We start from the raw sequence: 113,198 nt of genomic DNA, 5'->3' as shown, positions 1-113,198 counted from the left end.
CGGTGACCATCGGGGATATCACCTTCGAGTACGAACCTATGGCTGGTGGCCGCGCTACCGATGCTGGCCGCGGCCAGGATGGTCGCCTCATGAGCACCGAGCGAGTCTCCGCGGCCGAGCGCAAGCGCGCCTCCCAGGCACGCCGCGGCCTCGTGGACGAGTTCGACTTTGGCACAGATGGAGAGGTCACGCGCGAGTCCGCAAACCGCGATCGCTGGCAGGGCTAGCCCGGTATACTGAGCCGGTATGTCATCCGAACACGACAACCAGATCGACTATCCTCTTCCCCTCGAACCCTTCGAGGGGCCAACCCCGGATATGGACTATCCGGAGACGACCACGCTATCGGAAAAATCCAGCGGCTTCTCCTCACCCCTGCGTGAGGAGATCTCCAAAGCCAAGCGCATCGTCATCAAGATCGGCTCCTCCTCGCTGACGCGCGATGACTTCGTGACCTCGACTGAGAAGATCGACAAGATCGTCGATGCCGTGTGCGCCCGCATGAATGTCTCGGACATCATCATTGTCTCCTCCGGTGCGGTGGCCGCGGGCATGGGCCCGCTGGGCCTGACCACGCGCCCCACCGATTTGGCCACCAAGCAGGCAGCTGCCGCGGTGGGTCAGGTCCACCTCGCCTACGAGTGGGGCGTGTCCTTTGCCCGCTACAACCGCACCATTGGGCAGGTGCTGCTGACTGCGTCGGACGTCGGCAAGCGCGATCGCGCCCGCAACGCCCAGCGCACCATTGACCGCCTGCGCCAGATGCGCACGGTGCCCATCGTCAACGAGAACGACACTGTGGCCACCTCCGAGATGCACTTCGGCGATAACGACCGCCTTTCCGCGCTCGTGGCCAACCTGGTCGGCGCGGATGCCCTCTTCCTCTTCTCCGACGTGGACGGCCTCTACGACAAGAACCCGGCCGAGCCGGACGCCAAGTTCGTGGAGGAGGTGCGCACCGGCAAGGACCTCAAGGCGGTCGTGGCCGGCGATGGCGGCAAGGTCGGCACCGGCGGCATGGCCACGAAGGTCTCCGCTGCCCGCCTGGCCACGCGCGGCGGCATCCCGGTGCTGTTGACCTCGGCGGATAACATCGGGCAGGCGCTTGACGACGCCTCCGTCGGCACCGTCTTCCACACCCGCGAGGAGCGCCGCCTGTCCGCATGGAAGTTCTGGGCGCTCTACTGCGCGGATACCGGCGGCTCCTTGCGCCTCGACGAGGGCGCCATGGAGGCCGTGGTCCGCGGCGGAAACTCCCTGCTGGCCGTGGGCATTACCGACATTAAGGGCGAGTTCAACGCCGGCGAGATCGTGGACATCATGGGCCCCAAGGGCCAGGTCATCGGACGCGGCGAGGTGGGCTATGACTCCACCACGCTGCACAACCTGCTGGGCAAGCAAACCGAGGAGCTCCCGGAGGATATGCGCCGCCCCGTTGTTCACGCTGATTACCTGTCCAACTTCGCCTCCCGAATTTAATGCGTTATTTCATGGGCCCCGACGTGTGGGCAGCAACCGTGGCAGATATCGATGCTGCCGGGCACCAGCGTGTCGGGAGCTTGGAGGAGGCGGAGGTCTTTGTGAACACCGCCTCCGATCCGGCGCAGACCCCGGAGATTCCGGAGAACATCCAGTGGGTGCAATACTGCTTCACTGGGGTGAACCGCCATATCGAGGCCGGGCTCATCCGGCGGGATGGCCTGCCGTGGTGCAACTCCGCCGGCGCTTTTGCCAAGCCCGTGGCGGAATCCGCGCTGGGGCTCATGCTCTCCCAGGCGCACCACCACAAGGCTTTCGCCCTGGCGAAGTCGTGGTCGGTGGCGCGTGAACTCGATGAATCCCAGGCTTGGCTCTATGAGCAGCAGGGGCCAACGCGCGTGCTCATCGTGGGCGCGGGAGGCATCGGAAAGCAGCTCATGGCCTACCTCGCGCCCTTCGGCGCGCATATCACTGCGGTGAACCGCTCGGGCCGCCCAGTGGACGGCGCGGACGCAACACTGCCCATCGAGCGCATCGACGAAGCATGGGGCGAGGCGGATTTCGTGGTGAGTATCCTGCCAGCGACGGCCGCCACGGAAGCTCTCTTTGATGCCGCAGTGTTCCGCGCCATGAAGCGCTCGGCGGTGTTTATCAACGTCGGCCGCGGCAGCACCGTGGTGACTGATGATCTCGTGGACGCACTGCGCACGGGCGAGATTGCCGGAGCGGGCCTTGAGGTCATGGATCCGGAGCCGCTTCCGGATGGCCACCCGCTTTATGATCTCCCCAACGCCACGCTGACCCCGCACATGGCGGCCTCGGATCACGTGGCCCAGTACCACTTGGGTGCTATCTTCAATGCCAACGCCGCCGCGTGGGAGCGCGGCGAAGAAATGCCCACGCGCGTCGACCCGGACGCCGGCTACTAAAAGGAGGATGTTCATGAAGTACGCCATCGAACCGCACCCCTGGGAGGAAACCATCGAGGTGCTCGATGCCGCGGGCTTTGAGCGCGCCCCGCTTGATGAAGCCTCCTTCCTCATCTACACAGGCAACGGCACTGATTTCCCGGACCCGCTGCCGGAGAACATCGGTTTTGTGCAGATTCCTTCGGCGGGCGTGGATCATGTCTTGGATGCTATGAAGACGACCACCGTGCCGTGGTCGAACGCCGCCGGCGTCTATGACAACACGGTGGCGGAATCCACCATCGCGCTGCTTTTGGCGCAGCTGCACGCGCACCGCCGCGTCAACGGCACGTTTGATTCCTATGCAGAGATGGAGGCGCACACTTCCTATCTCTACGACGATAAGACGGTGGCCATTATTGGTGCGGGTGGCATTGGCAAGCGTCTGATCAGCATGCTCTCCGGTTTCGGGCCGCGCCTCATCGCGGTCAACCGCTCCGGCAACCCGGTCGAGGGTGCGGAGGAGACCTACCCGATTTCCCAGGTGGAGAAGGTGTGGCCGAAGGCAGATTACTTCGTCCTTATCGCTCCGCTGACCCCGGAGACCCGCCACATGGTGGACGCGGAGGCTTTTAAGCAGATGCCGGAGCATGCCGTGGTGGTTAACGTGGGCCGCGGCCCGCTCATCAAGACCGAGGACCTCGTTGCGGCACTGGAGGCAGGGGAGATCGCGGGTGGGGCACTCGACGTCACCGACCCTGAACCGCTGCCAGAGGATCACCCGCTGTGGCAGGATAAGCGCGTGGTTATTACCCCGCACATTGCTAATACGCAGCGCTCCGTGCGTGAGAAGATTGGCGCGCACACCATCAAGGTGGCCAAGGCTTTCGCGGCGGGGGAGGAGCTGCCTACTCTGGTTGACCCGAAGGCAGGCTATTAATGGAGAACCCCGATATCCGCGTTGGTGATGCTGAGCGTTCAGCGGCCCTGGAACAACTGAGCCAGCACTTCGTCAACGGCACGTTAGGCCCCGATGAATTCGAGCAGCGTACCGGTGAGGCCGCCGCGGCGCGCACACGCGGGGACGTCGAAAAGCTCTTTGCGGACCTGCCGGAGCTTTCCACCCCCAGCGCCACAACCCCCGCACGCCGCCACGAGGCGGAGTTGGAGGATATGCTCGCCCGCGGACGCAAGGTCCAGATGGCGGATTCTGTCATTTGGTCGGTGGCGATGATCGCGCTCTTCCTGGGCCTCTTCGTCTTCGACTGGAGTTATTTCTGGATCTCGCCCGTCATCGCGTTCTTCGCTTCCTGGGCTGCGCGCGGGGTGTTGAAGTTCAGCGAATCAGATGAAGAGCTCTTCGATGAGCTTTCCGAAGGAGAAAAGAAAAAGCGCGCCGAGCGCCTGCGTGCCGCCGCCGAGCGCCGCCGCGAGCTCGAGGCCTAACTAAAAGCCGATCCGCTCCCATAGCTACACAAAATCCCTGACAAGCGGGCAGACCTTCCGTACGCTGGTATGGCATGAGCAACACCGAACGTGAAGAAGTTCTGTCCAAAGCCCGCGCCGCCAAGGCGGTGGCGCCACAGTTCGCGCAGCTGCCCACCCCGCGCAAGAATGAAATCCTCAACCGCGCCGCGGAAAACCTTATCGCGCACACCGAGGACATCCTCGCTGCTAACCAGCTCGATATCGAGGCCGGCCGCGCTAATGGCATGTCCGAGTCCCTCATCGACCGCCTGTCGCTGGATGCTGCCCGCATCGAGGGCATTGCCGGCGGCCTGCGCCAGGTAGCCTCCCTCCAGGACCCGGTAGGGGAGATCCTGCAGGGGCGCACCATGGATAACGGCATCCAGATGAAGCAGGTCCGTGTGCCGCTCGGCGTGATGGGCATGGTCTACGAGGCCCGCCCCAACGTCACCGTTGATGCCTTCGGCTTGGCCCTAAAGTCCGGCAACGTGCCGCTGCTGCGCGGTTCCAAGTCCGCGAAGAATTCCAACGCCAAGCTCGTGGAGCTCCTCCAGGACACCCTTATGGAGTTCGATCTGCCGCGCGAAGGTGTGCAGCTTCTGCCCTGTGAGACCCACGATTCCGTGCAGGATCTCATCACCGCCCGCGGCTTGGTGGACCTGGTCATCCCCCGTGGCGGCGCGCGCCTCATCAACGCTGTGGTGGAAAACGCCACCGTCCCCGCCATCGAGACCGGTACCGGCAATTGCCACTTCTACGTCGATGCCTCCGCTGACCTGGACAAGGCCATCGATATGGTGATCAACGGCAAGACCCGCCGCACCTCGGTGTGCAATGCCACGGAGGGTGTGCTGATCGACGCCGCGCTTGACGACGCCTCCAAGCTCCGCATTATCACCGCCCTCCAGGAGGCAGGGGTCACCATCCACAGCGATGTCAAGGAGCTCGAAGCCTTCGGAGTTAAGGACGCAGTGGAGGCCACCGACGAAGAATGGCGCGAGGAATTCCTCTCCATGGATATCTGTGCCAAGGTCGTCGACGGTGTTGATGGCGCCATCGCGCACATCGCCGAGTACACCACCGGCCACACCGAAGCCATTGCGGCCCAGGACGCTGATGTGCTGCTGACCTTCGCCAACGAGGTGGATGCCGCAGCAGTCATGCTCAACGCCTCCACCGCGTTTACGGATGGTGAGGTCTACGGCATGGGCGCAGAGATTGGCATCTCCACCCAGAAGCTGCACGCGCGCGGCCCGATGGCTTTGCCGGAGCTGACGTCTACCAAGTGGGTGCTGCAGGGCACCGGCCAGACCCGCCCCTAGGGACAGCTAGAAAAGCTACTCGAAAGCTACTCGAAAAGAATTTTTCGAGGCTGACCTGCGCAAAACAATCTACTCGAAAAGTTTTCGAGTAGGATGTTGCTCTGTGAGTGCGCAGCGAAACTTTCACAAAGAGCCACAGTTGCTTTTGAGTGTGCCCGAAGATCAATGGTTCGATCGTAAATCGTTCCGAATCAAGCCCAAGGATTTGGCCAAGACAATCGTCGGAATGGCGAATGCCGAGGGCGGTGTTGTTGCGGTGGGGATTACGGATCGTGAATTCGATGGCCGCCCCACAGCAGGGCAAGGGAACGATTTGCGGCAGACCGCGTTGGATCATACGGATCCGACCGTTAGGGTTCGGATCGAAATACTCGAAATTAACGAAGACGTCGAGGTGTTCCTCTTTCACGTGCTGCCCAGTGAGCGCGTCCACTATTTAAAGTCAGGCGAGTGCTACCTGCGGGTGGGGGATGAGTCTCGGCACCTGAAGGCCGACGACATCCTTGAGCTTCGATATACCAAGGGCGAGCAGCAATACGATGCTACGGTGCCGGCGCATGCTAGTCCGGATGATCTCGATATGTCCTTGGTCGAAGATTACGCTGACATTATTGGTTCTGCATCCGGTGCAGATTCACTTCGAGCGCGAAATCTGATTGACCGCCAGGGGCGTCCGCGGTCGGCCGCGCTCTTGCTGTTTGGAAAGAATCCGCAAGAATTTTTCCCGAATGCTCACATTCGAGTACTTCGCTTTGCAGAAGATGAGCGCTTGCCGGGTCAGCAGCAACAGTTGGTGGAAGACTATCGCTTTGATGGTCCCGTGCCCGAGCAGATTCGTGCAGCACAACAAGTAATCGGTGAGATGTTGCCGACGGTTCGTAGACTGTCGGGTGCGGGACTATTCGAGGATGAGAATCTCATTCCACATGATGTGTGGCTAGAAGGATTGGTTAACGCCGTTGTGCACCGTTCGTACAGTATGGCGGGTGATCACATTCGCTTTGAGGTGTACCCCAGTCGGATTGAGATCTCTAGCCCCGGACGCTTTCCGGGCCTCGTTGATCCTGCTAAGCCTGAATCGATAGCTCGTTTCGCGCGCAACCCCCTCATCGCACGCGTTACTGCTGAGTTGCGCATCGGCCAAGAACTGGGTGAAGGGATTCGCCGTATGTTCGCTGGGATGCGCCGCGTCGGTTTTGCGGATCCCTCTTATATGCAAACGAGTGGCAGCGTTGTTTTGACGCTGAAGGCAATTCAACGATTGAACGAGCAAGTCTTGAAGGATTTGCCCCGCCATTCTGAAGGAGCGTTGGCAGCATTGGAAACGAGCGCACGCCCAATGTCTACCGGGGAAGTGGCTGAAGCTCTTGGTGTGTCAATCCCTTCTGTACGCCGTGCATTACAGGCCATGCGTGGCAAGGGGCTTGTGAAATGGAGGGGAAATGGTCCGCGCGATCCGAGGGCAGTGTGGTTTGTTGAAGGGCCTTTTGGATGAGCTGGGCAGAGCTCGAAATGCTACTCGAAAGCTACTCGAAAAGAATTTTTCGAGGTTGACCTGCGCAAAACAATCTACTCGAAAACTTTTCGAGTAGATTGTGTGCTTTGCGCGGGGTTCGTGCTGCGCGCCGGGGGAGCACTGGGTATTCTAAAGCGCGGTAATAACAAAGAACTGAATGGTGCCTTCTCCCATGCTGTCCCGCATTGCTTCCTCCGTGGCCGCCGCCGTCATGGCCGTGTCCGCCATTATTGTCCCGCAAACCATCTCTGCAGCCGCCGCGCACGCTGACGAACAGTGCCCCGCAGTGGTCGTCGTTGCCGCGCGCGGCTCCGGCCAAAACGGTCAGGTCTACCCCACGCAGTATTCGAACCAGGGCGGCCGCGCCTCCAATGGATGGGAGGGCGAATCCATCCGCGCCATGCTGCAGGGCGCCGAGGCACGCTACCAGGCCACTCACGGCGGCAACTCGCTGATGAAGGACGTCTACGTGCTGGGCCTGGAGCCGCAGTACTATCCGGCGACCTACCCGGAATACTCTGTTCCGAACGAGTCGGTTCCGAACACCGCGGCTGACCTCGTGCGCCTGGCCACGCAGTACGCCAACCCAGTCATCAACACCGCAGTCTCCGCCATCAACCAGTTCTTGTACTCCGTGCAGACCGGCAAGCGCGGCGTGACCAGCGCGATCAACAGCTATGAAGCCGCCACCGGTTGCCACCCGCAATACATCCTGTCCGGCTACTCCCAGGGCGCCATGATCCTGGCCAACCACGAGGCGGAACTGGCCCACCGCGGTCAGCTCGCAGGCGTCGTGACCTTTGGCAACCCGCTGACCCGCGCCGGCGATCCGGCCGTTGTCGGCGCGACCCAGGGCGCGGGCGGCCCGATGGGCCACTTCCCGCAGCTGCGTGCCAACGTCAGCCGCGTGGACTACTGCCTGCCCCTCGATGCCGTGTGCGATCTCTCCGCCCATACCCTCTACGCCGCCAAGCCTACCGGCGGCTCCCATGGCCAGTACTTCTTCACCAACCACCAGTGGGATAACCAGGTCTACGATTCCATCGGCCGCATGGTAGACAGCGTTCGTTTCCGCTAAACAGAAAGAATGAAGTCTCTTTCCTTTCGTGTTTCCTGTGTAGCTGCCGCCCTTGGCACGGCGGCGTCTCTTCTCAGCGCGCCGGTGGCGTCGGCGGGCGGCGTTGAAACCTGCCCCGAGACCGTGGTGCTCGTCGCACGCGGTTCGGACCAAAACGAAGAGCAAGGCGAATACGTGGGACCGCAGCGCTACTCCGCGCACGCACCAGAATCCACGGGCTTTGAGGGGCGCAACTTTGCCGCCCTGTTTCATCAGGTAGAGCAGCGCCACCCAGGTGCAATGGATGACGTGTACGTCCTGGCGCTGGATCCGGAGGCTTATCCCGCGGCCATGAACCTGCCACCCTTGGCGCAGGAGGGCGAGGACTTAGGCCCGCTTCAGCTGGTGCAGCGGGCGCTCGGGATCCTACAGCAGCACTCCCTCGGGGAGATGGCATATTCGGTGACGTTTGGGGCCATCGATAGTCTGCGTACCGGCGCGCGCAACGCACCGAAGGTGGTGGACAACTATGAGACCACCACCGGTTGCCACCCGCGGTGGGTAGCTGCCGGCTACTCGCAGGGCGCGCTCGTCGCAACGAGCGTGGAGAGCTATTTGGCCGAGACCGGGCGCCTGCAGGCCATGCTCACTTTCGGCAACCCGCTTCACCAGGTCCCGTGGGCTAAAAATCGCGCCGGGCTCCCTGGGAACCGCTCTGTCGATTACTGCCTCGACGGTGATTTCGTGTGCGATTTTTCCCTCGACGCCGCTAACCGTGCTCTAGCCACCAAGGCTGAGCGCCACGCCTCCTATTTCTTGGGGGAGCCTTCCGAACAGGACGTGCAGGTCATTGATTCGGTGGCCGGTATACTCACCAGCCATGACTAGTCCACAACGCATCGGCATCATGGGTGGCACCTTCGACCCCATCCATAATGGTCACCTCGTCGCCGCCAGCGAGGTAGCTCACCGCTTCCGCCTCGACACGGTGGTCTTCGTCCCCACAGGTCAGCCCTGGCAGAAGGCCGATAAGCAGGTCACCGCCGCCGAGCACCGCTACCTGATGACCATGGTGGCCACGGCGTCGAACCCGCGCTTTACTGTCTCGCGTGTGGACATTGACCGCGAGGGGCCCACCTACACCATCGATACGTTGCGTGATTTGCGCGGAATCTTCCCGGACGCCGAACTCTTCTTCATTACTGGTGCCGACTCGGTGGCCTCCATCATGAGCTGGCGCAACTGGGAAGAGATGCTGGAAATGGCCCATTTCGTTGGTGTGACCCGGCCCGGCTATGAGCTGCGCAAAGACATGCTGCCGGAGGATTCTCAGGATGATATCGAGCTGATTGAGATTCCCGCCATGGCCATTTCCTCCACTGATTGCCGCGCTCGCGCCCAGCAGGGCCAGCCGGTGTGGTACCTCGTACCGGATGGGGTAGTGCAATACATTGCCAAGAATCACCTTTATAGCCCGCACCCGGAAAAGCCCCTGTAGCCTCCGCGCATTCTCGGGGGAATTCGACTAGGAAAATGAGCCTTGTCGTGTAAGACTAGAGATCTTAAGAAAACGTACTTGTGTAGGGATTGTCATGTCGATTACTGATGAAGCACGCCAGATGGCGGAAACCGCCGCCTTGGCTGCGGATGAAAAGTTGGCCACCAACATCGCCGCTATCGAAGTTTCCGACGTGCTGGCGATTACCGAGGTCTTCGTCTTGGCCTCCGCCGATACCGAGCGCCAGGTGGGGTCCATCGTGGAGGAAGTCGAAGACGAGCTGACCAAGAAGGGCTTTGAACCCAAGCGCCGCGAAGGCAATCGCGAGAACCGTTGGGTCCTGCTGGACTATGGCCCCATCGTGGTCCACGTTCAGCGCAACGATCAGCGCGAGTTCTACGGCTTGGACCGCCTGTACCACGACTGCCCGCTTCTCGACATCCCCGGTCTGGACACCCCGGAACGCCCCGGCGAGTGGTCTAATGAAGTCAACCCGCGCGACGTGGACTCGATCGATGAGATTCCCCTGGCCCAGCCAGAGCCGGAAGACGACGAATTATGACCCGCCGCCTCCTCCTCATCCGCCACGGCCAAACGACGTATAACGCCACCGGCCGGATGCAGGGGCACTTGGACACCGAGCTGTCGGACGTAGGCTACTCGCAGGCGCGCGCCGCCGCCGACCTGCTGGAGGGCAAAGACATCACCGCGATCGTCTCCTCGGATCTCATCCGTGCGCGCGAGACCGCGGAGATCATTGCTCGGGGTTTGGGGCTTGAGGTGTCCGTCGATAAGCGCCTGCGCGAAACCCACCTGGGTGAGTGGCAGGGGATGACCTCGGCTGAAGTGGATGAGCAATTTCCCGGGGCGCGTGCGCTGTGGCGCCACGACCCCACCTGGGCGCCGCCGCAGGGTGAGAGCCGCGTCGACGTGGCTAACCGCGCGCGCCCCGTTATTGATGAGCTCATGCAGAAGCATTCGCAGTGGGATGAGGGTGCGGTGCTTGTCGTCGCGCACGGCGGTGCTATTTCCGCGCTGACCTGCCACCTTTTGGGTCTTGAGCACCATCAGTATGGAATCCTCTCCGGTTTGAAGAACACCCACTGGTCGCAGCTGACCGCGCGGCCCGAGTTCGACGCAGCTCGTCCGCTCTCCCCGCTGGAATTCACCCCGGAGAACGTTAGCCGTGCCCAGTGGTACTTCGACGGCTGGAACATGGGTGGCGCTGTCGTTGGTGGTGCAGGGGCGGACGTCTAGTGATTCGCGTCGTCACCGATTCTGCCGCGGGCTTGCCGGCGGATATCGTCGAGGAGCTCGACATTTGTGTTGTCGATCTGCACGTCATGGAAAGCCACGGCAAGGACGGCGCGGAGCTGTCCACCTCGGGTCTGACTGCCCTCGAATTGGCCGCTTTATACGGCCGTCAGATGGAACGCTCCGGCGATGACGGGGTGCTGGCCATCCACCTGTCGAAGGAGCTGTCGTCGACGTGGTCGGCGGCGGTGACTGCTTCTGGCGTTTTCCCCGATACCGTGCGCGTTATCGATTCCGGTACCGCCGGCATGGCGATGGGCGCGGCTGCCATGGCGGCGGCCAAGCTTGCCCAGGAAGGCGCCTCACTCGACGAATGCTATGCCGCAGCCATCAACACCCTTGAGCGCGGGCACACCTGGGTCTACCTCAACTCAACGGAGGAGCTTCGCCGTTCCGGGCGCATGTCTGCGGCCACGGCGATGCTGTCCACCGCCCTGCTGGCCACCAAGCCGATCATGGCCATTCAGGGCGGCAAGCTGGAGATGGTGGGCAAGACCCGCACCCAAACCAAGGCCTTTACCAAGCTCGTGGACCTGGTGGCCTCCCGTGCGGAGGGCAATCCGGCGTTCATTGCGGTGCAGTACAACGAGGATAAGGTCTCGGCCCGCCGGCTGGAGGACCTGCTGCGCTTGGCGCTGCCGGATTCCTCTTTCATGCTGGTGCCGCTTACCGACGTCCTCTCCGTCCACGTCGGCCCCGGAGCCATCGGCGTCTCCGCGGTCTTTAGCTGACGTTGTTGATGCCTTCAACAAGTTATCCACAGGCTGCGGCTTAAGCCCTCGACGGGGGTGAAGGCGCTTACGTAGCGTCGCGGGCATGAATGCCATTGCTGATCGCCTCCGTGACCTCACCCGCCCGACAGGCGAAGAAGAACTGCTCAACGTCGATTTCCCGCGCGTGCGCGTGCCACCCTGGCTGGCGCTTGTCGCGGCGGGCGTGGCCGGCGTCGCGCTCCTGGCCTGGCTGGGGATGAGCCGTAGCGCGGAGAACCCCTATGAGGTGGCCGCGCCGAGCAGCGAGGTAGCGGCCGATATCGTGGTCTCGGTCGTAGGCGAGGTAGAGCAGCCCGGGCTGGTGACCTTGGCGCCGGGCGCGCGCATCAACGACGCCCTCGAGGTGGCGCGCCCGCGCGTGCCCACCGATAACCTCAACCTGGCGCAGAAGCTTAACGACGGCGAGCAGATCACCGTCGGCGGACCACCCAACGCCCCTGACGCCGCGGGGGAGGGCCTGGTGTCCCTCAACGCTGCCAGCGAGGAGGAGCTGACAGAGCTGCCCGGCATAGGGCCGGCCACGGCCGCGGCGATTATTGCGCACCGCGAGGAGGTCGGCAGCTTCACCACCGTGGAGCAGCTCATGGATGTCTCCGGCATCGGTCCGGCGAAGTTTGCGCAGCTGAAGGATAAGGTCCGTCCGTGAGGGAACTGCGGCTCGTGCCCGCCGCGGTGGTGGCATGGCTGGCCACGCTCTCAGTACTTTTCGGGCATCCGTGGCTGTTGTGCGGGCTCGTGCTCTTCGCTTTCGCGCGCGGTCAGTGGCGCGGCCAGGGCATCTTATGCGTGGCGAGCGGAGTCATCTTCGCCACCCTGACGTATGTGCGCTCGGTGCGCGCCGCGGCGTTTCACTTCGGCTCGGAGGTGACAGGAAAGCTCACGGCCGACCCGATTCAGACGGCATCCGGGTGGATGGTGCGCTTGCGAGTGCCCGGCTACCCGGCGCAGCTGCCGGTCTTCCTCAAAGAAAAACCGGAGGCCTTCGGCGGTTCGCTGGTGACGGTGCACGGCCACCCCGGTCCCTCGGATCAGGTAGGGGTGGGCACAACCGTCTTTAGCGGCGAGCTCACCGCGCATTCTCATAGCTGGACGGCAGCGGTGGCAGACAACTTCCGCGCTGTGTGCGATAACGGACTGATCCCCGGCATGGTGCTGGGCGATACTAGCCTGCAAAGCCCCGAGGATCAGCAGCTCTACATCGATACAGGGCTATCGCATTTGAGCGCCGTGTCCGGCTCCAACGTTGCTATCGTGTGCACGGCGGCGGCGTTGGTGGTGTCGGGGCAGCGGGTGCGGGTGGGGGCGTCGGCAAGCGCGTTGGCGTTATTCGTAGCACTGGTGGGGTGGGAGCCCTCCGTCCAACGCGCCACCGTCGCCGGGCTGGCGGGGCTGGTGGCGGTGCTGAATTCTTCGAGGATGGAGCCGCTGCACGCGTTGTCTCTCGGCGTGCTCTTTTTGCTCGCGGCGGATAGCGACCTAGCCGTCAGCTTCGGCTTCGCGCTCTCCGTGGCGGCCACCGCCGGCATCGTGGTGCTCAGCCCGCTGTTGCTGCGGGTGCTGGGGACTGGCATCGTTGCGCGCGCCTTCGCCGTGGCCATCGCCGCGGATATCGTGACCATGCCGCTCATCGCGTTGATGACGGGGCGGGTCTCGGTGGTCTCTGTGATTGCTAACGTGCTGGTGGCGCCCGTCGTGCCGGTCATCACCGTCGTGGGGCTCATCGCCGCCGCGCTCGCACAGGTGGGGCTGGGCAGGCCGCTGGTTATCCTCATCGAACCGCTGGCGGACTGGATCCACCTTGTTGCCTCCGCCATGCCGGTGACCACCGTGGCGGCGGGGCCCGTCGCGATGCTCCTTTTCTGTGGGTGGGTCATTGCGGCGTTGCTAAGATGACAGGCATGTCTTCAGCCCCCGTGCACCTCATCCTCGGTGATGATGAATTCCTGGCCGAGCGCGCCCGCCTGAGCATCCAACACGGCGAGGTAACCAAGCTCAAGGCCTCCGAGGTGAGCGAAGGCGAAATCCTGGAAGCGACCAGCCCCTCGTTGTTCGGGGAAGACCGCGTCATCGTTATCAGCGACGTGGAGAGGGCCGGCAAGGAGGTCACGAAGATACTTCTCGATGCCTGCGCCAACCCCATGCCCGGCATCACGCTCATTTTGCTGTACTCGGTGACGGCGAAGACGCTGAAGAAAAAGAAGAAGCCGCCGGAGCTCATCGCGGCGCTGCGCAAGACGGCCGAGGTACATGAGGTCTTCTCCCTCTACCCGAACGAACTCGCGCAGTGGGCGACCCGCGAGTTCGCCTCGCATGGGGTGCGGCCTACACCGGATGTGGTGCAGGCGCTTCTCGACGGCGTCGGCTCCGACCTCCGCGAACTCGCCTCCGCCATCTCGCAGCTGGTCTTCGACACAGGCGGCAAGGTAACCCGCGAGGCGGTGCACGCGTATTACGTGGGCGTGGCTGAGGTGGCCAACTGGGATATTGCGGATGCTGCTGTGGCTGGTCGCGTGGAGGCGGCGGTTTCCACGTGCCGTCGGGCGCTGCAGTTGGGGGCGAGCCCTGTGGCCATCGCCTCGGCGCTGGCGAATAAGGTGGGCAATATCGCGCGGCTCTACTCTGCGCGCGGGGATCAGTATTCGCTGGCCTCCCAGACCGGTATGGCGCCATATGCGGTGAAGCTCACCCAACCGGTGGCGCGGCGTTGGTCGGGGGAGAATATCACCAAGGCCGTCATCCTCATGACGGAGCTGGATGCCGCGGTCAAAGGACAGGGTGGCGACGAGTCCTTCGCCATCGAGGCGGCCGTTAAACGGGTGGCGGAGCTGGCGCGCTAGACTAACCCTCCATGGATGATATCCAGAACTTTGCTACCAAGCTTTTCGACTTTGCCCGCAACGGCGATGTCACGCTGCTCGAGTACATCAAGCAGGGCGTTAACGTGGACATGGTGAACCAGGACGGGCAGTCCTTCATCATGCTCGCCTCCTACCACGGTCACGCGGAGCTGGTGCGCCAGCTCGCCGCGGCGGGGGCCGACGTCAACCTCCTCAACGATCGCGGCCAGTCTCCGCTGGCCGGGGCGATTTTTAAGAAGGAGGACGCGGTGATCGACGCCCTTCTTGCCGCCGGCGCCAACCCCACCGCCGGCCAGCCTAATGCCCTCGACTCGGCCCGCATGTTCGGCCGCGAGGATCTCCTCGAGCGCCTGTCATGAGCTGGTCCGCGTTTGCGGCCATCCTCCTCATGAATCTCGTCGGTGCGGCAGCCCCCGGCCCCGACATCGTTCTGGTGACGCGCTATGCCACGCGCTCGCGCCGCCACGCCATTGCGGCGGCAACCGGCATCCAGGTAGGCGTGCTGTTCTGGTGCACGCTGACCGTGTTCGGCGCGGCCGCCCTGCTTACCGCCTTCCCTGGCGTCCTCTCGCTGATTCAGGTGATCGGTGGTTGCTTCCTGGTGTTCATGGGCGTGCTCTCCATTCGCTCTGGGTTGGAGCTGCGCAAGCAGCCGCCCGTCGATGAGGAAGAGGCGGCCGCTCGCTTGGGCTCGGTGGGCAAGGTCTTCCGCACGGGTTTGGCCACCAACTTGTCTAACCCGAAGATCGTGCTCTTCCTCGCCGCTATGGTCGCCCCGCTGTTGCCGCCGCATCCGCCGGTGTGGGTATCGGTGGCGCTGGTGTTGAGCTTGTCGCTGTCGAGCTACCTGCTTTTCGTCTTCCTCTCGACGGTGATTTCTACCCGCGCGATTCGCCGCCGCCTCCTGGCCGCCGGCCCGTGGATTGACATCGCCTCCGGCGTTTTCTTCGTGGTGGCTGGCTGCGCCCTGGTGTGGGCCGGCATTCAAGCCACCTAACCCGTCCCACTTCGGGCAGCGCCTTAGGCGCTGGTTCCGCTCCGCCTAGCATCTTGGCACTGGCGCCGCCGAGCTGCGGTCTAGGCCTGTTCGAGGAGCTCCGCCAGCCACTGCGACCACGCCGCCACCGTGGCGGAGCGGCGGCGCAGGGTCGTCTCACCCAGGCCCAGGTCGGCCGCCCGCATGAAGACCATTGCCTCTTCTTTATCCACCGCTCGGCCCGTATCCACGACGTGCCGCACCATGTCCCGGAACACCGGGCGGCAGGCCAGTGCCTCGATGAGGGTGAGGTTGCGTTCATCGCGGGTGCCGTTGAGCTTGCTCAGGCCCAAGTAGCGGGCGGCGTTGGTGTAATAATCCGCCTGGCGTGGGGTAAAACCAAATTCCTCGGGCATCTCCGCTTTGTCCACTGGGTTCTCCAGCAGGCTGATGACTCGCGCAAAGGAGTCCGCCTGGGGGAAAGGAACGCGCGTGTCCTCGACCTGCGTGCGCGCCAGCACCGCGCGCACCGTCGCCTCAGTCAGGCCAGACTCGCCCAAAACATAGCGCGCCGCGCTGACCAACTCGATGCTGCGGAAGTCCTCCGGCTGCCTAAACGCGTAGCGGTAGAAGTGGAAGATGCCGTTGGAATACACCAAGTACACCGGCACGACGTCCTTCTCCAAGGCCAGCGAGAAGCGGCGGAACGGGAAGTAGAGCTGGCGAATGTTGAAGTCGGGGGAGAGGTGGTTCTTCGCCTCCACGAGCACGAGGTGCTCGGCGGACTCGAAGCCGGCATCAATCTCCATCTGGGCGCGGTCTACTTCGATATCGCGCCCGCCGACCCGCATGGGCAGCCTGAGCGTCGACATGCGCCCGCTGACCGTCGGTACCAACTCACCGCCCAGGAAATCATCAAGCATGCCGCTTAAGCTCGCCGCGGTGAGTGCTGCGGCCTCCGAGGTTAGGTTCTCGAAGTCGATGGACTGGATGTGCCGCGGAACCGGCATCGACTTCAGCGGCCCGGCCTGCTCCGGGAAGGGCTGGTATAGGTCAAAGCGGCCAATCAGATAGGCATCGCGGCGAATCGGCAGCATGGACAACCCGTGCTGTCGAAAGACCTCGGGGCGCGCTGCCGAAAAGTCGTGCTTGGCCATCAACCGCGGCTCGCGGCCCGATAGCTCCTTAAGTTTCGCGGCGGGCAATACCGCAAAGCCCTGGTCCGCGATGTCGGCGGCGATGTGGGGGTAGACGAGGTCCCAGGCGGCGTCGTTAAGCATAATTGCGCACGAGCACCTCATCGACCTTGCCGCGCTTCGAGGCCACGGAGTTCACCGCGCGCGTGGCCCCCACGATGTCGATGTGGTAGTCCGCGTACAGCTCCTTGATGAAGTCCGTCGCCGAATTCGACAGCAGGAACTTCACCCCGCGGGCGTTGAGGTCGTCGCAGGTCTCCTTCAGCCGAATCTGATCTGCGCGGCCAAAACCACCCGACTGGTAGCCGGTGAAATTGCTCGTGGGGTTGACCGGATCATAGGGCGGATCGAAGTAAACGAAATCCCCCTCGTTGGCCTCCACCGCGGCATAGTCGCCGTTATAGAACGTCACGTTGTGGGAGGATAGGTACTCCGAGACCGCGCGCAGATTGGGTTCATCGCAAATCTTCGGGTTGGCATAGCGGCCAAATGGGGCATTGAACTGGCCGGCGTTATTCACCCGATAAAGCCCGTTGTAGCAGGTCTTATTCAGATAAATCGTGCGGGCAGCCCGTTCGACGGGGCTCAAGTGCGCAAAACCCGGCTCGCGGTCGCGGGCGCGCATCTCGTAGAAGAATTCCGAATCATTCGGATAGCCCTTTAACAGGGCGATGAGCTCGTCCACGTTATCGCGGACCACCTCGTAGACGGTGATGAGCTCGGTGTTCAGGTCATTAACCCGGGCGCGTTCGGGCGCTAAAGAAAAAAGAACCGCTCCGCCGCCCAAGAAAGGCTCGACATAAGTGTCGAAGCTCTCGGGCAGCACGGAGTGGATAACGGGTAGCAGTTGACGCTTTCCCCCCACCCACTTCAGGAGCGGTTTCATTTAGGCCATCTTGTTGAAGGCGGTGGCCATGCCGGACTTCTTGTTAGCCGCGGTGTTGCGGTGGAAGACGCCCTTAGACACGGACTTGTCCAGTGCGCGGGAGGCAACGCGCAGCTGCTTCTCGGCTGCAGCCTTGTCGCCAGCGGCGACGGCCTCACGGAACTTGCGGATCTCGGTACGCACGGCGGAGCGTACGGACTTATTGCGCTGACGCGACTTCTCGTTGGTCAGGATGCGCTTCTGCTTGGACTTGATGTTTGCCATCGTTATACCTCTTAGAGTCGTAGGAATATGCAACCGAGGAAGGCGGACCCAAGGTCCTGACCGCCAGCGTGCCCCGGCATCCCAAAAAATTTAGCAGGGAGCGGGCCGAATCCCCAAATCAGGCCCAGTGATAGCGTGAGCGCAGCCGGTTGGCAATGCGTTCGAAGCGGCGTTCCGGGAAAAGCGTGCCCTGTCGGCGGCATTGTTCCTCGGAGATTTCCAGCACGCGGTCCATCCGCACCCAGCACTGCCGGCCGGATTCGTCCCATTCGCCGGTGCCGATATCGAGCCACTCTTCTTTGTTGGCGTGGCCCGGGTTGGAGGAGATAAGCAGGCCCAGGACGGTGGTGCGCGTGCGCGAGACAATCAGCACGGCGCGCTCGCGCGGTGGGGACTGCTTGCCATCCGAGGGCGCCCATACCCACACGACTTCCCCGGAGTCCGCCTGCCCGTCCATGTCGGGGGTGAAGAAGACGCTGCGCGGATGGGCCGCGGCACACTCGACGCGAATGTCGGCGGCTTTGCGGGGTTCCGTCACGGAATCATTCTGGTTTAGCCCTAGGCCTTCGGTGATGCGCTCGAGACCGACGTCGACAGGCTCAGGGCCTCCGATACCGAGAATGCGTGCCAACCTAGACATGTCGTCTATTCTAAACACATGTCTACAAACTTCGCGGCCACTACGTTTACGGATCCGTCCAAGATCCGAAACTTTTGCATTATCGCCCACATCGACCACGGCAAGTCGACGCTGGCTGATCGCATCCTGCAGTTGTCGCAGGTGGTGGAGGAGCGCGACATGCGCGACCAATACCTCGACAACATGGATATCGAGCGTGAGCGCGGCATCACCATTAAGGCGCAGAACGTGCGCCTGCCCTGGATTCCTCGCTCCGGTGAGTTCGAAGGCCAGGAGATCGTCATGCAGATGATCGACACTCCCGGCCACGTGGACTTCACCTACGAGGTCTCCCGTGCGCTCGAAGCCTGTGAAGGCGCCATCCTGCTTGTCGACGCCGCCCAAGGCATCGAAGCCCAAACCCTGGCCAACCTCTACCTGGCCATGGAAAATGACCTGGAGATCATCCCGGTCCTGAACAAGATTGACCTGCCCGCGGCCGACCCGGAGAAGTACGCCCTCGAGATTGCCCACATCATCGGCTGCGAGCCGGAGGAGGTGCTGCGCGTGTCCGGCAAGACCGGCGAGGGCGTGCCGGAGCTGCTGGATAAGGTGGCTGAGCTCATCCCGGCGCCGACGTCCGAGTTCGGCGAGGATGCCCCGGCCCGTGCCATGGTCTTCGACTCTGTCTACGACACCTACCGCGGCGTGGTGACCTATATCCGCATGATGGATGGCAAGCTGACCCCGCGCCAGAAGGTCACCATGATGGCCACGGGTACCAACCACGAGCTGCTGGAGGTGGGCATCGTCAGCCCCACCATGCAGAAGTGTAAAGGCCTGGGCCCGGGCGAGGTGGGCTACCTCATTACCGGCGTAAAGAACGTGCGTGAGACCAAGGTGGGTGACACGATTACGTGGGCGTCGAATGGCGCGAGCGAGCCCCTCAAGGGCTACGCCGACCCGAACCCCATGGTCTACTCCGGCTTGTTCCCCATCTCCCAGGCGGACTTCCCGGATCTGCGTGACGCGCTGGAGAAGCTGCAGCTTAACGACGCCTCCCTCACCTTCGAGCCCGAGACCTCCGTCGCCCTAGGCTTCGGCTTCCGCTGTGGCTTCTTGGGTCTGCTGCACATGGAAATCACGCGCGACCGTTTGGAGCGCGAGTTTGGCTTGGACCTGATTTCCACGGCACCGTCGGTGACCTACCGCGTGGTGGCAGAGGACGGCGAAGAGTCCATGGTGCACAATCCGTCGGACTGGCCCGGTGGCAAGCTTCGTGAGGTCTACGAGCCGATTGTGAAGATGACCATCATCGTGCCGGAGGAATTCGTGGGTTCGACGATGGAGCTGTGCCAGTCCAAGCGCGGCCAGATGGGCGGCATGGACTACCTGTCTGAGGACCGCGTGGAGCTGCGCTACACCATGCCGCTGGGTGAAATCATCTTCGACTTCTTCGACATGCTGAAGTCCCGCACCAAGGGCTACGCTTCCCTCAACTATGAGGAGGCCGGCGAGCAGCTGGCGGACCTGGTGAAGGTGGATATCCTGCTTAACGGTGATCCTGTGGATGCTTTCTCCGCGATTGTGCACCGCGATTCCGCGCAGTGGTACGGCAATAAGATGACGAAGAAGCTCAAGGAGCTCATCCCGCGCCAGCAGTTCGAGGTGCCCGTCCAGGCGGCCATCGGTTCGAAGATCATCGCGCGTGAGAATATCCGCGCCATGCGCAAGGACGTGTTGGCCAAGTGCTACGGCGGCGATATTTCGCGTAAGCGCAAGCTGCTGGAGAAGCAAAAGGCCGGTAAGAAGCGCATGAAGTCCATCGGCTCCGTTTCAGTGCCGCAGGAGGCCTTCGTCGCGGCGCTGTCCACGGACGCTGAATAGGGGGACCGTCGCCAAGCTTGGCATCGGGCCTGCAAAACCATCAGCGCGGCCACGGCGGGTGCTTAAGGGCACTGCCGGCAGCCGGTACTGATTACACTGCCGGCGCAGGCCCCACGCCCACGCACTGGCGCAGGTTCACCCCGCGCCGGCTCACGCTTCGACGGTCCTATGTCGTGGCTGGATTGAGCCGCATGCTCTAAACCTGTGGAAGGCAGAGCCCAACTGGCTTTCTTACCTAGCTTGGTGCTCCGGCTGGGTTACTCAGCATTGAATGAGTAGCTGCCGGTGAGCTGGTTGTGGATTGTCACCGAGTAGTTCTGGCCGTTGGCGTTGGCACCTTCGATCAGCATGGCGAGCTCTTGGGTGTTGTAATAGCGGCTTAAACCCACGTACAGGATGAGCAGGAGGAAACCGCCCACGACTGCAATAGCGGGGACAATCTTCCACGCACTTACTGGGTTGGTCACGAAAAGCCCTTTCCTGGGTAAGAATGTTTCCTGCAGCTACAAACACGATAACAAGCGGGGCAGCGCGTCTTGTCCCTTAAAGGGCTGTGGGTGCACCCACAGCATGGGGCCAGTGGAGGCGTTTACCGATATCCGCGTCAACCATCTTCCAATCGTTGGGTGCGCTGTCCCTAGGATCGCCGAGTTCCCCGTCAGTCTGGCCTCGGTTGGCGGGGCTCGTTCTTTAAGAGCTAAAGAGCCCGTTGCTCCCGCTGTGTCTTGCGGCATGTAAACCGTGGTCCGGGATCCCCGAGTTCCCCGCGCACCTTGTTACGGTCCGCAGGTGGTGCTGTCCTGAAGGATCGCCGGTGTGCCCATCAACGTTTCTGTGGTTGACGGGTGGCGGTGTTGTCGCTGGTGGTGGGCCGTTTTCCTTTCTGCTGTTGCTGTGTTTGCTGGTTGTGGGTGTTAGCTGCTGTCGGGTGGTGGGTCTGGTGGCTGGGCTGTTTCCCGCTCAGCGTTGAGTCTGGCTAGTGCTTCTTGGTATTCCGGCATTGCGGTAATCGGTGCACCCCAGGGTGGGATGAAGTCCACCCCTGTATTAAGTCGGTACATGTAGCCACGCCCGGTAGGCCTTTGTGGGTCATCATCATTGATCCCGTTGTGGTAGGCGCACAAGAAGGTCAGGTTGTTGATGTTGGTGTAGCCACCTGCCTGCCAGGGGATAAGGTGATGGACTTGGCAGTAATCAGCTGGCTTATTACACCCAGGACGTGAGCAGGTGTGGGATTCGGCATGCAGGCTAAGGCGTTGGTTGAGGTTTGCTCCACGTGATAGGCGCCAGGTGTTGATGGGCCCGTCGAGGGGGTGGACGAGGGTGGCGTAGCCTATTTCGGCGAACTTGTGGGTTAAGAATTCTGTGCCTGTCATGCGGCCACCGTTGGTGAGGTTGAGTTCTATCTCATCACCCTCGCCGTTGATGATCTGGTCTAGCTCGTTGAGGGTGACGATGACTTGGGTGCGCACCGCTGGTTTAGAACCACCTGATTGTGTGAAGAAGATGTCGTTGGCGGCCTTTAGGAGGTCGGTGTTGTTGGTGGATTCGAGTACACCGCGCATGTTGGCAATCGTGGTGGCGTCATCGGTTATGGAGAGTGTGTTGGGGCCTTGCGTGCGGTAGGTGATGCGTACACCGGGTTTGGCGTGGCGTTTGGAACGCAGTTCTTTCAGTCGTGCGGTGGCAACGGCCTGGATGCGGTGTGCGGGGGTGGCGGCGAGTTTTGCTCGGAGGTTCCAGGCGTCGAGGGTTTTCTTAACCTTTGAAACGTAGGTTTCGATGAGTGTGAGGGTGCCCAGGCTGTGGCGTTGTTTGAGCGCTGCGGTACGGGCTTTGCGTTGTTTGCCGCTAAAGCGGGTCGGCCCGAAATACACCTGATGTAGGTGTGAAAGCTCGGCGGCATCGGAGGCATCTGCGCCGAGCGCGCGGAGCTCATCGGGTGTGCCAGGTATATGTTCCACCAGCGCGATCCCCGAGTTGCGTAGGTGGATGTAGGTTTCGATATCCCCCATGGGCACAGAGACTAAAACAGGTCTATGTACCCCGCAACCGGAAGAAGAAACCCCCAGCTCAGCTGGTGTGGGGAGACGCCGTTAGTAGAGCGCGGGTTTAATCGCATCCCATGCCGGCTGCAATTGCTTGCCAAACATCACCCAGTCGTGCACCCCGGTGTCGAGGTAGTCGGTGGTGTGGGGGAGGGACGCGTCGTCAAGCGCGGCGGAAAACTCCTCCGTGCAACGCTTTGAGCCGGCCTCCAACAAGGTTCCGCCAATGCGATCGTCGAGGGACTTATTGGCGTAGGCCGCCATTTCCTCATCCGACCACGCCCCCGACGCAGCGGAGAGATACAGCGCAGTACCACGCAACCCCGCCGGGTTCGCCGCGACGTCATTGCGCACCCAGTCCGGCGAGCCGTGCGGGCCCCACATGTTCCGCGGGTTGCCACCGAGGCTGCCCACCGTTAGGTCGACCGTTCCCTGGCCCACCGTGCTCGTCGTGGAATAGCAACCGGAAATACCCGCCACCGCGTCGAAGAATCCCGGGTGGTTGTTGGCCATCATGACCGCACCGGACGCGCCCATCGACAAACCGATGATCCCGCGCTTGCCGTTGTGGTTCAGCTCCGCCTCAACCACCGGCGCGAGCTCCTGCGTGACGAAGGTGTTCCATTTGTGGCGGCCCAGCTTGGGGTCGTCCTGATTCCAGTCCGTCCACATGGAACCGGCGCCCTGGGAGGGGATGACGATGCTGGCGTCGGAGTCCCCGAAGACGCGCTTCAGATGCCCCTTGGTGATCCAGTTGGAGGTTTCCGGGGAGTCGACACCTTCCAAGAAATACACCACTGGGCCGCCATTGCCGACGACGACGTCGACGGGGATCTCCCGCCCCATGGAGGGCGAGGCGACCATCCACTTCTCACGGCCGGGCTCATCAGTCGGCGTGCGGGAGACAACGGACGCTGTGCTTATCGACGCATCCACCGGGTACGGATAGCCCTCCTGTTTCGATGTGAACAGATCCGTGAGAAGGTGCGAGGAGGAACCCATAGCGTTGATGATGCTGAACGTTGCGTCCACGCCCCAGCGAGAGGATTGCTCATCGCGGCTGGATTCCTGGTAAGCAGGGGCAGAAGACATGAGAAGTGCGCTGCTCAAAAGCGCAGAGAGAAGCTTCATAGACCGTTACTTTAATACAGTTTCCGGTATGCTCGGCGCACATGCTCGGAAAGGATGACACCATGAAGATGGCCCCGCGCCACCGTCAGCAACTGCCACCGCTTCCGATGGTTTCCGCCAAGCTCGGAGAGCGGTTGGCCAGCCAGGTGTTCGTGGAGGAAGGCCGGGAGCTGCTTCCGGAGTTGCAGGCGTTCCGTCGCGATATGCACCAGAACCCGGAGGTCGGGCTGCACCTGCCGCGCACGCAGGAGAAGGTGCTCGAAGCTCTTAAAGGCTTGCCGCTGGAGATTCAACTGGGACGCGATCTCAGCTCGGTCGTCGCGGTGCTGCGCGGCGGCAAGCGCGGTGAGCGCCCGGTGTCGGTGCTGCTGCGCGCCGATATGGACGCCCTCCCGGTGCGCGAGCAGACAGGCAGCCCCTTCGCCTCGACGAATAGCAACATGCACGCCTGCGGCCATGACCTGCACACCGCCGCACTCATCGGCGCAGTAAAAATGCTGTGCCGCCACCGCGAGGAGCTGTTGGGCGATGTCACCTTCATGTTCCAGCCGGGCGAGGAGGGCCCGGGTGGTGCGCAGCCGATGATTGATGAGGGCGTGCTCGATGCTGCTGGCCGCCGCCCCATTGCCGCCTACGGTCTGCACGTCGGACCGCAGGATCGGGGCACTTTCCACCACATCGCGGGCCCGATGATGGCTTCTTCTTCTAACTTGGGCATCACCGTCTATGGCAAGGGCGGGCATGGCTCGCGCCCACACGATGCGATCGATCCAGTTGCGGCTTTGGCGGAGATCCAGGTGGCGCTGCAGGTGGCGCTGACCCGGCGTTTCGATGCGAACTCGCCGATTGTTATCACGGTGACCAACCTGCGCGCGGGCGACGGCGCGGTCAACGTCATCCCAGATAAGGCGGAGTTGGGGGCGACGGTGCGCGTGCTTCGCGACGAACACATCGACGCCGTCCGCCAAATGATCATCGAGGTCTCGAGCTCCGTGGCGGCCTCGCACCGCTGCACCGCGAAGGTGGACTTCGAGGTTTTGTATTCGGCGACAAAGACCTCAGCGCGCGAAGACCAGTTCGCGGCGTCGTTGTGGGCGGGTATGTTCGGCGCGGAAAACGTGCTGACCATGGACACCCCGATGATGGCCTCGGAAGATTTCGGCGCGGTGTTATCCCAGGTTCCGGGCACGTTCATGTGGTTCGGTACGGGAGATCCGCACACCCCGGAGCACATGCGCGAGTGGAACCACTCGCCGCAGGTGCGCTTCGATGATTCCGTTCTGGGAGACCAAGCCGCAGCCCTGGCGGCGGTGGCTTTTGAGCGCCTCGCTGCCGAGGACGCCCACCCCTCGCCGGCTACGAAGGCTATGCGCGCGCCGGTGCAGGATGCGCAGCCGCCTTCTTCCGCAGCGCAATAGTGCCCCAGATGGTGGCTACCCACTCGGCGAGCACGACGACCATGCCGACGAGGAGGGGCCAGATGGCGTCGTCGAGCGCAGTGCTTAACGACGGGAAGAGGTTCTTCGTGGCGTGCACCGCAATGGCGATAATGAGCCAGCGCACCGGCTGCTTCTGGGATAGGCCATAGGCGCTAAGCCCGGCGAACAGCGAGTGGGAGAGCGGGTTGGACGCTAGGCGGATGACCACCGCCCCGATTGCGCCAGCGGTATCCGAGTCGAGGTTGTCCGCCGTCATGCGCGCGAAGGCGGTGGCGTCCTCACCCACAGTGAAGCCGATCCCCACGGCCACGCCCACGAAGACGTAGTCGAGCCAACTGTGGGGCCGGATGACGCAGGTGCAGATAAGCAACACACCGAGGAACTTGAGCACTTCCTCGGTAAACGGCGCGAACCCGGCAGCTCCGAGCCAGTCCAGGCCCGCGCGGGCGAGGAGGTGGGTCATGTTCGTGTTGAGTTCCACCGCGAGCCCGGAGACCGCAAAGCCCCACACCACGCCGTGCGCAATTCCTGGGCGGCGGCGCAGGAAGAACAGTGTGAGGCAGACAAGTACGGCGGCGAAGATCACGGCGGCCAGAGCACTTGCGGGCAGGAAGGGCTCGCCCGCGTAGTGGAAGGCGGTGACGGCCAGCGCGCCGAGGGTCAGCAGGTAGTACAGGTACTTCATGCGTCCTCCGGCTGCACGCGGTCAGCGAAGTCACTTGCCTTCGGTCCGTAGATGTGGAGGAAGGAGATGGTGTTGTTGTGCCGCTGAGACAGCGTGATGCCGTCGCCGTCGGAGACGCGGTAGAGCTCGGCAGCCTGGGTGGTGATGGGGGCGTCGGTCAGCGCGCGCGTCCAGGTAAAGGAGCGGTGCTGGCGCGGCAGGTAGGTCTCGACCTCGCGGGAGGAGCTGCCCTCCTCAGAAATGATGGTCGCGCTACCGCAGTTCCAGGTCTGCGAGGAGGCGTACGGATCCTCCGGGCATTCAAGCCCCGGGATACCGCGCACGGGGGTGGTGTCGGGACTGGGGTCGGGGAGGAGGGCGTCGGCAAGCGGTACTGCGGCGAGGACGCCGATGCAGGAATAAATCAGTGTGTTTTTCATGCCTTCGACCCTAGGAGCTGCGATTTTGCGCCGGTATCCTCCGCAGGGAGGATTTTGCGGAGTTTCACAATGCTGACAATCGTGGCGACCCACAGGCCGATGAGGATGAGGAAGGTGGGGAAGATGGGCCATAGGGCGTCCTCAAACGCGGTAGAGATAGACGCGCCGAAATTAGCCGTGAAGTGCACCGCCATGGCGATAAGCAGCCAACGCACCGGTTGCCGGCGGGATAGTCCAAAGGCTGTGATACCGGTGAAAAAGGAGTGCATGAGTGGGTTCGCGATGAATCGGGTAAGGAGCGCTAGTAGCGTTCCCTTGAGATCAGAATCCAGGTTCTCCAGCGTCATGTTGACGTAGTAGACGGCGTTCTCGCTCACGCTAAAGCCCATGCCCACGGCCACACCGACGAAGACGTAGTCTGCCCAGTGGCGGGGCCGGATGACGCAGGTGCAAATGAAGATGACGCCGAGGAATTTAAGGACTTCCTCGTTAAGCGGGGCGATTCCAGCGATGACCAGCCAGTCCGGGGCCGTACGGATGAGGAGGTGGTTCATGTGCTCGTTGAGCTGGCCGGCGACAGTGGAGACCGCAATACCCCACACCACCCCGTGCGCAATGCCGGGGTGCTTGCGCAGAATCAGCAGCGTGAGGACTAGTGCAACAGCGGCGTAGGCCACCGCAGCGAGCGCACTTGTGGGCACGAAAGCGCCGTGGGAGAAATCATAAGCGACGTACACCAGCCCGGCGGCGGTGAGCAGTTCGTACAAAGTCTGTGTTCTTCTCATGCGGTTTAGGCTATGAACCGCGCCTGGGGTGCCGGTATCCTCCGCAGGGAGGATTTTCCGGAACGCAGGGAGAACTATCGTGGCAACCATGACGAGAAAGACGCGACCACTGTGGATCACGGTGCTGCTCATTCTGCTCTGCGTGGTGGCGGATTTGGCGGCATGGATCCCCCATATCGAAAACTTCGAGGGGACGGATCAGGAAGCCCTTGTTTTGGGCTTGATGGGTCTATTTAGCTTCGCCACGTGGATTCTGCTCCCCTTCGCCCTGCACCACTCACGGCGGGAGCGCAACATCCACGAGGAGTACCCCGGCCACCCGGTGGTGCTGGTTGCGGCTCTGCTCGTCCTGGTACTAGGCGGGCTTCGCCCACTGTCGCTGTCAGTGCTGGTGGTGTTGATTTCAATCATCTCGCGCGGCCGATTGCGGTGGTCCCTGGCGGGGACGGCGGTGTTCGTGGCCTCGTGTGTGACCGTTATCTCTGTGCCTTACATTCGGATGAACATCTTCGACCCCTTTGGTTACGTGTTCTATGGAAGCCTCTTTCTTATCGTTGCCTGGATTACGGGTTCGGTGCGCGCGCAGCGCCGCCAGCGCGAGGTCACGCTGGTGAGCCTGGCGGAGCTCAACGAGGATCAGCTGCGCTCGCGCGAGGAGCGCGCCCGCCTGGAGGAACGCAACCGCATTGCCCGCGATATCCACGATTCCCTCTCGCACCGGCTCAGCCTTATTTCCGTGTACGCGGGAGGCTTGAGCTACCGCAAGGACGCCGACCCGGAGCGGGTCGCCGAGGCGGCAGACACCATCCAATCGGAGGCCAAGGCCGCCGTGGAGGACCTGCGCGGGGTGATCAAGGCGCTGCGCGTGGATGACCGCGTGGATCCGCGCGCGAGCATCGAGGAGCACATTGAGCGCGCACGCGCGGCGGGCACGAAAGTGCGCTATAAGAAGGGGGATGTGCACGAGCGCGTCGACAAGCTAGGCACCATGGCCGCCCACACGCTGGGCCGCGCCGTGCAGGAGGGGCTGACCAACGCGCGCAAGTACGCGCCGGGGAAGAAGGTGACGCTCACCGTGGAGAACGAGGAGGATAAGGTGCGGGTGACCATGCAGAACAAGAAGGTAGCGGACCCGCCAGAGTCCGGTGGCGGCAACGGCCTGCTGGGGCTGGAGGAACGCGCCCGGCTGGCGGGAGGTACTTTCACAGTGCTTGACGACGCCTCCACCTTCACCTGGGTCCTCGAACTACCGGAGGAGGCACGCGCGTAATGATTTCAGTGGTATTGGTCGATGACGAGCAGGCGCTGCGCCGCGGCATCCGATTCATCTTGGAGGGCGCAGCGGATATCGAGGTAGTGGCCGAGGCCAGCAATGGGCGCGAGGGCGTGGCCCGTGTACTGGACCTGCAGCCGGACGTGGTCCTCATGGATATCCGCATGCCCGTGATGGACGGCATCGAGGCGGCTGGGAAACTGCGCGCGAGCGCGCCAGATATCCCGGTGGTCATGCTTACCGCCTTCGATACGGATGAGTTCATCGTGGATGCGCTGCATGCGGGCGCTATGGGCTTTCTGCTGAAGACCATCGAGCCGGAAGGGCTGGTCTTGGCGGTGCGGGCCGCGGCTACCGGGCAGCAGCTGCTGAGCCCGAAGGCCCTGAAGAACTTGTTGGCGCTCAAGCGCCCCGAGCCCGCGCCGGCAGAACCAGAGGCGCTTGAGGCCCGCCCGCTGGAGGGCTTAAGCCAGCGCGAGAACGAGGTAGCGCAGCTGGTGGCCCAGGGCCTAGACAACCAGGAAATCGCGGGGCAGCTCTACGTGTCAGTTACGACGGTGAAAACCCACATCAAGCACATCCTGGACAAGCTGGGCGGCACCAACCGGGTGCACATCGCGATTGCGGTGTTGGAAGCGCGCTAGCGCCGGCGGATAAACGCGGAGGCGAGGCCGAGCAGCGCGATGACGATCACGATGATGGACGCCGCCGGCCAGTACTGGGGGTAGTACTTCAGCGCGTAGCCGAAGACCTGGCTGTCGTTGAATTGGCGGGCAAGTGCAAGGGGCATCCACCACAGCTTTGTGAGAGTGAGGACCGCGCCGAGCAGGCCAGCGATGATGCGGCGGCTGCCGCGCAGGAAGAAGCTGCCTGCTACGAGGAGCATGCCGGCGATGGTAAGAGCGAATAGCAAGGGAGTTACCGCAGCGAATGGGGAGCCGTTGATGAGGAACTCGTGGTCAATTTCGTGCTGCTCGATGAGGGTATAGCCGTAAAGGACGACGTCGTCCGGGAGCCCCATTTACTTCTCCTTCTGCTCAGTGTTCGGGTCGTAGCCGTCGGCCCAGGTATCGGTGTCGAAATCGTAGTCGACGTTCTCGCCCTTTTCATCGGTGCGCTGGTACCAGTCCGTGTAACGGTGCGCTGAAGAGTCGAAGTCGGAGCCGGCACCGCGGCCCTCGTCGGCGTGCTCGACGGTGAGCTCGAAGTCATCGCCGTGCTCCTCGATGCCGCGCACGACGGCATTTTCCACCGCGGCGCGCGCGTAGGCGCGGCGGATGAACATCGGGTCGGAGCGCAGGTCCTTTATGAAGGCCACCATCATGACTAGCAGCACGATGCAGAAGGGCAGCGCGGACAGGATGGTGAGGTTCTGCAGGCCGGTGAGCACGTCCTCGCCGCCGGTCAGCAGCATGACGACGGCAATGCCCATCATGCACAGGCCCCAGAAGATGACGATGAACTTGTTGGGGGCGGGGTCTCCCTTGGAGGACATGGTTCCCATGATGACCGACGCAGAGTCGGCTGAGGTGATGAAGAAGACCGCTAAGACCACGATCAGGATGAAGGGCGTGATGCTGCTCAGCGGCAGGTTATCGAACATGGCAAAGAGCACCTGCTCGCCGGAGGCGGAGCCGTCAAAGTTGGGCAAGTTCTCGCGCTGGAAGGTGATGGCCGTGCCGCCGAAGATGGTGAAGGCCAAAATGAGGATGAGGGAGGGAGCAAAGACGGTGACTGCCGTGAATTCACGCAGCGTGCGGCCGCGGGAGATGCGGGCGACGAACATGCCGACGAAGGGCGTCCACGCGATCCACCATGCCCAGTAGAAGGCGGTCCAGTAGGACTGGAATTCGACGGTCTCATCGCCCCAGGACAAGCCCTTGGCCATCATGGGCAAAAGCTGGTCGATGTAGGTGACGATGCCTGACGGTATGAGATTGAGCAGGAGCAAGGTCGGGCCGGCAAGGAACACGAAGAAGACGAGGGCCAGCGTCAGCGTAATATTGAAATTGGACAGGTAGCGCACGCCGCGGGACACGCCAGAGACCGCCGAGACGATGAAACCGCACCCCAGCACGGCGATGATCACGATGAGCACGGTGTTCGTCATCGGGCCGGCGCCGCGGATGATGGACACTCCTTGGCCAATCTGGATGGCGGAAAGCCCCAGCGTGGCGGCGGTGCCGAAGAGGGTGGCGACGAGAGCGAGGACGTCGATAAGCTTGCCCAGCGGGCCGTCGGTGTCGCGGGAGCCAAACAGCGGCTTGAAAATCGAGGACACGAGCGGGACGCGACCGCGGCGGTAGGAGGAATAGGCGATGGCGCCGCCGACGAGGGCGTACGCCGCCCAGGGAGAGATTCCCCAGTGGTAGTGCGCCTGAGCCATGGATTGGTGGAGGGCTTCGACGGTGTTGCCATCGACGGTGTGGGGCGGCGGGGTGATGTAATGCGACAGCGGCTCTGACGGGCCGTAGAAGAAAATACCGACGCCGATGCCGGCGCCGAACATCATGGCCACCCAGCTGAACCAGCCTAACTCAGGTTCCTCGTCATCCGTACCGAGCTTGATGCGGCCCAGGCGGGAGCAACCGATGTAGAGCATGGTGGCAACGGCCATTATCATGGTGATGTTGAGCAGCCACCCGGCGTTGGTGATGGCCCAGGAAAAAGCGGTGGAGGACGCCGCCGAGACGGATTCTGGCGAGCTAATGCCCCACACGATGAAGGCTACGACGAAGGTAGCGGTGCTGAAAAAGGTGATTTTGTCGAGGGCGAAAGCGTTGCGTTGGTCCTCCACGCCGATGCCGGGGACCAAGCCCGGGTGCATGTCGTGGGGATAGATGCCTACTGGGGGACCGGTGGCTTGTCGAGAGTTCATGGTGACCATTATCGCAGGTGCGCCAAATGACAGTGGTGTGAGCTAGGATGAAGGAACCTATTTCTGCGTCGATTGGAATGCCATGTCGCTGCCTAATTTTGATGAGAATGTCCGTGAGCTGGAGGAAGCCTTCGCTCTCTTCGAGCTCGTGGAGGAACACGTACTCGACCCGAACCTGCTGTTCTCGGTGAGATAACTCGCGTCTTTAGTGCACCCGCGAACATCCCACGGAGGCGTGCACTATGAGGTTAAGACCGCATCTCGGCCGCGGTGATTTTCTCAATGAGCGTATCCAACTCCGCGCGGCTGGGCTGCGTGAGCGGGTTGACCACGCAGAAATCCAGCAGGAAGTAGCCGGCGGTTTGCAAAGCTGTGTGGCGCTCCCAGAACTGGCTGATATCGGAGTGGTTGGTGGCCAGCGATTGGATGCTGCGGCGCTCCGAAAGCAGCTCGTAGTGTAGGTCGCGGCGCTGTGCCAGCGCTTCCTCCGGGGTCTTAATCAACAGCGCGCCCAGCAGGGCGGCCATTGCCTCGAAGCAACGGGTTTGCAGGCGGTAGTGGTTGGTCTGCTGGGCACGCGGCTTCCACAGCCACAAGAAAAGCATCGCCACGACCACCGACAGCCCAATCTCCGCCATACGCGAGCCGATGGTGTGGGCCATGTGCTCCGAGGAATTGCCCATGAGCAAAGCGAGCGGCGTGGAGAAGATGACGCACAGCGCGTAGTTCTTCACCACCAGAATCTCCGCGCAGAACTGGCAGAAGGCCAACGCGAGCACCAACCCCCAGCCGTGTGGGCTGAAAGAGGCAATGAGCGCAAAGACGCACACGCCCAGAACTGAGCCCAGCATGCGCTGCACGCCGCGAATCGTTCCCGGCACCCGGTCCGGCCCCCACTGCAAGAGCAGGAGCACCGAGACCGCGCCCCAGTCCGGGCGGTTGAGCCCCAGCGCCATGCCAATGAACGCGGTGGCCAGGCCGCCAAAGGCGATCTTCTCCGCCGTCACCACCGCGTGGGAATTGCCCACCGCGGCCCGGTAGAAGCGGTAGCGCATCGTCGGCTTGGTATGCGGGATGCTGGTGCGGTCCGGGTCCACGTAAGTGGGGGAATCAGAGAGCTCATCCGAGTTGCCGCCGACCTGCTTGTGGTGCGCCACGATGCGCTGCTGCGCGGCCAGCGCGCGGTGCACCAGTTCCGCTTGGGCGGGGTGGCGGATGCGGCCGCCGCGGATGACGCCGGCGTCGGCAAGCGCTTGCCAGGCGGTGGAAATCGCGGACTGCGCCTGGTGGTGGCGAGCCAGGAAATCGCTATCGGAGTTCACGAAGGCCTCGGCGGCCCTCTCCAACGCGGCCACCGCGCGGGTCTCCGGGCCGTGCGGATCCCGGAAACGTGGCAGCATGCCCAGCACGTAGCCCGCCGCCACGCCGGCCAGGCTCCACGCGGCCACTTCCCACGGCGAGACCCCGCGCAGCATAGTGGAACCACCGGCCACCATCACGATGAAGAAGGAACCCGGCGGCGGCAGCCGCAGCGCATTCTGCACGAAGGCGCCGATGGTTGCCAACATCACCGTAAACACCGCGGACAGCGCCAGGCCATGCACGCCGACGAGAGAGCCGGCCGTGGCCGCCAGCGTGAGCAGCCCGCCGGCGGTGAGGATCACGCGGCGCCGCGTGCGGTAGGGGTGCCCCTCGCCGTAGATAACGGAAAACGCGCCCGCCGAAACGAGCAGCACCGCATCCGGGTGGCCCGTTAAAACAGCAATCCCGCCGGGGATAATGATCGCCAACGCCGCGCGCAGGGCACCGGGCCAGCGGCGCGCGGAGGTGTTGAAGGCGGTAAAGAGCTGAAGGGCGTTAGGACGTTGCGGCAGAGGGTGTTCCATATCGGGAGAACACCTTACTCGCTTCGCCGTGCTCGACCAGTCGGCCGTCCTGCAGGACCGCCACCGTGGGGCATAAGTGGCGCACGACGTCGATGTCGTGGGAGACGAAAACCAGCGTCATGTCCTTCGTCACGCGCTGCAATAACTCGAGGACCTGGGCCCGCGAGGTGGCATCCAGTGCCGAGACGGCCTCGTCCGCCAGTAGGATCTCCGGCTTGCCCACCACGGCGCGCGCCAGCGAAATACGTTGGCGCTGCCCGCCGGAGAAGTCCCGGGGATAGCGCTCGAAGCCCTCGATGCCGACCTCCCGGAGCACCGCCTCGGCTTCTTCACGCGTCCCGCCGCCCTCGGCCACGATCTTCCAGATTGGCATGCGCGGGTTGAGCGAGCCCTTAGGGTCCTGGAAGACCATGTGCACGCGCTTCTTCACCGCCACCGTCCCCGAGGTCGGCTCCGCCAAACCGGTGAGCAGCTTGAGCAGCGTGGATTTGCCGGAGCCGGAGCCACCGACGATGCCGAGGCGCTCGCCCTCGCGGACGGTGAGGGAGACGTCGTCCAGCGCGGTCACCCCGCAGTAAGTCTTGGTCACGTTCTTGAGCGTGATGACGGGCTCGCCCAGGGTGGGCATGGGAGGCGGGGTGAGGTTGGGGGTGGTGACCTCGCCGATGCGCACGACGCGGTCGCACACGCGCTTGACGACGTCCTGGTCATGGCTAATAAACAACAGCGCCGTGTCTTCGCTGTCCGCGGCATCCACGATGGTGGAGAGGATTTCCTCCTGGGTGAAGGGATCCAGGGCGGTGGTCGGCTCATCGCAGATGAGGAGCTTGGGGTGGCGGGCCATGGCCATCTCGATGAGCGCGCGCTGGCGCTGCCCGCCGGAGAGCTGGTGCGGGAAGCGGTTGAAGCCGGGTACCTTCATCAACGGGTCGAGCGCGGTCATAGGTTCTTGGAAGACCATGGCCAGCGGCAGCTTGCGCAGGTCGCGGTCGCGCATGCCCAGCAGCTCCTGGCCGTTGAACTGAATGGAGCCGGTGGCCTGCAGGTGATCAGGCAAAAGCCCCATGATGGCCAGGGCGGTCAGGGACTTGCCGCTGCCGGAATCGCCGATGAGGCCGACGCGCTCGCCGGGTGCGATGGAAAAGGAGAGGGGGCCGACGGGGCCCACGCGCAGATCAGTGACGGTCAGCATGGCTTCCTAGCAGGTTGAATCCGAGGACGGTGCCGGCGATGGCCAGCCCGGGCCACAGCGCCTGGAGGGGGTGGGTGGCCAGGAGGGGTTGGGCGTCGTGCAGCATGCGGCCCCAGGAGGCGGTCGGCGGGGCGGTACCCAGGCCGAGGTAGGAGAGGCCGGCTTCGGCGAGGACGGCCAGCGCAAAGTAGACGGAGGCCTGGATGGCCACGATGCCGCCGAGGTTGGGCAGCACGTGGCGCCACGCGATGAGCGCCGGCGGCACGCGCGAGATGCGGGCGGCGGCGATATAGTCCTGCGTCATGATTTGCAGCGTGCCCGAGCGCGTGACCCGGATAAAGGAGGGGATGCCGGCGATGCCGATGGCGATGGTCGCCGTGAGCGTCGACGAGCCCCACACCGCGCCGGCGACGATGGCCAGCAGGAGCGCGGGAAAGGCGAGGAGCAAGTCGGTGGCCGCCATGATGAAACCACCACCGCGCATCCCGGCGATAATACCCAGCGGTACCCCGATGAGGGCAGCGATGGCCACCGCCACAACGCCCACCAGCACGGTGATCTGGGCGCCGGCGAGGATGCGGGAGAAGGTATCGCGCCCGAAGCGGTCGGTGCCCATGAGGTGCTCCAGGCTGGGGCCGGCCAGGCGGTCTGGGGAGATGAGGTTGGGGTCATAGGGCGTCCACACCAGGGAGACCAGGGCGAGCAGGATGGTCAGGCCCACCAGGATATAGCCGGGTTTCATCGCGCCTCCTTCAGCCGAGGGTCGATGACCCGGTAGGCCAGGTCCGTGAGCAGGTTGACGGTCAGCGTGAAGGTCACGAAGACCATGATGAGGGTCTGGACGGTGGTGAGGTCGCGGGTGGAGACGGCGTCGAGAAGCAGCGAGCCCAGACCTGGAATGACGAAGACGTTCTCGATGACCACCGCGCCCACCACCAGGGTGCTCAGCTGCACGCCGGTGACGGTGAGCACCGGCAGCGCGGCGTTGCGCAGGCCGTGGCGGATCAGCGCCCCGGTGCGGGATTCACCCAGGGAGCGGGCGGTGCGGATATAGTCCTTGTCCATTTCCTCGCGGAGGGTGGCGCGCACGTAGCGGGTGAGCATCGCGCCTTGCACCAGCGCCAGCGAGATAACCGGCAGGATCAGGTGGCTCAAACCTTCGCGCGGTAGCTGCCAGCCGTTGGCCGGCAGCCAGCCCAGGTGCACGGAGAACACGGCGACCAGCAGGATACCGACCAGGAAGCTGGGCACCGCGATGCCCAGCTGCGTGGCGGCGTTGAGCACGGGCAGGCGAAAGCGGGCCAGCAGGATGCCCATGGGAATTGCCCCGGCTAGTGCTAGGGCGATGGCCAGCCCGATGAGCAGTAGCGTGACCTGCGCACGGTCAATCACCAGCGGGGTGATGTCCTGCTGCGAGGATAGGGAGATGCCGAAGTTGCCGGTCAACAGTCCTTTCATCCACTCCACGTATTGCACGAGGAGCGGGCGGTCCAGGCCCATGGAGTGTGTTAACTTCTCCACGGCTTCATCCGTGGCATTGACTCCCAAGGCCACGCGCGCCGGGTTGCCGGGCACGGCTCGCATGAGCAGGAAGATAATGATGGAGGCAGCCCACATGGTGCCGAGGAAGCGCAGTATTCTCATCGCACGCCTCGCAGCTCAATGGCATCGGTGATCTGATTCGGCTGCAGGCCGGTCAGGCCCTCGCGGTAGAGCACAATATTGGGCATGTTCATCAAGGTCAGGGCGGGCATATCTTCCATGATCTGGTCGACCGCACCTTTCATGTCATCCCGCTCCAACAGCGTGCGGGCCTGCGGCGAATCATAGCCGAGGTAATAGTCCGGGTTGCCAAAGATGGTGGGGATATCGCGCGGCTCGACGTGCGCGACGAGCGACATCTGATAGTCCTTTGCGCCCATGACCTGGCTCAGCCACACGGCGGGGAACTCAGCGGTTTCCAGCGTGACCTCAAAGCCCATCTCCTCCAGCTGGGAGTAGAGGAACTCGGAGAGCGTTTGCGCATAGGGCAGGCTCGGCACGGTGAGCGTGAGCGGCGTGCCCACCGCCCCGGCCTCCTCCATCAGCGCGCGGGCGCGCGCCGGGTCGTAAGGGTAGTAGTCCTTCCCGCTAAACCAGGGATCGGTCGGCGGGACGGGTGCGCCGCCCGTGTCCTTCGCTCGGCCCTCCCAGAGGATCTCGTTGGCGGCCTGGCGGTCGATGCCATAAGCCACGGCGCGGCGCACGCGGGGGTCGTCGAAAGGCGCTGCGTGGTTATTCATGGACAGCAGCACCTCGCCGTTCGTGGTGCCCACGGCGGTGTCGATGGAGTCACCTAGGGTGTCGAGCAGCTCGGGGTTCTGCACGCCCCACACCGCATCCACCCCGCCGGAGCGCAGGGCGTTAACCGCGGTGAGGGAATCCGGGAAGTAGCGGATGGTGATGTCTTCCTTCGCTGGGGTGCCCCAGTAGTCCGGGCGGGCGCGCAGCGCGATGTATTCGTTGGGGGAGAAGCCCGCGACGGCGAAGGGGCCGGTGCCCACCGCTTCGGTGGGGGTGCGCATCGCGCCAATGGCGGTGCCCATGGACCATAACCACCCGGCGGAGGGGCGGGAAAGCTCGACGACGAGCGTGTGATCATCCACGGCCGTGGCGGATTCCACCACGTCCATCTGGGCGCTAATGCCGTTCGTCCACTCCGTCTTCACCGCGTTGATGGACCACGCGGCGGTGTGCGCGGTGAAGGCCTCGCCGTTGGAGAAGGAAGCCTCACGCAGGTGGAAGGTATAGCGCGTGGACTCGACCTCCCAGGAATCGGCGAGGCCGGGGACAATCTCTCCCTCTGGGGAGATGCGCACCAAGGTCTCGTAGACGTTGCTCATGAGCGCTGCCGGGATGGCGGCGCCACCGACGGTGGTGAAATCCAGGGAGGTCGCCGGCGTCGTCGTGGCCAGCGTCAGCGCGGCGGAATCCGAGTCCACCACCGCCGTGGAGCCGGCAGAGCACGCGCTTAGCGACGCCCCCACGATCACCCCCAGTGCACCAATCCAGGCCTTCATCATCCTTCCGACAGCTTGACCTCGAGCGGGGACGTGGTGCCGCGCACGTTCGTCATGCCCAGCGTCATGCGGTCCCCGAGGTACAGGATTTTGGTGCACTCAACGGGATGCCCGGAGTGATCCGAGATGTCCAAGTGCAGGCGCCACAGCGGGGTGCCGGGCTCGACATTGAGGGAGCGCGCATCCTCCTCGCTGGCGGAGGCGAGGGAGAGCTCGCGGTTGACGTTGTCGAAGTCCACGCCTTGGCTACGCAGGTGATCGTGGATGGACTCATTGTCGGCATCGAAGCTGAGGATCTGGCTGCCCACCTCCAGTGGGAAGAACATGCGCTCGATGGCGATGGGCATGCCGTTGGCGCTGCGCACGCGGTGCACGAAGATTACGGGGGAGCCGGGCTCTACCCGCAGGAACTCGGCCTCCCTATCGGTAGCGGGGCAGCGGCCCAGCCACAGGGTGGAGGCGCCGGGCTCGAAGCCGCGCTCGCGCAGCCAGTGCGTCACGGAATAGATGGAGTCGAAGGACTCCGAGGTAAAACGGCCGAGGACAACGGAGCGGCGGCCGCGGCCGGAGGAGATTAGCCCTTCCGAGCGCAGCGCCGCGACGGCTTGGCGCACCGGGCCGCGAGAAGAGGAGAATTGCTCGCAGAGCTCAGCCTCGCTGGGCAGGAAATCACCAGGAGAAAGCTTCTTGCTGCGAATGAGGTTGCGCAGGTAATCAGCGATCATGCTGTGTTGCTGTGTACGGCGAAGGGCCACCGAAATTCTCCTCTATGTAGAACAACGCTGTGACGGGCAAAGATGTGCGTACGCGCGCCTGCGCGTACGCCTACATCTGCCACGCTTGTGCCAGGTTAGCCATATTACCCAACGCTGCCTTGTGGCTTGTGGATTGCAGGGAGATCATGAGCTCGTCCGCCTGGGCCAACTTCTGGAAGTCGGTGAGGTACTCGCGCACGTGCTCTACATTGCCGACGGCGGAGTACTGCAGCATGCTGATGATCTGCTGGCCTTGCGGGGAGTCGATGATGCGGGCGACGTCGGCGTCGCTCAGCTGCTTGCCGCGGCCGACGAAGGCCTTCACGCGGCGGAAACAGACCTTCTCGAATTCCTCCTCGGCGTCATCCCCCGCGGTGACGTTGACACCGGCGATGACATAGGGCTCGGGGTGGGCTTCGGAAGGCTGGTAATTCTCGCGGTAATAAGCCGTGGCAGTTTCCAGATGCTGCGGAGCAAAGTGCGAGGCGAAAGCATAAGGCAGGCCGAATTTGGCGGCGAGCGAGGCGCCGAAGAGCGAGGAACCCAGGATGTAGATCGGCACGTTGGTGCCGTGGCCAGGGATGGCCTGCACACCGGGGACGAGTGATTTCCCGGAAAGGTAGCCCTGCAGCTCCTTGACGTCCTCGGGGAAGCGCTCGGCGGCGTTTCTATCGCGGCGCAGGGCGCGGCCCAAGGTCTTCATGTCGGTGCCGGGGGCGCGGCCCAGGCCTAAGTCGATGCGGCCGGGGTAGAGCTCCGCGAGGGTGCCGAATTGTTCAGCGATAACATAAGGCGCGTGGTTCGGCAGCATGATGCCGCCGGAGCCGAGGCGAATGCGCTCGGTCTTCGCGCCGATGTGGGCGATGAGCACTGCCGGGGCGGAGGAGGAAATGGAGGGCATGTTGTGGTGTTCGGTGTACCACATGCGTTCAAAGCCTAAGGCCTCCGCCTGTTGCGCTAGTTCGACCGACCTAGCCATGGACTGAGAAGGGGTCTCCCCCTCATAAATGGTGCAGAAATCGAGGATGGATAGGGCGGCGCGGGGCGTCATGAACTACTCACTTTTCTTCGACGAGGATGTAGATACAACGTCGATGATAACGCCGATGGCAAATGCGAGGAGCGTAGGAACCACCCAGCCCAAGCCAACGTCCTGACCAGGGGAGAAGCTGAGCGGGGCGCCGAAGGAAGTGGCGGCGGACCACAGTACGGAAACCCACAGTGCCAGGCGGAAGCCCCAGTAGAAGGTGACCCACCTTTTGACCGCCGGCTGCAGAAGCGTCAGCGCGATCAACGAGATAGCCGGCGGGTACAAGAACACGATGAAGGGAACCGCGATGGCAAGCACCGTGTCCAGGCCCTGGAAGGCGAAGGCGATGGACAGCGCGGTAAACAAGCAGGCCCAGAAGTGGTAGTTGGTCTTCGGCACGAGCAGAGCGAAGAACTCCGAGGTGGCGGAAATCAGGCCCACGGCGGTGGTCATGCAGGCCAAGATGACGATGGCGGAGAAGACGGCCTGGCCAACGTTGCCCATGGTGAGGTTGGAGGCGTCGGCAAGCAAGGCGGCGCCGGAATCATAGGAGGCGCCATTCGGCATGGTTTGGCCGATCCACGCCAGGCCCAGGTAGATAGCGGCAAGCAGCGCACCGGCGATGACCGCGGAAGTGATGGTTCCGCGCAGCAGCGCGCGGTCGGTGGAGAAACCTTTGGAGCGCAGCGAGGTCACGATGACGATGGAGAATGCCAGGCCCGCGATGGCATCCATGGTGTTGTAGCCCTCGAAGAGTCCCGTGACGAAGGGCGCGGAGGCGTACTCCTCAGTCGGGGTGCCGGGAACGCGGGGATTCGCCACGGTAGCGAGGGTGATGAGGACCGCGAGCAGGATGACCAGCGCCGGGGTGAGGAACTTCCCCAAGGCGTCAATGATGTTGTTGGGGCGCCAGGCCAGGGCCAGTGCGATGAGGAAGAAAACGACGTTGAAGGCGCCGTTGGCAAAGGTTCCTTCCCAGCCAAGCAGCGGGGTAATCGCGGTTTCCATGGAGACCGCGCCGGTACGCGGCAAGGCGTAGAAGGCGCCGATGGCCAGGTAGGCGATGACGGAGAAGGCCACGCCGAAGATCTTGCCGCCGTGGTTTCCGATATCGCGTACGGACTGGCCGGAAATGGCCACTGCGATCACCGCTAAGACCGGCAGAGCTACGCCAGCGGCGAGGAAGCCCAAGGTGGCCGGCCAGAAGTTGGTGCCGGAGGAGACACCGACCTCCGGCGGGAAGATGAGGTTGCCTGCTCCGAAGAACATGGAGAAGAGCATGAGGGAGGCAACGATCACGATGCCGATGGGTGAACCCGACTTCGAAGCGGACTGGGCGGGGGCCCGAACGTCATTAATGGACATTTTTCTAAGGATAATGCCCATGACATGAGATGTAAATTTTAGCTAAATGCTTTCTCCAGCCGGTCGAGTGCCTCTTCCAGCAGCTCACGGGAGGTTGCAAAGTTAAGACGGGCATGATGCTCACCGCCCGTACCGAAAGTCACGCCCTCGTTGAGGGCTACCTTGGCGTGCTCGCGAACCCAGGCCGCGGGCTTCGGGTTATCCCCAATGGCGGTCTCGCTAAAGTCCAACCACAGCAGGTAGGTGGCCTGCGGGTGGGAGGTCTTCAATCCCGGCACGCGCTTGGGCAGCTCCTCCACCAGCCAGTCGCGGGTCTTCTTCAGATACTCGATTTCCTCGTCAAGGAACTCGCTGCCGTGGCGGTAGGCGGCCTCTGCTGCCAAGACGCCGAGCGTGCCGGTGCCGTCCTTGGCCACGCCGGTCAGCGAGTTCCAGCGCTCGACGTCCGCGGTGTTGGAGAAGATCACCTGCGCGCACTTTAAGCCCGCGGTGTTCCACGCCTTGGACGTGGCGGTGACGGTAATAACGCGGTCGGACAAAGCGCCGAGCGGGATGTGGCGGCCTTCGTAGACCAGCGGGGCGTGGATCTCATCGGAGAGGATGCGGGCATCGTACTTCTCCGCCAGCTCCACCAGCCCTCGCAGCCAGTCCTCATCAAAGACAATGCCCAGCGGGTTATAGGGGTGGGAGAGCAGGATGGAGCCGGCGCCGGCCTTAAAGGCGCGCTCGATATCGTCGAGCTCCAGCGAGGTTTCAATCTTCTCGCGCCCAGCGGTCTCCGGCAGTTCCAGCAGCGGCGGGTAGGAGGGAACCGGCACGGCCACCGCACCTTCGGTGAAGTACTGCACGCCTAGCAACAAGCCGCGCACCACATCCCCGATCCAGAAGACGTGTTCTGGGCGCCAGCCGTAGCGCGATTCGTAGAAATCTGCTATTGCCGCGTTGAGCTCGGAGGCCTTGGGCGCTGGGGTGTAGCCGAAGGATTCGGCGTCGACCGCCTCCTGGATGGCCTCCTTGACCGCTGGCGCGGTGAGGAAGTCTGATTCGGCGATCCACAGCGGAATGATGTCCTCATCAAAGACGGTCCACTTGCGGGTGCCGCGGGCAGAGAGTTCTTTCAGGCTAGGGAAACGCATGCGTCCCACCTTACTCGTCGGTGGCTTGGACGAATCCGTATTTTTTCAATCGTTGCCGGTCGGCGGCGGAGGCGGATTGGGTCAGGCGCAGCAGCTCAGCGTAGATTCCGCCGGACTGGGCTAGCTCCGCCGGCGAGCCGATCTCGGAGATGCGGCCGCGGTCCAGGGCGATGATGGTGTCCACGTCCGCGATGGTGGACAGGCGGTGCGCGATGATAAGCGTGGTGCGGTTCTTCATGAGCTCATCCAGGCCGGCCTGCACGGCGCGTTCGGCCTTGGTGTCCAGCGCCGAGGTTGCCTCGTCGAGGACGAGGATGGGGGCGTCCTTCAGCATGGCGCGCGCCACGGCCACGCGCTGTTTCTGCCCGCCGGAGAGCTTGAGGCCGCGCTCGCCGATGACGGTGTCGTAGCCATCAGGGAATTCCTCGATGAAGCCGTGTGCATTGGCGCGCTTGGCGACGTCCACGATCTCCTCCATCGTGGCCCCCGGCTTGCCATAAGCGATGTTTTCCCGAATGGTGCCGGAGAAGAGGTAGGACTCCTGGAAGACCACGCCAACCGAGGCGCGCAGGCGCTCCGCGGTAAGTTCCGCGGCGTCGTGACCCAGCACCGTGAGCTTTCCTTCCGTGGGCTGGTAGAGGCCCAACAGCAGGTTGACCAGGGTGGATTTGCCGCCGCCGGACTCGCCGACGAGGGCAACCTTGTGGCCTTCCTGGGCGGCGAAGGTGATATCGGCGACGACCGGCTTATCCGATTCATAGGAGAAGGACACGTCCTCGAAGGCGAAGACCGGGCCTTCCGAAGGAAGCAGCGGCTTAGCCGGGGCGAGATCGAGTTCCGGCACGTCTGAGGTTTCAGCGGCGGCGACCAGCTGCGGGTTGACGGTAGGCTCCGGGATTTCCTCCATGACCTTGAAGTAGTCCTTGGAGCCGGCGATGGCGCGCTGGCTGACATCCACGATCCAGCTCATCATGAACACCGGTTGCTTGGCCATGTTCACCAGCTGCAGGAGCATGACCATGTCACCGATGGAGAAGTGGCCTTCCAAGGTGCGCCAAAAGATCAGCCCATAGATGCCTAAGAAGATCAGCGCCATGGCTGCGCCGCGCGCGGTATCCATGGAATGCCACCAGCGCGACTGCGGTTTCGTGGTGTCCACCACCGTGCGGTAGTGCGAACCGAAGGAGGCCAGCTCACGGGCCTCGGCGACGAAGGACTTGGTCACCTTCACCTGACCGATGACCTCCGCGAAGCGTCCGTCGGCCACGTCGATGTTCTCGTTCTTGATGGCCTCATACTCTTGCCAGCGCTCCGAGGTCAGCGCTGTGAGCCACATATAGATGGGGAAGAGCACGGCCAGCAGGATGGCCAGCGGCCAGTAGTACACCGCAGTGATGACCAGCACCGCCGCGGCCTGGATGAGCATGACGAAGAAGGTATTGGAGAAGGACTGCAGGAACTGCGTGATATTCGCAATCGAGCGGTCTAAGCGCGCAATGATGGTGCCGGTGACCTGGTTGTCGTAATAACCCTGCGGCACAGAGAGCAGCTTGGCGAAGTAGCGCGTCGAAAGAATCTGGCGCAGGCGTGCGACCATGACATCGCCGATATAGCCGCCGATATTCTTCACCACATTGCCCAGCGCGTCCGCAACAAAGAGGGCGACGACCCACCACAGGATGGTGTGCAGCGGGCCGCCCGCGACGACGGTATCGGTGGCTTCGCGGAGGATGAAAGGCGTCAGCAGCGACAGAATCGCGGTGACTGATGCGGTGATTAGGACGCCAAGATAAAACGGCCACAGGGCCGAAGCGCTGCGGACGATACGGAGAATAGAGTTCATCGCCGGCCGATGTTACGCCCTTAATAGGATTATCCAACCCGTCGACTAAGGTAGGGGAGAAACCGAAGTCGTGATGGAAAAGGATCCGCGGTGAAGAAATACCTCCCCCTAGCGTGCGCCCCGCTGTGCCTGGCTGCCCTATCAGGCTGCAGCATCCTCCAGCCGCCGGACGTGGGCCCGCAGGACAACATCGTGGTCTCCAGCTCGGAGCCGCCGGCCTTTGAGGCCAAGGACGTAGACGCCCACGAGGTCACCTCGAACTTGGCGGCACCCGTTAAAGATGAGGGCCTCAACGTGGAATTTGAGCTGCAGGGCCTGTACTCCGGCGGTGGCGGAACGGTGCTGACGGTGAAGATTCACAACCTCAACGAGGTACCGATGCCTGTCGACGCTCTCCCGGAACCCACCCTCGAGCGTGCCGACGGCAACGGCGGCTGGGCCACCGTGGATTCGATTGATGTTGACCCCGCTGTCCACCCGGATGTGGCCGCGCCGGGCTTAGATCACCCGCTGGGCGCTGGTGCGTCCACCAACCTTCAATATGTCTACAACGTTGCCCCAGGCAACCTCTGGAACGCGCGCTTTAGCATTGGCAACGTGCGCTATGTAGGAGACCTCAATCTATGACGGAACTCGTCGTTCTAGCCTCGCCGGAGGGCAAGCCCGCCGGCACCGCTGACAAGGCCGCCGTACACACCGCGGATACCCCGCTGCATTTTGCCTTTTCCGCGTGGGTGGTGCGCGATGGCCAGCTGCTGCTGACCCGCCGCGCCCTGTCCAAGCTGACCTGGCCCGGCGTGTGGACCAATTCCTTCTGCGGGCACCCGGGCCCGGACGAGCCGACTGCCGACGCCGTCCTGCGCCGCGGCCGCTTTGAGCTTGGCCTGACCGGCACGCCGCGCTTGGTGTTGCCAGACTTTGCTTACCGCGCCGTGGATTCTTCCGGCGTGGTGGAGAATGAAATCTGCCCGGTCTACCTCTTCCAGACCGAAGACGATCCGGCCCCCAATCCGGAGGAGGTCGACTCCTTCGCGTGGGCCCCAGTGCGCGATGTGCTCGCCGCGGTCGACGCCACGCCTTTCGCCTTTAGCCCGTGGATGGTGGAGGAGTTGACCCACGAGCCGCTGCGCGCGGCCCTGTTGGGCTAGCGATTCTGAATGCGGGGCGGTGGAGCCCCGCGCCCGGATCAGAGCAGGCTGCCATCCTGGGCGAAGGCCGCCGAGATGTAATCCAAGCTGGCATAGGCCACGCGGTTTTCGCCGTTATCCAGGTTGTATTCCCAGATAGCGTGCTCGGGGCGGTAGGCCTCGAAGCCGGGCTCGCCGGTGCGGACGACATCCCGCAACCACTGCGCGAGCGGTGATTCGCCGAAGAGCGGAGGCAGCTCCTCGCAGTGCAGGGCTGGGCCCGAGGAACGGGTGAACTCCACCATCCACGTCTTCCCCGGTGCCTTCTCCGCCACCTCTGCCGCCCAGCGACGGATGATGGCATCGCCCACCATCCGCCCCATCGGGCGCTCCTTGTCCATGTGCTGCGCCACCTGATACCAGGGTGTGAAACCGTTGCGGGGGAAGCCGAAGCGCGGCGCCGCATAGCGCAGGATGAGGCCGCGGAAAGGGGAGCGGTCAATCTTCTGCGTGGCCGGGATGTTGTAGAACTCGTCGCGGGTGCTGCCGAGGATGAGGGGGACGTCGGCAAGCTGCCCACACTCCAGTGGCGTGGGGCCCAGCGCCATATCGAGGCTGTACTTCTTGCGGAACTTAGCGTAACCAGCCGCGAGCTCCTCCTGGCTCATCGCCGCAAGCGAGGAGCGCGTGATGGGCTTCTTCATCGCCTGGCGCAGCGTGGCCTGGCGTTCCTCGAAGGTCTCCCGCGGGAAGCCCGGGGAGAGCGCTATTGCCCGGCGAAAGGCCCCGCGGTAGTGGTCCCGCCGACACAGCCACAGCACGGCGTTGGCCCCGGCGGACTGCCCCAGGATGGTGACATTGGTGGGATCCCCACCGAAGGCCTCGATATTGCGCTGGATCCATTCCAAGCCCAGCTGCAGGTCCTCGATGGCGCGGTAGCGGTCGGGTTCATCATCACGGAAACGGGCAAGCCCCGGCAGGCCCACTCGGTATCCCAGTTGCACGTGGACGATGCCCGCCTGCGCGGTCGGTGTTCCCTCTGCCCGGGGATCCTCGTGGGAGCCGTGCTCGTAGCGGCCGCCGTGGATATAGACCAACGTGGGCGCTAGTGACGAGGCGCGGCTGCCGGGCGCAGGAGCGGTGATGGTAAGCGCGACCTTCTCCGGGTGCGGTGTGCGTGCGTCTTGGTCACGGGGTGGGGCGGGTTCGGGATTCTCGAAATCCCCCGGGATATGGGAGTACTCGATGGAGTGGAAATGGGCCACGTCCTCATCGAGGTAGCCGGTGATGGTGCCCGCGGGGCAGGTGACGTCGAAAGGTGCACTGCTCATGGTGAACAGGCTACCCTGAGGGCATGGAATGGCTCGTGCAGGCGCCAGTGTGGGCGCAGATGGCGGTGCTCGCCGTCACCGCAGTGCCGGCCGCGACCGTCATGGGGTGGGTGCTGATGTGGGCAATCGACCGGGTGAATGCGTGGCTAGTGCCCGCGACTAGGATGAAGAAACATGACTCCCGATGATCACCGCGAAGGCCTGTGGGACCCCGAGCGCTCACAGCCTTCTCACCGCAAGCGCGCACTACCCAAATCCCGAGTGAGCATGACCCTCTGGTTGATGATCGCGCTCATCGTCGTGGTGGCCATCGTCGGTGTCGTCCTTTAAAAGGGCGACGCTTTAGCGTTCGGCCCCTGGCCTCTTGGCAGCCTGGGCGAGGCGCTGGTAGAGCTCCTGCTTCGGTAGATCCTCCAGGAGCACCGGCTTACCGGCGGTATCGCACAGCGGGATGCACCAGTTGGGGTACTGGTCTTTCGTCGTGCCCGGCTGGTTCTGCGCGCGCACGTCACCAACCATGTCCACCACGTTGGTGACCGTCAGCGCCGAGGGAGTTCCCGCAACATAACGGTGCAGGGCGACGAGCACGTCCTCCTCGCTCTCGCGGTTTTCCAACATGCCATAGGCCTGCAGGTTATCCTTGACCTTTTCTTGCCAGGCGCGGTCCTCTGCCTCTTCTTCCGCGACGGGGCGGGTGAGCAGGCCCAAGCGGGCGCGCAGCTCGATGTGGTCGCCGCGTAGGAAGGCGAGCGTCGGCGGCAGATCGTGCGTGCCCACCGAGGACATCGCCATGTGGCGGTACTGATCCTGCGGGCGCGGGGTGGGGCCGTCCTCCGCGTGCTCAAACCAGATGATCGTGGTGCCTAGCACGCCCATATCGCGCAAAGCGTTTTGGACCCACGGCTCCAGGGTGCCCAGGTCCTCGCCCACGAGGACCGCGCCGGCACGCTCAGCCTCGAGCGCGAGGATACCGAGCATGGCTTCCCAGTCATAGGTCACGTAGGTGCCGTTGAGCGGGGTGGATTGGCGCGGGATCCAGTACAGGCGGAACAGGCCCAGGACATGGTCGACGCGCAGGCCACCAGCATTGCCCAGCATCGTGCGCAGCAAATCGCGCCATGGCTCGTAGCCGGCTTCCGCCAGGCGGACCGGGTGCCACGGTGGCTGGGACCAGTCCTGGCCTTGCTGGTTATAGTCATCCGGCGGGGCGCCCACCGAGCATTGCGGGGCGAGGTATTCCGCCAGGTTCACGGCATCGGCACCAGCGGGGTGGATGCCTACGGCCATATCGGTGATGAGGCCGATGCTCATGCCGGCATCGAGCGCGCGGCGCTGGGCGGCATCCAGCTGCTCATCGCAGAGGAATTGCAGCCAGGAATAGAACTCGGCCACGTCGTTGACGTCGAGGCTCAACGCGTGGCGGCGTCCGCTGTGGCGCGAGAGCTCAGTCTCTGCACACCACAGCGCGAAGTTGCGCAGGCCGCGGCCCTCGCGGCGCTGGTACTCGCTGAAGGCGGTGCGGCGCTCCGGGGTCATCCCCTTGCTGAAGAGCTCCTGCAGGACCTGCAGCTTGGCTTCGAAGATGGAATCACGATCAATCTCTTCTGCAGACCGGTTGCGCTCGCGGAACTCGGCGGCGAGCTCGGCGACGTCTTCCTGAAGCTCCGGGCTGAGCTGTTTCAGCTCCGGAATATCCTCGATACGGATATAAATCGGGTTGATGAAACGCCGCGTGGTGGGCAGATAGGGCGAATCCTCCACTGGCGGGATCGGCTCGCCCGCGTGCAGCGGGTTAATAAGGAGGAAGTCATAATCGGGCGCCAAGGTCTCCGCCAGCTCGGCGAGGTCTCCAAAATCGCCCATTCCCCAGGACTTTTCCGAGCGCACCGAATACAGCTGCGCCATCGCGCCCGCCGCCGGGCGGTCGAGGTAGCGATCCGCCGTACTCAGATGATTCGGCACCACGATGAGCGGGCACTCGTGCTCGCCGATGCCGGGGGAGGACAAGCGCAGCTTGTGGAAACCTAAGGGCAGGTCCCCGGGGACGTGGAAGCTGGCCTCGCCCCACATGGTGCCGGCGACGTCGGCAGCCGGGGCGTCGTTCGGGTCCTGGTAGGTCGGCCGCGTCTCGCCGTTTTCTAGCTCGATGGTGACGGTGACGGGGTCGCCGTCGTGGACGTGGACGGCGAAGGACTTTTCGGCGCCTTCGCGGGCCACCACGCAGGGCGGCAGCGGGCGGGAGGCGCGTTCGAGGTAGTCCTCGAACAGGGCTTGGGTTAGCTCGTCATCGTCCGGACGCTCGGAGATAGAGACGCCGAGTGCGCGCAGCGTATAGGTAATTGTCTCCTCGCTGACGTACACGGGCTGTCCGTTCTGGGCGGTGTACTCGCAGGCCACGCCGTGGCGTTGGGCAAGTTCTTGAAGCAGATCACGGGTAGTCACATCACCCAATTGTGCCACGCCCTCCCCGCGCGCGGGAGAAATCCGGTTGGTAGAGTGGGCTGGAATTTAATTTTTGTGGGAAAGGACACAACTGTGACTTTGAATGAAGCGCACACGAAGGCGGAGTTCGAGATCAAGGACGGCGAAACCTGCCTTACCGCCATGATGGCTACGGCGCACGCCCGCCCACATGGCGTGCTATTTACCCGCCCAGCGAACTATGAGTGGGTCAACGTGACCGCCAAAGAGTTCGTGGAAGAGGTCTACGCGGTGGCCAAGGGGCTCATCGCCTTCGGCGTGGAGCAGGGCGACCGCGTGGCTCTTATTTCTACCACCCGCTACGAGTGGTCCCTGCTGGACTACGCCATCTGGGCGGCCGGTGCTATCTCCGTTCCGGTATACCCCTCTTCGTCGATGTCCCAGGTCCAGTGGATTATTGAGGATTCCGGTGCCATCCTCGCCATCACGGAGACCCGCGAGCACTCCGAGCTGGTCAAGCACCTGAAGCTGCAGGAGGATGGCACCCCGCAGCTGCACGGCTCGCCTTCCCAGCTGCGCCGCGTGCTAGAGATTAACTCTTCCGCCATCGATACGCTGAAGTTCGAGGGCCGCGATGTCAGTGACGATACCGTCGACCAGCGCATCGAAGCCACGAGCACCGATGACGTCGCCTCGCTGGTCTACACCTCCGGTACTACCGGACGCCCCAAGGGCTGCATGCTGACCCACCGCAACTGGCTCGCGGAAGCCCGCGGCCTGCTGACCAACCCCATTGGTGCCATCGCCGTGCCGGGTTCCCACGTCCTGACCTTCCTGCCCTTGGCCCACGTCTTTAGCCGCGCTGTGTCGTTGGCAGTCACCATCGGCGGTGCTTCCCAGAACCACTGGTCCGATTTCAGCACCATCACCATCGAATTCGCGCGCTCCCGTCCAAACCTAATCCTGGGCGTGCCGCGCGTCTTTGAGAAGGTGCGCAACGGTGCTTCCGCCAAGGCCCACGCTTCCTCTGCATTTAAGGGTGCCGTCTTCGACCGCGCCGAGAAGGTCGCTATTGAGTACTCGAAGGCATTGGATACTCCGGAAGGTCCCAACCGCGTGCTCAAGGCCAAGCGCAAGGCCTATGACAAGCTGGTCTACTCCGCCATCCGCCAGGCCATGGGCGGTGAGGTCAAGTACTGCATCTCTGGTGGTTCGGCTATCTCGCAGGACCTGTTGCATTGGTACCGCGGCATCGGCGTGACCATCTATGAGGGCTATGGCCTGACGGAGACTGCCGCGGCCGCCGCCGTGGACTTCGTGGATCAGTCCATCGGCACCGTCGGCCCGCCGCTGGGTGGGACGACGCTGCGCATTAACGAGGACGGCGAGATCCTGATCAAGGGCGATATCGTCTTTAAGGGCTACTGGCAGAACGAGGAAGCCACCGAGAACTCCCTGCAGGACGGCTGGTACAACACCGGCGACCTGGGTGAGATCGATGAGGATGGCAAGCTCGTCATCACCGGCCGTAAGAAGGACCTCATCGTCACCGCTGGCGGCAAGAATGTCTCGCCTGGCCCGATGGAAGATATCCTGCGCTCCCACCCGCTGATTTCCCAGGCCATGGTGGTCGGCGATGGCAAGCCTTTCATCGGCGTGCTGCTCACCCTGGATGAGGACGCGCTGAAGCGGTGGAAGGCCGATCACAACATTTCCGCGACCAAGGGCATGCGTGAGGTGGCTGCCGATCCGGCACTGCGCGCGGACATCCAGGACGCTATCAACCAGGTCAACGCCACCGTCTCCCACGCGGAGGGCATCAAGAAGTTCGTCATCCTCGACCAGGACCTCACCGAGGAAAGCAACGAGCTCACCCCGACCCTGAAGGTCAAGCGCTATGTCGTGGCGCAGCGCTACGCCGCGGATATCGAGCGTCTCTACACCGGCAAGAAATAAGGCTGGATGGAGTCTGTGAATTCCTTCGGAGTGTCGCGCAGACCCACGGGAGAATCTCTAATAGAGTCAGCGGGGTCAGAAAAACTCTAAACCTCAACTAGAGGTTCTCGCGGAAAGGGCAGCCTATGCACAAGATCGCAGCCGAGCTGCGCCACCGTGAGCTGACCCAAGAAATCTATAACATCGGCGACGAAGTCGTTGACTACATCGAGCACCTCATCGAGGCCATCGAGGACTGGGACGATGAACTCGCCCTCGACTGCCTGGCCGAGCTGGGGGATATCGTCGAAGACGCCCGCGTGGATTCCGGGCGTTGTGTCGGCGAGCTCATCGGCCTGCGCCACGCGTTGGTCTCCGGGCTGAAGTCCGGCACCATCTCCGCTGCTTCCTCCGGTGACAATGATGTCGAGGAACCGAAGCAGCTCACTGCCCGCGCGCTCGCTGAAGGCCTGCCCATCTCCGGCCCGCCCGTCGTGGTCTCGGAGCTGGCAGAAACGCTGCGCGGGCGCACCGCCACGGTGGCCGCCTACTTGCGTGAGTTGGTCGAGTACGTGCTGGCGCAAACCGACGCCGTGGCCCGCAACCTCGATGTGGTTTCCCTGCCGAACCTGTACAAGCGCGCGGGTGAATCTTCACTCATCGCCGTGCAGGCCTGGCGCCACACCGTCGTGGAAGCACACCCCGCTTACGTGCGCACCATGCGCGGGCATAACCCGCCGCCCTTCCTAGAGGAGCGCGCGCGTATCGACGCCGTCGTCGCCCGCGTCCGTGCCAAGCGCCAGAAGAAGGCCGCCACGACCGCATAGTCGCCGCATCACAGACTTCCTTGTTGCCAACACACAAGGATTACCTAAGAAGAGCGCCGCCGAGATTCCCTCTCTCGGCGGCGCTCTTCGTTGCTATCGTGGCACGAATAACTTTGCGTGTCACGCCTAGTGTTGGGTGCCACCGCCTAGCTTCGCGTGTCACGCTTAGCTTCGTGTGCCACCGTCTATCTTCGTGAGCCACGCTTAGCGCGTACGCGCTAAGCCCCCGGGTTCTTGGCGGCCGGCGCGGCCTGGTCCAGCTGCTCCGTAATCTGCGGCCACAGCTGGCCCATGATGTCATCCCAGGTGAGGATCCACACCGTCTTGTCCTTGGTGGGCTTGCCCACGACCACGAGCTGCTCATTGCGTGCGCGCATCTGGTCCAGCGTCTTCTGCACAGTGGAGGAGGAGCCCACCGCCAGTGCGGGGCGGGAGAAGTCCAGCACCGGGGTGTCCGGGTCCGCGAGCAGGGTATCGCGCACGTGGACGATGCGTGGGATGCGCGAGGTACGCGGGTAGACCAGCACGCGCATGATGGACTTGCGCACCACGAGCTCGTGGAGCTCGGCCACGGTGGCATCGGAGGAAAGCGGCAGGATTTCCGAACCATGCTCGCGGGCCAACTGGGCCGCGGTGGAGGCTTCCAGTTCGATGACGCCGGTGATCTGGTTAGCGGAGTCGTCGTCAAGCGTGCCCGTCAGGCGCGAGTGCTCGACCAGATGGCGCAGGGTCTCCGCGTCATAGCCGGCGGCACCAGCGCGGTCGACGGGCTCCTCGCCGGTCATCTTCACCAGCTTGTTCGCCATCTTGTTGATCCAGATCAGCAGCGGGCGGAAGAGCCAGATGAAGCCGCGGGCGGGCACCGCGATGAGCTGCAGTGCGGTCTCCGGGTGGGCGATGGCCCAGGACTTCGGCGCCATCTCACCGATGACCAGATGCAGGAAGGTCACAACGAAAAGGGCCAACAGGAAGGAGATGACGTCAGCAACGCCCAGCGGCAGGCCGAGGGCCTCCAGCGGTCTCATCAACAGGTGATGGACCCAGGGTTTGGTCACGGCACCCAGGACGAAGGTTGCGGCGGTAATGCCTAGCTGTGCGCCGGCCAGCATGATGGTCAGCTCATTGAGCGAGCGTAGGCCCGCGCGCGAGGCCGCCGAGGATTCCGCGGTCTCCTCTAGGCGGTTGCGGCGCGCGCCCATGAGGGAAAACTCGATGACCACGAAGAAGCCGGACGCAGCAATGATGAGAATGGTGATGAGGAGGTTAAACCACCAGGTATCAGTCATAGGTCATCCTCTCCTTCCGGGAATTCCTCCACCAGCTCTAGGGCTAGGACGGAGGGCACGTGGCGGTCGATTTCCTCGACGCGCACGTTGAGTGTGCGGGTGGGGGCTTCGTCGCCGTCGACCCAGTCTTCCGGCTCGGCCTCCAGCTCGATGGAGAGTTCTTCGCCTTCTTCCGGCAGCGTGCCGGAATGAGCGATGAGCAGGCCGGCGACGGTTTCGAAATCCCCCTCCGGCAGGTCGTGGCCGATGGCGCGCTCGACCTCGTCGATAGGGGTATCACCGTCGACGATCCAGTGGGTGTCGTCCTGCTCGGTGATTTCCTCGGTCTCTTCGAGGTCGTGCTCGTCGGTGACATCGCCGAGGATTTCCTCGGCCAAGTCCTCCATGGTCACGATGCCCACGAAACCGCCGTATTCGTCGATGACGCAGGCGAGTTTCTCGTCGGCGTCGCGAAGCTCTGTGACGACGTCGGGAAGCGGCATGAGCTCCGGCACCACCACGGGTGTCTTCATGATTTCGCGAGCCGGGGTGGCCAGGGGTAGTTCGCTGCCCAGCACGTCGTAGAGGTGCACCACGCCGATGGGATTGTGCTCATCGTCGATGATGGGGTAGCGGGTGTGGTTCTCCGACATCATCTCGCGCACCTCACCGATGGTGGTCTCGGGCTCAATGACATCCACGCGCGAGCGCGGAATCATGGCGTGTTCCACATCGTGCTCAGGGAAGTCGAGGAGACGGTCGAGCACCAGATAGGTGTCCTCATCCAAGTCACCGGCCTCGTGGGAGGCATCCACGATGGACTCCAGGTCATCGGTGGTGGCAGAAGAATCGACATCCTCCACCGGCTCGATGCCGAAAACCTTGAGCAGGGCATTGGAGGAGTACTCGAAGAAGTGGATGAGCCAGCCGAAGATCTTGAGGTACCACATTGTGGATGCGGACAACCACAGCGCTGACTTCATGGGCGCTGCGATGGTGTAGTTCTTCGGGAAGAGCTCGGCGAAGAGCATCGTGAGAACCGTCGACACCGCCAGAGCGGTCACCGTGCCGATGGCAACGGAGACGCCCGTGGGCACGCCCACGCCGCCCAGCAGCTGGCCCAGGCCTTGGCCCACGAGGGGCTCGGCCACATAACCGATGAGCAGGCCGGTAATCGTGATACCCAGCTGCGCGCCGGAGAGCATGAAGGAGGTCTTTTGGGTGATCTTTAAGGCGCGCTCCGCGGGCTTATCCCCAGTCGCTGCGCGCTGGCGCAGCTGCGTGCGGTCCACCGACATGAAGGCGAATTCCTGCGCCACGAAGTAGGCGTTGGCCACGATAATGAGAGCGATGACGGCGAAACCCGCCACAATCATCAGGATGGCAGATAACACGGCTTACCCCACCGCCTTAAGGAGGCGGCGGGGACATCGACTCGGAGGTTCCACTTAAAAGAGGCCTTTCTTCACTATCAGGGGATGCAAATCTGCTCTACAGACTACCGCTTCAACGGTTCTGTCGGTTACTTTGTTCCCCATGGATCCCTTTGGTCTCTACATTCACGTTCCTTTCTGCGCTTCGCGCTGCGGCTACTGCGACTTCAACACCTATACGCCGGGTGAACTGGGAGGGGATCTGACCAGCGATTATCTGGTTGCTCTGGAGAAAGAGCTGGAGATGGCGGCAGTACAGGTGGACCGCGAAGCCGAGACGGTTTTTATTGGTGGCGGCACGCCGAGCTTGTTGGGTGCTGAGGGCTTGGGCCGTGTCTTATCGAAGGTTCGCGATACCTTCGGCCTCGCCCCGGGCGCGGAGGTCACCACGGAATCCAACCCGGAATCCACCTCGCCGGAGTACTTCGCCGGGCTTCTCGACGCCGGCTTCACCCGCCTCTCCCTGGGCATGCAATCCGCCTCGCCGGGGGTGCTCGCCGTGTTGGAGCGAGCCCACACGCCGGGCCGCGCTTTTGATGCGGCGCGCGAAGCCATCGCTGCAGGCTTCGAGCACGTCAATCTGGACATGATTTATGGCACGCCGACAGAAGAAGATGCCGACGTTGCTCTGACCTTGGAGCGTGCCCTGGAGACCGGGGTGGATCACATCAGTGCCTATTCGCTCATCGTGGAGGATGGCACGCGTATGGCCCGCAAGGTGTCCAAGGGCCTGCTGCCCGCGCCGGATGAGGACGTGCTGGCGCGGCGCTATGAGATGATCTCCTCCACGCTGGAGGCCGAGGGTTTCGAGTGGTATGAGGTCTCCAACTGGGCCAAGCCCGGCGGGGAGTGTCAGCACAACCGCATTTACTGGGTGGACGGCAACTGGTGGGGTGCGGGCCCGGGCGCGCATTCGCACTTAGGCAACGAGCGCTTCTATAACGTGAAGAACCCGCGGACCTACATCAAGGCGGTAGGCGAGGGCGAGTTGCCCATCAAGGAGCGCGAGCAGCTCACGGAGGCTGACCGTCATACCGAGCGCATCATGCTGGGACTGCGCCTGCGCGAGGGCATGCCTGCGTCCTGGCTCGCGCCGGCGGCGGAGCCCGTGGCCGCGCGGTCCATCGAGCGCGGCCTGCTCGAGCGCGCCGGTGACCGCCTTCGCGTGACCAAGGCAGGCCGCCTGCTCGCGGATGGCATTATTACGGACCTCCTCGTCGCTGAAGACACCGCCCAAAACACCGCCCGCTAGCGGCTTGCCCCGCCGGCGGGCCGACCTCCGAGTCCGCATCAGCTGGCTCATTAGCGGCCGTACCCTGATCGTGGCCTGCCCTGCCTTCTGCACATGGTTCCAGTGGAAAGGCTCCGGTCGGAAGGTTCGTTTGGGGGTAAACAAACCTTCCTTAGGCTGCTAGAAGGTTCGTTTGGGGGCAGGTAAACCGTATGACCTGAGCCATCTGAGTAGAACCATCTGTGTGATGCAACCGCGAAGCCGCGAAGAAGTGGCCAAGCCTTGGCCTTTCGATACCGAGGAGACATAGTGACTTAAAGTTAGCCCCGCTGGGAATTTGTTAGTTTTTCTCCTTTCGTCGGAAAGTTTGCTAGCGGCGTTAGTCAGTGTTAGTTTCTTTCTCCACGTCGAGAAACCTGTTAGTCGCTCTCGATATTGCTAGTATTAGTGGCATGGATGATGCCTTAAACCCCTACACTCCTGGCTCGGGCATCGCGCCGACAGTTCTTACTGGGCGCGAGAGAGACCTTCATGCGTTTGACAATCTTGTCAAACGCGTCCAGAACGGATTGCTTGGCCGTCCAATGCTGCTCGTTGGCTTGCGTGGAGTGGGTAAGACGGTGCTGCTCAACCAGTTAAAAAGGAAGGCTGACCAGGCGGACTGGTTGACAATCAAGTTTGAGGCTTCGCAAGGGGCACGTGGACGAGAAGGAGCACGCCGTGCTCTAGCACAAGGTTTAGCCAAGGCCTCTTTGCGTTACCGAACGAAAGCCAAGGTATCTGAGGGTTTTAACTTTATTGCTGCGGCCGTAAAATCCTTTTCACTCTCGGTAGGACAAAGCATTATTGACCTTGGAGTTGAAGTAGGAGACATTCCTCCGGCAACAGGAAACCTTGAGCTTGATCTGCACGATGTGATCGAGGCCATCACTACGACGCTCCTTAAGGAGGATAAAGCTTTAGGAATCTTCATCGACGAAATGCAAGACCTCGATGAAGAGCTGCTCGAAGCGCTCATTTCTGCACAACATGAAGCAGGGCAGCTGGGCTTGCCTTTTTACATTATTGGTGCTGGGCTTCCGAGTCTGCCAGGGATTCTGGCGGAGTCCCGCTCTTATGCAGAGCGAATGTTCGAGGTGCACCAAATTGGCAGGCTCGAAATGTATGCCGCACTTGCCGCCTTCCGTGAACCTGCGCGGACACAGAATGTGGAATTTGACGATGAAGCAGTTGAATATCTAGCAAATGTATCGGGGCAGTATCCGTATTTCATCCAGGAATTTGGTGCACAAATGTGGCGCACTGCGCGAACTTCACCTATGGATTCCGATGCAGCTCGACGCGCAGCGCGGCTTGGAATTGAGCAGTTGGACCGCGGGTTTTTCCAAGCCAGGTGGGATCGCGCTACTCCAGCCGAGCGGGACTACTTGACCGCGATGGCGAAGGTTGGCGGAGTGGAAATCTCGAGCAAGGACATCGCGGACATCTTAGGTAAAGACACGAAGAAATTGGGTCCTGTGCGAGCCAAGCTCATTAGTAAAGGGTTGATCTATGCTCCAGAACACGGCAGGGTGAGCTACACTGTGCCAAATTTTGACGACTTCATCGCCCGCCAGAACGGATAGCCTTAAAGACATGTCCAGCTCCACCGATGCCCGCCGCCAAGAGGTCCTGCGCGCCATCGTCGCGGACTACATTGCCTCGCAATCGCCCGTCGGCTCCAAGGCCCTGCTCGAGCGCTACCAGCTGGGCGTGTCCTCGGCGACGATTCGCAATGACATGGCCGTGCTCGAAGCCGAAGGCCTCATTGCCCAAGAACACGCCAGCTCCGGACGCGTGCCCACGCAGAAGGGCTACCGCCAGTTCGTCGATACGCTGCACGACGTCAAGCCGCTTTCCAAGGCCGAGCGCCGCGCCATGCTCACCTTCCTTGAAGGCGGGGTGGATTTGGAGGACGTGCTGCGCCGTTCGGTCCAGCTGCTGGCCCAGGTGACTAAGCAGGCGGCCGTAGTCCAGCTGCCGAACCTCAAGGTCTCCCGCGTGAAGCACTGCGAGGTCGTCGCACTTTCACCGGTGCGCCTGCTCTTGGTGCTCATTACGGATAATGGGCGCGTCGATCAGCGCAATGTGGAGCTCGATGACGTCATCGACCCCGAACAGACCCACCGCCTGCGCGACATCCTCAACACCGCCCTAGAGGGCAAGACGCTTACGGAAGCCTCGGTGGAGCTGGCCGCGCTTGTCGACGACTCCCCAGCCGATATCCGCCCCCACCTCCTCAAGGCGGCGACGACGCTGATTGAGACCCTCGTGGAGCAGCCCTCCGATCGCCTGATCATGGCGGGTACGTCCAACCTCACCCGCGTGGCCCTGACCGAGGGCTTGCCTTCTATCATCGAGGCTCTTGAAGAACAGGTCGTGGTGCTGAAATTGCTGGCCCGCGTGCCGGACTTGGGCAATGTTTCAGTCTCCATCGGCGAGGAAAATGAAGCCGACGAGCTGCGCCAAACCTCTGTCGTGGCCACGCGCTATGGTTTTGGCACCGGCTCGGAGGCGGCAGCACTCGGCGGGCTCGGTGTGGTGGGGCCGACGTATATGGATTACTCGGGAACAATCTCCAAGGTCTCTGCCGTTGCACGCTATGTGAGTGAAATTTTGGCGGGCGAGTAAGCTGGCCCGTCGGATTAGATTTAGCATCAACGAGATATAGAAGGATGACAGTACGTGGCTCGTGACTACTACGGCATTCTTGGTGTAGAAAAGTCGGCGTCCGACGCCGAGATTAAGAAGGCCTACCGCAAGCTGGCGCGCAAGTACCACCCGGACGTTAATCCGGGCGATGACGAGGCCGCGGAGAAGTTCCGCGAGGCTTCCCTTGCACAGGAGGTTCTGCTGGATCCACAGAAGCGCCGGGTTGTGGACATGGGTGGTGACCCCATGGAGGAGCGCGCGGCCCAGGGCGGCGGCTTTGGTGGTTTCGGTGGCGGCGGCCTCGGGGATATCTTCGCCGAGTTCTTCGGTGGGGGAGCGGCCTCCCGCGGCCCGCGTTCCCGCGTGCAGCCGGGCGATGATGCGCTCCTGCGCACCACCATTACTCTTGAGGAGGCCTATAGCGGCGTTAAGCAGCAGGTTAAGGTTGATACCGCTGTGGTGTGTGACCGCTGTGAGGGCTCCGGTTCTGAGTCCAAGTCCAAGCCGGTGACCTGTGATCACTGTGGCGGCATGGGCCAGATCCAAGAGGTCCAGCGCAGCATGCTGGGCAACATGATGACCACCCGCGATTGCCCGAAGTGCTATGGCTTCGGCGAAGTTGTCACCGATCCTTGTGGCCACTGCGGTGGCGATGGCCGGGTGCGCAAGCGTCGCGATATTACGGTGAATATCCCCGCCGGCATTGGTGATGGCATGCGCATCCGCATGGCTTCCCAGGGCGAGGTTGGCCACGGCGGCGGTCCCGCCGGTGACCTGTACGTGGAGGTGCACACCGAGCCGCACCCGGTCTTCGAGCGCAACGCCGATGACCTGCACCTGACCGTGCGCGTGCCCATGGTGGATGCCGCGCTGGGCTCTTCCTGCACCGTCGAGCAGCTCGATGGCGAAGAGCTCACCATCGATATCGCGCCGGGCACCCAGCCGGGTGAGTCCATCACCCTCCAGGGCAAGGGCATGCCGCGCCTGCGCACCGACGGCTTTGGCAACCTGCACGCCCACGTGGATGTGGTAATCCCGACGGACCTGGATAAGAAGACCCGCGAGGCCCTCGAAAAGGTCCGGGCTGCCGGCCACGGCGGCACCGAGGTGCACCGCGTCGGTGACAACCAGGGCGAATCCCTCTTTACCCGCCTCCGAGGCAAGTTCCGCCGCTAATGTCTCTGCCCGTCTTCCTCCACCCGGACCTGTCCCTCGCCGAGGTCGGCCAGCCCGTGGGCCTCGATGGCGCGGAGGGCCGCCACGCGGTCACCGTCAAGCGCATGGGGCCAGGGGAGCACCTGGTCCTGATCGATGGGTCCGGGCGCCGCGCCACCGCCACCATCACCGATACGCAGGGCAAGGACACGCTGGCCGCGCTTGTCGACGACCTCGTAATCCTCCCCGAGCCCTCCCCACGGGTGGTCGTGGTCCAGGCCATCCCGAAATCGGAGCGCGCCGAGTTGGCCGTCGACCTGGCCACCCAGGCCGGGGCGGATGAGATCATCGCTTGGCAGGCGGATCGCTGCGTGTCCAAGTGGGATGCCAAGAAGGCCCCGAAGGCTTTGAGCAAGTGGGAATCTGCGGCCGTGGCGGCGGCGAAGCAATCGCGTCGTGCGCGCGTACCTGCCGTGCGCGGCCCGCTGACCACGCGCCAGCTGTGCCAGGAGATTTCCGGCGCCCGCGCCCTGGTGCTCCACGAGGAAGCCGAGGTGCGGCTCAAGGACCTTACAGACCTTGACGCCGCCGAGACCATCTACCTGCTGGTGGGCCCGGAGGGCGGCATCGGCGCGGAGGAGCTAGCCCGCTTGCAGGACGCCGGTGCGGCGGCGATCAAGTTGGGGCCGGAGGTGTTGCGGACGGCGTCGGCAAGCATGGTGGCCTTGGCCAGCATCGGCACCCTGACCGCGCGCTGGTAGCCTTTTGAGCGTGCCTATTATCACCACCAAGTTTGATCTCGATTCCGCCTACCTCGCCACGGTGCTCGGTCCGGCGGACGATAACCTGCGCGTTTTGGGCAACCTCGTGGGCGTGGACCTCTTCGCTCGCGGCACCACAGTCACCGCCGCCGGCCCGGATTATGAGGTAGCCCGCGCACGCAAGGTCCTGGAAGAGCTCGAGGCGATCGCCCGCCGCGGCCATCCGGTGAGTACGGACACCGTCAAGCACACCCTGGACCTTGTCACGGTGGATGCCCCGGCGTCTGTGTCCGAGACGCTCGCGGCGGATATCGTTTCGCGCCGCGGCAAGGCCGTGCGCCCGAAGACGGTGGGGCAATCGCGCTATGTGCAGGCGATTGATGAGAACACGATTGTCTTTGGCATTGGTCCGGCCGGTACTGGTAAGACCTACCTGGCGGTGGCCAAGGCCGTGCAGGCCCTGCGCGCCAAGCAGGTCAGTCGCATTATTCTGACCCGCCCGGCCGTGGAAGCGGGGGAGAAGCTGGGCTTTTTGCCTGGCACTTTGAACGACAAGATTGACCCCTACCTGCGCCCGCTGTACGACGCTTTGCGGGACATGATTGACCCGGAGATGATTCCGAAGCTTATGGAGGCCGGCATCATTGAGGTCGCCCCCTTGGCCTATATGCGCGGCCGCACGCTCAACGATGCCTTCGTCATCCTCGACGAGGCCCAAAACACCACCCCGGCGCAGATGAAGATGTTCCTGACTCGCTTGGGCTTTGGCTCGACCATCGTGGTGACCGGCGATATTTCCCAGGTGGACTTGCCCGGTGGCCAGGTCTCCGGTCTGCGCCTAGTGCGCCGCATTCTCAAGGGCGTGCCGGATATTCACTTCGCGGAACTGGGCTCTGGTGATGTGGTGCGCCACCAGCTGGTCGGGCGCATTGTCGAGGCCTACGATAACTTTGCTGAGCAGGAGGAGAAGAAATGAGCATCGAGTTTATTAACGAGTCCGGTTATGACGGCGTGAACGAGGAGATGCTGATCGACGTCTGCTCCTACGCCCTCGGCTGCCTCGACGTTAACCCGGATGCCGAGTGCACGATTACCGCTGTGGATCTGGATACCATCGCGGACTTGCACGTGCGCTGGATGGACCTGGAAGGCCCGACGGACGTGATGAGCTTCCCCATGGATGAGCTCACCCCGGGTGCTAGCGCTGGCCGCCCCGATGCGGTGGAGGCCGGCCCCGCCATGCTGGGGGATATCGTGCTCTGCCCGGAGTTTGCCCAGCGCCAGGCCACAGCCGCCGGCCACTCTCTGGGCCACGAGCTGGCTTTGCTGACCGTGCATGGTTGCCTGCACCTGCTGGGCTATGACCACACTACTGCGGCGGAGGAAAAGGAAATGTTCGGCCTGCAGAATGAGCTGTTGGCGGACTGGTACGAGGACTTGGCAGCACGCGGCGTGAGCTACCAGCCTAAGCCTTCCGGCCCGAAGGCCTTCCCGGATGCCGCTGAGCGCGCCGAGCTGGACAAGGAAGTCCCCGGCGGCGGCATTTAATCCGGATGTGGGTGGGCCCACCGCCTGTCTCTGTTGCGGACAAACACAGGCAGTACGTTTGCTTAAATGGGGCTAATCGTTGAGGTGACTGGTGGGGCGTAGCACAATAGAGGACTATGAACATCCTCTCCATCCAGTCCCACGTCACCTTCGGCCACGTGGGCAATTCCGCAGCAGTCTTTCCCCTTCAGCGCGCTGGCCATGAGGTATGGCCTATCCACACGGTGAACTTCTCCAACCACACCGGTTATGGCGATTGGGGCGGGCCGATGATCCCGGCGGAAGAGGTCACGGCGATTGTGGACGGCATCGAGAAGCGCGGCGCTTTCCCACGCATTGATGCGATCTTGTCTGGCTACCAGGGCGGCCCGGACATCGCCGGCGCCATTGTGGATGCCGTGAACCGCATCAAGGCGGTCAACCCGAGTGCCCTCTACGCCTGCGACCCGGTGATGGGAAACGCCAAGTCCGGCTGCTTCGTCTCCGACGAAATCCCGCCGCTGCTGCGCGATAAGGTCGTTCCGGTCGCGGACATCATCACTCCGAATCAATTCGAACTGGGCTACCTAACCGACTCCGAGGTGGGCACCTTGGAGCAGACCCTCGCCGCAGTGAAGCGCGCGCAGGAAATCGGCCCGAAGACCGTGCTGGTGACCTCGGTGCAGCGCCCGGAAACCGGCGAGGACGAGATTGAGATGCTCGCCGTTGATGGCGAGCGCGCCTTCCTGGTTACCACCCCCAAGCTGCCGTTCAAGCGCAACGGTTCGGGCGATGTCACCGCCTCGCTTTTCACTGGCCACTATGTGGAAACGCATGATGCGAAGGAAGCGCTCAAGCGCACGGCTTCCTCGGTCTTCGACTTGCTGCAGAACACCTACGAGGCGGATTCCCAGGAGCTGCTGCTCATCGAGTCGCAGGACGCTTTCGCTCACCCGCAGCTGCAATTCCAGGTCGAGGAGCTCTAGCCTCTAATCCGCGACATTGCTTCCAGTCAAACGGTTCTACTCAGATGGTTCGGGTCAGAAGGTTCTCTTGGGAGCAAACAAACCTTCTGGAGGTCGCTAGATGGTTCGTTTGGGGGCAAAGAAACTTTATGACCAGAACCGTCTGACTCGAACCATCTGCAGGCCAGATAAACCCCGCGCGAGCACAGAAGGTCCCTCTAGTCTGGTCCCTTCGCACACTAAAGGGACCTTTCAGTACGCGAAAACCGTCACCAGATGGTCCCTTTGCACAGAGAAGGGACCAGAGTAGAAGGACCAAACTACAAGGACCATCTGCCAGCACATCAGCAAGAAGCTCTAGGGGCCGCACGTCGAGAGTCAGAGCCGAGCGATACAACAAGAACGGGACTCGGCAGCTCGTGCGTTATGATATTAGGCAATATGAGCACTGATTTCGATGCCGCCTTCGCCGACCTGCCAGCCGAGGGCGAAGCTAACGCCGCCGACTATTCGCAATACACCGACACACCTGAGGGCTTCCGCTCCGGTTTCGTGTCTTTCGTCGGCCGCCCCAATACCGGCAAGTCCACCCTGACCAACGCGCTGGTGGGGCAGAAGATCGCCATCACGGCTGACCAGCCCGAGACCACCCGCCACCCCATCCGCGGCCTGGTCCACCGCGAGGATGCGCAAATCGTCCTCGTCGACACGCCCGGTCTGCACCGACCGCGCACTCTGCTCGGCGAGCGCCTCAACGAAGTCGTCAAAGACACGTACGCGGACGTCGACGTCATCGGCCTGACCATCCCCGCGGATGAGAAAATCGGCCCCGGCGATCGTTGGATCCTGGAGAACGTCCGCAAGGTCGCGCCGAAGACTCCCATCATCGGCATCGTCACCAAGCTGGATAAGGCTTCCAAGGACCAAGTCGGCGCCCAGCTTGTAGCCCTTCACGAGCTGCTCTCCGAGGAGAACCCCGATGCCGTGGTCATCCCAGTTTCCGCCACCGAGCGCGTGCAGCTGGATGAGCTGACCCAGGTCATCGTGGACCACCTGCCCGAAGGCCCCAAGTTCTACCCCGATGACCACATCACGGACGAAGACCAATCCAAGCGCATCGCCGAGCTGATCCGCGAGTCTGCGCTGTCCGGCTTGAAGTACGAGCTTCCGCACTCGGTCGCCGTCGAAGTCGATGAGATTCTGCCCAGCCAGGAGCGCCCCGACGTCCTCAACGTCCACGCCATCCTCTACCTAGAGCGCCCCGGTCAGAAGCGCATCATCGAGGGCAAGGATGGCCGCCGCTTCCGCCGCATCGTGGGCACCGCCCGCAAGGAAATCATCCAACTGCTTGGCCACAACGTCTACCTTGACCTGCGCATTAAGGTGCTCAAGAACTGGCAGTCGGATCCGAAGGCGCTGGGCCGCCTGGGCTTTTAAAGTGCGGGAGAACTTCCGCGACCGCGCCCTCGTCATCCGCACCTATGATTTCGGCGAGGCGGATCGCATCATCGTGCTCTTGACCCGCCACCACGGCCTCGTACGCGGGGTGGCCAAGGGCGTTCGCCGCGCCAAATCGCGCTTCGGCTCGCGCCTACAGCTCTTCGTCAACCTCGACGTGCAGCTTTATCCGGGCCGCAACCTCTACACCATTTCCCAGGCCGATACCGTGGATTACTTCGGCGCGCGCATCATCGAGGACTACGAGCGCTACACCTCCGCGTGTGCCGCCCTCGAATCCGCCGAGCGCCTCGCTGCCGCCGATGCCCCCGGCGACCCCTACCTTTATGAGGCCTGCGTCGATGTCCTCGACAAGCTTCAGCACGGCGATCCGCTCATGCTTCTCGACGCCTTCCTCCTCAAAGCCATGTCCCACGCCGGCTGGGCACCCAGCCTTTTCGATTGCGCCCAGTGCCAAAGGCCCGGCCCCCACCACGCCTTTCACCCAGCCGTGGGCGGAGCCGCTTGCCACCAATGCCGCCCACCAGGCGCCGCCGAGGTAGACCCGGAAACCCTGCACCACATGTGGCTCATCACCCACGACCACCCCAGCCAGCCGACCAATGCCCAAGCCCAAGAGGCTCACCGCCTCACCCGCGCGCACCTGCAATGGCATCTTGAGCGAAGCGTTGGCGCGTTGGGGATCATGGAACAGTAGACTGTAACCCGTGATTACGCCTGACCCGAACCGAGTTCTTCATCCGCCCGCTATCCCGCAGGAGTTCCTGCCGCGCCATATCGCGCTGGTCATGGACGGCAACGGCCGCTGGGCGGAGGAGCGCGGTATGAAGCGCACCGAAGGTCACCGTCGCGGGGAGGCAGTGCTTCTCGACGTCGTCGATGCCTGCCTCGCCCTCGGTGTTCCTTACCTTTCCGCCTATGCCTTCTCCACCGAGAATTGGCGCCGCAGCGCGGAGGAAGTCCGCTTCCTCATGGGCTTTAACCGCGACGTGCTGCGCCGCCAGCGACACTGGCTCAACGAGAGGGGAGTGCGCGTGGTGTGGGCCGGCCGCCGCCCGCGCCTGTGGCGCTCGGTGATCAAGGAGCTTGAAGCAGCCGAGGAGCTCACCAAGGACAACACCAAGATGACCCTGGTGATGTGCGTGAATTACGGTGGGCGCGCCGAGCTTGTCGACGGCATCCGGGAGCTCGCCGAGCAAGTCTCCCGCGGCGAGCTCGACCCGCGCTCCATCAATGAGAAGATGGTGAGCTCGGTGATGTATGACCCGGATATGCCGGACGTGGATCTGTTCCTGCGCCCCTCCGGCGAAAAGCGCACCTCTAACTTCCTGCTCTGGCAATCGGCCTACGCAGAGATGATTTACCAGGACAAGCTCTTCCCAGATTTCACTCCGGAAGACCTGTTCGCCGCGGTGGAGGAGTACGCGCGGCGCGACCGCCGCTTCGGCGGCGTCAAGTAGCCCGCGGGCCTCAGGCGCGGCACTCGGCGCAGATGCCGAAGATTTCGGCATCGTGCCCGGTGAGCTCGAAGTCATGCTCCTTGGCTACCGAGGAGGCCCACTCTTCAATCGGGCCGCCGTCAATTTCCTCGGTGCGGCCGCACTTGGTGCACACCAAGTGATGGTGGTGCGCATCGCTTTCGCAGTGGCGGTAGAGGGTTTCGCCGGAAGGCATGTGCAGCGCATCGACAGCTTCAATCTCCGAAAGCGATTGGAGAGTGCGGTAGACGGTGGTGAGGCCGACTTTCTGGTCGCCGTCGAGAAGCGCCTGGTGAATGTCCTTGGCAGAGACGAACTTGTCGAGACTACGTAGGACCTCAACGACGGCGGTGCGCTGGCGTGTATTGCGAGCGCCGAGTTTGGGAATACTGTCGTGGATGGCCATGTGGCTTAGTTTATCAACACACTTCCATTAAGAGGTGGCCAGTGAGGCGTCGCGAAGCAAAGGCAGCACCTTAGGAGCCACCAAAGAGTAACGGACTTCGCGGCCGGTGCGCTCGCTGTCGACGATGTTCGCGCGCTTCAAAACCCGCAGGTGCTGACTGATAAGCGGCTGCGATTTGCCGGTCGCGGACACTAGTTCGTGGACGTAATGATCGCGCTCAGCCAGGCGCTGGATAATGTCCATGCGCAACGGTGAATCCAAAGCGCTAATGACGGAGGCAGCTGCCGCCAGATCAAAGGAAAGGGTGTCAGTCTGGGTGTTGGTCACGCCGTTCACCTTCAGTCATTTCTATCGGTGGAGAGTTAAAAAGAGAGCTATCGGCACTATAGCTGAAGAATGCGGAAATGTGTATAAAATGCACCACACTTCTGGGGTCACGGCACGCGGCGGTGAGGGGCACGCTAGACTAGGCCGCACTGTATAAAGACTGTCCCCTACCAGAGGAGTCCCATTAGCTATGGCATCCGTCATTGATACCGTCGTCAGCCTGTGTAAGCGCCGCGGCTTGGTCTACCAGGCAGGTGAAATTTATGGCGGTTCCCGCTCTGCGTGGGACTATGGCCCGCTTGGCGTCGAGCTCAAAGAGAACATCAAGCGCCAGTGGTGGCGCCACATGGTGCAGTCCCGCGATGACGTCGTGGGTGTCGATACTTCTGTGATCCAGCCGCGTCAGGTGTGGGTGTCCTCCGGTCACGTCGAGGTCTTCACCGACCCGCTGGTGGAGTCCAAGCACACCGGTAAGCGCTATCGCGCAGACCACCTGATTGAGGCCTACGAGGAAAAGCACGGCCACGAGCCGGCAAACGGCCTAGCGGACATTAATGATCCGGAGACCGGCCAGCCGGGTGACTGGACCGAGCCGAAGGCCTTCTCTGGTCTTCTCAAGACCTTCCTGGGCCCGGTTGATGATGAGCAGGGTCTGCACTACCTGCGCCCGGAGACCGCGCAGGGCATCTTCGTGAACTTCAAGAACGTGATGACTTCGGCGCGTATGAAGCCGCCGTTCGGTATCGCCAACATTGGTAAGTCCTTCCGCAACGAGATCACCCCGGGTAACTTCATCTTCCGCACCCGCGAGTTTGAGCAGATGGAGATGGAGTTCTTCGTCAAGCCGGGCGAGGATGAAGAGTGGCACCAGTACTGGATCGATGACCGCTTCAACTGGTACATCGACCTCGGTATCAAGAAGGAGAACCTGCGCCTCTACGAGCACCCGCAGGAGAAGCTCTCCCACTACTCCAAGCGCACCGTGGACGTGGAATACGCCTATAACTTCAAGGGCTCCAAGTGGGGCGAGCTGGAAGGCGTGGCCAACCGTACGGACTACGACCTTTCCGTGCACACCAAGGGCTCGGGCGAGGACCTGTCCTACTTTGACCAGGAGGCCGGCGAGCGCTGGACCCCGTACGTCATCGAGCCGGCTGCCGGCCTGGGTCGCGCCATGATGGCCTTCCTTATCGACGCCTACGACGAAGAGGAAGCCCCGAACGCCAAGGGCGGCACCGATAAGCGCGTGGTGCTGCGACTGGACCGCCGTCTGGCTCCGGTCAAGGTGGCCGTGCTGCCGCTGTCGAAGAAGGAAGAGCTGTCCACCCCGGCCCGCGAGCTGGCCAACAAGCTGCGCGCCAACTGGAACGTGGAGTTCGATGTGTCTGGTGCTATCGGCCGCCGCTACCGCCGCCAGGATGAGATTGGTACTCCGTTCTGCGTGACCTATGACTTCGACACCCTCGAGGACAACGCGGTCACCGTGCGTGAGCGTGACTCCATGGAGCAGGAGCGCGTCAAGCTCGACGAGCTTGAGGCTTACCTGGCCGCTCGCCTGGTTGGCTGCTAATGCACTACACCAGCTGGGACCGCAGTGACCGCCAGAACCCGGTCCTCCTCGTGGGGGAGGGGCCGGCGTCGTTGGGCATGTTCCAGGAACGCTCGGCAGATGTGGAAGGCGAGCACTGGCGCTTAGGCCTCGATGACCTGGGCGCGTCGGTGACCTTGGAAGATGACCGCGTCTACCGCCTGGCGGGCAACCCCAAGCGCGATAAGCGTTTGGAGGCCTCGCTGGATGGGCGCACCTTTGCCTTCATCAATGAGGCGGGTGGCGACTGGATTGTGGAGGACCACGAGGGGCTGAAAATCGCCCAGTTCTCCTCCAAGAACTCTGGTGTGCGCAAGGCCATTCTCGAATTTGAGGGCGAGGACAGCGATGATTCCGATGACCTCAGCCACTCGGAGATTGCGGCTTTAAGCTGGTTTACGCGCGTCATTTTGGAGGCCCGGACGCAGAAGACCGCGGTCCCGATTATCGCGACGCTGCTGCTGATGACCATCGTCGCCATCATCGCGGTGCTTCTCTGATGCAGCGCTGGGTGTGGCGCGATGAGGCGCTGGTGGATGGCGCGGGCGAGGTCATCGCCCGCGTGAGCCCGACGGGCCTGCTGCTGCCCGAGACGGGCATTACCATCGCCTTCGAACACACCCCGGGCGCTCGCCGCTTTACTGTGCGCGGGGCCGACTTTTCCGCGGAGCAGGCAAGCTTTACGGTGAATAAGCTGCGCGCGGTCTGTCAGGACCGCGAGTACCTGCTCGAGCGCACGAACCCCTTCCGCCGCGAGCGCCGCATCCTCGCTCTCTCAGACTCCGCCACGTCGGCCGAGGTCGCCCGCACCACCCCGCGCGGCCGCGGTTTCGAAGTCGCGGTGGGCGAGCTTCCCCTCACCGACGCCGTCTTCACCAGCTACTGTTGCCTGCTTCTCGACGGACCCGCCCGCCCCCTTCGCACCTAGCCCACCTTCCGCGCTTTTGCCCATTTGCGCGCCTGACCCAGTTTTCCGCTCACCCACAGACGGTCCTTCTAGTTTGGTCCCTCTACTCTGGTCCCTTATGTGTGCAAAGGGACCATGTGGCGCAGGTTTTCGTCTGATAGATGGTCCCTTTACTGGGCAAAGAGACCAGAAGAAAGGCACCAAACTAAAGGGACCTTCCGCGATATAACCTGCACCGACATGTGAGAAGTGGAGTTTGTCCTCGAAGAGGAGCTCTCCTAACGTGCTTGCTCGGCTTGGTATGCCAGTAGAGGGTTCAAGTTAGATGGTTGCAGTCATAAGGTTTGTTTGCCCCCAAACGAACCATCTAGCTCGGTGCAGAAGGTTTACTTGCCCCCAGGTAAACCGTTTGACTGCAACCTTTTGAGAGAAGCCTTTTGACTAGAACCATCTGCATGACTGGCTTGCACCTACTATGTATTTGCACCAACCCCGTATCTGAGCATCTGCATGGCCGACTATCGAGTCGGCGTCCAGTTGCCAGATGCCAAATGCGGGGAAGGGGAGAGGGCGGCTAGAAGGAGCCGCCGCGGAAGCCGCCTCCACCGCCGCCGCCCGAGAAGCCACCGCCGCCGAATCCGCCGCCACCGGAGAAGCCACCGCCGAAGCCACCGCCGTGGTGGCCGCGGGAGCTGCCGCCGCCGAGAATCTGGCCGATAACCATGCCGGTCAAGATGTTGCCCGCGGCATCGGTGGCCTGGCGGCGCTGCTCCTGGCGGCGGTAAGCCTCCAGGTCTTCCTTCGCGCGATTGAGCGAGGTCTGCGCGGCAGAAGCGGCATCGCGGGAGTAGTTGAGCGCCGCGCGTAAGTCCTTGGAGGCAGAGTTCTGGGCTTGGGCGAAGAGGCGGGTGGCATCGGCAAGGGCGACGCGCGCATCGGGGCCGACCACGCGACCACGCGAGGACAGCAAATCCTCTGCGGCCTGGATGGCGGACTCGGCAGCAGCAATCTGCTGGCGGTAAAGCGCGATTTGGCGCTCGCGGGTGGCGTTGGTCTCGCGCACGGTATCGAGCTGCTCATCCAGCTTGCTATCCAGAGCCGTCAGTGCGGTGTACTGGCCCAGCGGGTCTGCCTTTCCGTGCTGACGAGCCGCGCTGAGCGCCTCACGAGCCTCCGCGAGTAGTGACTCCAGTGCGGACCAATCCGCCGGGGAGCCCTGGGCCTTGCCGCGCTGCTCGAGGTGCTGTGCTTCAGCAATTTCTTCCTCAACCTCATCGATGAGCGCCGGCAGGTTATCGCGTGCCGCCGTGATCGAATTCTCCGCATTCTCCACTGCGTTGAGCAGGCGGTCGGAGACCTCCAGCGCGTGCTCGGCATCGCGGATATAACCCACCAAGGGGCCTTGCTGTCCGGCCGGCTGGGACTGCAGCTCCCGGCCGCGCGACAGCAGCTTCTCGGCCTCGGTGAGCGAGACCTCCGCCATCTCCGGGTTATCCGCAATCGAGGACAATACCTCCTCGGAATAGGAGCCCCGGAGCGTGGACAGCGTCGTGCGCGCTTGCGGCAGGCGCCCGCGCAGGTCCACCGTGCGCTGAGTCAGCTCATCCAGCTTGGAGCTGGCGTTAATGAGCAAGTCACGCATCTTGGCAAAGTCCGCCGCCTGCTCATCCAGCGCATCATCGGCCTGCCCACAGGAGGAGATGATTTCCACCAGCATCTGGCGGCGCTCCGCCGTCGATTCCGGCAGGTTGTCCTGCAGCTTCTGCTGCAGCTGGAAAGCCTTCTGCAAGGTGAGCGTGGAGTGGTTCATCGCGCGCGTGAACGGGCGGATGCGCTCGGGGCCGAACTCGGCCACCGCAATATCCAGCTCCTCCTTGCCGCGGCGGATCGACTCATCCGTGGAGACCAATTCCTCCTGCGCGAGCTTCTCCAACGTGGACATATCCAAGCGGTCGAGCTGTGCGGTATTACCTGGCTCAATCTGGCGCGCGGACTCCAAGGTGGCTGCGGCGTCCTTCTTGGTCTTGCGGCGGCTCGCCACCGCGGCGCCACCGCCGGCCAAAGCCAGCGCACCAGCGCCGCCGGCCAGCCACCAACCGCCCGACCCATCGGAGTCAGAAGAACTGGATGAACCAGCTGAGCCAGAAGAAGAACCGGAAGCGGCAGCGTCGACAAGCGCGAGCGCGGAGGGGCCGTACTGGTGACCGTCGGCAAGCTTGGCATAAGCCGCCTCATACATCACGTCTAGACGCCCGCGCGGCCACTCATTACCCGTTTGCACGCCCACGGTGGAATCATCCACGCCCACCACATAGGCCGCGGAGTTCGGGCCCTTAGACTTCACAATGCTGTCCGCATAGCTCTCCGCGCCCTCCGGCAGCGAGGAGGCAAAGACCACGAAAATCACCACGTGGTGCTCCTGCTGCAGTGCGCTAATCTTGTCCTCCAACTCGGCCTTTTCCGAATCCGAGAGCACCCCCGCCTCATCCGTCACCTTATCCGTGAGCGAGGCCGCCTCCGGCGCGGCAAGAACGAAATCCGCAGCCATAGCGGGGCTAGCAGTGGCCAACCCCAACACAAGAGCAGCAAGGGCGGCGCGACCAAAACGAGCAGCAGTAGTCATGCGCACCACGATACCTTCCCACTCAGCGCTAGAGTGGTCAGGCAGTGAAGTACGTTATTGTCCTCGGCGCCGCGCAGTACGACGGGCGCCCTTCCCGCATCCTTCGCGGCCGCGTGCGCTATGCCGCCGAGTACGCCGCCGCGCACGACCTGCCCATCATCACCGTCGGCGGGAAGCTGCCCGGCGATAGGTTCACCGAAGCCGGGGTGGCACGGGCCTTGCTTGACGACGATCCCCTGCACGTCACCGCCCTCGAAGAAGGCCTGGACACCCGCAGCGAGCTGGCCGCTGCGCGCGAAAAGCTTGGTGTGAGCGAGGCCGTCATCATCACCGACCCGCTCCACCGTCTGCGCACCTTCCTCATCGCCCGCCAAGAAGGCATCCGCGCCACCGTGCTGGGCACGCCCTATTATCCTTCGCCGCGTTTCTCCATCCCGTGGTGGCGCTACCTAGCCCACGAGACCGGCGGCCTGGCCTACCTGGGCCTGCGCACCCTGCTGGGGGAGAAGCGCACCGAAGGCGTGCGTGCGGCCTTCTACCGCATCGAACGCATTATTCGCCCCAACCAGGCCCTGCGCCACCGCGTCATTGGCGCGAGGCAGACCCAGGAAGACCAGAACTCCGCCTAAACTTAAAACCCGTGAGCTATTCCTATCGCGCAGAAGACGTCGCCCGCCTGGCCTCCGAGTCACCGAAAGGCTCGGCCCTGCTCAAAACCGAGGAACACCGCGGCGCCTTCTCCCGGGACCGCGCCCGCGTTTTGCACTCCGCGGCCCTGCGCCGCCTGGCGGATAAGACCCAGGTGGTGGGCCCGCGCGATGGCGATACCCCGCGCACTCGGCTCACGCACTCCCTGGAGGTCAGCCAGATTGCCCGCAGCATCGGCGCCGGCCTAGGCCTGGACCCGGACCTGTGCGATATGGCCGGCCTTACCCATGACATCGGCCACCCGCCCTACGGCCACAACGGCGAGAATGCGCTTAACGAGGTTGCCCTCGGCGGCTTCGAGGGCAACGCCCAGACCCTGCGCATCCTGACCAAGCTGGAACCCAAGGTGGTCCTGGATACCCCGGCGGGCCCGCGCAGCTATGGCCTTAACCTCACCCGCGCCTCCCTGGATGCCGCCTGCAAATACCCCTGGACCAAGACCAACCCGGATGGCACGACCAACCGCAAATACGGCGCCTACGACGAAGACATAGACGTCCTAGAGTGGCTGCGCCAAGGCCACTCCGACCAGCGCAAGTCCATGGAAGCTCAGGTCATGGACTGGTCGGATGACATCGCCTATTCCGTCCACGACGTCGAAGACGGCATCATCTCCCGCCGCATCTCGCTGGGCGTGCTGTGGGATCTGGTGGAGCTGGCCAACCTCGCGGACAAGGGCGCCAAGGCCTTCGGCGGTACCGCCGACGAACTCCTTGAGGCCGCCGACCGCCTGCGCCAGCTGGATGTCATCAATGCCATCGGCAACTTCGACTACTCCCTGCGCTCCTATGCCAACCTGAAGAAGATGACCTCCGAGCTCGTCGGCCGCTATGTGGGTGCTACCGTCTCCGCCACGCGCGCGGCTAACGCCGGCCCCCTCGGCCGCATGCACGGCGACCTCGCCGTCCCACCGGGTGCGGTGGCGGAGGTAACCCTGCTCAAGACCATCGCCGTGCTCTACGTCATGGATGAGCCCGCCCACCTGGCCCGCCAGGACCGCCAGCGCGAGCGCATCTACCGCGTCTACGACTACCTGGTGGCCGGCGCGCCGGGCTCGCTCGATGCCACCTTCGCCCTGTGGTGGAAGCAGGCTGAGACCGATCTGGAGCGTGACCGCGCAATCATCGACCAGATCGCCTCCATGACGGAATCCCGCCTGGAGCGCCTGGCGCAGCGCAGCGCTGATCTCTTCGGCTTCCTCAGTTAGACAGCGCCCAGCCAGCACCAAGCCCAGCAGGGCAGTGCCCCACGCAACGGCGCGGCACAACACGAGATGCCTGTCACCCGATAGTTGAACACCATTCACTTGGGCGTTACACAGCTGACAACTCTTCTTAAAACCGGCCACCTAACCTCAGGCAGGTCCGCCTGCCGCCAGGCCGCCCTTGATGCCTGCCCGCAGCGGAAGTCTCTTCATTTGCGTTAACTGTCAAGGAATTTTTGTGTCTCAAAAGAAGTCTCAGAAAAAGCTGCATAAAGCCGCTCTCATTGCCTCTATCAGCCTCGTAGGCTCCAGCCTCGTCACACCCGCCATCGCCTCCGCCCAGGACCTGCCCCAGGCAGACATCCTGGATCTCTCCCTTGAGAACGGGACCATCAGCAACTCCGCCTCCGATGCCGAACCGCTGAACATCGGCGCGCCCACCGTGGAGCAAGACAGCGTGCTTGAGCGCCCCGTGGCCCACTTCGATGGCCGCAAGGATGCCGTCGGCTTCGACATCGGGGACAAGTTTGACCAGATCAAGGACGGCTTCACCGTCGAATGCGTCTTCCGCTACGACGGGGAGTTCGACGGCAACGAAAAGAGCCTCTGCGCCAACAAGGAAGCCGGCGGCTGGGCCATGGTCATCTACGGCGACCAGCTCACCTTCACCGTCAACGGCAGCGATGGCTACAAGAAAGCCCAGCAGCAGGTTGAGCCGGGCCAGTGGTACCACGCGGTCGGCGTCTATGACGGAAACAAGAGCGAGCTCTACGTCAACGGCGCCAAGGTGGCTGAGAACACCGAGATCAACGGCGAGGTGACCAAGCCCAAGTCCAACTCCACCGCCGTGATGATCGGCGCGGATTCCGGCCGGGATAACGCCGCCCAGTTCTACTCCGATGCCGTGGTCAGCGAGGCCCGCATCTTCTCCGATCCGCTGGGGGAAGAAGAGATTTCCGCCCTCTATGAGGACTCCAACCTGAGCACCGACAAGAAGGCGGAGATCACCGGCTCCACCCCGAGTGCTGGCCAGCACCTGACGGGCCCGGTGACTTTCGACGTCCAGTTCAACGACGACGCCCTCATCTCCCGCGAGCTCACCTACACCCTGGACGGCGAGGAGATCGAGCCGGGGCAGGAAATCGGCGCCGGCCTCAAAGAAGGAAACCACTCCATCCAGGCCGAGGGCCGCGATGTCTTTGGCAACCCCATCTCCCAGGCGATTGATTTCACCTCCGGCAACCTCCCGGGTGCCGCCGGAACCGACTCCGAGCCGAGCGGCGAGGGCGTGACCATTTCTGCTCGCGCCGACAACCCGAGCGGTGGGGAAGTGGAGACCACCTTCACCGAAGCCGATGTGGCGGTAGCGGAGAAGGGCTTCCAGGGCACCTTCACGGATATCCCGGAAAGCCTGGACTTCGAGTACGAGGACGGTGAGGACTTCGACAAGGCCCTCAACCCGGATAACGAGGATGCCCAAGAGACCAGCTCCACGGAGGACATGCCCTTCCAGCGCTTTGACCTCAAGGTCAAGGACGCAGAGAAGAAGGCCCACGACATCGCCTGGTCCGGCACCGTGGATCCCAAGCGCTCGGTGCGCCTCATGGCCTGGAACACCAAGAGCAACACCTGGGAGAAACTAGCGGAAACCCGCGGCGCAGCCGACGCCGAAGTAAGCCTCAGCGCGGAAGTCAACCAGGACTTCGTCGATGGCGGAAGCATCCACACCATGCTGGTGGGCTATGACGTCTTTGCCGATGACCTCAACGAGCCCGTCAACGAGCAATTCGCCGATACCAGCGACTATGACTTCTCCATCGCCCACCACACCGATACCCAGTACCTCTCCGAAGGCGCGGTAGAAAAGGCCACCGCCGAGGAGCGCAAGAAGTGGGAAGAAAGCTACACCGCTGCCACCCAGTGGATTGCCGATAACGCCGACGAGCGCAAGATCGCCTACTCCGCGCACACCGGCGACATCATCGAAAACTGGATTGGCAAGGACAATGACCGCCCCAATGCCAAGAAGGAATTCGAGGTAGCCTCCAATGCCCAGAAGATTCTGGAGGACGCCGGCGTGGTCAACGGCGTGCTGCCCGGCAACCACGACAACCAAAGCGGCGCGGATGTCGGCGCCGACAACCTCTACAACGAGTACTTCGGTCCGGAGCGCTACGAGGCTCAGCAGGGCAAGGGCAAGTGGGCTGAGCAGGATGCCTCCTACCACCCCTATGCTGAGGGCGATAACGACAATCACTATGACTTGTTCTCCACCAACGGCATGGACTTCATCGCCCTGCATCTGGGCTATGACGTCACTGAGGAGGAAGCAGCCTGGGCCGATAAGGTGCTCAAGCAGTACTCCGACCGCAACGCCATCCTGCTGACCCACGCCTACCTCAAGCCTTCCGCGAGCCCGGATGGCCGCGGCTCGGACTTCTCCCACGATGGCGTGATGGTCTACGAGAACGTCATCCAGAAGAACCCCAACGTTGCCCTGGTTCTGGCCGGCCACGAGCACGGCGTATCCATTGTCACCCGCAAGGACGTTGGCCACACCAACAACCACGTGGTGGAGCTTCTCGCGGACTACCAGTTCTACGAGGTCGGCTCCGATGAGCTGGGCCTGACAGAGATCGGCGAGTACGACGGCGATACCGGCCTGCGCTTTGGCTCCAGCTACCTGCGCCTCCTGCAATTCGATCTGAAGAATTCGGAGATGATCGTGGATACGTATTCGCCGCTTCTCGACGACCACAATGCCACCGAGTACGACGACCGCCAGCGCTACAACGGCCACGAGGATGAGTTCCGCGTTCCGATCCAGTTCCAGACCCGCAAGACTAGCTTTGCGACGAACTCCATGCTCGCCCTGACCGATACCGGCAAGGAGATTGGCAAAGACACCGCCAAGTCCGGCTGGCCCGCCAGCGTGACCTACAAGGACGTCAAGGCTGGCGAAGCCTATGGCTGGTACGCCACCTCCGCCGATGCTTCTTCCAAGGAGGGCACCAAGCCTGGCATCGTGCGCCAGTTCGGCGTCTTCACCGCCCAGGAGCAGCAGCTGGAGCCGGATAACAAAGCCCCTGAGCTCACCGTCCCCAGCAACAAGCTCACCATCACCAAGGGCGCTGAAGCCAACCTGCTTGAGGGCGTGACCGCCAAGGACGATAAGGACGGTGACCTCACCGACAAAGTGAAGGTCGTGGGCAACATCGACACCGCCAAGCCGGGCGTGTACTCCGTCACCTACGCCGTCGCGGACTCCGCCGGCAACCAGGCCTTGGCCTCCCGCGTCGTGGAAGTCACCGCCGGCAACCAAGGCGACAACACCGACAACGGTGACAGCAGCAGCGACAGCGGCAACAGCTCCAGCAGCTCGAGCGACAACTCGAGCCGAGGTACGGGCAGCGTCCTCCCCGCCATCCTCGGCGCCCTCTTCGGTGCCGCAGGCGCCACCGCCGTCATCGCCGGCCTGCTGAACTACCTTGCACCTGAGGTCCGCGACACCATCAAGCGCGCCCTCGGCCTCTAAGGCCTAAGGCCCGGGCGGGCCACCACCCACCGGGCCTTCACCTCATTAGCGCACTAGCGCGACACCCTGGTCCTCCAGCACCATGCTGATAGGGGCCAGGTCTTCTTCAACCATGTCGAAGTCCGCAGCGATAATCGCCACGATATGCTGCTCGCGGAGGAAGTCCGCCAGGGCATCAAGGTTGCGCGGGGCGCCGGAGGTGCAGCTGCGCAGTCGGCCGAGCGCGCCATAGAAGTCCTCGCGCGTGCGGATGGGTTCAGTAATGAGAATGCGTTGCATGCCTTAGTCCTCCGCGTCCGGGATACTGCAGAAGCTTTCGTAGTGGTCATCGGTGTAGTACCAGACATCCGGGTCGGTCTCACTGCCGCCACCGGTAACAATGCGCTTGGCCCCGCGGTGCCCAATCCCCGGCGTTTCCACGGTGTATTCGCGGTAGTAGTTCTTCGCCTGCTGCGGCAGTACGCCCTCATAGTTTCCGAAACGAACGTTGTCATTATCCGGATAGTCATAGGGCCCGCCGGCCAGGATGTCCTCGGCGGTCTCGTGGGCTTCCTCCGGCAGGGAATCCATGGCGCAGGTGGGCAGGCCTGACTCGCCCTGCTTTGCGGCGTCCCCCTTAGCCCCATCGTTGCCGCCGGACGCACCAGCAGCAGAAGACGGCGCTGCCTTCTGGTCCGCACCATCGCTGGAGCTACCAAGGTCAATGCCGAAGTAGCCCGCGACGAGGACTAGAACCGCACCACCGATGATGGCCGGCAGCGATCTTTTGGAGGGGGAGGATTGGGACATGGCCCCATCATTGCAGCTATAAGGCCTGAAACAGAAATCCAGACCAGGCCATTTTTCAATCCCCACCGCGGGGTCTTTGCGGATGTGGGACTAGGCGGCCTGGCCCCACCCAGCCGTGGGTACCTGTGTGTCCTATAGGCGGGGTAGTCTGTACGCATGGCACGAGGCAGAATTCCGGACAGCGACATCCAAGCTATCCGTGAACGCGCGCCTATTGATGAAATCGTGGGCGAGTACGTTCAGCTCAAACCCGCTGGTTATGACTCTTTGAAGGGCTTGAGCCCTTTCAAGGATGAGAAGACCCCGTCTTTCCACGTGCGCCCGCAGCGCGGCTATTATCACTGCTTCTCCACCGGCAAGGGCGGGGATGTCTTCAGCTTCCTCATGGAGATGGAGCAGGTCTCCTTCCCGGAGGCTGTTGAGGCCGTAGCCCAGAAGATTGGCTACCACATCAACTACCAAGGCGGCTCCACCGGTGCGCGCGATGAAAAGCCCGGCACCCGCCGCCGCCTTATCGCCGCGAACAAGGCCGCGCACGAGTTCTACCGCCAGCAGCTAGAAACACCGCAGGCCGCCGCCGGACGCGAATTCCTCCTGGACCGCGGTTTTTCCAAGGAAATCATCTACGAGTTTGAGTGCGGCTATGCCCCGGAGGGCTGGGATACCGCCACCAAGCACCTGCTGCGCATGGGCTTTTCCTTTGAGGAGCTCGACGCCGCGGGCATTTCCAAGATGGGCAAGCGTGGTCCCATCGACCGCTTCCACAGGCGCCTGTTGTGGCCCATCAAGGACCTATCCGGCAACGTCATCGGCTTTGGCGCGCGCAAGCTTTTCGACGATGACAAGCTGGGCAAGTACATGAACACGCCCGAAACCATGCTCTATCACAAGTCCAAGGTGCTCTTCGGCCTGGATTTGGCCAAGCGCAATATCGCGGAGCAGCACCAGGCCGTGGTGGTGGAGGGCTATACGGACGTCATGGCCATGTACGCCGCGGGCGTGAAGACCGCCGTGGCCTCCTGTGGCACCGCCTTCGGCGCGGACCACCTGCAGGTGCTGCGTCGCCTGATGTTGGATGATTCCTACTTCCACGGCGAGCTCATCTACACTTTCGACGGTGACGAGGCCGGCCAGAAGGCCGCCATGCGCGCCTTCGAGGGCGAGCAAAAGTTCACCGGCCAGTCCTTCGTGTCCGTTGCCCCGGACGGCATGGATCCCTGCGATCTGCGCCTTGAGCGCGGTGACGCCGCCGTGCGTGATTTAGTGGCGGACCGCATCCCCATGTTTGAGTTCGTCATTCGTTCTGTCATCTCAGACTTCAGCATCGACTCGGCCGAAGGCCGCCTCCAAGCCCTGCGCCGTGCAGTGCCCGTGGTGGCGCAGATTCGCGATGAGCCTCTGCAGCGCGAGTACGCCCGCCGCCTTGCCGGCTGGGTGGGCTGGCCAGACCCGGAGGAAGTACTCCACCAAGTACGCCAAGAGGCCCGCAAACCGAAGAAGGAGCAGCGCCCGCGCTTTGCCTCCCTGGAGCAGACCTCCTCTGCACCCGCGCAGTCCAATGCCCCCGTCATGCACATCCCCGGCCCCCGCGAGCCACACCTGTGGCCGCAGCGTGAGGCCCTCAAGCTGGCCCTGCAGTACCCGCAGATCGCCGGCAGTTACTTCGACGGGATTACGGAGGATGCCTACTCGAACGAGGCCTACCGCACCATCCGCCGCGCCATCTCCACCCTCGGTGGTGTCACCGCAGGTGCCGAACAACCCGGCGTGGAATGGCTAGCCGCCGTGGCGGGTGAGATGCCGGACCTCATGGCCCGCAACTTCGTCTCTGAGCTCGCCGTGGAACCCATCAAGCTAGGGGAGACCGGCAACCCCGACACCGATCTTGAGGCCTACGCTGATTCCGTGCTCTCCCGCCTCCAGGAAGCCCGCGTGGGCGACCAAGTAGCCCAACTCAAGGCCCAACTAGGCCGCATGCGCCCTTCCGACGATGAAGAGTCCTACAACTCACTCTTTGCAGACCTCGTCGCCCTCGAGCAAGCCCGCCGCGAGCTCAACGACCGCGCTTTTCGCGGCGTGCGCTAACCGGCGCGTTAATCTTCGTCCGGCTCGTAAATCCGATCCGCCGGCATGTCATCCGTGGCACCTCTGGTGCCACGCTTGCCGCGGCGCCCCTTGTTGTAATCCTTAAGCTCACGCATGCGCGGTTCCGGGTCCAATCGGTTGGCCACAGCCTTGCGTGCGGAACGCACTGCGGCCTTGGTGGCGGGGGAGTTGACGGCCTTCTCGTAGGCACCTTTAATTTGGTGATAGCGCTTGCGCCCAGCCTTGGTTCCAAAGACGTATCCGGCGGCAGCACCCACAACAAATTGGATCATTGGAAACTAGTCATCCCCTTAACTTCAAGCCGGCGCAAGAGCCAGCGTTTGCGTACAACGTACGGGAAACGTGCAATTCTCATGAACAGCCTACCTGCCTTAGCAGTCTTGGGCAGGTGGCGGTGGGGCAGCGGAGCCACCAGTAGCGAGGAATAGATATAGGGAATAGATATGACGTGAACTCTTCCCATAAGGCATTCGCTTCAGTTAACTTAATACCTGTGAAGACTTCTAAGCATACGTATGCAGCATCGGCAGCCGTGGCGATGTCAGCGCTGCTCACCGCCAGTGTAGCGGCAGCTGAGCCCCGTGCCACCGGGCTTGAAGAGCCGCGCGAAGTCACCGTGAGCGAGGACTAGCGCTCACCTTCTCGAGACCGAGCCATGTGCACGAAGCATAAGCGCTGTAGACTCTCATGGAGATTCTCTCCCGGTAAAAACGAAGGAAGTCAATGTCTAAGCCAAAGATTATGACCGTGTACGGAACCCGCCCTGAGGCCATCAAGGTAGCACCGGTCATCAAGGCACTGGAGAAGGACGAGCGTTTTGAATCCGTAGCCGTCTCCACTGGCCAGCACAAGGAAATGCTGGAGCAGGTCAACACCATGTTCGGTATTGAACCAAAGCTGGACCTTCACCTCATGAAGCCCGGTCAGGGCCTCAATGAGATTGTCTCCCGTGCGCTCATGGGGCTCGATGAGATCATTGATGCGGAGCAGCCTGATGTCATTATTTCCCAGGGAGATACCTCGACTGCAATGACTGCAGCACTTGCTGGTTTCCATCGCGGCGTAAAAATCGTCCACCTCGAAGCGGGTTTGCGCACCGGCGACATTCACTCTCCGTTCCCGGAGGAAGCTAACCGTAAGCTGATTGGTCAAGTAGCTGAGCTACACCTTGCTCCGACGGCAGGCTCGATGGAAAACCTGCGCCGCGAGAACGTGCGCTCCAAGGACATTGCGGTCACTGGTAACACCGTTATTGACGCTCTTCTGGAGGCAGCCAGCTGGGATACCGCGTTTGAGGATCCTGCTCTGCAAGCAGTGGCTGAATCCGACAAGCGTCTGGTTGTGGTCACCACCCACCGCCGCGAGAACCTTGAAGCGATGAAGGAAATCGGCGGCGCGGTCAAGGACCTTGCAGAAAGTTATTCGGACATCAACTTTGTCCTGCCGCTGCACCTGAACCCGAAGGTCCGTGACGCTGTGCTTCCGGAAGTCGAGTCTTTGCCCAATGTTCTCATTACGGATCCACTTCCGTACGACCAGTTCACCAAGCTGCTTGACCGTGCAACCATCATCCTGACTGATTCCGGCGGCGTCCAGGAGGAAGCACCGGCTCTGGGGAAGCCGGTCCTAGTCATGCGCCAGAACACTGAGCGCCCTGAAGCTGTTGTTGCCGGCACTGTGAAGCTTGTGGGCACCAACCGTAGTCTCATCGTTGCGGAAGCCAAGCTTCTGCTCGATGATGACGCCGCGTACACCTCTATGGCCAACGCTGTTAACCCCTATGGCGACGGCAAGGCTGCCGAGCGTGCCGTTGCCGCTATTGCTGAGCTCCTCGGCGTAGGGGAGCGTCTGCCGGACTTTGACCCAGGTATTGAGCTATAGCGAAATGAGGTGAATGGGTAGGTGCCAATTTCTAGTTGCCCTGCCCATTCATGCGGTTCCACGTAAGGTAAAGCCATGGAACCACGCGACATTAAATGCACTAATTCTCAACGCACCACAGTTTCTCAAGTCTTGGCTGACGCGATGTCCGTCGGCCAACTCAGTGTCGCTGAATTTGAGGAACGCTCCTCTGCATGCGCCGATGCGACGACGCGCGGCGAGTTAATCGACCTCGTTTCCGATCTCCTTGAGGATCCCGGAAGAGTACTCTTTGGCAGCCAAGAGGCCGCCTCAAAGAGCTCTTACGCGATGAACACTGTGGATGGGGAGCTTGCTACGACTGTTGACCGCGCACTAGCTCAAGTCGAACCCTCCGTGAGTGGTGCTCAGAGCCTTTCCTTGGGCATTTTCGGTGGCACCACGGTTCGAAGTACTCCGATTGCTGCTCGCCACACCACAATGGGCATTTTTGGTGGTACAGATGTCGACCTACGCGGTGCTGCACTTCGAGAACACGTAACCACCATCCAAGCGATTGGAGTCTTTGGTGGTGTCGACGTATGGATTCCCGAGGGCTTCCGTGTTCGCGTTAGTGGCATCGGCCTTTTTGGTGGTCACGATATCAAGGTAGACCGTGGTGCTATTGATCCGGCCGACCTACCTGCTAGCGCTCCAGAGGTTGTCGTCAACTGCTTTAGCCTTTTTGGAGGGGTAGACGTGCACGTTGTTAAGCGTTAGGTCGGTGACGGGGATTAAAACGGCACGACATTTCCACGACGATAGTCACCAAAATCCGGATAAGATCCTAGATGAAAAGCAAAAAGCCGCTTGGAATGCAAGCGGCTGTTTCGCTCCTCCAACTGGGCTCGAACCAGTGACCCTTCGATTAACAGTCGAATGCTCTGCCAACTGAGCTATGGAGGAATATATGTATGCTGCTGAGCAAATCGCTTTGCTCTGTGCAACGAGAAGTAACTATATATGGAGGGTGCTTAGAATGGCAAATCCGCAGGGAGAGCTGGATTTCTTGAGGGGAAACTATACGTTTGAATCTTGCCCTTCGTACTTGTCCTGAAGGGGATAGGTTCATCACTTGATAGTGCGGTGTGTATTATTTCAAGACAGGCATTGCTCGACCTAGAGGGGCGGACAGATGAAGGTTCTAGTTCTTTCACAGTTCTGGCATCCCGAAAATGGGGTTCCCCAGCGAAGGTGGACCTGGTTAAGCGGGTTATTTGCTCAAAAAGGCGTTGAAGTTGTTGTTATTGCACCGCCACCCCACTATCGCCGGAATGTTTCTTTTAAAGAAGCATTGAAATCGTTCCGTATTGCCTCTGCGCCGGAATCAGGGGTTGCAGGGGAAAAGATTTACAGAAGTCCATTTATTCCTTCAGGTGAATCGTTGATTGCGAGAGCACTATCTCAGGCCTTTATCGCTAAGGGGGCTTTACTTGCAGCTGCCATCCGATGGGCGGGAATCCGCAAGGTTGATGCGGTAGTAGGGACTGTCCCGGCGCTGCCAACTGCGGTGGTTTCTTTTCTAATTGCTCGGGTCGCAGGGGTTCCCTATGTCATAGATTTACGCGATGCATGGCCAGATTTGATGAGGGAATACGGTAGCTGGAACCGTGCATTGGAGACGCAGCCAACACATCATAAGAGGCTAAAGCCAAAACTTTTGCAGGCATTGAGCTATGTAGTGCAGCAAGGTCTGAATGCCTTACTGGCTCGTGCGGATGCGATAATAGTAACTTCGGATGACCTGGGTAAGCAGCTATCCGCTGAAGTTAAGCGAAGTCATTGCCAAAAGATCGTTACACTCCGTAACGTGTTTCCTGCGAGTCTGTCAATGCTGGCTGCCCGAAATCCCTTAGTGGATCGCCCCCTTCGTGTCCTCTATGCTGGAACTCTCGGACGGGCTCAGAACCTAAAAAATGTTATTGACGCTGTAAGAACTGCTGAACAACGAGGAGTTCCGATTGAGCTTGCGTTTGTGGGGGGAGGCGCGGCCGTCGATGCTTTGAGGGAATACGCTGACATGAAGGATGTCGATGCAACCTTCTATCATGTTCGCTCTGCTTCTGAGGTCGTTAGCTTCTATGATTGGGCTGATACTGCGCTAGTGCATTTAACCGACTGGGAACCCTTAAATAGAGCAGTTCCCTCCAAAACATACGAATTGATGTCCGCAGGTGTCCACATTACTGGGGTGGTGGCGGGTGAGACTGCCAAAATTATCCGTGAGTTGAATGCGGGCGATGTTGTTCCTCCGGAACGGCCTCTAGAGCTCGCTGAATTGTTTGCTGAGTTATATGCGTGTCCAGATCGTTTGCTGGTATCGGATGAAGGGCGGCTGTGGGTCAATCGAGAGCGAGAGGTGGTAGTCCAAAAAAGGATGGATGAGCTAATCGATTGGATTGGAAAAGTTAATTGATGAGGGGATTGCGTTGGATTAACTATCTGTCGGTATTTGTATCTTTTTCGGTCAAGAAGGCACTTATCGAACCGAAGAGATTTTTCCTTTTGGTGTCCCAACGATTCATGGGATATCAAGTGATTGGCACTGTGAAAGCGTGGACTGAAGCTGTCGAAGGCAGGAACCGTGAGGAAGATACCCCGAGTAGACGTGAACGCCTAGACTTCTTTCTTTATGTTGGTGATTATGATCGTGCTTTAGCCGAATTTAAAAAAATGCCATTAATTAAGCGTTGTATAAACTTTCCGAAAAAGATTCTTGCCAAGATCAAAGAAAATCAGTTTTATGGTGCGATTTATAAAGGGCGAGAAGCAACAGGCTTGGGAGGGAGCACCAACATTTTGTATTACGTTAACAACTCCCTTCCGTATACACAATCGGGATACACTATCCGCACTGCGGCCTTGACGAAAACTGTTCGGGAAAAAGTTGATTCCATTAGTACGGTAACGCGGTTGGGCTACCCATTGATTATAGGAAAGATTCCCTCGCCAGCTAAGGAACCGAGCGGACTGAATACCTTAATTCCACGGGTAATGCCGTTTCGTGAAGATCGCAGATACCGATTGGCAAAGAAGCTACTAATGCGTGTTTGTGCTGAAAGGGGTATCGACCTAATCCAGACTACTTCAGATTTCAAAAATGCCTCGTTAGTTTCTGATGTAGCTCATGATCTGGGGATTCCATGGATATACGAGATCCGAGGAGAGCCTCACAATACATGGCTTTCTAAGTTCCCAGTAAAAATAGCGACAGAAGCAGAGAAGTCTTTCCATTATCGGCACTCTGAGCAGAAAGAAATTGAAGCTGCGGTGAAGGCGAGTGCGGTCATAGTGTTAAGTGAGCTGACTAAAAACAAGCTAGTGCGGGCTGGTATCTCTGAAGATAAGATAGTCACAATTCCGAATGCAATTGATTCTGGAATGCAGATCGATCGAAAAGATGCGCTAAACATACGAACTCAGATGGGGCTGCGGGGCAAAAAAGTCGTGGGGACGGTAAGTTCTCTAGTGTCATATGAGGGGTTAGATACACTAATCCGCGCCTTACCAAACTTGGATGAGCGAATAGAAGTGGTTTTTGTAGGAGATGGAGAAGACCGCGGGAGGCTCGCTGCATTAGCAGCTTCATTAGAACTAGAGAACCGAGTTCACTTCGTAGGTAAACAGCCAAGCTCTGAGATTCAAAGCTGGTACTCTATCTTTGATGTGTTTGTAGTCCCGAGAATTGATTCACGAGTTACCCGATACGTTACGCCGATAAAGCCTTTAAATGCTTTGGCGGTCGGTGTTCCTCTAGTGTGTTCCGATTTGCCGGCTTTGAGAGCGGTTACAGGTGGATATGCTAAATTTGTCCCGCCGCAGTCTCCCACGGATCTGGCGGAAGCTATCACTGAAGTCATTGAGTCACCTGAGAAAATATTAGCGGAAAAGGAATGGTTGGATTCTATGACGTGGGAGGCTAACGGGAGAAAACTAGCTAGACTATATCGAAGTTTACTGAATTGAACGTAGGTCGGAATCATGTCGAAAGTTATTGATGCTTGGAATAGTGCTGACTTTGAGGGCGTAAGTGAGCAAAAACTTACCCGGTTTAAGCGGAAGGATATTCGAGCGGCAATTAGAGAGTCGCGATACGCGGTAAAGCTGTTGCAGCGTGTTGGACAAGCACCGCGCCCTGTGGGGCTGGGCGAGGTGGGAGAAAATGAAAGAGTTAGGGCAGTTACAATTCTCCACTCCAGCTTGCCTAATCACACTGGTGGCTACACGGGGCGCGCACAGGGGCTGCTCAAAGGGTTGATGCTCAATGACATGATCGTCCGCGCGTACACTCGGCCTGGATTCTATACTGAAAGGGTTGATTCTAAAGCTAGCTTTCCTTATCCACTCGATGAGGTCGACGGGGTTGAGTATCGACATTTGCCTGCGGAATCTCCCCGCAAGAATGGCGAGTATGAATACATGTACAAGGCTATCGATTGGTATCGGGAAGTCTTCTTGGTTGAGCGCCCGAATCTGGTGCATGTCCGGTCCACCTATTTGATCGCTTTACCGGCTTTGATTGCAGCTCATGAATTGGGAATACCTGTTTTGTATGAGGTGTCAGGTCTTTGGGAATTGGTTTTTGAGGGGCGCGGGGAACTCGGGAGGGCACGGCGAATTGAGAGGATGGAAGACACTACATGCCGATTTGCAGACCGAGTCGTTACGATGAATAGTTCGATGGCGAGTCTCCTTGATAGTCGAAGCGAACATGGCTTGGATATTGGATTGATTCCTAATGCGGTAGATGTCTCTCGTTTTTCTCATCTGACGCCGCTAGAGGAGAAGGAGTTCTTTGCCTATGACGTGGGCTACGTGGGCTCCTTGGTCGACTATGAGGGACTTGCGACTTTGATTCGTGCGATTGCTTTGGGCAAGCAAAAAGGGCGAGCGATTAGGGCGAAGATTGTTGGAAAAGGGGTCGAATTAGACAAGCTGAGGGATCTCGCTGAAACATTGAGCGTTGAGGACCTTGTAGAGTTACCTGGGCCGGTAGCTGCTCACGAAGCTGTCGACGTGTTCGAGGATGTCAACGTGATTGTCCTACCTCGGGTATCAACGCCAGCAACTGAGTATGTGACTCCTCTTAAACCGTTTGAAGCAATGGCCGCTGGGAGACCTCTACTTGTGTCTTCGGTTTCCGCGTTGTCAGAAGTGTCGCGCGGTGGTGATGCGGCCCTCGTATTTAACCAGGGGGATTCGGAAGACTTATTGGAGAAGCTCATTGATTTGTTGGAGGATCGCGAAAAACAGCTTTCGCTGAGTCGATACGCCAAGGAAGTAGTCGCGACAGAGCATAATTGGGAATACGTTGCGGCTGAAATGGCCGAGGAATTTAAAAAGCTGGCGCTCCCATTTGGGCACTTGCCCTTTCTGACCTTCGCAGGAAAAGTCCAGCACCACGGCTCCATAGTGTACCCATCCCATGTATAGGACAAATTCATGAAGAGAATTACCCGTCGTCAACAACTATTGGTATTGCTGCTTTTGCTTGCAATTGTTTGTGGAGTTTTTGGAGTCTGGCTGGATACGCTGGTTCCGATGTATCTAGAACTTGTGTTGGTTTTGCTGGGGTTATTCATTGTATTGCGGTCCGGGGAGAGGGGGCAGTATAAAAGTTTCAGAAAAACAGAGAAGTTGCAAAAGCAGCTAACGGTTCGACTAGACAACCTCGATGCGAGATTGGGGGGCATAGGAGCCGAACTGTCGAAATCCGAGAATGTGCCGACTGTAGAACCCAATGGCAACGTGAAGGTCGATGAAGTGTTTCCCCTATTCGAGGACCTCATTGATAAAATGAATGAACAGGCCCAAGGGGATAGTCAGATAACTTTGTCGCAACAAGTTTCTGTTAGAAAAGTTATTAATTGGCTTCGGCCTACGTTGCTCCTAACGACAGATGCATGGCTAAGGCCATTGGAGGAGGAGACTAAGGTCAACACTGCGCATTGGGTGAGGCCTGATCCTTCTTTTAAGCTTCCCGATGAGGTTAAACTGGCTGTGGTGGACTCTGAATCTTTTCTAGCAGGCCGTGGTTCATTGATGGTGTCAAATCATTTGGGAACCTGTGCGTTGGTGATAATCGAATCCCCGAACACCGAGAAAATTGAATCTATAGCAGGATTTGCTGAGATTGCGCCGGTAGGAATGATGCACGGTGTGCGTCTTTTTTATCCTTCTTCGGCACTGGAACCTGCAAAATATTCAAAACTCGTTAAGTATATTTAAGGACTTCAATGAACATCCTTGAGCTTGCCCAACTTGAAAAAGCATCGGAATCTGAGTTGTATGATGCTGACCGCGAGGAATTCCGTTTTATAGTGGCGGTTGGCGAGTGTCTAGTGCCGGTATTGGTGCAGCCGACTGCTAAGTATGAAGACACTCTTTTAGTGACATATAACGGGGCTATTCAGCGGACCAAAGCCCCGGACGGCATTGTCTTTCAGCGGTCGTCGTGGCTAGATGAGTTTGAATCGCCTGTCATCCAGATCGCCGATCCCACAATGGTTAAGCATAAACGGTTGCAAATTGGCTGGGGGCAGTACTCAAAGAATGATTGGTCCATTGCCGCGATGGTTAAAGTCATTGACGCAGTCCGAGCGCGTTTTGGGCTTGCAGGTCCTGCTAGGACTCTTCACTATGGGAGTTCTGCAGGCGGATTCCAGGCGATTTGTTGTGCTACTTTCGATCGCGGCAGCAAGGCCCTTGTAAATAACCCACAACTTGACTGGTCCTATTACAACGAACGTTTTGTAAATGCATTGCTACGGGATGTTTTTGAAGGTGGCAACATCGAAGACGTCAGGGTTTCTCAACCCTGGAGGGTTAGTGTAATTGAGTTGTTTGAGGTCGAAGGTTACATCCCGGAGACCGAGGTGATGCTGAACATCGCAAGCGCAGGCGATGTTGAACAGCAGTTAAAGCCCACCTTGGAAAAAATGACCAAGCTTGTAGCTTTAGGCAGAGTCCCTCTATTCAGCTTTGGTCTGTACCATGATGAAAACATGGGGCATAATCCACTTGCACGGCCGCACACCGTTAAGAAGATCAATTCGAAATTGAGTAGCATGCGTGCAGTCATTGAAGAGTAAGTTCTCCTTTGCTTCCTTACAATTTTTCTTCGCACATAGTGGGTTTGCCGTGGCGGATAGCCAATAAAGTTGCTCATCTAGCCTGTTCGGTTTCTACCCGGCGTAGCTATGTCAAAGACGACTTTGAAGAGGCCATGCTTTATGACTGCGTGAGCTCGGCGATTGCGAAAGGAAGTCAGGTAGAATCACGGCTTTATAGTAAAAAGATATTCAATAGCTTTCCTAGCGTCAGATTTACTTTTTCGGGGCCAAACGTACGGGTGCCGAAATGCAACTTACCCCTGGTCTCAGCACTTAGAGCCTGTGGAGTGGTGTACGACAGGAATAGGCTCCGACCAAAGGGCTCAGACGGCGACCAGACTAGTGCTATATCTGTCGGTGCATGGCAGATGGTTAAACAATGCTCTAGTGCTCTCTCTTACCGCGAGCGTATTCTCGATGTTATAGTTCCCGTCTACAATAACGGCATATTTCTAATAACTAAATGCCTTCCTAGTCTTGCCGCGAACGCTATCTGGGAACAGATGAGAGTGATCGTTGTGGACGATGCCTCTGATGATCCGGTAACTCAAGAGATTCTGGATGAGGTTAAAGGGAGCGTCGGAAACGTTGATGTAGTTCGACTGGAGGGTCCGCCGAGCGGCTCTGCGTCGGGCCCAAGGAATGTCGGAATTGAACTTGCCAAATCGGACCTCGTCACGTTTCTTGACCCCGACAACGAAATATCAGTTGGGGGATATGACGAACTAGTTAAACAGTTTTATGGTTCGAGCGTTCCTGTGCAAATGGCTTCTGGGTATCAGTTGAAGGTTGGTGCGTCCATTGGCCTCAATGCTCGGAATGCATTGTTTCACGGGAGACTTGTTGATCGACCGAGTGCGCTTTTTACTGCAACCCAGCGCTTTCCAGTTGTATCAACACAAGCTGCGGTCATTTCTCGGGTTTTTCTTGAAGACAATAAGATTCGCTATGTTGAAGGCGCAGTCGGGCAGGACACGCTATTTGGCTGGGAGATACTGTTAAATGCGAATGCCATCCTATTCTGTCACCGGCCGTTTATCGTGTATTATTCGCAGCGAAGTGGTTCTATCACCAATGATGCTGGAGTTGACTATTTCCGGCGTGCATTGATACGGGAGAAAGCTCAGTTTGAGGTTCTGAGACAAGCAGGCATTTTGTCTATCTACAGAAAGAATCAACTTCCTCGTATGATGGATGAAATCTATAAACCAAAGTTAGACAATTTGGATGGGCCTGGCCGTGATGTCGCTGAAGGGTATGTTCAGGAAATATGTGGTTTGTATGCCCTCTAAATATGGGTACCGACCTGCTCCTTTCTAAGTGTCTTTCGGATCTGTCTGAATGTTAGAATCGAATCAATTTGTCATTTGACTCATTTGAAATGACGAATTTGTACAGTAAATAAGGAGACCCATGGCTGATCAGCAAGAGGCTGACGCGATCCGCTCCCTCCAGCAAGCAATGCCGAAGAATCGCCGAACTGTCCTGGTTGCAGACGAGGAACTGATTTCAACGAACAAACGAGCGTCTTTAGCGAAGTATTTGGCAGATACATGGCGTTACAGGCACTTTATCTTCGAGCATGCAAGATTCAAAGCAGCTGGAGACAATGATGACATGTTTCTGGGGAAGCTTTGGAATATTCTCGAACCTTTGCTTCGTATTGCTATGTATGGGGTGATGTTCGGTGTAGTTCTTCAGACGTCGCGGGGCATTGAAAATTTCGTAGGCTTCTTGGTCATTGGCTTAATGTATTTTTCGATGATGTCACGTGGACTCGGCAGTGGATCTGGGCTCGTGCAGCGATCAAAGGCAATGATGCGAACCTTTCGGTTCCCGAGAGTCTCCCTGGTGGTTGGAGAAGCCATTAAGGGGTTTATTAGCAATATAATACCAGGGGCATTGGCTGTTCTTGCCGCCTTGGCTTTTCAGTGGGGCGATCCTCTCTCATGGTCGGTCGTCTTGATTGTTCCGATCTATTTTTTGATCCATCTGTTTTCATTCGGGCTATTGCTGATATCAGCTCGAGTAACTGCATTCGTTCCAGATGCTAAGAAGATTGTCTTCTTCGTAAATCGAGCTTGGTTCTACGTCTCAGGTGTGTTCTTCTCAGTTGAGCGCTACGCCCGTGTGCCTGAAATGCAGGAAATTATGCAGGCTAACCCTGCCTACCGGTTTCTGGAAGCCGCTCGAAGCGTTGTTATGTATAACCAGATACCAAGTTTGTCGGAATGGCTAATCCTGGTGCTCTGGGCGACCGGTGCTTCTGCCGTTGGTTTTATCTTCTTTTGGAGGGCTGAGGACCGTTATGTACACGTTAGATAATCCCAGCGTGCTTGTTCGCGAGGCGTCCAGATTTTATCGAGCTGACAATAAACGCAGTGTATTTCGGAGACCAAAGCTTTCCGATGAACGTGAGGGTGACTATGTTCGGGCACTAAGCTGTGTGTCAATGTACGCCGAGAAGGGTGAATGCATTGGTATCTTGGGGAGAAACGGATCTGGAAAATCAACCCTGATGAGGCTGATCGCAGGAAATGAGGCGCCTGATGAAGGTCAGGTGCTTACTTCCGCAACTCCGACTTTGCTCAATGTTTCCGCAGCGCTGCAACCAAGACTTCCAGGCAGGACTAACATAAGATTAGGACTATTGGCACAAGGGGTCTCTCCCGAAAAGATCGATGAACTTACAGAGGAGATAATTGACTTCGCGGAGATAGGAAAAGCGGTTGAACGTCCGATGAAAACCTATTCGTCGGGAATGGGAGCCCGGTTGAAGTTTGCGATTTCCACTGCAGTTCAACGTGATTTACTGCTGATTGACGAGGCTTTGGGGACAGGTGATGCCTCATTTACAGAGCGTGCACAAGAACGCATGACTGGTTTTCTAAGTAATGCAGGGACGATCTTCTTGGTATCTCATGCGATGGCATCAATTAAAAGCATGTGTTCTAGAGTGATTTGGCTTCATGATGGAGAGATAATCGCTGACGGTGACGTCGAGCCCATCACCTTGTTATATAACAAGTGGACCGCTCGGGCAGCAAGGAAAAACTTTGAGTCTGCGGAAAGCTTGATTCTCGGAGTGAAATCAACCTACAAAAAGCCTTCGATACTACTGGATTCTCAAGTTAGTAAGTTATTAAATTAATCCCTTGGGGATTCTCGCGAATCCCCAAGGCGTTCCATTGGACCTTTAAGTCAGCCTGTTGATTTGGCTCAATGGTGTGTTGGAGTAGCCTGGCTTTTGGGGCAATAGCAAACTTGTAGTATAGGGGCTTATTCTGCTACGCGAAACTCTCGAGTCGATGAAATCTCCAGTGGCTGGGATGAGTCAAAATCAATGGGCGTCTCAGTCCACTCTGTTAATTTCAACAAACTGACGTTACTCCAGGCTAGACCGTTCTCGCGCATCGACCGAACCCCGAGATCAACACTATCTCCGTATCGCAGACTGTCTACGGCTACGGTGCAGGGGTCATTACGCTTACCAATCGGCAGGCGGTAAACGTCATTGTCGTTAATCCGGATGAAAATAACAACATTGTTGGCATCTCGGCCAATGTTGTAGTGATTGTGGAAAGTTAACCTAAGTGAACCAGTCTGTGCTGAAAAACGTTTCCTAAAGAATCGTTCCCCGCCTTTGTGTAGATTCTCTGGTTTCAATTGGATAATGTCTGGAGGAGTTTGTTCATACCTTTCATAAGGCTCATCCTCCGCTGTCCGGCTGAAAACAGCTTCAACGTCAACAAAGTTGGTTTTGGCAATGGAGAAATCTTTGTCGTTGATTGGGAACTGCGTAAGTGTCGGGCATGCTTTCTGAATGAAAGATTTCGCGAAAACCGCGTTCTTGCGGTCGTAGAACGGTAGAGATTGCGCCGTTTCGAATAACTTCCGGATCGCAATCGGGTTGATCGGCAGAAAGGCTGAAGCCTGGCAATTGATCGCTTCCGACTGAAAACGGCCAGCTCGGAGTTCTTGATATAAAATGTTGGCGACTGGGAATCCATGCTCCAATACGGTTTTCATGTTGTAGCGTTCCCAAAGCTCATAGGCGAGTTCAGTTGTGAGTTTCTCATCGTCTGATTTGCTCGAATACCCTCCGAGGGCAGAAACAATCCGCGTGAATGTCTCGAATGAGGTTGTAGGTTTCGCTGCAGGCGAATAGTAGTCTCTAAAGGCCTCAAGCGCAGTGCCGACGAAGCAAATGGAGGGGTGTGTGCCGAGGGTATTCTCGTACAGGCCTTGGAAATTTAAAGCATGTTTTCCCACAGTATTGCGTTGTAGGGTCGCTTTATCTTCTGCAGAAAGAGGATAGGCTTTAACATCTTCCATCGGCAGAATAACGTGTTCTTTCTTAAACGTTTCCGCTATTAATCTGGATACTCGGATATCAAGTTTGTACGAACGCTTAGTATTTCCATCCTCTTCTGAGGGAGGTTCAGTACTTCCATAAGTTACGAATGAGAAATCAATCCCTGAGGCTAATGCTGCAGAAGCACATACTCTGGTATCCATACCTGCAGTCAGAGCACAATATACCTTGTAGTCGAGACTTCCCCAGTGCTGGACCGAGCGCTTGGCTAAAGCGATAGCTTGCTCAACCGCCGTGTTTATCGAGGAAAACTCGTCAATGGATGTATATGGGTGCGGATAGAATCGGTTGAGTTCTTTGGTCTCAAACTCAAAGCAAAAATTTGGCGGCAGTGCAGCAATTCGGGTGTCTTCAGTCTGATCCCACAGCTTGTGCTGTCCAAGTGAAACCAGTTCTTTGGTAATGCCCGTGCGGGCGTTGAGTTCCTCATTGATTAAAGGTAGATGTGAGCCAAATAGTAGGGCTTCTTCCCGCGCAATGTAAACAGGTTGGCTCGCTAGGGTGTCATTGTAGAGTGTGGTCTTTTCATCCTTGACGATAAGTGCCGCCCAGCGGCCGACTACATAATCGAGAAAAGAATGAAAAGCATGCCACCCTTTTGAAAGCTCTTGTCGAGCTCTCTCTATGAAAGGAAGCTCAATCGATGTGTCACCGACGAAGGCCGCATGACCAAACCAAAGCAGTTTTAAGTTATCGTCTTGAACAAGCTGTGTTGGTTCATCGGGCTGGATGTAAACTTCTATGCCGTCCCAAGCTTCAAACCGCCTGAAATTGCTTTGGATTAGCTCTTGGTTCTCGATCGGCTTGTTGCTTACTAAAAAGCCGAAAGGATAAGGCCTGATGGTCATGGGGTGTCTTCCTTCAGATTTATGCTAAGGCTACCTGCTACCAGATACCTTTGGTGTCGATTACCTTCTTAGCCTTTAGTTTCTCGGCTTCGAATTCCTTGAACTGAATGTGGTCAACCAACATCAAAACTACATCAGCCGAATCTACAGCTTTGTCCAATTCCTTTAGCTCGACGTTCTGGAATCCAGACAGCCTGTCAGGAAGTTGGGTGATGTTGGGCTCTACTACGCTAATCTGAATATCCTTAAATCGGTTTGCGAGTTCGCATGCGATATTTAGCGCAGGCGATTCGCGGAGGTCATCGATATCAGGTTTAAAAGCGAGGCCCAAAACTGCTAGCTTCTTGCCCTCCGGTTCTCCTAGTGCTTCAACGACTTTGTTGATAACCCAGTTGGGTTTGTCATCGTTGATATTTCTCGCGGTCTTAATAAGCTTGGAGTTCTCCGGATCGGTGGACACGATGAACCAAGGGTCTACTGCGATGCAGTGACCACCCACACCAGGGCCTGGTTGGAGAATATTCACTCGCGGGTGGTGGTTAGCGAGTTCGATAAGTTCCCAAACATCGATGCCAAGCCTATCGGCGATCAGAGAGAGCTCATTAGCGAATGCGATATTGACGTCGCGGAAAGAGTTCTCTGTCAATTTGGCCATTTCTGCTGTCACGTCATTGGTAGGCAGCAACTCGCCTTCACAGAAACTTGCATAGATCTCTGTGGCACGGCGGGTGGCTTCGCTCGTTTGACCACCGATAATACGGTCATTGGTTCGCAGCTCAGTCATTGCGTTGCCCGGAAGGATGCGCTCTGGACAATGCGCAAAGTAGATGGTTTTGTCATCGGCAGGAGCGTCATCGCTATCAGCTTTTAGATCGGGCCTCAACTCGAGGATTCGCTTTGCCATCTTTTGAGTAGTCAGCGGGGGAGATGTGGATTCGAGCACAATTAGTTCGTTGCCTTCAAGCTGGGGCGCGATTGCTTCAGCAGCTGAGTAGATGAACTTCATATCAACATCATGTCCCTCGGTGAATGGGGTAGGGACAGCGATGATGTACGCGTCAGCTTTAGTTTGTTCAGTACTGGCGGTGAAACGACCGGACTCAACAGCCTTCTTAAGCTCGTCTTCCAGGCCGGGTTCAACGATCGTAACTTCGCCCCTGTTGATTTTGTCGACGTTAATTGCATTTACATCGACTCCAGTTACTTGAAGGCCTGAATTTGCCATTACTACTGCGGTGGGCAGGCCAATATAGCCAAGCCCTACGAATGCTACGTGCGGAGTTGAGCTCATTTCATCCTCTACTCGTTGTCGGTTTTGGTCGTGCTCTAGCATACTTCCCCTTGGCTTCCTTGCGGATGTAGGCATCCCCTTTTCGAGATGTTCTTCGCTAGGTGTTCTTCGCTAGGTGCTGACTGATAGGCGGAAGCCGCTCTTGTTTAGTGCTCCGCCTGTCTTTGTGGATCGGATGCGATTCGTGCGCTCATACATCGGTAGTGATGTAGGAAGAGGGCGGTGGTGGAGTCGAAGAGAAGGATTAGGCGGAGGGGGCGTCGGTAAGCATGGGCAGGGCTTGGGAAGCCTAAGTGCTATCCATGATAGGCATCCGAGTAGCGTTACCAAGGAGGGGTTGGCGTCGTGGCTGATGTAACCTAGGAGCTGCCAAGTTATGCACGGGAATCTCACGAGCACATTCTTTGAGGAACTCTAGTCTCGTCAGAATCTCGCTGGGGGCGACGGGGTCGGCAAGCTCCTGCACAACCGGTTAATCGTCTGGGATGAAGCCAGCCGTCGGACAACACGACCCTGCGGAAAACTATGAAGCCCTCATGGGTCTTCGCCATGGCGGTCGACGCGGCAATTGGTTGGGGTGCCTATATCTTGCCCCTTCGACTGGATGCAGAAGGCCGGCTTGGCCGGCACGGTCATCGGCTTTGTCGTTGGTGGCCTGGTGATTGCCGCTATTGGTTTGATTTACGGCTTTACTATTCGTGCGCTGCCGCTGACCGGTGGTGGGGGCGCTGACGCTGGGGTACTCGTGCGTTGTCGCGTTGAATGCGTCGGCGGTCACGCTCGTCTTCCGTGTCACGTTCCCTGAAATGGTTATGCGGGGCGCGCTTTCTGGCCAGTTTCAGTGCTTTGCCGTTGTGATCATGATTGTGGCGGTGGTGGTCATTTTGGCGTCGATGGTGATTTATTACGTCGCCAAGCGCCCGGAGCTTGCACCAGCTTTCCCTGTCGACGTTGCGCCGGCGGCAGCGGTGGCGACCATCATCGCTTTTGCCCGTGGGCCTACGTGGGCTTTGATTCCATTCCGCAACTGGCGGGGGAGTTTAGTTTCAGGCCGAAGAAAGCGCTTGGCCTTCTGATGTGGGGAATCATTGCGGCGACGTTGATCTACTTGGCGATGATGCTCGCAACCTCTATCGCTGTGGGAACGGACCTGACCCCTGTTTGGTAGACACCTGATATCCAGCCCAGTTGGGTTGGGAAGAAAGGTAATCTACCACCATGCCTAGGTACTCCGAACAGTTCAAACGTGATGCTGTGGCCCTCTACGAAAACAATGAGGACCTCTCACTTCACGCGGCTTCAGCAGAGCTTGGAGTCAATCGCTCCTCACTTTATTCCTGGATCAAGCAGTACGGCACCGGCAAGCGTGCCCGCACGAAGACCATGCGTGACAAGGCCCAGGCGACGACTGATTCTGAGCGGATCCGCCAGCTAGAAAAAGAAGTCTCTAAGCTGCGCGAAGAACGCGACATCCTGCGCAAGGCCGCGAAATATTTTGCCGAAGAGACACGCTGGTAATCCGCTTCCAGTTTGTCTATGACCACCGAACCGAATACTCGGCTCACACGGATGTGCCACGTGTTAAAGCTCAATCGCTCCTCGTTCTACAAATGGGTCAACACCCGCCAAGAACGCAGGTTAAAGACGTGTTCCGATGCCCTTATTGGTGCGAGAATCAAGACCATCTTCGATAATGAGCACGGGCTTTATGGTGCTAAACGCATTGCTGCAAGCCTCAACGACGATACGGGCTTTCCTCCGACCAATCACAAGAAGGTCGCACGCATCATGAAATCCATGGGGCTAAAAGGCTTTAGCAAACGGCGTCGATGTATCACCACCAGGCGCAAGCCTGGCCGTCGAGTCATGCCAGACTTAGTAGGCCGCAGATTCACCGCTGACAGGCCGAACCACGTCTACGTAGGCGATATCACCTACCTGCCGTGTAAGGGCGGCAAGAACATGTACCTGGCCACGGTCATCGACGTCTACTCGCGCAAACTCGTCGGCCATGCACTCGCCGATCACATGCGGGTATCACTGGTTATCGAAGCTTTATCTCATGCAAGGAAAGTCCGTGGAAGCCTTAAAGGGGCAATTTTCCATTCCGATCACGGCAGTGTGTACACCTCACAAGCATTTAGAGAGCACTGCGCTGTACTTGGTGTTCGCCAATCCATGGGAGCGGTGGGAACGAGTGCCGATAATGCCCTGGCAGAATCATTTAACGCCACCCTAAAGCGTGAAGTTCTGCGTGATCGGAAAGTCTTTGACAATCCCATCATCTGTCGCCAAGAAGTCTTTCGATGGTGCATGCGCTACAACACGCGCAGACGACACTCCTGGTGCAATCTTCTAGCCCCCGATGCCTTCGAAGCACTCACATCAGCTACACTGACCCAAGCAGCATAGCTAACCCCCGACGTGTCTACCTTCCGGGGTCAGGCCCACCTTATTGCAGTTTTCGATGCAAACTCGAAATCCAGAGGAACCTGGTGTGGTCGCAAATATTGAAATGTTTCAGTGATGAAATTTTTTGTCCGACTGCGTAACTCTGCGGAGTCCAATCTCGATTTAAGTGGTGTTCACATACCGTTCTCTTTCAAGGACTTGCGATGAAAACTGCTCTCAAAGTTGTTGGTGCACTGGTGGTATTGGGAATGATCGGATCCGCGTGCGAGGACAACACGGATGAGACAGCGCCTGTGACGACGACTTCTACTGAGTTGACCACTAACACGACTGTGACTTCGACCAAAGCAGTTGAGTCCACGGTCACTAAGACCGAAGCAGCGGCGCCCACGACTGAACAGGCGGACAGCGTTGCACTTTCTGATATAGATTCACTGCCGGCAGGCGTCGCGGAAAGCGACCCCGTTGTGCAGCAACAGGGCTTTGCGGCACTGCCGCAGCAACAACAAGTACAGTCGACGTCCACGTTTTACAAGAACTGTGCCGCAGCGCGAGCAGCGGGCGCGGCGCCGATCTATTCCGGGCAGCCTGGGTACGGCTCGCACCTGGATCGTGACGGTGATGGTGTCGGGTGTGAGAAATAGAATTTCCTCATTGCCTGCCTGAAGCCAATCGGTCATCTGTTCGCCGGGAAAGAGGAGGTGTCCTTAGGCGATAAGGCGACGCAACATGCGCCGGATGGGAGAGATGGTACAAGTTTTAGCCGCTGTTTCGCTCTGCAGCGCGAATCGCCAACTTTGGCGCACGGATGGTGGCGGAGTCGCCTGAACTTAAAGGGTAGTGAGGCGCGAATCGGAATGAATCCGCGGCCCGTGAGCTTGGAGCGGGTTGATGCTGATCGAATCCGTTTGAGGCTGGCGGACAGTACGCGGAGACGGCTGGAGCAACGCTGCGATGGGGGTGCCGCGACTGCATCGACGCTAGGCATGGACGCGCGCCGGGTTGATACGGGGTTGACCTTGGTCGTGCTCCGTGGCCTCGGTGTCTAGTGCGATGTAGGCTTGGCGCACCCGTATGGAGTGGGCGGGGTTCGGGGGATGAAGCTCTCAAAAATTTATGCAGTTGGAGCTATGTGGCAATGTGCAGGTTGTTCCAAGGCGGATACCTAAGTTGATATAAAGTGCTTATTCTTAAAACTTGCTATGGCTGGCGTGGATGTGCGTGGGAAGGCAAGCGTTCTACGCGCGACGATTCGTGTACATGTGTCTTATTCCTCTAGCGTTTTAAGTAAGGGGTCGGTGTAAACATGCCTGGGATGCGTTGCTGGGAATTATCCAGGTCCAGGAGGACCCCGCAGTCATGACCATCGCGCGCGCAACGACCCCCCCGTCCATTTCCTGCCGGCCAATATGGTTGGCGAGGTCGGCATCCGTGATGCGGTGGGGAGGGTCGTCTAGGTGGACGCGCAGGAACTCGACGAGGAGCTGTTGGCGGTGCTGGGGACCCGGAGTTGCTCGCGCAGCCTAATGATCGTCGGTGGTTGCGGGCGGTCTCATCGGGGCGTTTCCGCGGGGACCGGCGTTAGCGGGACTCGGTGGCGCCGGTGATGAGCGTGAACGTCACGGTGCCGGTACGTTCGAGTCTGGTGTCGTGGAACCACTCGCGCAGACGTGCCAGTGTCTGGGTGCTGGAGGCACGGCGGTAGTTCGTACGGCGGGTGGTGCGTGGGCTGGCATCGGTGCGGGGTGTCATGGTCGTATCCTTTCTGCGTGGAGGCGAGCTGAATGTGGTCGGGCCCTGGGGGCTTGCGGGTGCCACGTGGTGTGACAATGCTTAATGTAGGTGAGCGTTCGCTCGCCGGAAATGATCACTGCGAGCGGGTGGGGCTGGTCGTTGACGGGGGTGTGTGACCTGGATTTTTGCCGCGTGTGGTGCGCTAACTGCGGGTGTAGTGACCTTGACGGGTTCCGTGAAACGCTCAAGAATGGGCGCATGGAACGCGAAAGTCGACATAAAGTGATCATGCGCGCGATCGATCGGCCGGGGGAAACGCGCATCCGGAACCTGGCGGAGCTCACTGGAGTGGCGGCGGTAACGATCCGCAGGGACCTTGCTGAGTTGGAAGAGTTGGGGTTGCTCGTGCGCACGCATGGTGGGGCGCGCCGGGTCGAGCGGCGCGGGACGCCTAAGCCTTTCCGGGTACGGCAGGCAGAAGACCCGGAGGCGAAGGCGGCGATTGCGCGGGCGGCATCGGAGTTAATTGGCGATGACGACGCGGTCATTTTTGACAACGGCACGACGGCGCAAGCCATTGCGCAGCGGCTGGCTGGTCGGCCCATTACGGCGATGTGTCTGAGCCTGCATTCCGCGGCGGCGCTCGGGGTGAAGCCGGGAGCGAATATCTTTGTGCCGGGTGGGGAGGTCGAACCGGACACGCTGGCGTTGTCCAGCGTCGCGGTGGCGAGCGCCTTGCGGGAATTTCGCGCAGACGTGGTGGTGCTGGGGTCGTGTTCGACGTCGCTGGAACACGGGCTGGCGACGACGACGTATGACGATGCGGAGAATAAACGCGCCGCGATGCGCGCGGCCACGCGACGTATCTTGGCCGTGGCGCCGCGCAAGCTCAATCACGTCTCGACGTTTCGATTTGGTGATATCGAGGATCTGCATCAGCTGGTCACGACCACGGACGCGCCAGCGGAGATCCTCGCGCAGATTCGCGAGCTGGGCGTGCACGTGATTACGGTGCCGGCGGGTAAGTAGGGCGTAGTAGTGGGAGCCTTCCGCGTCCTCGAGGTCGGTGCCGATCTTGTGTAGGTACATGCGCCGGCGCAGGGGGATGGCGGGGCGGGCGGTCATGGCGAGGCTGCCCAGGAGGAAGAAGACGGTTCCTACCTTGGTGAGGCTGAACAGGAAGAGGATGGAACTTGCGATAAAGACCACGGAAAATGGCGATATCGACGGCGATGGAGGCCGTCTCAAAGCGGTTGCGGATAACGAATTCATTGTGGCGGCCAAGCGAGACTTTGAGGTCGGGGTCGCGGGCCTCAGTAGTGGACATTGGGCTGTGTCGGGGATGAGTTTGGACCGATTCTTGTTGATGGAGAAAATCTCAACATGAAAGATTGTCATTATGCCTAGCGCTTATTCCGAGCAGTTCAAGCAGCAGTGCGTAGACACCGTGCTGGTGTTGGGCAAGTCCCGCGCCGAAGTCGCCGCAGAGTACGAGGTATCCGCCTCTGCGCTGGGCCGCTGGGTCGCCAAGGCCCAGGGCACCGAAGGCACCGGATCCGGCTCGCACATGCGCAAAGCAGATCCCGCCTCACAAGACCCGACCGAGCTGGCCAAACGGGTCCGCGAACTGGAGATTGAAAACGAGTTTTTAAAAAGCGGCCGCCCTCTTCGCCAGGGACCACTAGAAGGCGACATCTTTAAAGTCATCGAGCATTTCGACGAAGAAGGCGCGGGGAAACCACGCTACACGGTAACGATGATGGCCAGGGGCCTGGGAGTTACCCGGGTCGGCTACTACGTCTGGAAGCATCGCCGTAGTCGCCCCTATGCCGGCGCCAGTCCCCGCGGCAAACGCCACAGGCTCTTTCGGGCTTATCACCGAGATTTTCGCCTCGCATAATGGCTTTGCTGGAGCACGCACAATCCACGCAGAACTACGCAAACAAGGCATTGATCTGAAGCTTGTATGGCGTGCGTAAAGCCATGGAAGAGCTGGGACTTACTGCGAAATACCGGCGAGCATTCAAGCGTACGACTATTGCGGATCCTAACGCTAAAGTGCGCGGTGACCTGGTTAAACGGCAGTTTAATCCGCCAGTTCCCACCACTGGGCTATGCGGGGATATTACCTATCTTCGCATCAGCCAGGGCTGGATGTATCTAGCGACGGTCATTGATCCCCGCCGGCGGCGCCCCAGGCACGACGCTTCCGCTCTCGCCGACCGAAAAGAGAGTGCAATAGCACAGACAGCACGTAAGAACCTCAAGACTTAAGTGCCGTGGCCCGTCCGATTTAGCGCCCTGCCCCGGACATGAGTTACCGCGATATGCAACAGCCGGAGTGGCCGGTAGCGCCACCCCACCCTCTTGAAACGGGATGCTTGCTTTCGGGGCCAAACCCCGGTAAGCTTACAGACGAGTGGCGGCGTTGCAACACACGTTTCGCGCTAATTCCGGTGGCCAAATTGCTTTAAGCGATTTGGCCACTGAGCATATCACGAGGACGCTCATGCTTATTGCTTATCTCGACGAATTTGGACACCAAGGCCCCTACATCCGCCACGATCATCCGAAATTCAACACCCATCCTTGTTTTGGCTACGCAGGATACATTTTGCCTGCTGAGAACGTCCGCAAGATGGGCGGCTATTTCAAATATATTAAGGAAAATCTCCTCGCTTGGGAGCTGTCGCAATCAGAAGTTCCTGCAGATCGGTGGGAAAAGAAGGGTTCCGCGCTTCTCACGTCCAATAATTTTCGAAACTATGAGGACGAGATAGTGCCGGCTCTGCGCCGCATCTATGGCAAACTCGGACAGCTCGAGGGACAACTCTTCTTTTACGGACAGCAGAAGCCGGTCGGTCCCGTAAGTGAAACCCACGAGACGTCGCAGGACCGGGAAAGCCACTGCTTGATCCAAGCAATCAACCGACTAGGAACGATTGCTCACGATCGTAACGAGAAGATGCTTGTCATCATGGACGCAACAGATACGGATAACCGCGAACGCGCCGTTGCGACTTTGGGCGCCACGATTTACACGCGTAACAATTCGACAAACAAAAGCATTATCGAAGTACCCCTCCAAACTGAGAGCCATCTCTACAACACTGTGCAGCTCGCGGATTGGACGTGTGCTCTACTCGGACGATTGACGGATTATCATTTCGCTGAGTATTCAGACTTTTCGTGGGCCGTCGATGTCGGCCGCGACATTTTCAATCGTGCTAAGCCAACGGAAAATTCAATCATCTGGTCAAACGCCACATCGATGCATTCTCGTTGTTTTCCCAATGGGCTCGTCGTGGCACAACGCTTTTGGGAAAAGGAGCAGCGCAAACAAGCCCGAGACGCCAGAAAAAAGGAAAAGAACTCCCAGATGTTTCAACGGCTCATCGACGCTGGCTCTGACGAGCTCAAAGCCAAGCTGGAACAAATTCGCCATGGCTCACCCGATACCAGCGACGATAGAAAACCATAGGGTGACCACAGTTTCGTGGTAGCGGGTCTTTGGCAAGAACCCTAGGCAACGATTGGTTCAACCCGTCCACTCCCTTTTCCAGCAATTCGCTAGACATATCCCTGGCGATGGACTCCAAGTCCAATAAGTCACTAGGCATGTGACCTAAGTCAGGTTTCATGAGTGCAAGTGACACGTGGCCGGTGGCTCTGGTCTACGGTTGTTTGGAGCGGTGCTGAGGCGATGAGGCATCGGCAAGCGAGAGCGGAAGAGCCGTGTCCGGGGTGCCGGTGACGGGGGTAATGTCGAAGCCTTCGTTTTTGATGACGCGTTGGCGGCGTTTGAACATTTTGGCCAGGGGAGGGCAGTTGTAGTCGTTGAAGTCGTGGACGGTGGCGGCGGTGTTGGTCGCGCCGCGTGTGACGCGGCCGATGCGCTGGATGATGTTGCCTTTGAAAGAGATGGGGGAGGCGAGGACGAGGGCGTCGAGGGTGGGAAGATCAAAGCCCTCGCCGGCGACTTTGTCCATGGCGACGAGGACGAAGTGTTCTGAGGCGTCGAGTTGGGCGTGGAGGTCGTGGCGCTCGGCGGGAGTGAGGCCGCCGGTGAGGGAGAAGACGTCGGTGTTGGGGAGTTGGTTGCGGAGTTCCTCCGTGAGCGCGGCGACGTGGGCGCGGCGGTTGGACAGGACGAGGACGTTGTGGCCAGCCTGCGCTGTGGCGGCGGTGACGGTAAGGATTTGGGTGTTGCGGTCGGCATCGGCAGCAAGGGCGTTGTAGATCTCCGTCATGTCGACGCGGCCGAGGATCTCGTGGGTGAATTCGGTGAGGTGTGGGTGGTACTCGCGCCGGGTGGTGTGCTGGGGCGCGATGGTGTGGCGGATGGGTCCGAGCAGCATGGTGATGAGGGGATCGAGGCCATCGGAGCGGTAGGGCGTGGCGGTAAGCCCAGTCCAGTAGCGGATGTTGAGCTCGCTGAGCGCGGCGGTGAGGCCAGGCGCGGCTACGCCGTGACATTCGTCGACGATGACTTGGCCGTACTGCTCAAGGAAGGAGGCGTCCGTGTCCTTGCGGCCGATAGCGGTGGCACTGATGATGTCCACGACGTGCGTAGGCTTGGCTTTCGTGCCGGGTGTGGCGTCGAGGAAGCGTGTGAGGCGATCGTGCCACTGAGCGGCGAGTTCTCTCGTCCGTACGATGACGGCGGTGGGGACGCGGCGCTGAGCGATGAGCGCGCAGGCAATGACGGTCTTGCCGGTGCCGGGCGGGGCGACGAGGACGCCGGTGTGGTGGGCCGTGATGTCGTTGAGGGCTTTCTTTTGCGGAGGAGTGAGCTCGCCGGTGAAGGTGGCGTCAATCTTCTGCGGTTTGGGCGTGTGGCCGCGCCGGGTGACGGTGTAGCCAGCTTCTTTGAGAATGTCGATGGCGGGCTCGAGGAGGCCACGGTCGAGGCGGAGTTCGTGCTTGCCGTGTGGGCTGGCGTCTTCTTGATAGCGGACGATGACGCGGGGCTTGCCCCATGTGGAAAAGCGCTGATTCTGGAGTTTGTAGAACTCGGGGTTGGGGAATACACCAAGGTGGCGCAAGGCGTTTAGCGTCGTGGTGTCGAGGTTGGCGGTGGCGATGTGGACGAGGGAGTCGTGGGTGACGGAGACTTTTGTGTCCGCGCTGCTCTTGGCTTTGTTAGTCTTGGCGACTTGCTTGAGCTGGTGTTTGCGGGGTGGGGAGGGCAGTTGCTCGGGGTCGTTGTCGGAGTAGAGGCCGTCGCGGATCTTCTGGAGTTGCTGCTGCGTGGCGAGGCGGGTGCGGGAAAGCACGGCGAATTGATCGTCGAAGGGATGGAAATCGTCGTCGACGAAGACGGTCGTGCCGTTCTGGCGATGGTTGCCCTGCAGCGGGAGGGCGATGAGGTTGCCCAGCTGGGCCTGGCCGCGCGCGTTGACGGGCAGCCGATCTTGGGCAGGGAAGAAGCGGTCGTAGCTCGAGAACTTCACGGGACGCGGCGAGCTCGCAAGCAGTCCGAGGCCCACCTGGCGGGTGAGCTGCGCGGGAACCGCGGTCTCAAAGAAGATCCAGACGTGGGCGCCGGTGCCGGAGCGAGAGAGCTCGATGAGCGGATCGAGTCCGTGGGCTCGACATTGTTCGGCGTAGGCGAGGGCGTCTTGTTGGAAGTCGCCGTCGTCGAAGTCACAGGCGAGGAGATAGCAGGTGTCATCGGGAAGCAAGGGGTAGAGTCCGGCGAAGAACTCGGTGCGGGTGAGGTGCTTGGTGATGACCGACGCGTCGAGTGGGCGGAGGTTCTCCGGTGATGGGTCGTCCTTGAACTTCGCGTGACGCGTGGCGGGGAACCAGGCCTTCTTCTGGCCGTCCTTGCTTGTCCATGCGAAGGCATGGATGTCCTCGCGACCGCGAAAGCGCGACATGTAGAGAGCCATTTTATCGGTCGTGGGGGAGTCTTTTGTTACTTCGCCTGGCACCCGAGTGCGGGCGGCTGGTGTTGGTGAAACAGAGACGTCGGGTAGAGATTCCGTGGGCTGCGCAAGGTTGATTGGTGCATCAGGAATTGCGTGCTGCTCAAGGAGTTTCTCGATGGAAGAAACACCGGCGAGGGCGAGGAGGGCACGTTCCAGCCCTTCGACGCGGAGGCGTAGTGCGTCGAGTTCGGTGTTGTTTGGGCTGGAGGTCTGGGGTGAGCGGGACGCGGTCATGATGAGGTGAGAATAACAAGAAATGGTGTCGATGTGAGCTTGTTTCTGGCTATGGAGAAGGCGTTTAGTCGAAGTAGCGTACGTGCGGCTCGATTCGCGGGCATAGGTTTCCAGATGGTCCATACAGGAGCTGCCGTGAGGGCGTGGGAGGGCTCGTCTTTCAGTGACTTCGGCATTGGAATGGGGCGCGCTTTAACGTTTACGAAGATAATCGCTGTGTGAGAGTGCCTAGTGAAAGGTCGGCAAAAGTGGGGGCAGTGGAAAGAGTGCTGCGCAGCTGTGAGCTGAGGCCGAGATTGGAATGAACGTTGGGGGCGGATTGCGGTGAGGCTACAGGGGTGAATTCCTGGCGGACCTGGGTGCGTAACGGGGATTCAAAGGCAGGCGCTCATGTCGAGTGGGCCGTTTAAACTTAATCATCACAATTCACGATCTTTGGAATTAGAAGAGGAGCGTTACATGGACGATGAACTGTGCCGCTTGAATGAGCCGGGTGCCCGAGTACATGAGGCGCCTCGCTATCAATCTGAATACGAGCAGTTGTGCGAAAACGATGAAGCTGCGGCTGATTTGTATGATGAGCTTCTCGATCGAGCGGTTCAACATGGCCTTCCGGTTGCTGACAATGCGGAGACTGGTCGTGGACGTGGGAGCTATCGTTGTCCGGTGGGGGAAAGAACACTGCGTCGTTGGCGTGCAGCAGGTCGGCAAATCCCGTGGTGCGGAGAAATTCGTTTTCAAGGAAGCTCTTTCAACGAAGAAGACGGAATTCTCTGGCGATCCTATTTCCATGATTTGAATGATGCCGAAACCAGTGAGCCGACCGATGATGTCTTGTTCTCCAGCCTGCGTGGGAAAACGGTGCGCAAGAAGAGAGCGAAACGCGGCGAGCACGATCCCTACATCAAGGGTGCGATTGATGAGGCGCGGCGCTGGACTCGCGACCATAAGCAATTTCGTCTTAGGTACCTGCGCGAAAGCTAATCTATACTCAGACTAAAAGCTATGTGGGGACCGAAGGTTATGTAGATGGAGAGGTGGTGTCCCATGAGAAGTCGAAACTCGCTCGGGCGGGTCAATGCCCGTGCTCAACTTAAACTGGTTGATGACTTGCGAGCAATTCGCCAAGACAGCGGTCGAACCATCGACGAGGTGGCGGCCGCGCTCGGAGTAGACAGCGAAGTAATTGTTGCTTTTGAGCAAGGCGAATCGAATTTTACGATGTCCACTCTTCGTCGGTATGCCAAGGCTGTCGGGGCTGAGCTCTCCATGTCGGCCTGGAGTCACAGCTTCCAAGAAGATGAACCGTCCGCGGCGCGTTCTTCCTCGTCCCCGAGTACGACCCATTTTGAGATGAGGGTTATCGCTACTGGGGATCCGTTTACATCGGTGTTCTCTTCGCGCCGCGGACCATCTTTTAGCACGACAGCAAGGAGCAAGGTGCATGGGTGAGGGGACGGAGCTGATTATCTCCGAATCATATTCCGTAGCGAAAGTCAGCGCTGAAGCAAAAAACTTCAGCAACGATGGGGAAGAGATTCCCATCAACGTAACGATGACTTTCGGAGTACATCTCGCAGACGATGCACTTGGACTCGAGGTCTGCGTGAATCGTACTGGAGATGACGCGGACATCATTGCTGCGGTACGGGGCGTTTATATGCTTTCTGAACCAGCGACGCAGGAGCAGCAATTGGAAATTCTGTCGTCGTGGGCAGGACCGCGCACTCTGGCTGCGACGCAGCTGAAGCTCAACGAATTGGCGGCCTCAATCGATCGCGCTGTTGTGCCTTTCCCCAAAGACATGGAGAGTGCTTTCGCACCTGAAGCATTTGCCGAATTTTTCGGTTAATGCGGTCCTCGTGCGGGACTGGTTTAATGACCGGCGGTGGTTGCGCGCGGTGTAGCTGCGGCGCTGGGGGATACGCTGAGGGGGAGTGAGGGGACATCGGCAAGCGGGGGCCTAGTAGTAGGAGCCTTCCTCGTCCGCGTCTTCGCGGTCGGCGCCGATTCTTTGCAGGTACATGCGGCGGCGCAGGCGGATGGCGGGGCGGGCGGCCATGGCGAGGCGGCCTAGGAGGAAGAAGACGGTGTCTATCTTGGTGAGGCTGAACAAGAAGAGCACGGAGCCGATGATGAAGACGACGGAGATGGCGATGTCAACAGCGATGGAGGCGGTTGCAAAGCGGTTGCGGATAACGGATTCGTTGTGGCGGCTAAGCGAGACCTTGAGGTCGGGGTCGCGGTCCTGAGTAGTAGACATTTTTTCCAGTGTGCCACGGGCTGGGAGGTGGGGGAGTCGATGGTCGCGCGCCGGGTTAGGGATAGGTGATATGTGAAGGCAGTTGGCCCCGGCTGTAGGGCTGTGCCAGAACCCGGCAAGGGGAGCACCGCATGACAACCAAGTTTCTGACTCCGCCGAATATGGTGGGCGACGTTGGATTCCGCGACGCCGTGGGCCGGGTGGTCTACGTGGACGCGGAGGAGCTCGACGCGGAGCTGCTCGAGGTGCTGAGGGATCCGGCGCGGCTCGCGGAATGTAATGACGCGCGGCAGTCTGAACAGTTTCTTTTAGTCCCGTTGAGTCTCGCCTAATCGTGTGATGTCTAGTGATTTCTTGGACTCGGAGTCCAGTTAGTTTTTGACTCGGAGTCCAGGAAGTTTATGGACAGGATGTCTAACGCTCTAGAGCTTGCGTGAGATTCTCCCGAGCATATGGGCGTTAGCTTGTAGGTCTTTTGAGAGCTGCTTCTTGAAGTCAAATTCATTATTAATGGTTGAAGTCTCGGTCCTGAAATCTAGGCACAAAGCGCCGTGCGCGTTGAGTTCGTATTCTTCCGAGTATTGGTTTCCGAGCTCGTCTTTATATTCCAGAACAACGAACTGCACTGCAGGAACACCTTCGGCAGAATCGACCATTTCCTGGTTCTCGATAAGCTTTCCCTTTGGCTGTATCCAATAAGCAACGTCGACCTGATAGCCGGGCACCCACGTGGAAAATACTCTTTCGGCAAACACGGTATTTACCCGTTGAACTGCAGACCTTCGATGACCTCGTGCCGTATCGAATAATTTTTCTGGGTCTACAGTAGGCAATACCGGTCTGAATTTGACGCGAACGTCTTTGGCGACTGACTTTCCCCGGTTTGACACCATAAAGCGAAGTGTCTCCTCCGCGTAATCTGGTGGAAGGATTTCCGCCATCATCATGGGACGGTTCGCGTTTATATTGATCTGTCGATTGAGTTTTAGCGAGCGACGCGCGATCCAAAGGGATATCGCCGCGATAAGGGCAAGAAGAGCATTGATGAGAACGCCAACTCGGTCTGCGGTCCACCAGCTTAAGCAATCTGAGAGGATATCCATCCGGCAATTCTATCTTCTTCAATTCGGCTTCAGAGCGCGTAGAACTGCAGTTAGAATTGCCCTTATGGTTAACTCTTTACCCGAGTCAAATGTTCCAGATGTCCGCGACTATCTCTTTGTGGATCGTCAACGCGTTGGTAGTTTGTTGGCTCAATTTGCTGATGGGTTGCCGGAGTCTGAGACTCAATCAAAATCGAGGTCGAAGCGCCTAAGCGCAAACTTGGCGAAGATTTTTAGCGGGCAGTCGGAAGTGGGACAAAGCGAAGCGCAAACTCTCGCACTTGCGGATCTGCATGTATCCCAGTTGGAGGAAGCAGCGCAAGCTCTCGATATGTTGGCCGATATTTCGGATTTGATGGCTAACCGAAAGAAATGGCTGAGGGGAAAAGTTCGATCTCGACTTCAGCCCGGAATGCTGCTTCGTGTAACTGCAATGACTCAAATATCCGACATCGCGACGATCCTGGAGCTTATGTCCAAGTTGGACCAGAACTTTGGGAGTGGCTCTGAAAACGCTTTTGAAGCAATGCTGGATCAGATCCGATCGCTTTACGGCGAATCTATTACCGTTTCAATTTGGCCGAATGGCGACGATGCGAATGATGGAATGTTTGTTGGTGAGCTCCCATATGATCTTGGATTCGGCCCGACTCGTCGAGAGCTTATATTAAGCCAAGTTGGTCCTGGTCCTGCAGAACTTACAACTTTGATGCAAATATCTGCTGTTCCAACTGAAAAGGACAAAAATCACGCCTTAGGCACCTGGATTTCCGAGTTGGCCTCGATGGCAACAAAAGCTGTCGAGAATGATCAGCTTGACCGGCGCGTACTGGACAAAACGATCGCGAGCCTTGGCTTAGTTTTGGCACACTCTGGCTTTGTTGCTGCTCCAAAATGGCCTGCGATAAGTGTCTTGCCTCTCGCGATATACCGTAACGTAATGCCGACTCCTCAGCTAGATGTGTGATGTCTAGCGACTTCTTGGTGCTAGACAAGCACTGTCCGGTGTACCCCAAGGTGGGCTAGGGGACGGCTGGTGTCTGATCGCACTTCTGTCTTTGACGACGAATTGGCACCCAAAGCGCTGGGTACGCGCTGTTTGCGGGGTTGAAGTGTGGGTTGGTCAGGGCGTCGGCAAGCTAGGCGGCGGCAGGGAACCGATGGTGAGCAGGATGGAGGCGGGTGTGTCTGCGTGGTGCGGTTGATGTGGAGCTCGGAGACGATTAAGGAATGATGGCTCAGGGTCGCAAGGCTTCAAGCATCACAATTGGCCGGTCTTATTCATTGTCCTTGGTTGGGGTGCTTGTACGTGTCTACAAGTTGGTTTCGTCTCCGGCCTTACCCCAGCAGACGCTTGTAGCGTCTTATTACAAACCGCACCAAGCAGCCACGGGAGGCCTATTCTATGGATGGCGATATTACTGAGCTGCTCTTATACGCCGGGTTAGTGCTTGTCATGGTGCTCTACTGGGCCTACTACATTAGGCACGTGCGGAGGCAACCCAGATCGGAAAAGTGGTACGACGATGTCGACTTTGTAGGCGCAGAAAGTGATGGGGTCCTTTTCATTTATCCTTACTGCTCGCTCATTATGGGCACTGCCGGCGCCATGGGGTTGGTCGCAAGTGCCAACCCTCCCGAGTTTGTCTACATGGTGCTGAAGGTTCCGTTCGCGGCAGCTTTCGTTATCGGAGTCATTGGATTTACGGGCGCGGTCGGGGTCTCGCTTCCTTGGCCTTTTGTTCCGCGGTGGGTCGTCGATATCCGCAAAGCAAAGCGTGCCCGAAGGCGTGAGCGCAGACAAGCCAGAAAAAGAGAAAAGGAAGAATAGCTACTGCAGGAAGAGGCCATTTTGTGCAGCGTTCGCGGGGGTGGCAGTGTCACGCTGCTGCGAGCGTTGCATGAATCACCGCATTCACATGAGCAAACGGAATCCGCTCCTGCTCAATGCGCAGCCGGCCCGCAGTGAAGAGAAGGCGATAGGCACGCTGCTCTTCGGTGGTGAGGTGGGTAAGCGTGGCGGAGCCGTCGCCGGGGTCGGGGACGGCGAGGTGCTGGAATGCGGTGACGGTGGCGGGGTCCATGAGCAGTGATGTGGTGTGGGGGAAGTGGGCGCGCACGGCGTTGAGGATGGCAAAGCCGGCGGCGTCAAGATCGCCCCAGTAGGTGATGTCGGTGCGGTGGAGCCAGTCCAGTGCCTGGAGTTGGTGGGCGGCGGTGCCGGAGCCGAGGAGGGCGATGGTGGTTGGGGAGGCGTCGGCAAGCGTGGGCAGGGCCAGGAAGGTTTGTTTGTTCTCCACGATGAGTACCCGGGGTGGTGCGTCGGGGAATAGCTTGACGGCGTCGGCGAGAGGGATTTCGATCTCGGAGAGTGCTGGGGCGTGGTTGAGGTAGCGCAGGCGCAGGCGGGCATCACTGCGGCGCAGGCCCAAGTCCGTGATGCCGAAGGGGGCAAGGAGTGTCAACAGCAGGCGGCGGTGGTTACCAATCCACTTGCCGTCCACGCCTTCGACCGGCACGGCGCGCTCCCACTCACCGGAGTGGGGGTTGGCGCGCAGCCAGGTCAAACACGGTCCAAGGCAGCGTAGATCGTAGGCGCTTAAATCCTTCCATTGGTTGTAGGAGCGGTGGACGGTATGTGCGAACTCCGGGGTGTCCGGGAAGATGGCGGCGATGTCCTGGGCGCGCTGGAGGGCCCGGTTGTAGTCAGGCATCAGGCCCGCGGCGGCCGCGATGCGCGCGGCGCCGGTGAGTATTGCGCGTGTGGGAACGTCGTTGGTGCCAAGGCCCGCGCGCGACCAGTTGCGGGATTCATAGATGACCTCTTCCTGGTGCGGCCAGCGCTGCCAGGCGCGGATGAAGTCCTTCGTGGCTGTGATATCGTGGGCGGCGGACGTAGCTGTTGGCGGGTGCAGCGGCCAGTCAAGGTTGAGCGCAGCGGGCTCGGCGAGTGCTTCGGCGAAGTGGTTGCGCAGGTACTTGGCGGCATGCGCCTGCAGGTCTTTAGGAGTCCGCATCGTCGGAGTCCTTGGGGTCGGGTTGTTGGGGGTCGTGGGTGGTGGAGGCGTCGATAAGCTTGTAGCCCGAGCGTGCCTGCGGGCGGCCGTCGATGGTGGGCTCGTCGTAGTTGACAACGATGGTGCCGTCCACGTAGGGCGAGAGAGTCTGGATGAGCTTGAAAGGCGTGGCCAGAATCATGTGGAAACCAAAAGACGTAAAGACGGACATGGCCGTGCGGGTAAAAGTGGGATCGGCGCGGTCAAAGGCCTCATCCAGAATGATGGAACCATAGGTGGGCACGTCTTGGTCCGGCTCCGCCAGCCGGAAGCGCAGGGCCGCAGCCAAGCAGAAGAAGACGAGCTTTTGTGCTTGGCCGCCAGACAGCGAGGCGGAATCCTGATAGGTATTGGCTGTCGTTCCGTCGGGGTACAACTCACGGCCGATAAAGCTCACGTGCCGGCGGGTATCGAGCACCACGTTGCGCCAGCGGAGATCCTCTGGCTGGCTCGAGCCCAAGCGGCTCAAGATCTTGTCCAACGCGTGGTAGCGCGCAAGGGCGGCCTCTGAATCATCGGAGCCGATTTCGCCCAAGCTGTGGGAGGTGGCGGCATCAAGATCCCGCTGGAATTCTTGGACCACCTGGCCGCGGGCGTCCTTGACGTCGATGCGCAGGGTGCGCTCACCATTGAAGGGCGAGCGCTCCAGGGATTTGTTGATGTACTCCATGCGCATCTCAATATCGCTGCGGGCGCGGCGCAGATCCGTAGCCAGGTGGGAGAGGTTGCGCACCGTCTGGCCGTTGAGCAGCTCGAGGAAGCGGGCGCGGAAATCAGCCAGGCGGTCTGCCCGGAGGAACTTGAGCTTCTCAATGCCCTCGCCGGCGAAGCTGGCCTGCGGCTCCAAGTCGGCGGCCTCCGCCGGCCACTGGGATAGGTAGGCGTGCAGGACGGAGACAATCTTGTCGTTGGCCTCCTCGATGCGGCGCGCTGCCGTGCGGGAGGTCTGTTGCAAACTGGCCTGGACTTCATCGCGGCGGGCATCGATGTCATCGATTGTGAGACTGCGTTTGCCCTTGTGCAGGGCCTCAACGACAGCCGTCTCAATTTCCTTGTCCGCGATCTCCGGCACGGGGCCGATGCCGCGGCGGCGAGTAGTGGAGCGCTCGAGCTCGCCCTCGACGTTGCCAAGGTGCTTCTGCGCTTCGTTGAGTTTTGTACGGGCGGCGTTGAGCTTCTGCTTGGCCTGTGTATGCGCGGCAGCCAGCGCCTGGGCTTCCGGAGAGGAAGCCAGTGAGTCAAACTGCTCTTGTAGATCACGCCTGCGGGCCTCGGCGGAGGCGGTGTCGATGTCCTGGAATGAGGTATCCAGCACCTGCTGGGCTTTATCGCGCTGGGAGCGCAGGATGTCCATCTTCCGGTTAAGGTCCTGGACCTGCTTGGCCGTAGCGCGGGCGGTGGCCTTGGCTTCGGTGAGATGGGAGCGCAGCAGTTCAATCTTGGCGGTGTTGGTGGAACCCACCCGGTACCAGGCGGTGCCGTTAAAGCGCGTGCGGTCATCCTTGATGAAGCGCGTTGAGCCGTCCTTGTCCTTGGGGCGGCTTTCCAGGCCATCGCGGGTAATGGCCGGGGCCTTGGTGACCTTCTCCAATTCCGCTACCGAGTCCACGCATTCGTAGTTGAAGCGGCGCGAAATGTGGTGGCGTACCCAGCTCGCCATGGCGTGGTCTTGAAACTCGAGTTTGTGGATGAGCTGCCGAGGGCTGCGTGCCGCTGCCGGCGCTGGGGCAAACTCCGGGATGGTGCGGTATTCCAAGCGCGTGCCCACGTTGCGGGAATTGACCCACTGGTTGATGGCCTCCCGCGCGGCTTCGGGCACGAGCAGGGTGGCGGCGAAATTGTGCAGTAGCTTCTGGATTACTGGCTCCCATTCGCTCTGGTGCGGGCTGATATCGATGAGCTCTCCGGCGAAGGGGAGCTCGGACTCGGCATAGCCGGTATCGCGGGCCAGTTGCGAGCGCAGCTCCACCAAGGACTTATCGATGTTGGTTCTCCGCGAGCTGAAGGAGCGCAGCTCGCTGTCCAGCGTGGAGCAGGCGGTGGCGGCGTCGCGGGCGGCCACGCCGGCCTCCTGTTGTTGGTTGATGAGGTCTTCGAAATCGGCCTCGAAGTCCGCGATGCGGATCTTCGCGTTGGCCTGTAGTTGGGCGAAGCCATGCGGGCTGAGCTCGTAGTGATCAGTCCACTGGCCTGCCG

109 protein-coding genes, 1 tRNA gene and 2 pseudogenes (2 of these 112 running past the window's edge) are annotated in these 113,198 nt (G+C 60.4%); 70 read left to right on the top strand and 42 right to left on the bottom strand.

Annotated elements, in window-relative coordinates:
* The 18 genes from obgE to CAURI_RS09640 form a co-directional block, all read left to right on the top strand.
* Nucleotides 1-227 carry the end of a GTPase ObgE gene (gene obgE, locus CAURI_RS09725; protein WP_010190880.1) on the top strand. It extends 1,300 nt beyond the left edge of the window, so only the last 227 of its 1,527 coding nucleotides appear in the window; the start codon falls outside the window, past its left edge; it ends in the stop codon at nt 225-227.
* Nucleotides 228-318: 91 nt separating this feature from the next.
* On the top strand, nt 319-1,479 hold the full coding sequence (proB, locus tag CAURI_RS09720; RefSeq protein WP_236660873.1) for a glutamate 5-kinase: 1,161 nt from the start codon (nt 319-321) through the stop codon (nt 1,477-1,479).
* Nucleotides 1,479-2,408: a D-isomer specific 2-hydroxyacid dehydrogenase family protein gene (locus CAURI_RS09715; RefSeq protein ID WP_012715207.1), complete on the top strand. Its 930-nt coding sequence runs from the start codon at nt 1,479-1,481 to the stop codon at nt 2,406-2,408. The genes proB and CAURI_RS09715 overlap by 1 nt, the downstream gene beginning before the upstream one ends.
* Before the next feature lie 13 nt (nt 2,409-2,421).
* Nucleotides 2,422-3,327 (top strand): D-isomer specific 2-hydroxyacid dehydrogenase family protein, encoded by a 906-nt coding sequence (locus CAURI_RS09710; RefSeq protein ID WP_010190875.1) that lies wholly within the window; start codon nt 2,422-2,424, stop codon nt 3,325-3,327.
* On the top strand, nt 3,327-3,833 hold the full coding sequence (locus CAURI_RS09705) for a DUF1707 SHOCT-like domain-containing protein (RefSeq protein ID WP_010190874.1): 507 nt from the start codon (nt 3,327-3,329) through the stop codon (nt 3,831-3,833). The genes CAURI_RS09710 and CAURI_RS09705 overlap by 1 nt, the downstream gene beginning before the upstream one ends.
* A gap of 74 nt (nt 3,834-3,907) precedes the next feature.
* Complete coding sequence (locus CAURI_RS09700; RefSeq protein WP_010190873.1) at nt 3,908-5,176, top strand: glutamate-5-semialdehyde dehydrogenase; 1,269 nt, start codon at nt 3,908-3,910, stop codon at nt 5,174-5,176.
* Nucleotides 5,177-5,279: 103 nt separating this feature from the next.
* The gene (locus tag CAURI_RS09695; protein WP_010190872.1) at nt 5,280-6,671 is read left to right on the top strand and encodes an ATP-binding protein; all 1,392 of its coding nucleotides are present in this window, start codon (nt 5,280-5,282) and stop codon (nt 6,669-6,671) included.
* A gap of 178 nt (nt 6,672-6,849) precedes the next feature.
* Complete coding sequence (locus CAURI_RS09690) at nt 6,850-7,770, top strand: cutinase family protein (protein WP_010190871.1); 921 nt, start codon at nt 6,850-6,852, stop codon at nt 7,768-7,770.
* Nucleotides 7,771-7,779: 9 nt separating this feature from the next.
* Nucleotides 7,780-8,637, top strand: a complete 858-nt coding sequence (locus CAURI_RS09685; protein WP_010190870.1) for a cutinase family protein — start codon at nt 7,780-7,782, stop codon at nt 8,635-8,637.
* The gene (gene nadD / locus CAURI_RS09680) at nt 8,630-9,247 is read left to right on the top strand and encodes a nicotinate-nucleotide adenylyltransferase (RefSeq protein ID WP_029159020.1); all 618 of its coding nucleotides are present in this window, start codon (nt 8,630-8,632) and stop codon (nt 9,245-9,247) included. Before CAURI_RS09685 ends, nadD begins: the two co-directional genes overlap by 8 nt.
* Nucleotides 9,248-9,341: 94 nt before the next feature.
* A complete protein-coding gene (rsfS, locus tag CAURI_RS09675) occupies nt 9,342-9,809 on the top strand; it encodes a ribosome silencing factor (RefSeq protein WP_010190866.1) in 468 nt (155 codons plus the stop codon).
* The gene (locus CAURI_RS09670) at nt 9,806-10,504 is read left to right on the top strand and encodes a histidine phosphatase family protein (protein ID WP_010190865.1); all 699 of its coding nucleotides are present in this window, start codon (nt 9,806-9,808) and stop codon (nt 10,502-10,504) included. The genes rsfS and CAURI_RS09670 overlap by 4 nt, the downstream gene beginning before the upstream one ends.
* A complete protein-coding gene (locus tag CAURI_RS09665; RefSeq protein ID WP_010190864.1) occupies nt 10,504-11,292 on the top strand; it encodes a DegV family protein in 789 nt (262 codons plus the stop codon). The genes CAURI_RS09670 and CAURI_RS09665 overlap by 1 nt, the downstream gene beginning before the upstream one ends.
* A gap of 85 nt (nt 11,293-11,377) precedes the next feature.
* Nucleotides 11,378-11,980 (top strand): helix-hairpin-helix domain-containing protein, encoded by a 603-nt coding sequence (locus CAURI_RS09660; RefSeq protein ID WP_010190863.1) that lies wholly within the window; start codon nt 11,378-11,380, stop codon nt 11,978-11,980.
* Complete coding sequence (locus tag CAURI_RS09655; protein WP_010190862.1) at nt 11,977-13,227, top strand: ComEC/Rec2 family competence protein; 1,251 nt, start codon at nt 11,977-11,979, stop codon at nt 13,225-13,227. Before CAURI_RS09660 ends, CAURI_RS09655 begins: the two co-directional genes overlap by 4 nt.
* On the top strand, nt 13,224-14,171 hold the full coding sequence (holA, locus tag CAURI_RS09650; protein WP_012715204.1) for a DNA polymerase III subunit delta: 948 nt from the start codon (nt 13,224-13,226) through the stop codon (nt 14,169-14,171). The genes CAURI_RS09655 and holA overlap by 4 nt, the downstream gene beginning before the upstream one ends.
* Nucleotides 14,172-14,182: 11 nt before the next feature.
* Nucleotides 14,183-14,551: an ankyrin repeat domain-containing protein gene (locus tag CAURI_RS09645; protein WP_010190860.1), complete on the top strand. Its 369-nt coding sequence runs from the start codon at nt 14,183-14,185 to the stop codon at nt 14,549-14,551.
* Complete coding sequence (locus tag CAURI_RS09640) at nt 14,548-15,189, top strand: LysE family translocator (RefSeq protein WP_010190859.1); 642 nt, start codon at nt 14,548-14,550, stop codon at nt 15,187-15,189. The genes CAURI_RS09645 and CAURI_RS09640 overlap by 4 nt, the downstream gene beginning before the upstream one ends.
* Nucleotides 15,190-15,269: 80 nt before the next feature.
* Here the strand turns inward: CAURI_RS09640 and CAURI_RS09635 are convergent, their stop codons facing one another.
* The 4 genes from CAURI_RS09635 to CAURI_RS09620 form a co-directional block, all read right to left on the bottom strand.
* Complete coding sequence (locus tag CAURI_RS09635) at nt 15,270-16,448, bottom strand: type II restriction enzyme (RefSeq protein WP_010190858.1); 1,179 nt, start codon at nt 16,446-16,448, stop codon at nt 15,270-15,272.
* Entirely contained in the window at nt 16,441-17,250 is an 810-nt protein-coding gene (locus CAURI_RS09630; protein WP_010190856.1) for a DNA adenine methylase, read from the bottom strand. Before CAURI_RS09630 ends, CAURI_RS09635 begins: the two co-directional genes overlap by 8 nt.
* Nucleotides 17,251-17,514, bottom strand: a complete 264-nt coding sequence (rpsT, locus tag CAURI_RS09625) for a 30S ribosomal protein S20 (protein ID WP_010190855.1) — start codon at nt 17,512-17,514, stop codon at nt 17,251-17,253. It lies immediately after the preceding gene.
* A 118-nt stretch (nt 17,515-17,632) separates the two neighbouring features.
* The gene (locus CAURI_RS09620) at nt 17,633-18,154 is read right to left on the bottom strand and encodes a type II toxin-antitoxin system PemK/MazF family toxin (protein ID WP_010190854.1); all 522 of its coding nucleotides are present in this window, start codon (nt 18,152-18,154) and stop codon (nt 17,633-17,635) included.
* An 18-nt stretch (nt 18,155-18,172) separates the two neighbouring features.
* Between CAURI_RS09620 and lepA the strand changes: the two genes are divergently transcribed.
* Nucleotides 18,173-20,020, top strand: a complete 1,848-nt coding sequence (gene lepA / locus CAURI_RS09615; protein WP_010190853.1) for a translation elongation factor 4 — start codon at nt 18,173-18,175, stop codon at nt 20,018-20,020.
* Between the two features lie 257 nt (nt 20,021-20,277).
* On the opposite strand, the gene CAURI_RS09610 is transcribed toward lepA, so the two are convergent.
* The 3 genes from CAURI_RS09610 to CAURI_RS09600 all read right to left on the bottom strand — a co-directional run bounded on the left by CAURI_RS09610 (nt 20,278) and on the right by CAURI_RS09600 (nt 23,199).
* The gene (locus CAURI_RS09610) at nt 20,278-20,487 is read right to left on the bottom strand and encodes a hypothetical protein (RefSeq protein ID WP_010190849.1); all 210 of its coding nucleotides are present in this window, start codon (nt 20,485-20,487) and stop codon (nt 20,278-20,280) included.
* A 447-nt stretch (nt 20,488-20,934) separates the two neighbouring features.
* Nucleotides 20,935-22,035 carry an HNH endonuclease signature motif containing protein gene (locus CAURI_RS09605; RefSeq protein ID WP_012715202.1) on the bottom strand — a complete coding sequence of 367 codons (1,101 nt, stop codon included), beginning with the start codon at nt 22,033-22,035 and terminating at the stop codon, nt 20,935-20,937.
* Between the two features lie 81 nt (nt 22,036-22,116).
* Nucleotides 22,117-23,199, bottom strand: coding sequence for an alpha/beta hydrolase (locus CAURI_RS09600; RefSeq protein ID WP_010190839.1), 1,083 nt, complete (start codon nt 23,197-23,199; stop codon nt 22,117-22,119).
* A 62-nt stretch (nt 23,200-23,261) separates the two neighbouring features.
* On the opposite strand from CAURI_RS09600, the gene CAURI_RS09595 reads away from it, so the two are divergent.
* Nucleotides 23,262-24,617 (top strand): M20 metallopeptidase family protein, encoded by a 1,356-nt coding sequence (locus CAURI_RS09595; protein ID WP_010190838.1) that lies wholly within the window; start codon nt 23,262-23,264, stop codon nt 24,615-24,617.
* Here CAURI_RS09595 and CAURI_RS09590 read toward each other — a convergent pair.
* The 3 genes from CAURI_RS09590 to CAURI_RS09580 are packed head-to-tail and all read right to left on the bottom strand — an operon-like array spanning nt 24,565 to nt 26,527.
* Nucleotides 24,565-25,323, bottom strand: coding sequence for a PrsW family glutamic-type intramembrane protease (locus CAURI_RS09590; protein WP_010190837.1), 759 nt, complete (start codon nt 25,321-25,323; stop codon nt 24,565-24,567). The genes CAURI_RS09595 and CAURI_RS09590 overlap by 53 nt on opposite strands.
* Complete coding sequence (locus tag CAURI_RS09585) at nt 25,320-25,742, bottom strand: hypothetical protein (protein WP_010190836.1); 423 nt, start codon at nt 25,740-25,742, stop codon at nt 25,320-25,322. The genes CAURI_RS09590 and CAURI_RS09585 overlap by 4 nt, the downstream gene beginning before the upstream one ends.
* Nucleotides 25,739-26,527, bottom strand: coding sequence for a PrsW family glutamic-type intramembrane protease (locus CAURI_RS09580; RefSeq protein ID WP_100067449.1), 789 nt, complete (start codon nt 26,525-26,527; stop codon nt 25,739-25,741). Before CAURI_RS09580 ends, CAURI_RS09585 begins: the two co-directional genes overlap by 4 nt.
* A gap of 88 nt (nt 26,528-26,615) precedes the next feature.
* Between CAURI_RS09580 and CAURI_RS09575 the strand changes: the two genes are divergently transcribed.
* Together CAURI_RS09575 and CAURI_RS09570 are read left to right on the top strand one after the other, a co-directional pair.
* A complete protein-coding gene (locus tag CAURI_RS09575; RefSeq protein ID WP_100067448.1) occupies nt 26,616-27,797 on the top strand; it encodes a sensor histidine kinase in 1,182 nt (393 codons plus the stop codon).
* Nucleotides 27,797-28,444, top strand: coding sequence for a response regulator (locus CAURI_RS09570; protein ID WP_010190828.1), 648 nt, complete (start codon nt 27,797-27,799; stop codon nt 28,442-28,444). The genes CAURI_RS09575 and CAURI_RS09570 overlap by 1 nt, the downstream gene beginning before the upstream one ends.
* Here CAURI_RS09570 and CAURI_RS09565 read toward each other — a convergent pair.
* The 12 genes from CAURI_RS09565 to CAURI_RS09510 all read right to left on the bottom strand — a co-directional run bounded on the left by CAURI_RS09565 (nt 28,441) and on the right by CAURI_RS09510 (nt 42,944).
* A complete protein-coding gene (locus CAURI_RS09565) occupies nt 28,441-28,821 on the bottom strand; it encodes a cell division FtsX domain-containing protein (protein ID WP_010190826.1) in 381 nt (126 codons plus the stop codon). The two genes, CAURI_RS09570 and CAURI_RS09565, sit on opposite strands and share 4 nt — an antisense overlap.
* The gene (locus tag CAURI_RS09560) at nt 28,822-30,687 is read right to left on the bottom strand and encodes a BCCT family transporter (protein ID WP_012715199.1); all 1,866 of its coding nucleotides are present in this window, start codon (nt 30,685-30,687) and stop codon (nt 28,822-28,824) included.
* Between the two features lie 239 nt (nt 30,688-30,926).
* Nucleotides 30,927-32,564, bottom strand: a complete 1,638-nt coding sequence (locus tag CAURI_RS09555) for an FUSC family protein (protein WP_010190818.1) — start codon at nt 32,562-32,564, stop codon at nt 30,927-30,929.
* Nucleotides 32,536-33,756, bottom strand: coding sequence for an ABC transporter ATP-binding protein (locus CAURI_RS09550; protein ID WP_012715198.1), 1,221 nt, complete (start codon nt 33,754-33,756; stop codon nt 32,536-32,538). The genes CAURI_RS09555 and CAURI_RS09550 overlap by 29 nt, the downstream gene beginning before the upstream one ends.
* Complete coding sequence (locus tag CAURI_RS09545; RefSeq protein WP_010190814.1) at nt 33,740-34,498, bottom strand: ABC transporter permease; 759 nt, start codon at nt 34,496-34,498, stop codon at nt 33,740-33,742. Before CAURI_RS09545 ends, CAURI_RS09550 begins: the two co-directional genes overlap by 17 nt.
* Nucleotides 34,495-35,400, bottom strand: a complete 906-nt coding sequence (locus CAURI_RS09540; protein ID WP_010190813.1) for an ABC transporter permease — start codon at nt 35,398-35,400, stop codon at nt 34,495-34,497. The genes CAURI_RS09545 and CAURI_RS09540 overlap by 4 nt, the downstream gene beginning before the upstream one ends.
* Nucleotides 35,397-36,815 carry an ABC transporter substrate-binding protein gene (locus CAURI_RS09535; protein ID WP_010190808.1) on the bottom strand — a complete coding sequence of 473 codons (1,419 nt, stop codon included), beginning with the start codon at nt 36,813-36,815 and terminating at the stop codon, nt 35,397-35,399. The genes CAURI_RS09540 and CAURI_RS09535 overlap by 4 nt, the downstream gene beginning before the upstream one ends.
* Nucleotides 36,815-37,570, bottom strand: coding sequence for a GntR family transcriptional regulator (locus CAURI_RS09530; RefSeq protein WP_010190803.1), 756 nt, complete (start codon nt 37,568-37,570; stop codon nt 36,815-36,817). The genes CAURI_RS09535 and CAURI_RS09530 overlap by 1 nt, the downstream gene beginning before the upstream one ends.
* Nucleotides 37,571-37,640: 70 nt before the next feature.
* Complete coding sequence (locus tag CAURI_RS09525) at nt 37,641-38,621, bottom strand: LLM class flavin-dependent oxidoreductase (RefSeq protein WP_010190801.1); 981 nt, start codon at nt 38,619-38,621, stop codon at nt 37,641-37,643.
* A gap of 3 nt (nt 38,622-38,624) precedes the next feature.
* Complete coding sequence (gene brnQ / locus CAURI_RS09520) at nt 38,625-39,965, bottom strand: branched-chain amino acid transport system II carrier protein (RefSeq protein ID WP_010190800.1); 1,341 nt, start codon at nt 39,963-39,965, stop codon at nt 38,625-38,627.
* A gap of 38 nt (nt 39,966-40,003) precedes the next feature.
* The gene (locus CAURI_RS09515) at nt 40,004-41,101 is read right to left on the bottom strand and encodes a MalY/PatB family protein (protein WP_010190799.1); all 1,098 of its coding nucleotides are present in this window, start codon (nt 41,099-41,101) and stop codon (nt 40,004-40,006) included.
* Nucleotides 41,102-41,111: 10 nt separating this feature from the next.
* Nucleotides 41,112-42,944 carry an ABC transporter ATP-binding protein gene (locus tag CAURI_RS09510; RefSeq protein ID WP_010190798.1) on the bottom strand — a complete coding sequence of 611 codons (1,833 nt, stop codon included), beginning with the start codon at nt 42,942-42,944 and terminating at the stop codon, nt 41,112-41,114.
* Between the two features lie 90 nt (nt 42,945-43,034).
* Here CAURI_RS09510 and CAURI_RS09505 point away from each other — a divergent pair, with 90 nt between their 5' ends.
* Together CAURI_RS09505 and idi are read left to right on the top strand one after the other, a co-directional pair.
* Nucleotides 43,035-43,571 carry a hypothetical protein gene (locus CAURI_RS09505; protein WP_010190797.1) on the top strand — a complete coding sequence of 179 codons (537 nt, stop codon included), beginning with the start codon at nt 43,035-43,037 and terminating at the stop codon, nt 43,569-43,571.
* The gene (gene idi, locus CAURI_RS09500) at nt 43,568-44,092 is read left to right on the top strand and encodes an isopentenyl-diphosphate Delta-isomerase (RefSeq protein ID WP_010190796.1); all 525 of its coding nucleotides are present in this window, start codon (nt 43,568-43,570) and stop codon (nt 44,090-44,092) included. The genes CAURI_RS09505 and idi overlap by 4 nt, the downstream gene beginning before the upstream one ends.
* Before the next feature lie 38 nt (nt 44,093-44,130).
* On the opposite strand, the gene CAURI_RS09495 is transcribed toward idi, so the two are convergent.
* A complete protein-coding gene (locus tag CAURI_RS09495; RefSeq protein WP_010190795.1) occupies nt 44,131-45,402 on the bottom strand; it encodes a carboxylesterase family protein in 1,272 nt (423 codons plus the stop codon).
* 28 nt (nt 45,403-45,430) lie between these two features.
* On the opposite strand from CAURI_RS09495, the gene CAURI_RS14195 reads away from it, so the two are divergent.
* Entirely contained in the window at nt 45,431-45,565 is a 135-nt protein-coding gene (locus tag CAURI_RS14195) for a hypothetical protein (RefSeq protein ID WP_265342850.1), read from the top strand.
* Between the two features lie 11 nt (nt 45,566-45,576).
* Nucleotides 45,577-45,732 (top strand): hypothetical protein, encoded by a 156-nt coding sequence (locus CAURI_RS13950; RefSeq protein WP_010190793.1) that lies wholly within the window; start codon nt 45,577-45,579, stop codon nt 45,730-45,732.
* Between the two features lie 12 nt (nt 45,733-45,744).
* Here CAURI_RS13950 and malQ read toward each other — a convergent pair whose 3' ends face one another.
* Complete coding sequence (malQ, locus tag CAURI_RS09490) at nt 45,745-47,844, bottom strand: 4-alpha-glucanotransferase (RefSeq protein WP_236660810.1); 2,100 nt, start codon at nt 47,842-47,844, stop codon at nt 45,745-45,747.
* Between the two features lie 93 nt (nt 47,845-47,937).
* Here malQ and CAURI_RS09485 point away from each other — a divergent pair, with 93 nt between their 5' ends.
* Together CAURI_RS09485 and CAURI_RS09480 are read left to right on the top strand one after the other, a co-directional pair.
* On the top strand, nt 47,938-49,779 hold the full coding sequence (locus tag CAURI_RS09485; protein ID WP_010190789.1) for an AMP-dependent synthetase/ligase: 1,842 nt from the start codon (nt 47,938-47,940) through the stop codon (nt 49,777-49,779).
* Between the two features lie 125 nt (nt 49,780-49,904).
* Nucleotides 49,905-50,585, top strand: coding sequence for a hypothetical protein (locus CAURI_RS09480; protein ID WP_010190787.1), 681 nt, complete (start codon nt 49,905-49,907; stop codon nt 50,583-50,585).
* 218 nt (nt 50,586-50,803) lie between these two features.
* On the opposite strand, the gene CAURI_RS09475 is transcribed toward CAURI_RS09480, so the two are convergent.
* Together CAURI_RS09475 and CAURI_RS09470 are read right to left on the bottom strand one after the other, a co-directional pair.
* Nucleotides 50,804-51,871, bottom strand: a complete 1,068-nt coding sequence (locus CAURI_RS09475) for a CNNM domain-containing protein (protein WP_010190785.1) — start codon at nt 51,869-51,871, stop codon at nt 50,804-50,806.
* Nucleotides 51,868-53,244, bottom strand: a complete 1,377-nt coding sequence (locus tag CAURI_RS09470) for a hemolysin family protein (RefSeq protein WP_012715195.1) — start codon at nt 53,242-53,244, stop codon at nt 51,868-51,870. The genes CAURI_RS09475 and CAURI_RS09470 overlap by 4 nt, the downstream gene beginning before the upstream one ends.
* Nucleotides 53,245-53,386: 142 nt before the next feature.
* Between CAURI_RS09470 and hemW the strand changes: the two genes are divergently transcribed.
* The 11 genes from hemW to CAURI_RS09415 all read left to right on the top strand — a co-directional run bounded on the left by hemW (nt 53,387) and on the right by CAURI_RS09415 (nt 64,531).
* Complete coding sequence (gene hemW, locus CAURI_RS09465) at nt 53,387-54,535, top strand: radical SAM family heme chaperone HemW (protein ID WP_012715194.1); 1,149 nt, start codon at nt 53,387-53,389, stop codon at nt 54,533-54,535.
* A gap of 431 nt (nt 54,536-54,966) precedes the next feature.
* On the top strand, nt 54,967-56,139 hold the full coding sequence (locus CAURI_RS09460) for an ATP-binding protein (protein ID WP_010190777.1): 1,173 nt from the start codon (nt 54,967-54,969) through the stop codon (nt 56,137-56,139).
* Nucleotides 56,140-56,149: 10 nt separating this feature from the next.
* Nucleotides 56,150-57,184, top strand: coding sequence for a heat-inducible transcriptional repressor HrcA (gene hrcA / locus CAURI_RS09455; RefSeq protein ID WP_010190776.1), 1,035 nt, complete (start codon nt 56,150-56,152; stop codon nt 57,182-57,184).
* Between the two features lie 54 nt (nt 57,185-57,238).
* A complete protein-coding gene (gene dnaJ, locus CAURI_RS09450; RefSeq protein WP_010190775.1) occupies nt 57,239-58,381 on the top strand; it encodes a molecular chaperone DnaJ in 1,143 nt (380 codons plus the stop codon).
* Nucleotides 58,381-59,121, top strand: a complete 741-nt coding sequence (locus tag CAURI_RS09445; RefSeq protein ID WP_010190774.1) for a 16S rRNA (uracil(1498)-N(3))-methyltransferase — start codon at nt 58,381-58,383, stop codon at nt 59,119-59,121. Before dnaJ ends, CAURI_RS09445 begins: the two co-directional genes overlap by 1 nt.
* Nucleotides 59,122-59,131: 10 nt before the next feature.
* The gene (locus CAURI_RS09440; protein ID WP_010190773.1) at nt 59,132-60,097 is read left to right on the top strand and encodes a PhoH family protein; all 966 of its coding nucleotides are present in this window, start codon (nt 59,132-59,134) and stop codon (nt 60,095-60,097) included.
* Entirely contained in the window at nt 60,094-60,669 is a 576-nt protein-coding gene (gene ybeY, locus CAURI_RS09435) for an rRNA maturation RNase YbeY (protein ID WP_010190771.1), read from the top strand. The genes CAURI_RS09440 and ybeY overlap by 4 nt, the downstream gene beginning before the upstream one ends.
* Before the next feature lie 116 nt (nt 60,670-60,785).
* A complete protein-coding gene (gene pdxY, locus CAURI_RS09430; protein ID WP_010190769.1) occupies nt 60,786-61,634 on the top strand; it encodes a pyridoxal kinase PdxY in 849 nt (282 codons plus the stop codon).
* Between the two features lie 420 nt (nt 61,635-62,054).
* On the top strand, nt 62,055-63,050 hold the full coding sequence (gene era, locus CAURI_RS09425; RefSeq protein WP_010190767.1) for a GTPase Era: 996 nt from the start codon (nt 62,055-62,057) through the stop codon (nt 63,048-63,050).
* A 1-nt stretch (nt 63,051) separates the two neighbouring features.
* Nucleotides 63,052-63,768, top strand: coding sequence for a DNA repair protein RecO (gene recO, locus CAURI_RS09420; protein WP_010190765.1), 717 nt, complete (start codon nt 63,052-63,054; stop codon nt 63,766-63,768).
* A gap of 10 nt (nt 63,769-63,778) precedes the next feature.
* Entirely contained in the window at nt 63,779-64,531 is a 753-nt protein-coding gene (locus tag CAURI_RS09415; protein WP_010190763.1) for an isoprenyl transferase, read from the top strand.
* 10 nt (nt 64,532-64,541) lie between these two features.
* Here the strand turns inward: CAURI_RS09415 and CAURI_RS09410 are convergent, their stop codons facing one another.
* Both CAURI_RS09410 and CAURI_RS09405 read right to left on the bottom strand, forming a co-directional pair.
* Nucleotides 64,542-64,955, bottom strand: a complete 414-nt coding sequence (locus CAURI_RS09410) for a Fur family transcriptional regulator (protein ID WP_010190761.1) — start codon at nt 64,953-64,955, stop codon at nt 64,542-64,544.
* Between the two features lie 27 nt (nt 64,956-64,982).
* The gene (locus CAURI_RS09405) at nt 64,983-65,282 is read right to left on the bottom strand and encodes an ArsR/SmtB family transcription factor (protein WP_010190759.1); all 300 of its coding nucleotides are present in this window, start codon (nt 65,280-65,282) and stop codon (nt 64,983-64,985) included.
* Between the two features lie 190 nt (nt 65,283-65,472).
* On the opposite strand from CAURI_RS09405, the gene CAURI_RS09400 reads away from it, so the two are divergent.
* From CAURI_RS09400 to CAURI_RS09390, 3 genes are read left to right on the top strand one after another with little or no spacing between them, the layout of a single operon-like run.
* On the top strand, nt 65,473-66,852 hold the full coding sequence (locus tag CAURI_RS09400; RefSeq protein ID WP_010190757.1) for a glycine--tRNA ligase: 1,380 nt from the start codon (nt 65,473-65,475) through the stop codon (nt 66,850-66,852).
* Nucleotides 66,852-67,370: a hypothetical protein gene (locus CAURI_RS09395; protein WP_010190755.1), complete on the top strand. Its 519-nt coding sequence runs from the start codon at nt 66,852-66,854 to the stop codon at nt 67,368-67,370. Before CAURI_RS09400 ends, CAURI_RS09395 begins: the two co-directional genes overlap by 1 nt.
* Nucleotides 67,370-67,798, top strand: a complete 429-nt coding sequence (locus tag CAURI_RS09390; RefSeq protein ID WP_010190754.1) for a hypothetical protein — start codon at nt 67,370-67,372, stop codon at nt 67,796-67,798. Before CAURI_RS09395 ends, CAURI_RS09390 begins: the two co-directional genes overlap by 1 nt.
* 553 nt (nt 67,799-68,351) lie before the next feature.
* On the opposite strand, the gene CAURI_RS09385 is transcribed toward CAURI_RS09390, so the two are convergent.
* Complete coding sequence (locus CAURI_RS09385; protein ID WP_010190752.1) at nt 68,352-70,400, bottom strand: TPM domain-containing protein; 2,049 nt, start codon at nt 70,398-70,400, stop codon at nt 68,352-68,354.
* A gap of 44 nt (nt 70,401-70,444) precedes the next feature.
* On the opposite strand from CAURI_RS09385, the gene CAURI_RS09380 reads away from it, so the two are divergent.
* From CAURI_RS09380 to CAURI_RS09370, 3 genes are all read left to right on the top strand, one after another.
* Complete coding sequence (locus tag CAURI_RS09380; protein WP_010190750.1) at nt 70,445-71,029, top strand: YdcF family protein; 585 nt, start codon at nt 70,445-70,447, stop codon at nt 71,027-71,029.
* Nucleotides 71,030-71,040: 11 nt separating this feature from the next.
* Nucleotides 71,041-72,315, top strand: coding sequence for a deoxyguanosinetriphosphate triphosphohydrolase (locus tag CAURI_RS09375; protein ID WP_010190749.1), 1,275 nt, complete (start codon nt 71,041-71,043; stop codon nt 72,313-72,315).
* Between the two features lie 235 nt (nt 72,316-72,550).
* Nucleotides 72,551-75,847, top strand: a complete 3,297-nt coding sequence (locus CAURI_RS09370) for a LamG-like jellyroll fold domain-containing protein (protein ID WP_010190747.1) — start codon at nt 72,551-72,553, stop codon at nt 75,845-75,847.
* 45 nt (nt 75,848-75,892) lie between these two features.
* Here CAURI_RS09370 and CAURI_RS09365 read toward each other — a convergent pair whose 3' ends face one another.
* Together CAURI_RS09365 and CAURI_RS09360 are read right to left on the bottom strand one after the other, a co-directional pair.
* Nucleotides 75,893-76,126, bottom strand: a complete 234-nt coding sequence (locus CAURI_RS09365; RefSeq protein WP_010190746.1) for a barstar family protein — start codon at nt 76,124-76,126, stop codon at nt 75,893-75,895.
* 3 nt (nt 76,127-76,129) lie between these two features.
* Nucleotides 76,130-76,636: a guanyl-specific ribonuclease gene (locus tag CAURI_RS09360; protein WP_010190745.1), complete on the bottom strand. Its 507-nt coding sequence runs from the start codon at nt 76,634-76,636 to the stop codon at nt 76,130-76,132.
* A 156-nt stretch (nt 76,637-76,792) separates the two neighbouring features.
* Between CAURI_RS09360 and dnaG the strand changes: the two genes are divergently transcribed.
* Nucleotides 76,793-78,721: a DNA primase gene (gene dnaG, locus CAURI_RS09355; protein WP_010190743.1), complete on the top strand. Its 1,929-nt coding sequence runs from the start codon at nt 76,793-76,795 to the stop codon at nt 78,719-78,721.
* Between the two features lie 8 nt (nt 78,722-78,729).
* Here dnaG and CAURI_RS09350 read toward each other — a convergent pair whose 3' ends face one another.
* On the bottom strand, nt 78,730-79,014 hold the full coding sequence (locus tag CAURI_RS09350; protein WP_010190739.1) for a hypothetical protein: 285 nt from the start codon (nt 79,012-79,014) through the stop codon (nt 78,730-78,732).
* Between the two features lie 221 nt (nt 79,015-79,235).
* On the opposite strand from CAURI_RS09350, the gene CAURI_RS13805 reads away from it, so the two are divergent.
* The 3 genes from CAURI_RS13805 (at nt 79,236) to CAURI_RS09340 (ending at nt 81,361) form a co-directional block, all read left to right on the top strand.
* Nucleotides 79,236-79,373: a hypothetical protein gene (locus tag CAURI_RS13805; protein WP_157753275.1), complete on the top strand. Its 138-nt coding sequence runs from the start codon at nt 79,236-79,238 to the stop codon at nt 79,371-79,373.
* 92 nt (nt 79,374-79,465) lie between these two features.
* Nucleotides 79,466-80,623, top strand: coding sequence for a non-hydrolyzing UDP-N-acetylglucosamine 2-epimerase (wecB, locus tag CAURI_RS09345; protein WP_010190733.1), 1,158 nt, complete (start codon nt 79,466-79,468; stop codon nt 80,621-80,623).
* A 75-nt stretch (nt 80,624-80,698) separates the two neighbouring features.
* On the top strand, nt 80,699-81,361 hold the full coding sequence (locus CAURI_RS09340) for a DUF1707 SHOCT-like domain-containing protein (RefSeq protein WP_010190730.1): 663 nt from the start codon (nt 80,699-80,701) through the stop codon (nt 81,359-81,361).
* 113 nt (nt 81,362-81,474) lie between these two features.
* Here CAURI_RS09340 and CAURI_RS09335 read toward each other — a convergent pair.
* Nucleotides 81,475-81,547 (bottom strand) — tRNA-Asn (locus tag CAURI_RS09335).
* A 229-nt stretch (nt 81,548-81,776) separates the two neighbouring features.
* On the opposite strand from CAURI_RS09335, the gene CAURI_RS09330 reads away from it, so the two are divergent.
* From CAURI_RS09330 to CAURI_RS09295, 8 genes are all read left to right on the top strand, one after another.
* Nucleotides 81,777-83,057, top strand: coding sequence for a glycosyltransferase family 4 protein (locus CAURI_RS09330; RefSeq protein ID WP_012715189.1), 1,281 nt, complete (start codon nt 81,777-81,779; stop codon nt 83,055-83,057).
* Entirely contained in the window at nt 83,057-84,607 is a 1,551-nt protein-coding gene (locus CAURI_RS09325) for a glycosyltransferase family 4 protein (RefSeq protein ID WP_010190726.1), read from the top strand. The genes CAURI_RS09330 and CAURI_RS09325 overlap by 1 nt, the downstream gene beginning before the upstream one ends.
* Before the next feature lie 15 nt (nt 84,608-84,622).
* Nucleotides 84,623-86,074, top strand: coding sequence for a glycosyltransferase (locus CAURI_RS09320; RefSeq protein ID WP_010190724.1), 1,452 nt, complete (start codon nt 84,623-84,625; stop codon nt 86,072-86,074).
* A 9-nt stretch (nt 86,075-86,083) separates the two neighbouring features.
* Nucleotides 86,084-86,869 carry a hypothetical protein gene (locus CAURI_RS09315; protein ID WP_010190722.1) on the top strand — a complete coding sequence of 262 codons (786 nt, stop codon included), beginning with the start codon at nt 86,084-86,086 and terminating at the stop codon, nt 86,867-86,869.
* 8 nt (nt 86,870-86,877) lie between these two features.
* Entirely contained in the window at nt 86,878-87,732 is an 855-nt protein-coding gene (locus tag CAURI_RS09310) for a hypothetical protein (RefSeq protein WP_010190720.1), read from the top strand.
* Between the two features lie 134 nt (nt 87,733-87,866).
* Nucleotides 87,867-89,045 (top strand): glycosyltransferase, encoded by a 1,179-nt coding sequence (locus CAURI_RS09305; RefSeq protein WP_100067445.1) that lies wholly within the window; start codon nt 87,867-87,869, stop codon nt 89,043-89,045.
* Between the two features lie 121 nt (nt 89,046-89,166).
* Nucleotides 89,167-90,078 (top strand): ABC transporter permease, encoded by a 912-nt coding sequence (locus CAURI_RS09300; protein WP_010190718.1) that lies wholly within the window; start codon nt 89,167-89,169, stop codon nt 90,076-90,078.
* 127 nt (nt 90,079-90,205) lie between these two features.
* The gene (locus tag CAURI_RS09295) at nt 90,206-90,904 is read left to right on the top strand and encodes an ABC transporter ATP-binding protein (RefSeq protein WP_080550390.1); all 699 of its coding nucleotides are present in this window, start codon (nt 90,206-90,208) and stop codon (nt 90,902-90,904) included.
* Between the two features lie 128 nt (nt 90,905-91,032).
* Here CAURI_RS09295 and CAURI_RS09290 read toward each other — a convergent pair whose 3' ends face one another.
* Both CAURI_RS09290 and wecC read right to left on the bottom strand, forming a co-directional pair.
* Nucleotides 91,033-92,976, bottom strand: coding sequence for a hypothetical protein (locus tag CAURI_RS09290; RefSeq protein WP_010190716.1), 1,944 nt, complete (start codon nt 92,974-92,976; stop codon nt 91,033-91,035).
* Nucleotides 92,977-93,013: 37 nt separating this feature from the next.
* Nucleotides 93,014-94,309 (bottom strand): UDP-N-acetyl-D-mannosamine dehydrogenase, encoded by a 1,296-nt coding sequence (gene wecC, locus CAURI_RS09285; RefSeq protein WP_012715186.1) that lies wholly within the window; start codon nt 94,307-94,309, stop codon nt 93,014-93,016.
* Nucleotides 94,310-94,844: 535 nt separating this feature from the next.
* On the opposite strand from wecC, the gene CAURI_RS13640 reads away from it, so the two are divergent.
* The 4 genes and pseudogenes from CAURI_RS13640 (at nt 94,845) to CAURI_RS09265 (ending at nt 97,323) form a co-directional block, all read left to right on the top strand.
* Complete coding sequence (locus CAURI_RS13640) at nt 94,845-95,072, top strand: hypothetical protein (protein WP_012715185.1); 228 nt, start codon at nt 94,845-94,847, stop codon at nt 95,070-95,072.
* 49 nt (nt 95,073-95,121) lie between these two features.
* Nucleotides 95,122-95,343 (top strand): hypothetical protein, encoded by a 222-nt coding sequence (locus CAURI_RS13340; RefSeq protein WP_206740547.1) that lies wholly within the window; start codon nt 95,122-95,124, stop codon nt 95,341-95,343.
* Between the two features lie 142 nt (nt 95,344-95,485).
* A pseudogene (locus CAURI_RS09270) lies at nt 95,486-96,679 on the top strand (IS3 family transposase).
* A gap of 203 nt (nt 96,680-96,882) precedes the next feature.
* Entirely contained in the window at nt 96,883-97,323 is a 441-nt protein-coding gene (locus tag CAURI_RS09265) for an excalibur calcium-binding domain-containing protein (protein WP_010190709.1), read from the top strand.
* Between the two features lie 937 nt (nt 97,324-98,260).
* On the opposite strand, the gene CAURI_RS13945 is transcribed toward CAURI_RS09265, so the two are convergent.
* Nucleotides 98,261-98,431, bottom strand: coding sequence for a hypothetical protein (locus CAURI_RS13945; RefSeq protein ID WP_010190707.1), 171 nt, complete (start codon nt 98,429-98,431; stop codon nt 98,261-98,263).
* Between the two features lie 240 nt (nt 98,432-98,671).
* On the opposite strand from CAURI_RS13945, the gene CAURI_RS09260 reads away from it, so the two are divergent.
* Entirely contained in the window at nt 98,672-99,442 is a 771-nt protein-coding gene (locus CAURI_RS09260; RefSeq protein WP_029159016.1) for a DeoR/GlpR family DNA-binding transcription regulator, read from the top strand.
* Between the two features lie 117 nt (nt 99,443-99,559).
* Here the strand turns inward: CAURI_RS09260 and CAURI_RS14140 are convergent.
* Nucleotides 99,560-99,685: pseudogene (locus CAURI_RS14140) on the bottom strand (hypothetical protein); the annotation flags it as partial.
* A 127-nt stretch (nt 99,686-99,812) separates the two neighbouring features.
* Between CAURI_RS14140 and CAURI_RS09250 the strand changes: the two are divergent.
* Both CAURI_RS09250 and CAURI_RS09245 read left to right on the top strand, forming a co-directional pair.
* Nucleotides 99,813-100,313: a transposase gene (locus CAURI_RS09250; protein WP_010190703.1), complete on the top strand. Its 501-nt coding sequence runs from the start codon at nt 99,813-99,815 to the stop codon at nt 100,311-100,313.
* Between the two features lie 519 nt (nt 100,314-100,832).
* Nucleotides 100,833-101,894 (top strand): DUF3800 domain-containing protein, encoded by a 1,062-nt coding sequence (locus CAURI_RS09245; RefSeq protein WP_010190701.1) that lies wholly within the window; start codon nt 100,833-100,835, stop codon nt 101,892-101,894.
* Nucleotides 101,895-102,087: 193 nt separating this feature from the next.
* Here CAURI_RS09245 and CAURI_RS09240 read toward each other — a convergent pair whose 3' ends face one another.
* Nucleotides 102,088-104,580: a DEAD/DEAH box helicase gene (locus tag CAURI_RS09240; protein WP_162010154.1), complete on the bottom strand. Its 2,493-nt coding sequence runs from the start codon at nt 104,578-104,580 to the stop codon at nt 102,088-102,090.
* A gap of 459 nt (nt 104,581-105,039) precedes the next feature.
* On the opposite strand from CAURI_RS09240, the gene CAURI_RS13800 reads away from it, so the two are divergent.
* The 3 genes from CAURI_RS13800 to CAURI_RS09220 are packed head-to-tail and all read left to right on the top strand — an operon-like array spanning nt 105,040 to nt 106,432.
* Nucleotides 105,040-105,564, top strand: coding sequence for a hypothetical protein (locus CAURI_RS13800; protein WP_035117556.1), 525 nt, complete (start codon nt 105,040-105,042; stop codon nt 105,562-105,564).
* 45 nt (nt 105,565-105,609) lie between these two features.
* Nucleotides 105,610-106,032 (top strand): helix-turn-helix domain-containing protein, encoded by a 423-nt coding sequence (locus tag CAURI_RS14295; RefSeq protein WP_010190697.1) that lies wholly within the window; start codon nt 105,610-105,612, stop codon nt 106,030-106,032.
* Entirely contained in the window at nt 106,025-106,432 is a 408-nt protein-coding gene (locus CAURI_RS09220; RefSeq protein ID WP_010190696.1) for a hypothetical protein, read from the top strand. The genes CAURI_RS14295 and CAURI_RS09220 overlap by 8 nt, the downstream gene beginning before the upstream one ends.
* A gap of 111 nt (nt 106,433-106,543) precedes the next feature.
* Here the strand turns inward: CAURI_RS09220 and CAURI_RS09215 are convergent, their stop codons facing one another.
* Complete coding sequence (locus CAURI_RS09215; RefSeq protein ID WP_010190695.1) at nt 106,544-106,843, bottom strand: YrhK family protein; 300 nt, start codon at nt 106,841-106,843, stop codon at nt 106,544-106,546.
* 131 nt (nt 106,844-106,974) lie between these two features.
* On the opposite strand from CAURI_RS09215, the gene CAURI_RS09210 reads away from it, so the two are divergent.
* The gene (locus tag CAURI_RS09210; RefSeq protein WP_010190693.1) at nt 106,975-107,175 is read left to right on the top strand and encodes a hypothetical protein; all 201 of its coding nucleotides are present in this window, start codon (nt 106,975-106,977) and stop codon (nt 107,173-107,175) included.
* 90 nt (nt 107,176-107,265) lie between these two features.
* On the opposite strand, the gene CAURI_RS09205 is transcribed toward CAURI_RS09210, so the two are convergent.
* Nucleotides 107,266-107,946: a hypothetical protein gene (locus CAURI_RS09205; RefSeq protein WP_010190691.1), complete on the bottom strand. Its 681-nt coding sequence runs from the start codon at nt 107,944-107,946 to the stop codon at nt 107,266-107,268.
* Nucleotides 107,947-108,010: 64 nt separating this feature from the next.
* Here CAURI_RS09205 and CAURI_RS09200 point away from each other — a divergent pair, with 64 nt between their 5' ends.
* On the top strand, nt 108,011-108,913 hold the full coding sequence (locus CAURI_RS09200) for a DUF6414 family protein (RefSeq protein WP_010190689.1): 903 nt from the start codon (nt 108,011-108,013) through the stop codon (nt 108,911-108,913).
* Nucleotides 108,914-109,351: 438 nt separating this feature from the next.
* Nucleotides 109,352-109,777, top strand: coding sequence for a hypothetical protein (locus CAURI_RS09195; protein ID WP_010190687.1), 426 nt, complete (start codon nt 109,352-109,354; stop codon nt 109,775-109,777).
* 49 nt (nt 109,778-109,826) lie between these two features.
* Here the strand turns inward: CAURI_RS09195 and CAURI_RS09190 are convergent, their stop codons facing one another.
* Nucleotides 109,827-110,963: a DUF3322 domain-containing protein gene (locus tag CAURI_RS09190; protein WP_010190685.1), complete on the bottom strand. Its 1,137-nt coding sequence runs from the start codon at nt 110,961-110,963 to the stop codon at nt 109,827-109,829.
* On the bottom strand, nt 110,950-113,198 hold the 3' portion of the coding sequence (locus CAURI_RS09185) for an ATP-binding protein (RefSeq protein WP_010190684.1). 1,144 nt of this gene lie beyond the right edge of the window; the window shows 2,249 of its 3,393 coding nt (coding positions 1,145-3,393); its start codon lies off the right edge, out of view; it ends in the stop codon at nt 110,950-110,952. Before CAURI_RS09185 ends, CAURI_RS09190 begins: the two co-directional genes overlap by 14 nt.

Source organism: Corynebacterium aurimucosum ATCC 700975, from assembly GCF_000022905.1.
Taxonomy (GTDB): Bacteria; Actinomycetota; Actinomycetes; order Mycobacteriales; family Mycobacteriaceae; genus Corynebacterium; species Corynebacterium aurimucosum_F.
Note: the sequence above shows the minus strand (reverse complement) of the source record. Positions and strands in the feature narration are given on the sequence as shown.

Bases quoted from the DNA above. Each gene is read 5' to 3' on its own strand.
- proB (WP_236660873.1), top strand. From the start codon at position 319: ATGGACTATCCGGAGACGACCACGCTATCGGAAAAATCCAGCGGCTTC.
- CAURI_RS09715 (WP_012715207.1), top strand. From the start codon at position 1,479: ATGCGTTATTTCATGGGCCCCGACGTGTGGGCAGCAACCGTGGCAGAT.
- CAURI_RS09710 (WP_010190875.1), top strand. From the start codon at position 2,422: ATGAAGTACGCCATCGAACCGCACCCCTGGGAGGAAACCATCGAGGTG.
- CAURI_RS09705 (WP_010190874.1), top strand. From the start codon at position 3,327: ATGGAGAACCCCGATATCCGCGTTGGTGATGCTGAGCGTTCAGCGGCC.
- CAURI_RS09700 (WP_010190873.1), top strand. From the start codon at position 3,908: ATGAGCAACACCGAACGTGAAGAAGTTCTGTCCAAAGCCCGCGCCGCC.
- CAURI_RS09690 (WP_010190871.1), top strand. From the start codon at position 6,850: ATGGTGCCTTCTCCCATGCTGTCCCGCATTGCTTCCTCCGTGGCCGCC.
- CAURI_RS09685 (WP_010190870.1), top strand. From the start codon at position 7,780: ATGAAGTCTCTTTCCTTTCGTGTTTCCTGTGTAGCTGCCGCCCTTGGC.
- nadD (WP_029159020.1), top strand. From the start codon at position 8,630: ATGACTAGTCCACAACGCATCGGCATCATGGGTGGCACCTTCGACCCC.
- rsfS (WP_010190866.1), top strand. From the start codon at position 9,342: ATGTCGATTACTGATGAAGCACGCCAGATGGCGGAAACCGCCGCCTTG.
- CAURI_RS09670 (WP_010190865.1), top strand. From the start codon at position 9,806: ATGACCCGCCGCCTCCTCCTCATCCGCCACGGCCAAACGACGTATAAC.
- CAURI_RS09660 (WP_010190863.1), top strand. From the start codon at position 11,378: ATGAATGCCATTGCTGATCGCCTCCGTGACCTCACCCGCCCGACAGGC.
- holA (WP_012715204.1), top strand. From the start codon at position 13,224: ATGACAGGCATGTCTTCAGCCCCCGTGCACCTCATCCTCGGTGATGAT.
- CAURI_RS09645 (WP_010190860.1), top strand. From the start codon at position 14,183: ATGGATGATATCCAGAACTTTGCTACCAAGCTTTTCGACTTTGCCCGC.
- CAURI_RS09640 (WP_010190859.1), top strand. From the start codon at position 14,548: ATGAGCTGGTCCGCGTTTGCGGCCATCCTCCTCATGAATCTCGTCGGT.
- CAURI_RS09635 (WP_010190858.1), bottom strand. From the start codon at position 16,448: ATGCTTAACGACGCCGCCTGGGACCTCGTCTACCCCCACATCGCCGCC.
- CAURI_RS09630 (WP_010190856.1), bottom strand. From the start codon at position 17,250: ATGAAACCGCTCCTGAAGTGGGTGGGGGGAAAGCGTCAACTGCTACCC.
- rpsT (WP_010190855.1), bottom strand. From the start codon at position 17,514: ATGGCAAACATCAAGTCCAAGCAGAAGCGCATCCTGACCAACGAGAAG.
- CAURI_RS09620 (WP_010190854.1), bottom strand. From the start codon at position 18,154: ATGTCTAGGTTGGCACGCATTCTCGGTATCGGAGGCCCTGAGCCTGTC.
- lepA (WP_010190853.1), top strand. From the start codon at position 18,173: ATGTCTACAAACTTCGCGGCCACTACGTTTACGGATCCGTCCAAGATC.
- CAURI_RS09605 (WP_012715202.1), bottom strand. From the start codon at position 22,035: ATGGGGGATATCGAAACCTACATCCACCTACGCAACTCGGGGATCGCG.
- CAURI_RS09600 (WP_010190839.1), bottom strand. From the start codon at position 23,199: ATGAAGCTTCTCTCTGCGCTTTTGAGCAGCGCACTTCTCATGTCTTCT.
- CAURI_RS09595 (WP_010190838.1), top strand. From the start codon at position 23,262: ATGAAGATGGCCCCGCGCCACCGTCAGCAACTGCCACCGCTTCCGATG.
- CAURI_RS09590 (WP_010190837.1), bottom strand. From the start codon at position 25,323: ATGAAGTACCTGTACTACCTGCTGACCCTCGGCGCGCTGGCCGTCACC.
- CAURI_RS09585 (WP_010190836.1), bottom strand. From the start codon at position 25,742: ATGAAAAACACACTGATTTATTCCTGCATCGGCGTCCTCGCCGCAGTA.
- CAURI_RS09580 (WP_100067449.1), bottom strand. From the start codon at position 26,527: ATGAGAAGAACACAGACTTTGTACGAACTGCTCACCGCCGCCGGGCTG.
- CAURI_RS09575 (WP_100067448.1), top strand. From the start codon at position 26,616: ATGACGAGAAAGACGCGACCACTGTGGATCACGGTGCTGCTCATTCTG.
- CAURI_RS09570 (WP_010190828.1), top strand. From the start codon at position 27,797: ATGATTTCAGTGGTATTGGTCGATGACGAGCAGGCGCTGCGCCGCGGC.
- CAURI_RS09565 (WP_010190826.1), bottom strand. From the start codon at position 28,821: ATGGGGCTCCCGGACGACGTCGTCCTTTACGGCTATACCCTCATCGAG.
- CAURI_RS09560 (WP_012715199.1), bottom strand. From the start codon at position 30,687: ATGGTCACCATGAACTCTCGACAAGCCACCGGTCCCCCAGTAGGCATC.
- CAURI_RS09555 (WP_010190818.1), bottom strand. From the start codon at position 32,564: ATGGAACACCCTCTGCCGCAACGTCCTAACGCCCTTCAGCTCTTTACC.
- CAURI_RS09550 (WP_012715198.1), bottom strand. From the start codon at position 33,756: ATGCTGACCGTCACTGATCTGCGCGTGGGCCCCGTCGGCCCCCTCTCC.
- CAURI_RS09545 (WP_010190814.1), bottom strand. From the start codon at position 34,498: ATGAAACCCGGCTATATCCTGGTGGGCCTGACCATCCTGCTCGCCCTG.
- CAURI_RS09540 (WP_010190813.1), bottom strand. From the start codon at position 35,400: ATGAGAATACTGCGCTTCCTCGGCACCATGTGGGCTGCCTCCATCATT.
- CAURI_RS09535 (WP_010190808.1), bottom strand. From the start codon at position 36,815: ATGAAGGCCTGGATTGGTGCACTGGGGGTGATCGTGGGGGCGTCGCTA.
- CAURI_RS09525 (WP_010190801.1), bottom strand. From the start codon at position 38,621: ATGACGCCCCGCGCCGCCCTATCCATCCTCGATTTCTGCACCATTTAT.
- brnQ (WP_010190800.1), bottom strand. From the start codon at position 39,965: ATGTCCATTAATGACGTTCGGGCCCCCGCCCAGTCCGCTTCGAAGTCG.
- CAURI_RS09515 (WP_010190799.1), bottom strand. From the start codon at position 41,101: ATGCGTTTCCCTAGCCTGAAAGAACTCTCTGCCCGCGGCACCCGCAAG.
- CAURI_RS09510 (WP_010190798.1), bottom strand. From the start codon at position 42,944: ATGAACTCTATTCTCCGTATCGTCCGCAGCGCTTCGGCCCTGTGGCCG.
- idi (WP_010190796.1), top strand. From the start codon at position 43,568: ATGACGGAACTCGTCGTTCTAGCCTCGCCGGAGGGCAAGCCCGCCGGC.
- CAURI_RS09495 (WP_010190795.1), bottom strand. From the start codon at position 45,402: ATGAGCAGTGCACCTTTCGACGTCACCTGCCCCGCGGGCACCATCACC.
- CAURI_RS14195 (WP_265342850.1), top strand. From the start codon at position 45,431: ATGGCTCGTGCAGGCGCCAGTGTGGGCGCAGATGGCGGTGCTCGCCGT.
- CAURI_RS13950 (WP_010190793.1), top strand. From the start codon at position 45,577: ATGACTCCCGATGATCACCGCGAAGGCCTGTGGGACCCCGAGCGCTCA.
- CAURI_RS09480 (WP_010190787.1), top strand. From the start codon at position 49,905: ATGCACAAGATCGCAGCCGAGCTGCGCCACCGTGAGCTGACCCAAGAA.
- CAURI_RS09475 (WP_010190785.1), bottom strand. From the start codon at position 51,871: ATGACTGATACCTGGTGGTTTAACCTCCTCATCACCATTCTCATCATT.
- hemW (WP_012715194.1), top strand. From the start codon at position 53,387: ATGGATCCCTTTGGTCTCTACATTCACGTTCCTTTCTGCGCTTCGCGC.
- CAURI_RS09460 (WP_010190777.1), top strand. From the start codon at position 54,967: ATGGATGATGCCTTAAACCCCTACACTCCTGGCTCGGGCATCGCGCCG.
- hrcA (WP_010190776.1), top strand. From the start codon at position 56,150: ATGTCCAGCTCCACCGATGCCCGCCGCCAAGAGGTCCTGCGCGCCATC.
- CAURI_RS09445 (WP_010190774.1), top strand. From the start codon at position 58,381: ATGTCTCTGCCCGTCTTCCTCCACCCGGACCTGTCCCTCGCCGAGGTC.
- ybeY (WP_010190771.1), top strand. From the start codon at position 60,094: ATGAGCATCGAGTTTATTAACGAGTCCGGTTATGACGGCGTGAACGAG.
- pdxY (WP_010190769.1), top strand. From the start codon at position 60,786: ATGAACATCCTCTCCATCCAGTCCCACGTCACCTTCGGCCACGTGGGC.
- era (WP_010190767.1), top strand. From the start codon at position 62,055: ATGAGCACTGATTTCGATGCCGCCTTCGCCGACCTGCCAGCCGAGGGC.
- CAURI_RS09410 (WP_010190761.1), bottom strand. From the start codon at position 64,955: ATGGCCATCCACGACAGTATTCCCAAACTCGGCGCTCGCAATACACGC.
- CAURI_RS09400 (WP_010190757.1), top strand. From the start codon at position 65,473: ATGGCATCCGTCATTGATACCGTCGTCAGCCTGTGTAAGCGCCGCGGC.
- CAURI_RS09395 (WP_010190755.1), top strand. From the start codon at position 66,852: ATGCACTACACCAGCTGGGACCGCAGTGACCGCCAGAACCCGGTCCTC.
- CAURI_RS09390 (WP_010190754.1), top strand. From the start codon at position 67,370: ATGCAGCGCTGGGTGTGGCGCGATGAGGCGCTGGTGGATGGCGCGGGC.
- CAURI_RS09385 (WP_010190752.1), bottom strand. From the start codon at position 70,400: ATGACTACTGCTGCTCGTTTTGGTCGCGCCGCCCTTGCTGCTCTTGTG.
- CAURI_RS09365 (WP_010190746.1), bottom strand. From the start codon at position 76,126: ATGCAACGCATTCTCATTACTGAACCCATCCGCACGCGCGAGGACTTC.
- CAURI_RS09360 (WP_010190745.1), bottom strand. From the start codon at position 76,636: ATGTCCCAATCCTCCCCCTCCAAAAGATCGCTGCCGGCCATCATCGGT.
- dnaG (WP_010190743.1), top strand. From the start codon at position 76,793: ATGGCACGAGGCAGAATTCCGGACAGCGACATCCAAGCTATCCGTGAA.
- CAURI_RS09350 (WP_010190739.1), bottom strand. From the start codon at position 79,014: ATGATCCAATTTGTTGTGGGTGCTGCCGCCGGATACGTCTTTGGAACC.
- wecB (WP_010190733.1), top strand. From the start codon at position 79,466: ATGTCTAAGCCAAAGATTATGACCGTGTACGGAACCCGCCCTGAGGCC.
- CAURI_RS09340 (WP_010190730.1), top strand. From the start codon at position 80,699: ATGGAACCACGCGACATTAAATGCACTAATTCTCAACGCACCACAGTT.
- CAURI_RS09330 (WP_012715189.1), top strand. From the start codon at position 81,777: ATGAAGGTTCTAGTTCTTTCACAGTTCTGGCATCCCGAAAATGGGGTT.
- CAURI_RS09325 (WP_010190726.1), top strand. From the start codon at position 83,057: ATGAGGGGATTGCGTTGGATTAACTATCTGTCGGTATTTGTATCTTTT.
- CAURI_RS09320 (WP_010190724.1), top strand. From the start codon at position 84,623: ATGTCGAAAGTTATTGATGCTTGGAATAGTGCTGACTTTGAGGGCGTA.
- CAURI_RS09315 (WP_010190722.1), top strand. From the start codon at position 86,084: ATGAAGAGAATTACCCGTCGTCAACAACTATTGGTATTGCTGCTTTTG.
- CAURI_RS09310 (WP_010190720.1), top strand. From the start codon at position 86,878: ATGAACATCCTTGAGCTTGCCCAACTTGAAAAAGCATCGGAATCTGAG.
- CAURI_RS09305 (WP_100067445.1), top strand. From the start codon at position 87,867: ATGCTTTATGACTGCGTGAGCTCGGCGATTGCGAAAGGAAGTCAGGTA.
- CAURI_RS09300 (WP_010190718.1), top strand. From the start codon at position 89,167: ATGGCTGATCAGCAAGAGGCTGACGCGATCCGCTCCCTCCAGCAAGCA.
- CAURI_RS09295 (WP_080550390.1), top strand. From the start codon at position 90,206: ATGTACGCCGAGAAGGGTGAATGCATTGGTATCTTGGGGAGAAACGGA.
- CAURI_RS09290 (WP_010190716.1), bottom strand. From the start codon at position 92,976: ATGACCATCAGGCCTTATCCTTTCGGCTTTTTAGTAAGCAACAAGCCG.
- wecC (WP_012715186.1), bottom strand. From the start codon at position 94,309: ATGCTAGAGCACGACCAAAACCGACAACGAGTAGAGGATGAAATGAGC.
- CAURI_RS09265 (WP_010190709.1), top strand. From the start codon at position 96,883: ATGAAAACTGCTCTCAAAGTTGTTGGTGCACTGGTGGTATTGGGAATG.
- CAURI_RS13945 (WP_010190707.1), bottom strand. From the start codon at position 98,431: ATGACACCCCGCACCGATGCCAGCCCACGCACCACCCGCCGTACGAAC.
- CAURI_RS09260 (WP_029159016.1), top strand. From the start codon at position 98,672: ATGGAACGCGAAAGTCGACATAAAGTGATCATGCGCGCGATCGATCGG.
- CAURI_RS09250 (WP_010190703.1), top strand. From the start codon at position 99,813: ATGCCTAGCGCTTATTCCGAGCAGTTCAAGCAGCAGTGCGTAGACACC.
- CAURI_RS09240 (WP_162010154.1), bottom strand. From the start codon at position 104,580: ATGACCGCGTCCCGCTCACCCCAGACCTCCAGCCCAAACAACACCGAA.
- CAURI_RS13800 (WP_035117556.1), top strand. From the start codon at position 105,040: ATGGACGATGAACTGTGCCGCTTGAATGAGCCGGGTGCCCGAGTACAT.
- CAURI_RS14295 (WP_010190697.1), top strand. From the start codon at position 105,610: ATGGAGAGGTGGTGTCCCATGAGAAGTCGAAACTCGCTCGGGCGGGTC.
- CAURI_RS09220 (WP_010190696.1), top strand. From the start codon at position 106,025: ATGGGTGAGGGGACGGAGCTGATTATCTCCGAATCATATTCCGTAGCG.
- CAURI_RS09215 (WP_010190695.1), bottom strand. From the start codon at position 106,843: ATGTCTACTACTCAGGACCGCGACCCCGACCTCAAGGTCTCGCTTAGC.
- CAURI_RS09210 (WP_010190693.1), top strand. From the start codon at position 106,975: ATGACAACCAAGTTTCTGACTCCGCCGAATATGGTGGGCGACGTTGGA.
- CAURI_RS09205 (WP_010190691.1), bottom strand. From the start codon at position 107,946: ATGGATATCCTCTCAGATTGCTTAAGCTGGTGGACCGCAGACCGAGTT.
- CAURI_RS09200 (WP_010190689.1), top strand. From the start codon at position 108,011: ATGGTTAACTCTTTACCCGAGTCAAATGTTCCAGATGTCCGCGACTAT.
- CAURI_RS09195 (WP_010190687.1), top strand. From the start codon at position 109,352: ATGGATGGCGATATTACTGAGCTGCTCTTATACGCCGGGTTAGTGCTT.
- CAURI_RS09190 (WP_010190685.1), bottom strand. From the start codon at position 110,963: ATGCGGACTCCTAAAGACCTGCAGGCGCATGCCGCCAAGTACCTGCGC.